Source organism: Pseudoalteromonas sp. SR44-5, assembly GCF_014163675.1.
GTDB lineage: Bacteria > Pseudomonadota > Gammaproteobacteria > Enterobacterales > Alteromonadaceae > Pseudoalteromonas > Pseudoalteromonas rhizosphaerae.
On sequence record NZ_JACJDT010000009.1, the window covers coordinates 1 to 115,343 of the forward strand.

A 115,343-nucleotide genomic window follows, 5' to 3' on the forward strand; every position below is an offset into this window, starting at 1 on the left:
CTAGGTGCTAGGTGCTAGGTGCTAACAAAATATTTTAATAATTAAGCTGGCAGTGCCAGCTTTTTTGCGTTTATACGGATACTTTTCATAAATGTTCTAATGTACTTTCATTTAAAAAACGACTTAGCTTTCTCAGATTTAAGCCCTCATTTATTTCTCATTCTTTCCTCTTTGTGCAATAAAATTTTAGTGAATTATTCACAAAGAAATTAAGGTTCGCTGCGCTTAAAGAGCTAGCCTACGCAAATAGAACCGATTTGATAAATTATTGGCTCTATTCGTTTCACTGCAGTGCCCTTCCTTTTAATACATAATCATTTTGACAGCGGTTACTAGCAACAATGCGGCGAAGATTTTTTTGACTAACGTGACTGGTAAGTGATGGGTGGCTTTGGCGCCTAACGGGGCGGTAAACCAGGATGTGCAAATAATACCGAATAACGCTGGTAAATACACAAATCCAGCAAATCCATCTTCTAGTGCAAAATGGCAGCTGCCTGAGCTGATGTAACCAATTGAACCAAATAATGCGATAACAATGCCGCATGCGGATGCACACCCTATGGCTTTTTTCATATCGACTGAGAAAAACGTTAACAATGGTACCAAAAGCGCGCCTCCGCCAATACCGATCATCGCAGACAAGCCGCCGGTGATCGTGGTCATAATGGTTAACACACTTTTATTGGGCATGCCACGCTCAACCGATGGCTCACGCTTGTTACTTACAAACATCTTTATCGCAATAAGTACCACTGTGATAGCAAACACTAAGCGAACAACCTGCTCAGGTAATAGTGCCGCTATAAAGCCACTGATAAGCGCCCCCAGTGCAACGCCCGTCATTACCCAAGGAGCAAGAGTCCATGGAACATTGCCATTTTTATGATGTGCGATTGCGGAAGACGTTGATGTAAATAATATTGATACTAATGACGTTGCAATTGCGGCAATAACGACTTGCTCAGCTGGTAGAATTTCAAAATGCAGTAAAATAATACTCAACACAGGAACAATAACCAGCCCGCCCCCAATACCTAGCAGCCCTGCTAAAAAACCTACGCCACAGCCAAGTAAGGCGCAGTATAAAATCAACATTATCAATTCACTCATTGCGTTATCTCTTATTATAATTTGGGAGCACTCATGCTAAATGAATGCGGTTCTATTTCCTATTGAGCTGCTATCACTCACCATATTAGCCGCGAGTATATCAATATAACTGATGTCTATTGATATATTTGGCTAAATTAAGCCCTGAATAATCCTCATGTTTTAGATGAAATAAATACAACTTACACATCTAGAAGTCTAAATGTCTGTAGGGCCAAGTTGAAACTCTTTTTTTTCAAGTGCCACTTCAGATAATTTATAGCTAATGGCGTGCAATATTATTAGTTGATGAATACAGCTCATGTTTTAGGTGAAATTAAACCGTTTTTATTCATGTATCGATCCACGTATAAATAGCTCAACTCTTAGAGGCAACACAGTTTTACAGCGGTTTTAATTAAGCCATCAGGCACAAAAACTGTGAACATCACTTACGAGATCAGTAACGTTAATCCGCTCAAGAGCACAGCATAAACGCAGGTTTTAAATCAGATAATTGGATATAGATCACTATGACTAAAGATTTCACATTTACTATTAAGAGTATTTGTCTCGATGAAAATTATCATCCAGCAGCTAATACACGTATCACTACCAATTTTGCAAACTTGGCCAGAGGCAGTTATCGTCAAGCAAACTTACGCAACGCCTTAAAAATGATCGATAACCGTTTTAATGCCTTGGCGCAGTGGGATAACCCAAAAGCGGATCGTTATTCTGTAGAGCTTGAAATCATCTCTGTTGATATGGATATTGCTGGCAGTGGTAATAGCTTTCCATCGATTGAAATATTGAAAACAAATATTGTTGATCATCACACTAACAAACGCATTGAAGGCATTGTAGGAAATAATTTTTCCTCCTATGTGCGCGACTATGATTTTAGTGTATTACTGCAAGAACATAATAAAGATCAGCCTAAATTTAGTATTCCTGATAACTTTGGCGAGCTGCATGGCAAACTATTTAAATATTTTATTAGTTCTGACAGCTACAAAAAGCACTTTAAAAAGCCGCCAGTAATATGCCTAAGTGTTTCGGATAACAAGACCTATCATCGTACTGAAAATCAGCACCCTGCGTTAGGTGTTGAATATCAGCCAAATGAACCGTCTTTGACTGAGCAATATTTCAAAAAAATGGGCTTGCAGGTGCGTTATTTTATGCCGCCAAATAGTGTAGCGCCCTTAGCCTTTTATTTTGTTGGTGATTTGCTAAATGATTACACTCATCTTGAGCTTATTAGCACTATTAGCACTATGGAGACATTTCAAAAAATCTACCGACCAGAGATCTATAATGCCAATGCGACTGCGGGGAAATCATATCAACCAAATTTGAAGAACCTAGATCATTCACTCACGCAAATTGTTTATGACCGTGAAGAGCGCAGTAAATTGGCGAATGAACAGGGGAAATTTGCTGAGCAGCACTTCATCAAGCCATATCAAACAGTGCTTGAGCAATGGTCTGCTAATTACGCGTAATAGCGAGTTCAATCGTTAGATTCAATCGCAACTTAAAAAGTTAACCCAAATAAATGGCATTATTTATTATGAAAACATCTATTAGCAAAACAATATTACCGACTTCAACTGCAGGCAGCTTACCTAAACCTTCATGGCTTGCAGAGCCGGAGACTCTTTGGTCACCTTGGAAACTTCAAGGTGATGAATTAATTGACGGCAAACACGATGCGTTACGGATCTCTCTGCAAGAGCAACAATGCGCAGGTATTGATATTGTCAGTGATGGCGAACAAACACGCCAACACTTTGTTACCACATTTATTGAGCACCTTAACGGTGTAGATTTTGAAAACCGTAAAACGGTGAGAATTCGTGACCGCTATGATGCCAGTGTACCGACAGTCATTGGACCTGTTAGTCGTATAAAACCGGTTTTTGTTGATGATGCTAAGTTTTTACGCAGCCAAACCAAAAAACCGATCAAATGGGCGCTACCAGGTCCTATGACTATGATAGATACACTTTATGATGACCATTATAAAAGCCGCGAACAGCTCGCTTGGGAATTTGCCAAAATTCTTAATCAAGAAGCCAAAGAACTAGAAGCTGCGGGGGTTGATATCATTCAATTTGATGAGCCTGCATTTAACGTGTTTTTTGATGAGGTAAATGATTGGGGAATTGCGTGTTTAGAAAAAGCCATTGAAGGCCTTAAATGCGAAACGGCCGTACATATTTGTTATGGTTATGGCATCAAAGCCAATACAGATTGGAAAAAAACGTTAGGCTCAGAATGGCGACAATACGAAGAAGCATTTCCAAAACTGCAGCAATCTAATATTGATATTATCTCATTAGAATGTCACAACTCTCATGTACCAATGGAACTACTTGAACTTATTCGCGGTAAAAAAGTAATGGTTGGCGCCATTGACGTTGCCACCAATACCATAGAAACACCTGAAGAAGTGGCAAATACGCTACGTAAAGCACTGCAGTTTGTCGATGCTGACAAGCTCTACCCGTGTACTAACTGTGGTATGGCCCCCCTACCTCGCGCAGTTGCAAGAGGTAAGCTCAATGCGTTAACCGCTGGCGCAGAGATTATTAGAAAAGAGCTGGCTCAAAGTAATTAAAATCTAATTTATTTCATGAGGTGGAGTAACCACCTCGTCCTAATTTATTTTCAACAATTACACTTACTACAAATACAATAAGCCTATATACACATAAAGTATTTAATACCCGCGCTTTTGCCAAAACTCAATTTCTGACATGGACTCTTGTTCAAACACTGAAAATGTTTTATCGGCAATCAGTTTACCGTTTAGCTCTATGGTCATGCGCCAGTCACCTATTTTATTGCTGATAGGTTGCCACAAGGTATCACCTAAGTAAAAGTGCCAGTCATTGTCTTTAACGTATTCAAAGCCGTCAAATGGTGGCATTACCTCACCATCAGCATCCGGTATGTCAGGATGATAAATACAATAATGAAGCTTTTCGCCTTTGGCTTTTTTAATATTAATGATAAAACCAAACTCCACATCGAGTTGTGCGGGTACTTTTGTGGTAAATGCTTGAATTTGCGGTAAGGCTTTTGATGATGAATCCCACTTTGTATAAATACCAAAGCTTTGCATAGTGATTGCGGGCTGAGTTTTTGCCATTATTTATCCTTTTTTTGATGCATTAGTTTAACGTATTTACACGGCAAAATTAAGCGCCAAAACGTTTAGGATCTTTAGGATAGAAAAAATCAGGCTGGCGATCACACAAGGCAAACTCACGGGTATTTTTGTAAGGTAGTTTCATAAACCCGGCAACCCCCACATCAGTAATGCTCACCGCATATTGCATCAACTTATTAAGCAAGCGCTTAAACTGTGCTTCTTTAGTGCCATCTAACAAACGATAGTAATGATGTATTTTCATTCTATCTGGTAAAGCTTCAAAAATAATGCAGCCGGTATGATGTATTTGGTTTAACTCAAATACGCATTTGATCACTTTTTTAGGTAGCTGCAGTTGCTCGTCCGGATCTTTACCGTCTTCAAAATAAGAATGTGGTCGGGTGACTTCTGAGCTTTTTAAATTCATTACCTCATAGTCAAGCTCTGGAAGTTGTTCAAACTTAAATGCCCCTGTGCCATCACGCTCCAGTTGAATGGTCTTTCTGGCATCAAATAAACAACACTTAAATAAGCCTTTTTGATGAATGCCTTGTGCCAACATCACGGTATTATTAACCGCTTGGGTAAAAGCATGGCCTAAACTTTCATCATGCATGATCAGTGATGATTCAACGAACAGTGATTCCTCTTTCCAATGAAAGCTTAAGCCCCCTACTACTGGATATTTTGCTAATCGGCTGATAGAGGCTAAAAATGCTTTTTCAGTATCACCGGTATCAAACAGGAATTCTTTATAATACCGGTCCAATTGAGCGTCATTTACATCAAGCAGTTGTTGATTGAGGTCGGCTTGGCGTAAAAATTGTTTACGTGAACTATAAACCACAGTATCAGGTAGTTCGTCATCGTTACCAAACCAAAATGGAATATTGGCTCGCACATCTTCAGCTAAATTGAGCTCTGGTAAATATGCTTTTGCCATAGCAGGCATATTACGTATAAAGTAATCACCCGCCCCGTCTCTTGTAATTTTATTTTTAGAGAGCATACCGTCAATCACTTTTGCAAGCTCCATAGGGAGCCCTAGTGAACTGGCTGGGATCACTTGCGCGCCAAATCGGCATGACTGTGCAGAAGCCAGTGCGTATAAGGTGGACGCCACGCCTTGCTCATCAAAACGCGGCGATGATTTAGCACCTGACATTTGCTCATCACCAATAAAATACACATCCCCCATCCGCGCATTGGTGGTACTTAAATCGCCAGACATTAAATCCATAAAGTTACTGGTGATTGGCTCGCCATTACTGTCTATTTGGGCATACACCGAGCTGCCCCAGTCCACCAGCGATAAGCCTTGGGTATGTTCATCCCACACTAGATTAGAGGGCTTGATATCGCCATGCACAATCGGTTGTGGCGTTATGCCATTTTGCTGAGTGCGTAGGTCTATTAATACATTACGTAGTTTTAGCGCTAAACTGGCGATTGCTGCTGCGCTAAAGCGGCCTTTTTTAAGTGATACTTTTTCTAAGTCTTCGCCCAGCGCGCGGGCCATCATTAAAATGCCCTGCTTTTTTATCCGTTCAAAAGCATAAAACTTAGGCACTAATGGGTTATCAACTTGCGAGAGCATATACGCTTCGTCCTCAAGTCGATCACGTACACTTTGCGCCAAGGTGATACGTGAAAATTTAAACACCCAAGGAAGTTTACGCTCATCTAAACCCGCAAATACAAATCCAAAAGCACCCGAGCCAATCATTTCAACCTGGCTGTAGCCTAAATTAGTGAGTTGCTTAATACAGATATTCAACCATTGGCGATGTTTTTTGGCGTCATGGTGCGAAAGCAAATAGACCGACTGCTCTTCATTGATATAAAAATTGCGGATTGCTTTGGTTTTCACTGCGAGGTCTCAACGTATTCTAAAAAATGTAAGGGATAAGGGTGAAGCTAGCTTATTGATTATTAATTTTTTAGTTCTAAATTTCTAGTCATTTAGCCTCAGCTTAGCGTGTCCTGACATTTTGCGCAAAAAAAGTGTAAAAAGGCAATGTGTGTTAAAAAAATAATGCACCCAACTCACTAAACGACAAGTGATACTCCTTATTCATGGTAATTACTTAGTTAGATATTACAGACTTTCTGATTGGTAAAATAAAAGAAAAAAAGCCGCGTGATCAGTAAACTGATCACAACAGCTTTTAACAACCAGAATCGTTATAAATTAGAGTGCTTGTTCAAGCTCTGGTAGCACATCAAATAAATCTGCTACTAAACCATAATCTGCCACTTGGAAGATTGGCGCATCGGGATCTTTATTGATAGCCACAATCACTTTAGAGTCTTTCATACCCGCTAAGTGCTGAATTGCGCCACTAATGCCTACGGCAATATATAAGTTAGGCGCAACGATCTTACCGGTTTGACCCACTTGCATATCGTTTGGCACAAAGCCTGCGTCAACCGCAGCACGAGACGCACCAATTGCCGCGCCTAGTTTATCGGCAATACCATTAAGTAATGAAAAGTTCTCGCCATTTTGCATACCGCGTCCACCTGATATAACCACTTGCGCAGCAGTTAACTCTGGGCGCTCAGATTCGGTTTGCTCAACACTTACAAATGCGCTTAATTCACTGCTAAACACAGAATCAACAACACGACTCTCAGCGGGAGCTTGCTCACCTTGCAGATCAAAGCTACTTGCACGAACGGTGATCACTTTTTTGCTATCCAGTGATTTTACAGTTGCGATGGCATTACCTGCATAGATTGGACGTTTAAATGTATCAGCGTCAACCACATCAATGATTTCTGAAATTTGTGCAACATCAAGTAATGCGGCAACACGTGGCATGAAATTTTTGCCCGTTGTAGTGGCACTAGCAACAAGATGCGAATAATCTGGCGCAAGCGATAACACTAAATCTGCGATGTTTTCAGCTAACTGATGCGCATACTCACTATGATCAGCCACCAGCACGGTGTTTACACCTGCAATACTGGCCACTATTTCACTCATTGGTGCTACGTTTTCACCAGCAATTAGTACATCAACAGCAAAACCAAGCTTTAATGCTGCGTTTATGGTTTTAGAAGTTTCAGGCTTTAAACTGCCATTGTCATGATCTGCTATAACTAATGTTTTCATTTAAATCACCTTCGCTTGTGTTTTTAATAAATCAACTAACTGGGCTACATCATCAACAATGATACCGCCACTGCGTTTTGCCGGTTCATGTACCGCAACAAGTTCGATACGCGGGGTTAAGTCTACACCTAAGCTATCAGCTGCAATTACCTCAAGTGGTTTACGTTTGGCTTTCATAATATTTGGCAATGATGCATAACGGGGTTCATTCAAACGTAAGTCTGTTGTGACTACGGCCGGTAACTTTAATGCCACTGTTTGTAAACCGCCATCAACTTCACGCGTCACATTAACAGTGCCATTTGCTATGTCGACCTTTGATGCAAACGTACCTTGCCCGCGCCCAGTAAGAGCCGCCAGCATTTGACCTGTTTGATTGTTATCTGAATCAATCGACTGTTTACCTAAAATCACCAGTTCAGGGGCTTCTTGCTCGACGATTTTAGCAAGCAGCTTTGCAACGTGCAGTGATTCTAATTTTTCGTCAGTCTCAATATGAATCGCTTTATCGGCGCCCAGTGCCAGAGCTGTACGTAATTGTTCTTGAGATGCTTTAGCACCAATGGTTACAGCAATCACTTCAGTGGCAGTGCCCGCCTCTTTTAAGCGGATAGCTTCTTCAATGGCAATTTCGCAAAATGGGTTAAGTGCCATTTTCACATTAGTTAGATCAACGTCGCTATTATCTGCTTTAACGCGTGCTTTTACGTTGTAGTCGATAACTCTTTTTATTGGAACGAGAACTTTCATAGGAACTCCATAATTATTTAAACCTACAAGCTAACGTGTACGTCAACCTATTTATTTTATGAAATCAGACTACTTCCTGTTGACGTAAACGTCAACCTAAAATAACCTTAAACTATTCATCGCCTGTAACGTTTCATTTGCAAGTATGAAATTGCCCTCGTAAAGGCACAGGTCCGTCACATAAAAGAGGTTAATATGGTCGAACGCGAAACCATGGAATTTGATGTCGTTATTGTCGGCGCAGGCCCTGCAGGCTTAGCTACCGCCATACGATTAGCGCAACAAGCACAAGAAAAACAACAAGAGTGCATGATCTGCGTGGTTGAAAAAGGCTCCGAAGTGGGCGCCCATATATTATCGGGCGCAGTATTTGAAACCACCGCTTTGGACGAGTTACTGCCCAATTGGCAAGAACTTGGCGCACCAGTGACCACTAAAGTAACCAGTGATGAAATATATTGGTTTAATAATGACAGCAAAGCCACCGCTATCCCTCACTTTGCCGCACCTAAAACATTTCATAATTCTGATAACTATATTGTCTCTATGGGTAATGTATGCCGCTGGCTTGCAGAGCAAGCAGAAAACCTAGGGGTTGAGATTTTCCCAGGTTTTAGCGCACACTCACTGATTATTGAAGATGACACAGTAAAAGGCATTATTACCGGCGATATGGGCCTTGATAGCAATGGCAATGAAAAAGATGGCTTTATGCCTGGCATGGAACTTCGTGCTAAATACACTGTATTTGCTGAAGGTTGTCGTGGTCACTTAGGTAAACAGCTGATCACTCAATTTGCACTTGATCAAGATGCCTCACCGCAACATTATGGTTTAGGCTTTAAAGAAATTTGGCAAATCGATCCTGCTAAACACAAGCAAGGCACGGTAGTTCATGGCACCGGTTGGCCCTTAAGTGCAGATACTAACGGTGGTGCGTTTATGTACCACAGTGATAATAATCAAGTTGTAGTCGGCTTAATTGTTGATTTAAATTACTCAAACCCGCATTTAAGCCCGTTTGATGAATTTCAGCGCATGAAACACCACCCAATCTTTAAAGATGTATTAGCCGGTGGTGAACGTATTGCTTATGGCGCTCGTGCGATTGCAAAAGGTGGCTTACACTCATTACCAAAAATGCACTTCCCGGGTGGTTTGTTGGTCGGCTGTGATGCTGGCACCTTGAATTTTGCCAAAATCAAAGGCAACCACACAGCGATGAAGTCAGGTATGATTGCCGCTGAGGTGATCTTTAGCGCGCTTACAAACGAGCAACAGCATACTGACTTAGTTGACTACAGCGAAGCATTTAAACAAAGCTGGGCTTATAAAGAGCTATACCAATCACGTAACTTTGGCCCTGTGATGCATAAGCTAGGAAAATTTCTTGGTGGTGCGTATAACACCCTTGATCAAAATATTTTTGCAGGGGCATTACCTTTTACTTTTAAAGATAATATCCCAGATCACGCAACGCTAGTTGATAAAAATCAGGCCAGTGTCATTAATTACCCGAAGCCTGATGGTCAACTCAGCTTTGATAAATTATCTTCGGTGTTTTTATCAAATACCAATCATGAAGAATCTCAGCCGTGTCATTTAAAACTAAAAAATAGCGCTATTCCTATCGATGTTAACTTAGTTAAATTTGACGAGCCTGCTCAGCGCTATTGCCCGGCGGGTGTGTATGAGATACAGCAAATTGCTGGCAAAGACGAGTTTGTGATCAATGCACAAAACTGCGTGCATTGTAAAACCTGCGATATTAAAGATCCGAGCCAAAACATCACCTGGGTAACACCTGAGGGAGCCGGTGGTCCCAACTACCCAAATATGTAATCTAAATACAATTAAAGCGCTTGATACAGCGTAAAAATAATATTTTACATATAAGTTATAAACCTATCCTAAATTGCAGGGGCTTCGGCCCCTTTTTTGCGCTATGCTAATAAGAATTATATATGAGTGAGATATTTTTATGCCGTCGTCTAATGTTGTATTCCGTTTTTTAGCAGAGCCCACCGATGTGAATTTTGGCGGGAAGGTTCATGGCGGTGTCGTCATGAAGTGGATTGACCAAGCAGGTTATGCCTGCGCTGCTGGTTGGAGTGGTCATTACTGTGTCACTGTATCTGTCGCTGGGGTTAAATTTCGTCGCCCAATTCTAGTTGGTCAAATTGTTGAAGTTGAAGCTAAAATTGCCCACACTGGCAAAACCAGTATGCAAATCTTTATACAAGTTCGCTGTGGCGATCCGAAAACGCGTAATTTAGTTGAGACTAACCACTGTGTAATTAGCTTTGTTGCCATGGACGAAACAGGTTACCCCGTAGCAGTGCCAGAATACATCGCAGTGAGTAATGAAGACAAAAAATTAGAAAACTACGCAATTAAGATGAAAGAGATTGCCATAGAAACTGAAACTTTATTGCATAAATCAGAACCCTGATCACCTAAACTATCTATCTGTAAAAGCTACATCCTAGTCAGAAATATTTTCTCCAGCCAAACTGAACGAGCGTTTAAATAGCGCTCATTGGTATACTTTATATGCTATAAAAGACTATAACTGGCTGTTTTTAAGCCAAATTAATCATGGCACGCACCATGCAATATTAAAATTAACCGGTAATTTAAAGGTTATATTTTTATTTTGTAAAGGAGCTATTAAATGATTAAATCAATTTCACTTTCTGCTATCTCATTAGCATTGTTAGGTTTTAATACTGCAGCTAGTGCAGAAACAACAAACATGGATTACCCTCGCGTATATACAGGTATTGGCTATGGTCAATACTCATTCAAATTTGAAGACTCTGATGACGACATCGATTTTGATGATGATTCACAAATGCTTAAGGGTTACGTTGGTACGCAATTTAATAAGTATTTAAGTTTAGAGCTTGCCTATCAAAACTTTGATGAAGTAAGCGATATTGATAGCTATGCTGAAGTTGATGGTGTGTCTTTGGCCGCACGGTTAGCTGCCCCTATTACGGATAGCTTCTCTGTCTATGCTAAAGGTGGTTGGCTAGAATGGGATGCTGAGGTAACCAGCGACCTTCCTGCTATTGGTAAGATATCAGCAGATCAAAGTGGAGGCGATGTATTTTATGGTGCAGGTATCGAGTACGCATTCACCACCAACATGCAGGTACGCTTTGAGTATGAACGCTATGAACTAAAAGATGAAATTGATCCAGAAATGGATGTAGCATCGGTTTCATTCCAATATATGTTCTAAGAAATGCTTAACCTATTTTGAGGTTATTTAGCAGTAAAAGGCAGCTTCGAGCTGCCTTTTTTGTTGTTAGCGGTTAGAATATCGTATCTTTAACAGTAATTGAGTTTCATGAGCGATTTTCAACTAACGGCTATTGGCCATATTCAATCTCCTTATAAACAAAAGTTCGCCATTCCTCGCCAACCGCGTTTAGTTCCACAAGCAAAAGCTAAGTTGGTATTTGCTGCTGATTTTAACCGTGAAGAATTTGTTCGTGGTTTAGATGAATTTAGCCATATTTGGTTATTGTTTCGCTTTCATGAAACTGCAGATAAAGGCTACTCAGCCATGGTTAGACCACCGCGTTTAGGCGGTAATGAGCGCAAAGGCGTATTCGCCACACGCGCGACCTTTAGACCCAATGCCATAGGCATGAGTGCCGTCAAACTTGAAGGCATAGAGTATAAAAATGGCCAGCTGTGTTTATTATTGGCAGGCATAGATTTACTTGATGGCACCCCGATTTTAGACATCAAACCATATTTACCTTATTCAGATGCCATGGTTGATGCCACTGCAGGCTTTGCTGACACGCGCCCAGAAACGCAAATGACCGTTGAGTTTAGCCCGCAAGTGCAGGCGTTTATTGAACAGCAAACCAACTTCCCACAGTTGCATGACTTTATTAGTAATGTACTTAAGCAAGATCCTCGCCCTGCCTATAAAAAGCAAAAAGAGGGTGAACAAAGTTATGGAATGACCTTGTATGATTTTAATATCCGTTGGCAAGTAAACGACGAGCATAACTATGTCACTAGCATAGAAAAAAGTTAGAAAAACACACTTAGCGCTTTAGTGTAAAAGCAACCGCTGCTAAACTGAGTGCCCAATTGAAATAATAATTTTATAACTATCGGAATAAACATGCGTACCAGTCAATATATACTCGCAACACTTAAAGAAACGCCATCAGATGCTGAAATTGTATCGCATCAATTAATGTTAAGAGCGGGCATGATCCGTCGCGTCGCGTCGGGCCTATATACTTGGTTACCCTCTGGATTACGCGTGTTACGAAAAGTCGAAAACATTGTGCGTGAAGAAATGGACAAATCAGGTGCAATCGAAATGTTGATGCCTGTTATTCAACCTGCGGATCTATGGGAAGAGTCTGGCCGTTGGGAGCAGTTTGGCCCAGAACTTATGCGTTTTACTGACCGTCACAATCGTACTTTCGCGTTAGGACCAACCCATGAAGAAGTGATCACTGACTTTGTTCGTAAAGAAGTAAGTTCGTATAAACAATTACCGCTTACTTTGTATCAAGTACAAACAAAAGTGCGCGACGAACGTCGTCCTCGTTTTGGGGTTATGCGCGCGCGTGAATTTACTATGAAAGATGCCTATTCATTTCATTTAAGTGAAGAATGTTTAGATGCAACTTATCAAGTAATGCACAAAGCATACTGTAATATATTCGATCGCTTAGGCCTTGATTACCGTCCTGTTATTGCTGATACCGGCTCTATAGGTGGTAGTGTATCTCATGAATTTCATGTGTTAGCTGAATCAGGTGAAGATGCTATCGCCTTTAGTGATAAAAGTGACTACGCAGCAAACATCGAAAAAGCAGAAGCATTAGCGCCAAGTGAAGCGCGCCCTGCTGCCGCAAAAGAATTAAAAGCATTCCCAACGCCTGATGCGAAAACTATCGACGAGCTAAAGAAACACTATGGTGTTAAACCTCATCGCAGTGTTAAAACACTGATTGTTTACGGCGCGCCAAATGAAGATGGTCAACGTGGTTTAGTTGCATTAGTAATACGTGGCGATCATGAGCTTAACGAACTTAAAGCTGAAAAACATCCATTAGTAGATTCTCCACTGGAAATGGCAAACGAGGCTGACATAATTGCAGCCATTGGTGCTAAACCGGGTTCATTAGGCCCTGTTGGCTTAATCATGCCAATTTTAGTAGACCGTACAGCCAACGTAATGGCTGATTTTGTAGCCGGTGCTAACAAAGATGACGAGCATTACAGCGGTATTAACTGGGATCGCGATGTAACTGAGTATGAAGTTGCTGATCTACGTAATATTGTCGAAGGTGATCCTAGTCCATGTGGTAATGGTACTTTACATATTAAACGCGGTATTGAAGTTGGCCATATCTTCCAGCTTGGTACTAAGTATTCAGAAGCGATGAAAGCGGGAGTATTAAACGAAAGCGGTAAAAACCAAATAATGACTATGGGTTGTTATGGTATTGGTGTATCGCGTATTGTCGCAGCGGCTATTGAACAAAATAATGATCAATACGGTATTATTTGGCCACAGCCAATCGCCCCGTTCGATTTAGCTATTGTGCCAATGAATATGCATAAATCGCATCGTATACCAGATATCGCTAATAACCTTTACGACGGTTTAAAAGCCGCAGGCTTAGACGTGTTATTTGATGACCGTAAAGAGCGCCCAGGTGTGATGTTTAACGACATGGAATTACTCGGTGTACCTTTCACGTTGGTAATTGGTGAGCGTAATCTTGATGAAAACAAGGTTGAGCTGAAAAATCGCCGTACCGGTGAAAAACTAATGATAGATATTGATAGCGCTGTTGAAGCAATCAAAGCGGCCATGAACGCTTAATCATCAGCACCCTCTGTAACAAAAAAACCGCGAAATGCGGTTTTTTTGTTTTTGCACGATCATTAATTGTCATAGATGTTTCGTCAAACAGTCTTATAAACGTCATTCAAGTTGCTTAACTTTGTTGTTATTACACCGTGAGTAACCTCCTATGCACGACATCGAAAAAAGTGATAAAAAGTACTACCCAGCCGTTTGGATCTCCGATGTACATTTAGGCTATAAAGATTGTCGAGCAGATTACCTACTCGACTTTTTAAATAGTATTGAGTGCGATACCCTTTATCTAGTGGGTGACATCGTCGATTTATGGTCTATGAAGCGAAGTTTTTATTGGCATCCTAGTCACTATCAAGTATTAGCCTGTATTCAAGCCAAAGCAGTTCAAGGTACTCGAGTGATTTATATTCCCGGCAATCACGATGAAACATTCCGGCACTACGTCAATAACAGCCTATTTGGTATTGAAGTCCACCAGCAGTTTATTCACACAACCAAAGCCAACAAACGATTTCTTCTGGTTCACGGTGATGATTTTGACTCAGCAACTAGGTATAACAAACTGATCAGTATTGCCGGTGATACAGGTTATGACTTTTTACTGTTTTTAAATCGCTGGACTAATCGTATTCGACGCCTATATGGTGGTAACTATTGGTCACTTGCTGCTTGGATAAAAGCCCGCGTTCATAAAGCGCGTGAAGCAATAGAGGCATTTGAAAATGCTGCTATTCATGAGGCTAAAAAGCAAGGCGTAGACGGTATTATTTGCGGTCATATTCATCACCCACAACTCAAAGTCGTTGATGGCATTGTTTACTGTAATGATGGCGATTGGATAGAAAGTTGTACCGCAGTAGTAGAGCAAGAAAATGGTCGTATCGAATTGCTACACTGGTCTGACACTCAAACAGTGATTAATTCTGCTGATATTACCAAACTTAATCAAAATCTTGGTGGACCAAAGGCTAAACCTGAAAAATCAGCAGCTTAAAATTTAGACTGTGTGGTTTATTTTAACCACATAGCTAATTTGTCTTTCAAAACTTTTGGCTTTATGGGTTTGGTAATATAATCATTCATACCAGCTGTAATACAGCGTTCTCTGTCACCTGCCATAGCGCTGGCAGTCATAGCGATAATAGGCACTTTCGCATAGTCAGCACCAGCTTTGTTGCTGCGAATTGCAGAGGTCGTGTCATAGCCATTGAGGTTTGGCATTTGGCAATCCATTAAAATTAGATCAAATAAAGCTGTTTGCTCTGTATTTAATATTTCTAGCGCATCGAGGCCATCACTGGCACATACAATAGTGACACCGGTATTTTTTAATATTGCTTTGGCAACTTCAAGGTTGATCATATTATCATCAACCAATAACACCTTAAAATTTGAGAAATCGTATTCAACATATTCTGTTTGCTCACTACCTTGGCTAGCAACCAAAAAACTATTATTAACACCAAACAAACTTGCTAACTTATAGCTAAATTGATCTTGAGTAAGCGGCTTATTAAGTACATGGCAATTTTCAGGCACCTGCTCTTTGGCTTTTTTACTAAGCAGTAAATCCCGCAAGATTAATACATATTTTTTATTCTGCTTATTACATAAATTAATCAGTGTTTGTAAGTATGGGTGATCATTATCAACAACCAGTAAATCAACTTTTAACTCTTGATATTGTGCTTGGTAGTCAAATCGTTGAATATTATTGGCCGCTACTTGGCAATTTTTAATCAATAAATTAGTGACATTGTTATATACACTGTCGCTATCTATCAGCACGCCAACCTGAATATCTTTTGCCAACTCAACGGCTGTATTGAGCTTTTTCTCAGCTGCAATATGTAATTGCACTTGCGCTGTAAAACAGCTTCCCTGGCCCTTTTCACTGGTGACGCTAATATCACCGCCCATCAATTGTGCCAACTTACGACAAATTGACAAACCAAGCCCTGTACCACCAAAGTGGCGAGTGGTACTGGTGTCCTCTTGGGTAAAGGCCTCAAACAACTTATCGATATTTTTTTCAGCAATGCCGATGCCTGAATCTTCAATAACAAAGCTCATTAATAACTTTTCTTCAGTAAGATACTGACATCCAAGAGTCAAACTGACTTCACCTTGATGGGTAAATTTGAATGCATTATTAAGTAAGTTTATTAATATTTGTTTTAATCGGTGGCTATCTCCTACTAACATACGATCAATAACTTTATCGGTATGCAAAAACACTTCTAAGCCTTTACGCTGGGCTTGTAATGCCATAGAGGTGATCATATCACTGCATACAGTAATCACATCAAAACTGTGATTATCAATATCAAGTTTACCTGCTTCTATTTTTGAAAAATCCAAGATGTCATTAATTAATGTCATTAATGAGTTAGCGCTGCTATTGGCCAGCTCTAGGTATTGCTGTTGCTGTTGCGTTAGTGTGTCTTCTTTGAGCATTTCCAGCATCCCTAATACACCATTCATAGGGGTACGTATTTCATGGGAAATGTTAGCAATAAAATCACTTTTCGATTTACTGGCTGCCAACGCTTGTTCAATCGCACTTTCAAGTTCAGTTGTGCGTTGGCGAACCTTTTGCTCTAACGTACTATTGAGTTTTTCAAGCTCTACTTGAGTCTGTTTAAGTGAATTGATGTTTCGTAAAATCGCTGCAACCTGGTGGCGCTGGGTAAAAATATCAAACACGCTAGTAAGTGTAATTGAGTAAAAGTGTTGTTGATCCTGCGGATCAGTATACACGCCTTCAAATGATGGTTTTGACCCCTGCGCTATGGTTTCATCAATACATGAATTATCACTTTCAGCAAGCGTAAATAATTGCGTGAATTTGGTGTGATCAATAATGATATCAAAGAACTGCAACGCTGTTTTATTGGCATTACTGATAAGCCCATCCTCTTGTACTGTTAAGATTGCATCGAGGGAATTTTCAATAATCTTGTTATTACGCTCCTTCAAGGAGTGAAACTCTAATTTGCGGTTTATATACCTTTGGTATAACCACACTAATAACCACAAAGCAGTGAAAAGTGAAATAATTACCAGCACAAAATGATCACGACGCTTAGCAACGTCTTTTGCCAAAATATCGGTATTAATTGATACCGCAAGTTCAAGGGGCAACATGCTAATGTTATTTTCTAAACTAATACGTTGTTTTAAATAATAATGGCTTGGTAAATCATGAAAAGGTAAAGTCGCTTGGCTGCTCATATCTTGGCTTTGACTAAATACACTTGACCAAGTAATGTCTTGACCAAACTCAAAACCAAATCGCAGTTTAGGATCTGGGTGAAATAAAAACTGCTGCTGATCATTTAACAGATAAACATCAACCCCAGCAGGTGAACTAAAAGTAACACTATTAAATAACTCATCAGCAAAATAATTGGTTACTAATACAGCAAACACTGCTCCTTGTTTATTAAATACCGGCTTAGCAACTCGGTAGGTACTCACGTAGGGGATCTGAATTTGGCCATGCTCTCGATTATAGTTAATCGGTGATATATAGACAGATTCACTATCTAACCTGCTGGCATTAAGCATGTAATCCCGCTGCCCTTTTTGTTGTAATAAGTCTCCCTCTAGGCGAACCAAAGCATCATTGATCCTATCAACACGGACAATTTCTTGACCATTATCAGCAAGGGTAATATATCTGGCTTGTAATAGCTGCGGGTCAGTGCGCATAAAGCCACTAAATATTTCAGCTAAGCGCGTTTGCCATATTGCGATGGGAGTATTTAATAGTGGATCAATAAGGTTATTTGCAGCGGCTCGGCTGATGCCACTGATAGGCGGTGTGGCATTTAAAAAGTTGATTGACGAAACACTGTCTTTTAAATGTCCTTTTAACATCAGTGCTTTTGTATCAAGCTCTTGCTGTAGTGTGGTTTGGGCAACCTGGTAAACATCTTTGCGTACTTTCAGCTCAAATATATATAAAGCAGGTATTGCGAGGATGAAAAAAAACAGCAATGCTAATAAAGAAAGTTTATTACTGCGAAATAAATTAAAAAATGTCAGTGAGTTGCGCATCAAAATTGCCAGTTTGCTTTCAAATACAAACTACATTATAGAGCAATTAAAAAGTTATCTCTGCGCTTTTTATCGATTCTTAGTTTTTCTAAGGAAACTATAGTAATAAAAAATGACGAGCTAGCCCGTCATTTTTATTATTTAACTAAGAGTATTGTAACAACCACGCCCAGCCTACTTCTATATAATTTATTATCTAAATAAGACTTCTTCTTTATTAAACCATTTAACACAAAATGCTAATAGTGCACCGGCAACAATCACGGTCGCTAAAAAGATTAGTCCAAGTAACGTGTAATCAATCGTACCTTTGATAATTTCTTTAATCGCTAAAGCCACATTAGTAACCGGTATAAATGCGGTTTTAGCTGTTAGCTCAACATTCGGTAGTAAAGCAACAATGATAGGAAATATCACCCCCATACTCAGTGGTGTCATGTAATTCTGAGCTTCTTTAAAGCTACGCGCATAAATCGATATTGCTAACGCAAGAGAAGAAAAAATCGCGGCGACGGGTAATAAAATAATAAAAATGAGTGCCAAATCTAATACGCGTAATGAACTAAATGCTGTTTTTATCACATCCAAATCAATGAAAGAAATCGCGATACTGATCCAAACGCCCATACTCAACACGGTTATCGTTGTGGTGGCGATTGACGCTGCAAGTAAAGTAATAAATTTACCTAATACAAGTTGCGTACGGGTGATTGGTGTCAATAGTAACGTTTCTAATGTGCCGCGTTCTTTTTCACCTGCACCTAAATCAATTGCTGGGTATGTTGCTCCCATCAATACTAATGGGATCAGTAAGTAAGGGATAAAGCCGCCTATTTTCTCACCTAAATTTTCTCGTTTATCAGCAGTATCAACTTTTACAACTTTGATTGGATCAATAATTGCACTTTGTTGCTCAACTGAAACACCGTAGCTTAATAGTTTTTCAGCTCTTAGCTTATTACCAAATTCTTCAGCAAGCTCTTTTACTCTGTCGAATAAAAAGTTAATCGCTTTAGCATCGTTATAAACCACTTGCCACTGACTTTGTTTTGCGTCATCAAGGTTTTGTTTGGCATCTGCGGGTAAGAAAATACCCATATCAATGGTGCCGGCTTTAACGGCCTCTGTAAGCTCTGCAACTGTATTAAAGGTGTGATCACCTTTGTATAATTGAAAACTTTTATGATAAAAAACTTTATCTGTGAATGATTGCGCATATTCGCCATTGATAATGGCATAGGTATGAACTTTTTGTTCGGCTTCAAGTGTTGCTTGAGAACTAATAAATGCCATCACCGCAAATAATAATGGAAAGATAGCAACTGGTAATGCGACAATAAAAATGAGTGTTTTTTTATCTCGTAATAGCTCCTTTAATTCCTTTTTAAATACTTCAAACATTATTTTTCTCCGTCAATATATTCATAAACGCTTGATTAAGTTCGTCGCTTTTACCCACTTTTTTAAATTCGTCAAGACTGCCGTCAAAACAACTGATACCTTCGTTGATCACCGCAACGCGGTCACACAGTAGCGCTACTTCATCTAAATGATGGGTTGAAAATATAACAGGAGTCCCTTGCGCTTTAAGCCGTTTTATAAACTCGATCACCGTTTGAGTGGTCATAATGTCTAATCCAGTGGTCGGCTCATCAAGTACCACGACTGCCGGATGGTGCACAACTGCGCGGGCTATATTGGCTTTTTGCTTCATACCCGTTGATAAATTATCAGCACGTTTATCAATAAAGCTATGCATATCGAGTAAATCAAATAACTCTTCACACCGTGCTCTAATCGCGTCTTTACTCATACCGTGTAGTTTTGCAAAATATTCGATATTTTCTTTTACCGTTAAACGGCCATATAAACCGGTACTGCCAGATAGAAAACCAATAGACTTACGACCAAATAGTGGTTTTTTAATGATGTCTTCACCAGCAATAATTATTTGCCCTTCATCGGGTTTTAACGCAGTCGAGAGCATTCTTAGCGTGGTGGTTTTTCCTGCACCATTAGGGCCGAGTAAGCCCAGCACTTCGCCTTTATTACAATGAAAGCTGACATCTCGCACCGAATGAAAATAATCTTTATCTTCACGGGGATCTATTTTATCGACTTTGTTTTTTTTATGGTCTTTAGTTAGCTTAAATTTCTTTTTAAGCCCCGTAACTTCTATCATGTTCGTGTCCTTCGTTTTGGTCTAAAGTAATCCGTATTACTATAAAACTCGGGGTTATTATTATCATACCAGCCTGGTACGCCTAGCAGTGGTAATGGTGAGAGCTGGCTATTGTCCCTTAAACAGTTATCGACGCTAATCATCTCATAAAGGGTTTGATCAATATACTGATACTGCTGGGCTAAATCTTTACAAAATATGTCACTCGGTACTTTTACAAATAATGCTTTACCTGTCAGACCAATATACGGCTTTGTTAGCATTTCATAATTAGCGTGGCCGAACATAAATGGCGCAATGGTTTTACCCCACAACGCTCTTTGCTCAATAAATGCCTGCTGCCATTGATGATTTTTAAGTAACGCAGGCCAAACATTATCACTTACAGCAAGTACAACCCCACATTCATCAAACAAGGTTAAGGCATTGCGGTGTTTTGAGCGTACTTTAGTGCCGTGAAGTGTGATCTCTTCAACATGGCGTTGATTGATCAATGCTTTCGTTTTAGGAAATAAACACCAGATAAGTCCACCAAATAAGTCATGCCAATTTTGTTGTCGCGTTGGTACTTTACCGGTATCAAAAATGATTTGCTCATAATAGCGCTCTTCCTCACTAAAGCAGGCGTCTTCAACAAAGCGAATTGTTTGCTGATTTGCATTTTTAGCATCTAAAAATGATGAAATCCACGCACATTGCGGCCAGTCGGATAAACCGTTTAAAGAAAACAGTGTATTTAAATGGCTAAATGCACCATTTTCTAAACTGGCGCTATGCCATTGTTCGTAAGGGGTAAAACGCTTCATGAGTATCTTTAGCTTTACAATTATTATGGTTGGAGTTTACCGCAAAAACTGGTTCTCTTTAATAGAAGTTCTTATACTGAGCTCACTTAAAACAAAAAAAGAGCGACTATGAAACGTTATTTTTCTCTGACACTCCTTGCAACTGCGGTACTTGCAGGATGTGCAACAACAAGTCTCACCTCTGATGATGTTAGCAAAGGGTATAATTCAATCAATGCCCAACAACTCGCAGAGCATGTCAAAGTGCTTGCCTCCGATGAATTTGGAGGCCGCGCTCCATCTTCAAAAGGTGAAGAACTCACACTAGCTTACCTTACTGAAGAATTTAAAAAACTAGGTTATCAACCAGGTAATGGCGACAGCTTTTTACAAGAAGTTCCGTTGGTGTCTCTTGAAGCAGATCCAAACATGGTGTTAACTATCAGCGGCAAAGATTACCAGTATAAAAAAGACATGGTAATGGGCAGCAGTCGCATTAGCGAACGCCAAAGTATTAAAGACTCTGAACTGGTATTTGTTGGTTATGGTGTTAATGCCCCAGAATATAATTGGAATGATTACGCAGGTTTAGATGTTAAGGGTAAAACTGTGGTGATTTTAGTCAACGACCCTGGTTTTGCCACTAAAGATCCTGCTTTGTTTACCGGTGATGCCATGACTTACTATGGCCGTTGGACTTACAAATACGAAGAAGCCAGCCGTCAAGGTGCTGCTGGGGCTATCATCGTTCATGAAACTGCACCTGCCTCTTACCCTTGGTCTGTGGTTGAAAACTCATGGAGCGGCGAGCAGTTTGGTTTTCAAAAAGAAAACAATAATATGGACAGAGTCGCTGTTGAAGGTTGGGTAACCACAGAGGTTGCTAACGAGCTTTTCACTAAAGCAGGTTTAGATTTTGCCAGTGCGAAAGCCAATGCAGCAAAAGGTGCTTATCATGTTGATATGGGCGATTTAACGGCGTCTGTTGCGGTTAAAAACACCATCAAAAAATCAATTTCATATAACTTCATTGCGACTTTACCCGGTAGTGAAAAACCAGATGAGCATATTATATACTCAGCACACTGGGATCACTTAGGTACTGATAAAAACCGTAAAGGCGACCAAATCTACAATGGAGCACATGATAATGCGACAGGCACTGCAGGCTTAATTGAAGTAGCTGAAGCGTTTGCAAGCTTACCAAAGCACCCTAGCCGCTCAATGACTTTCTTGGCAGTGACAGCTGAAGAGCAAGGTTTATTAGGATCTAAGTATTATGCTGCACACCCAGTGATAGCAGCAAATAAGACAGTCGCTAATATTAATATGGATAGCTTGAACTTGCTAGGCAAAGTAAAAGATATCAGCGTGGTTGGTATTGGTAAATCAGAAATGGACTCGCTATTAGCACAGGCAGCTAATACACAAGGGCGCACGGTATCCGGCGATCCTAAACCATCTTCAGGCGGGTACTATCGCTCTGATCATTTTGCTTTCGCCAACATGGGTATTCCAGCGATGTATGCGGGTGGTGGCAGTGAAGCACTTGACGAAGATACGGCTAATTATCGTAAACGCATGAGCTTAGTGCTACGTGGTTGTTACCATCAACCATGTGACAGATACCGTGATGAATGGGATCTATCGGGAGCTGTACAAGACTTACAACTGTTTTATCAAGTAGGTTTTGATATTTCAGAGCAACCACAATGGCCCAAATGGAATGCGAACTCAGAATTCCAAAGAAAATAACGCAAATGATATTGATTTTCATTTAATTTAAATCTAAAGTGCAACTTAGATAGTTTTTAGGTTGCACTTATGTTTTCACTTTCACTGCCCAAAATTAGTTTTCCAGCGTCCACACATTTTATTACCAGTAATAAACGGCTGCTATTACCGCTATTGTTGTTGTGTTGTTTAGCTTATGCTCCTTTGCGAGCAATGACATTGACGGCAATGAGTGATGCGTTTTTTCAAGTTAGTATATTTGTTGCCGTCACTTTATTTATCTATTACTACGCCATCGATCGGTTGCCTCACTTAGAGCTTGGCTATTTAAGCCAAAAATCACCCTTGTTAGAAATTAGTTTTGCTTCACTACTAGGAGCTTTACCTGGCTGCGGAGGCGCTATCATAGTAGTGACACAATTTACCAAAGGACAAGCGAGCTTTGGCTCTATCGTTGCTGTATTAACAGCGACCATGGGGGATGCTGCATTTTTACTATTAGCAACGAAGCCGCTTGAAGGCTTACTTATTATGATTATTGGCCTAAGCGTTGGTATTATCAGCGGATCCTTAGTCAATGCATTTCATAAGCAAGATTATCTTCGCCCAGCAAAAAATGATTATGCTGATGAGTGCTTAAATCAGCCTAGTAAGGCAATTATAGTCAGTAAATCAATTTGGCAAATTATTATGATGCCCAGTCTTATTGTGGCAATAATGATTGCTTTCAATACTGACTTTTCAGCCTTTGATGCTCTACTTGCTGAATCAATAACCTTATTTGGCGCTATTATGGCGCTATTGGCTGTTACCACTTGGGCGCTGTCGTCTAAAGGTCAAAGCTATCAACAAGTAACTTCAGAAGAAGAGACTATAACGCCCCCTTCAAAGCTATATAAAGTTTTGCAAGACACCCATTTTGTTACGGCATGGGTAGTTGCCTCATTTATGCTATTTGAGTTATTAGTAACATTTGCCGGTGTGGATTTAAAAGCCTGGTTTACTCACTATGCATACTTAGCGCCTTTAATTGCCGTTTTGATTGGTTTTTTACCTGGCTGTGGACCACAAATAGTGGTAACTACATTGTATATTCAAGGCATCATTCCCTTTAGTGCCTTAGCTGCGAATGCAATATCAAATGACGGCGATGCCCTTTTCCCTGCAATCGCAATGGCACCACGTGCCGCATTTGTGGCAACAATATATTCGGCAATTCCCGCTTTACTCGTTGGCTATGGCTTATATTTCTTTGGGGTGTAAGTCACTGACATAAAAAAGCTCAGCGACTGCTGAGCTTTGATAAAATGAATAATTAAGAGCTACGCTTAACTCATTGCCATCATCATTTTGGCTGGGTTTTCTAAATACGATTTCCACAAGTTATTGAATCGCGCTATCGTGGCCCCATCAATCACTCGGTGATCGCCTGACCAACTAACTTGCATAATTGCAGCAGACACCACTTGCCCTTTGGCATCAAAACGCGGTAGATGTTGTAATTTACCCAATGCCACAATCGCCACTTCTGGCTTGTTGATAATTGGCGTCGCAACTGTTCCGCCAATCGCACCAATATTAGAAATGCTAATTGTGCCGCCTTTGAGATCGTCAGGGCTAACACGTCCTTCACGGGCAGCATCCGTCAATCGCGTTACTTCATTGGCTACATCAACAATACTCTTTGTTTGACATTGTTTGATATTTGGCACTAACAAACCAATTTTAGAGTCAACTGCCATACCGATATTGTGATCATCAAAGTAGCTAAGCTCAGTGCATTCATCATTTATTTTCGAGTTTAATACCGGAAATTCTTTCATAGCCAGCGATAAGGCCTTGATGAAAAATGGCATCATTGTCAATTTAACGCCTTGTTGCTTATATTGCTCTTTTAAATCACTGCGCAAAGCAATCAAAGTTGTTAAATCAATCTCATCACAAAATGTAAAATGTGGGATAGTCGTTACCGAAGCAACCATTTGTTTAGCCATTGCTGCTTTGATGCCTTTAATTGGCTCAATACGCATGCCGCCAGTGTCGCTAGCTGTGGTTTTCGTAACGTCAGGCTTCGTTTGCAGTGGTGATGTATCAATACTATTTGGCACTTCCCCTTTCACAAACTGTTCAATGTCCTCTTTGTAAATACGGCCATTCTTACCACTGCCTGGGACTGTGGTTAGATCAACATCAAGTTCACGTGCTTTGCGTCTTACTGCCGGTGATGCGACCGCCTTTTTATTAATTACAGGGGCTGTCACTGACTTTTCAACTACTGCTGGTTTTTGCTCTACCGCTTTGGTTTGTGCTTTCACTAATGCATCATTGATATCGACAACGTTTGCTTGAGTGCCTGCAATCGACATTTGAAAAAGTGGACTGTGTACTTGTGCAACATCCCCTTTAGCATAATAAAGTTTTACCACTGTGCCGGTATATTTAGCTGGAATTTGTACCAGTGCTTTATCTGTCATTACATCACAAACGGCTTGGTCTTCTTCTATCAAATCGCCTTCGCTGACTAACCACTCAACAATTTCACACTCAACAATTCCTTCACCAATATCGGGAAGGATAAAATCCTCAACGACTTCAGCGTGAGTATTTGTTTGCGTGTGTTCTATCGCGCTGGTTGTTTCTGGTTGAGTATGATCGGCTGTAGTCTCACCAGCTACATCCATTGCAAACAGCGGGGCATGCACTAAAGCAATATCCCCTTTAGCATAATAGAGCTTACTGATCACACCATCATGAACCGCAGGAATTTGCACCAGTGCTTTGTCTGTCATTACATCACAAATCGGTTGATCTTCAGCTACGGTGTCGCCTTCGGCTACTAACCATTCAACAACTTCACATTCAACGATACCTTCACCGATATCCGGTAAAATAAAATCTTTTGCCATGATGACTCCTAAAATTCGACCGATTGCTTGATTGCTGCGAGCACTTTCAACGCATCAGGTACATATTCTTTTTCAAGCGCTAATGGATACGGAGTATCTAAGCCGCAAACACGTAAGATAGGTGATTCTAAATGCAAAAAACATTCTTGTTGGATTGTCGCCGCAATTTCTGCACCAAAACCATTAGTGATTGGTGCTTCATGGCTAACAATAAGTCGCCCTGTTTTTGTCACTGAGTTAACAATCGTTTCCATATCCCATGGTAAAATACTGCGTAGATCAATCACTTCACAACTAATACCTTGCTCACTTGCACGTTTTGCAGCATCTTCGATGATTTCCATCTGTGCGCCCCAAGCAAGTAGTGTTACATCCGTACCTTCACTAACTATTTCAGCTTTACCCAGTTCAATGCTGTAATCTTGTTCAGGAACTTCACCCGTTGATGCACGATATAAACGTTTAGGCTCAAAGAAAATAACTGGATTATCATCTTTAATTGCAGCACGTAATAAGCCCTTTGCTTGGTAAGGGTTGCGAGGGACAACAATCTTAAGTCCCGGGGTATGTGCAAAATAAGCTTCAGGTGATTGTGAATGATATAAACCGCCGGCAATACCACCACCGTAAGGAGTACGGATAGTCAGGTTGCCAACATTAAACTCGTTACCGCTACGATAACGAAATTTAGCAGACTCATTTACTATTTGGTCAAAGGCTGGAAAGATATAATCGGCAAATTGAATTTCAGCAAGTGCTGGTGCGCCAAACGCTGCTAAGCCATTAGCAAAACCCATGATCCCTTGTTCGGTTAATGGTGTATTAAATACACGGTGCTGACCATATTTGTCTTGTAGTCCAGACGTTGCGCGAAATACGCCGCCAAAATAGCCAACATCTTCACCAAAAATACACGCTTGCGGATGTTCAGCCATGGTTATATCAAGGGCAGAATTAATCGCATGTAACATATTCATTTTAGCCATTACTTAATTCTCCCTGCAGTTACTGGGTAAGCATCGGGGTGTTGCTTGATATGCGTTTTCAATTGCTCGTATTGACGTTGCAAAGAAGGGATCGGTGTATCATATACATCCGACACCAACTCTTCTAACGCCGGTTTTGCAATCACTTCAGCGCGTTTTAACGCGGCTAGGATATCTTCACGAATTTGCTCTTTGGCTTTATTGTCTTCTTCTTCATTAAGCCAGTTTTGCTTAATTAACCATTTGCGAAAACGTTCGATTGGACAAGACTGATAATTCGCTTCTTCGTCTTTTGAACGATAGCCACTAGGATCATCTGATGTAGAATGCGCGCCAAGGCGATATGCAATCGATTCAATTAAAATCGGCTCACCTGTTTTAGTGGCAAGTTCACGGGCTTTTTTAGTTGCGGCATAAACAGCAAGTGCATCAGCACCATCAACACGAATCGTTTTAATACCGTAACCTACGCCACGAGAAGCGATGCCGTCGCCCTTAAATTGCTCATCCGCAGGAGTTGAAATCGCATAACCGTTATTGCGAGCAAAAAATATAACCGGTGACTTATGCACTGCGGCCATATTTAAACCAGCATGAAAGTCTCCTTCTGAAGCAGCCCCTTCGCCAAAGTAACAGATAGTTATGTTATCTATCGTTGAGCTTAGCTCACCTGATTTTGCATCTATGTGTTTAATTTTTTGGCCGTACGCGTAACCTGTTGCTTGCGGTATTTGAGTGCCTAGCGGCGATGAGATAGTCATGTAATTAAGTGCACTTGAACCGTAGTGAATTGGCATTTGGCGACCTTTACCTAAATCCAACTCATTTGAAAACATTTGATTCATAAACTGATCAAGTGTGAAGCCACGATAATGAAGTGCAGCCTGCTCACGGTATTGCGCCATGATCATATCGTCTTGATCAAGTGCCGCAGCAGACGCTGTCACTGCCGCCTCTTCGCCTAAACATTGCATGTAAAAGCTTACCCGGCCTTGGCGTTGAGCAGCTTGCATACGCTCATCAAGTGCACGAATAAAACGCATTGTTTCATACAAGCGCAGCGCAGTACTTTCATCAATATCGGGGGCTGTTGCACCGTCGTGGATATCGCCATCCTCGTTTAAAATACTCAAGGTCGGAATATTTAAGGCATGACCGTCAATAAATGAAAGATCGTGACTAATATTCAGCGATACGTTATTTGGATTGCTCATAACCTACCTTCTTTTGTTGTCGTAAACAGTACAAGTCAGTTGTTATTATTGGCTGTGCTCTGCAGGATAAACTTTGCAGAAACTGTACTGTATTTAAATTAAAGCTGCTAACACTTTACGTTAACGTAAAGTGTTATTCAACTAATCATAGACGAAACAAAGTTAATTGGCGACAGTGGCATTGGAAAGTTAACTATACAAGAGCATAAAGTATATACAATCATATAGTTAACGATTTGAGCTGATCGGCAAAGCAACAAATTAAATAATATTATCAGTCAGTTGTAATGGTATTACCGTTAATAATGCACGTTGTCCAAGGGCAACATCGGCATTAGGAAATATAATTGCTTCGCCTTCAACATCTGCGTAATAACAGGTCTGACCATCCGTTGCGAGTAAATCACCTTTGCTAAACCCGGTAAAATTCTCGGCATCATCCGAAAAAGGAAACGAAAAATCGTGTTCAGTGCGATTGATTGATCGGTGCACAGCAAATAACTCAAAGTCACTTGCATCAAATTCTTTATATATCACTTCTTTTTGGCTAATTAATGCGATTAGGGTCGCTTTGGTTTTCGCAAAACGACTCATATCATTTTCACCAAACGGTTTTACTTGACCAAGTTCAACGGTAAATGAATCTGCACCATGAACAAAAGAAGAATAGTAACTAAAAGTGGTGGCTGGTGATTTCATCATTAGCACCGTATTTACTCCACAGCTTAATAAAAACTGTAGTTGCGACTTTTTCCACGGTTTACCATGTAAAAATGGATATACAGCAAATTTATCATTTTTTGAACCACGAATAGCAGTATGCAAATCGTAATGACAGCGCTCTCGCTGCTGCCCACCGCGTTGATAAAAGTCACTAACATATTGTTCAAGCTTGGCCGCTCGTGTGCGCTCATTATTCATCTTTACACCTTCGACAGTGTGATGACCATTAAATAAACGGTTTAGATTTTCTTCTACAAAACGCTTGTCAATATTAATTGATTGCGGGTTACCAAAAATAAACAGTACACGCTGTGCTAGTTGTAAATCGCCTAAGATAATACGCTTAATTAATTCATCGCAAATTTCAATAGGTGCGGTTTCATTACCATGGATCGCACTTGAAAGTACCACATCGATTGTAGTAGCGCATTTTGGTTGAAACTCTATAACGCCGGTGTCATGAATAGTTACAGTGGTACCATTACTTAAAGTAAAAGCACTCGGTGCTAAGTGCCATTCATTATTACGGCTGAGAGTTAAAAAATCGCCTTGCTGTTGTAATTCGTTTAAATACTCTGAGTTGGCTGTCATAATCCAAATGCCTTCATATTATTATGCAAATGAGAAACAAAAACGGCTGAATAAATCAGCCGTTATAAAATAGTCTAAGCGTATTAACTAATCACTGAATCAACCAACTTCTTGGCTTCTTTTTCTAATAGCGCTAAATGTTCTTCACCTTTGAATGATTCAAGGTAAATTTTATAAATGTCTTCAGTCCCTGATGGACGCGCTGCAAACCAGCCGTTTTCAGTAACTACTTTTAAACCACCAATAGCGGCATTATTACCAGGCGCATGAGTTAGCTTTTGTAAAATAGGCTCGCCCGCAAGTGTATCTGCCGTAACATCTTTCGCACTTAGCCCTTTAAGTCGCTCTTTTTGGGCAGAACTTGCAGGTGCATCTATACGTTTGTATATAGGCGCACCAAATTCGAGCTCAAGCTCTTTATAAAGTGCTGATGGAGTTTTTCCTGTTACAGCTAAAATTTCCGCGGCTAATAAACCCATGATGAAACCGTCTTTGTCGGTATTCCATACTGTACCGTCAAAACGAAGGAATGATGCCCCGGCACTTTCTTCACCGCCAAACGCGAGTGTTCCAGTACTTAGCCCTTCGACAAACCATTTAAAACCAACAGGTACTTCTCGCACTTGACGATTATTACGGGCAACTACTCGGTCAATCATCGCACTTGAAACAAGTGTCTTGCCAATTTCAACGTTTTTGGACCAATCACGATGATTTAATAAGTAATCAATGGCAACCGCTAAAAAGTGATTAGGATTCATTAAGCCGTCAGGAGTTACAATACCATGGCGATCATAGTCTGGATCATTGCCAATGCTTATATCAAAATCATCTTTAAGGGCGATTAAGTTTGCCATCGCATAAGGTGATGAGCAATCCATACGAATTTTGCCATCTTTATCAAGTGGCATAAATGCAAAGCGCGGATCGACACTTTCATTGACGACTGTTAAATCTAAAGCAAATTTTTCGGCGATAATAGGCCAAAAGTTGATCCCTGAACCACCGAGCGGATCAATACCCACTTTAATATTTGCTTTTGCAATCGCTTTTACATCAACAACATTAATCAGATCTTCAATATAAGGAGTCATTAAATCTTGGTATTTAATAAAACCTGAACGGGCTGCTTTTGCAAATGGGAATAGCTCAACTTCAACTAAATCTTCTAGTAGTAGTTGATTTGCTCTGTCTTCTATCCACTTAGTAACGTCAGTATCTGCCGGGCCACCATTAGGTGGGTTATATTTAAAACCGCCGTCTTCTGGAGGATTATGTGAAGGTGTAACAACAATACCGTCAGCTAATTCATGAGGATGTAATTTGTTATGACACACGACCGCGTGGCTAATCACCGGTGTAGGTGTAAAATCGTCGTTTTCTTGCGTGATCACTTGTACTTCGTTAGCAACAAGCACTTCAATCGCTGAATTGTAAGCCGCCTCACTTAACGCGTGCGTATCCTTACCTAAGAATAGCGGTCCAAAAATATTATTTTGTTTTCGGTAATCACAAATTGCTTGAGTAATGGCGAGAATGTGAGATTCATTGAATTTCACATCATATGAACAACCTCGGTGCCCTGAAGTACCAAAAGCAACACAATGTTCAGGGTTTTGCTCTAGATCGGGTTCATTTAAATAATAAGCAGATACTAATTTTGGTACATTTACTAAATCTGATTGTGTTGCAGGTTTCCCTGCACCGGAATGAATCGCCATTACATTTCCTTTATAAGTAGTCTCGAATTTTTTCAGCTTGTTCAGCACTATAGCCTAAGCCAAGTGCCACTTCGTGTAGCATCATTTTCTTACGGGTAGTATTTGAGTTGGTCATTACCCAGTATTCACTGTCGGTAATGTTTTTTGGATTCATACTGCTGCCACTGTTTACTAACGCTTCTTTGCTGGTTGCGAAGTAAACGCGATCACGCCCTTGCACATCCAATACCGCTGAAAAATCAGTTTTATGAGTTCTATGTAAAGCAGATAAAATAAACAAAAAGCGCCCTACTACGCCTTTTTGCATCGCCAACTCTTCTTTATTGAGTATATTAAAAACACTGGCATGCGCTTGTGTCAATGGTGTGACAGCGGCTGACTTTTTATTCTCGGTCGATGAGGTGTGTTCAGTTGTTTGAGTCGTCTTTGCAACCTCATGGGTGACGGGCTGTTCTGGTTTTTCTTGCGCGGCTAAATCATTTTCGCCGTGAATATTTAATAAACGACGTAAAATAGTTGAGGCGCTTTCGCCTATACTTTGAGTGTTACTTGCAATGTATTGATATAACTCGTCGTCTATGTCAATTTTTTTCATGTTATTCCTGTCGTTACGGGTCACATTTTTTTCATCCATGCTGATTATACCCAAACCTGATTTAATTCTCTATGTTTTGCAATTTGTTATTTCACTAGGCAAACTAGGCACACTTTTATGAAATTGTTTTTGGAAACTGTGATGCTGTTAAATTACAAACAAACTGGCCAAGGGCCGCATGTAATTTTGATCCATGGATTGTTTGGTTCACTGGAAAATTTAAATGTTATAGCCAATGCATTGGCAGAAAATTTTACCGTAACGAATCTTGATTTACGTAACCATGGCCGTTCACCACACAGTGATATTATGGATTACCCGGCAATGGCTGACGACGTACTCGCCTTAATGGACCATTTAAGTATTGATAAAGCCCATTTAGTCGGTCATTCTATGGGCGGGAAAGTTGCTATGCAAATAGCACATATTAATCCAAGCTCAGTAAATAAGCTCGTAGTATTAGATATCGCTCCTGTTGCATATCAAAGTCGTCATGATGATATCATTGCGGCATTAAAGCTGGTAAAAAGCCATGCTATTAATGACCGCAAAGAAGCGGATAAATTAATGACGCAGCTAATACCTGAATTAGGTGTTCGCCAGTTTTTGCTAAAAAGCTATGCGAAAAACGAACTTGGTGAACTGCAGTGGCGCTTTAATTTGACTACCCTAAGTGAAAAATATCGCAATATTTTAGCAAATATTAAAGCAAATGATTCTTGTTTATGCGATACTTTATTTATCAAAGGGAACGATTCTGATTATATATTGCCTGAATATCGTGAAGCTATTATGGCTCAATTTAGCAACGCAAAAGCAAAAATTATTCATGGCGCAGGTCATTGGTTGCATGCCCAAAAACCAATGGCGGTTAATAAGTCTATCAATGATTTTTTAATGGCTTAATAAAGCAAAATTTAATCACGTATTTTTGACTTAGCGCACTAAATTATTACAATTTTATATGCTATAGTACGCGCCGTTTAATTTAAAGGTTATACGTTGATGGTCAGTCAGTTAATTAACGAATTTGATACCCTTGGGTTGTACTTTGGCTTAGCCGGTGTGTTCTTTTTTATCGGTATGGCTATCCAAGACGTACTAAAAAAAGGTAATGTGCCTAAATTTGGCCGTTATGTAGTATGGCTTGTGCTATTTTTAGGGTGTTCTGGTTTTATCGCTAAAGGACTTATTCAAGTTTTTTGGCAAGGTGCGGGTGTGGGTTAACCATGGCTAAGTCTGAAACAGATAGAACAACGCTCGATTTATTTGAATACGAAAAACGCCCCGGCAGACCAAAAACGAATCCCCTACCAAGGGAGGTTCAGTTAAAGGTAAATAAACGTAATCAAATAAAAAGAGATAAAGCACGTGGTTTAAAGCGTGTCGAATTTAAAGTTTCATCGCAGTTATATCAAGCGTTAAGCGATATGGCCGATGCACAAAATATTAGCCGCAGTGCGCTGATTGAAACTATTTTACAAGAAAGATTGGCTATTGATAGATAAAAGGTTTTAAATCCATGGCAAGTGTAGGTATTTTTTTCGGAAGTGACACAGGTAACACAGAACACGTAGCTAAAATGATCCAAAAAGAATTGGGTAAAAAGTTAGTGGCTGTGCATGATATTGCTAAAAGTTCAAAAGAACAGATCGCAGAATTTGATTTAATCTTATTTGGCATTCCTACTTGGTATTATGGTGAAGCACAATGTGATTGGGATGACTTTTTCCCTGAATTAGAAGAAGTTGATTTTGATGGCAAGCTTGTGGCTATTTTTGGCTGTGGCGATCAAGAAGACTACGCTGAATACTTCCTTGATGCGATGGGTATGATCAATGACATCGTTACTGAGCGTGGCGCTATTGTTGTGGGTCATTGGCCAACACAAGGGTATGATTTTGAAGCCTCGAAAGGCATGGCTGATGACAACCATTTTGTTGGTTTAGGCATTGATGAAGACCGTCAACCAGAGCTTACTGAACAACGTGTAAAAGCATGGTCAGCACAAGTTTATGAAGAAATGTGTTTAAGTGAACTTGCTGATTAAATGCACTTTATTGCTAGTAATCGTATAAAATAGTGACGTTCGTTTTCCTATTACACATTTTATAAGTATTTCTAGCAATTGATCTTTGCACTTAATGACTAGGCACGTTATTCTTATCGTTGCTAATGTGTCGTGTACATCTTTGTAAGGTGTCTAGTATAACCAAATATAATTGAGACAGATTTAATGACTGATCATAACTTGGAATTAAAAAAAGCCGGCTTAAAAGTAACTTTGCCGCGTATTAAAATTTTAGAGATTTTACAATCTCCAGATAACCAACACATCAGCGCTGAAGATGTTTACAAAATTCTTTTGGACCTAGGTGAAGAAATTGGCCTTGCTACTGTGTACCGCGTACTTAACCAATTTGATGATGCGGGTATTGTTAGCCGTCACCATTTTGAAGGCGGTAAGTCAGTATTTGAACTCTCTGGTAGCACACACCATGATCATCTTGTATGTTTAAAATGTGGTAAAGTTGTTGAATTTGAAGATGAAATGATTGAACGTCGTCAACTTGAAATTTCAGAAGAAAATGGTATTAAATTAACCAACCACTCTCTTTATCTGTATGGCGAGTGTACTGACACTGCAGCATGTAAAGCATTTGCTGATAGCCAATAATTTATTAGCTGAATAAAAAAAACCTGCAAATTGCAGGTTTTTTTATGTCTGTTACTTTTATCCCCTCGCCTTTGAGCGAAGGGATAAAAAACTACTGCTGCGTTTTAGTCCAAGAATCACGTAAACCAACTGTTTGGTTAAAAACAATGTTCTCTGACTTAGTATCACGGCTGAAGTACCCTGTACGTTCAAATTGAAAACCTTGTGCAGGCTCTGCATTAGCAAGTGATGGCTCAAGTTTTGCGTTTGCTAAAACCACTAATGAATCAGGATTTAAAGTTGTTGCAAAGTCTTCAGCTGCTGCAGGATTTGGTACGCTGAATAACCGATCATATAAACGAACTTCTGCGGTGATTGACTCACTGGCTGACACCCAGTGGATAACGCCCTTCACTTTACGTCCATCAGTTGGGTTTTTGCCCAGCGTTTGTGGATCATAGCTACAGAAAATCGTGGTTATTTCGCCATTTTCGTCTTTTTCAACACGCTCTGCTTTAATAACATAAGCACCACGTAAACGAACTTCTTTATCAAGTACTAAGCGCTTGAATTTGTTATTTGCTTCTTCTTTGAAGTCTTCACGTTCAATATAAATTTCACGGGTGAACGGAACATCACGACGACCCATACTTTCATCATTTGGATGATTTGCAATTGATAAGGTTTCAACGGTATCAACAGCATAGTTTTCAATGATGATTTTAACCGGATCGAGAACGGCCATGGCACGTGGAGCATGTTCGTTTAAGTCTTCACGGATACAGGCTTCAAGCATGCCCATTTCAACCATGTTTTCTTGTTTGGTTACGCCAATACGTAAGCAAAATTCACGAATTGATGCTGGTGTATAACCACGACGGCGAAGACCTGCAATGGTAGGCATACGCGGATCATCCCACCCTTCAACATACTCATTGACCACTAAATCATTTAGCTTACGCTTTGACATTATAGTGTATTCAAGGTTTAACCTTGAAAACTCAATTTGTTGTGGATGACATTCAAGACTGATGTTATCTAACACCCAATCATATAAACGGCGGTTATCTTGAAATTCAAGTGTACACAATGAATGGGTAATGCCCTCTAGCGCATCTGAGATACAGTGCGTAAAGTCATACATTGGGTAAATGCACCATTTATCACCGGTCTGATGATGGTGTGCAAATCGAACACGATAAATAATAGGATCACGCAGCACCATAAATGAGCTGGCCATATCGATTTTTGCACGTAGTACACACTCGCCTTCTTTAAATTCACCAGCACGCATTTTTTCAAATAGTGCTAGGTTTTCTGAAGGACTAGTATCACGGGTTGGACTATTTTTACCAGGCTCTTTTAACGTGCCGCGATATTCACGCGCTTGATCAGCTGTTAAAAAGCAAACATAGGCTAAGCCTTTATTGATAAGCTCTACAGCATAGTCATACAAAGTATCAAAATAATTTGACGAATACTTTATTTCACCATCCCAGTTAAAACCTAACCACTGAACATCTTCTTTGATTGAATTAACGTAGTTAATATCTTCTTTTTCAGGGTTAGTATCATCAAAACGTAAATTACATTGACCACTGTAGTCTTGCGCTATACCAAAATTTAAACAAATTGATTTAGCATGACCAATATGTAAAAAACCATTTGGCTCTGGTGGAAAACGAGTATGTGTAGACGCATGTTTACCTGATGCTAAATCTTCATCAATACGGGTTCTTATAAAGTTACTTGGGCGATTCTCAATTTCCGCCATAGGAATACAATCCTCACAATAGTGCATGGTGACAAAACTACTGCATTATACCCAAACCACCCCAAGATGCGAGTTTCAGTTGGAATTAAAAGCGATTTAGGCAAGGCATTGATTGCAAATAATAGTGGTTCTATTGGTAAAATCAATAACGCAGTATAAATCGCTTTTAAACCAACCCGTTGGGCGTTTCGCAGGCATTTACTCTCATCGTTGTTACTTCTTAAAAGGGACTATCATTGTTGCAAAGTAACGCCTTGATATTAAGCCCCTGTGAAACGCTGAATTCTGCATATTGAGGTGGTTTGGGTATATTATAAAAACAAACCTTAACATACAGTAATAGATGCGGGTTTATTACATACTGTGTGATTAGCGGAAAATACTAGCTGAAGAACCACGTCTGGGTTGTTATTTAACCTCTTAATGGCGATAAATTGTTCTAGCGCAATAAAACAGTCATTCAACCAAGCTACAGTGGCGTCATTAAAGTAATTCTTTTAAGGAGAAAATAATGGCTTCACTTTCACAGCATCGCGTTTATATCCCAACTACTGCACGCGCAAACCAATATATCTTAGCGGAGTTCGTACCCAGTGCCGATTTATACGCACGTTTTAGCAATATACAGCAATGTTATGAACGTTTAGCACGACAGCTATTCTCCTCATGTGATGAATACGAGCTACACAATGTACATTTGATAGCAAACGATAAGCTTCCCGTTGTTAGGTTTCATGAAGAGTCGTATTGTTTACAAACAGAAAAGCAAATTTTATTCTTTTATAACCCGCGTTACCATGAAGCGCATAAATGCATTTACGACAGCAGCAAACCCAGTAAAAAAATTCGCTTGCTCTTCCTTGCTACTGGTGAAGACTTGCGTGCGAATGCTGCCATATTCCATACCCGTGTTAAAAAAGTACTCGAATACCTACAAAGCACATTATTGATCGATGAAACAGCAATAAAAGTGCGTGATCATCAGCATTTAACCTATGACTTGTTCGCCAAAGCGAAAGGATGTAAAGAAAGCTACGGTTATAAACTTAGAGGACTCTACCCTCGCTACCAAAGCCGCCATTGTACACTCCCCGCAGAACATAATGAGATGACTTATACGACATTTGCGATCCCAATAACACGTACCATTAAAACTCAGTTTCATCATTTACTTAATAAGCCAACATTCACAGAGTTTTACCAGTATTTTTATGACGCATTTATTCAGCAATGCGCCGCCAAAAATTTACATTTAGCGGCGATGATAGCAAATGGTACGATGCCAATAATTAGAAACAGTAAGACTGATAACAACGATGGCAATCATGAATTGCAAAAGCTGAGCTTTTCAACCGACGATCAAAAAACGCAATACAGTCATTATTGGCATGATGAAAAGCTAGTAGATTCACTGCATTTTGTTATTGTTGCCAGTGAAAAAGACGAACAAGGAATTGGCCACGGTCGGTTTATGAATCAAGTTGAAAGTGTGATCCGTACACTCATCGAACCATTATCTATTAATAAAGAGCGCCAAGATATCACTGTGCGATTTTTTCAACATATCAATCATTATCTATAATAGCGAGCTTGTCGATAATGACACCCTTAAGCTGAGTTCATGTTAACTACAGACCTTATCCCTGCCAGTATTTTTAGCATGGTAAAGGTTTGTGTCAGCAATTTTTAATAACGTATTAAGGGCGAGTCCTGGCTGCATTTGTGCGACCCCTGCACTGCTTGTTAAAGTGATTTTTTTATCGGTCAAGCTTAACGATTTTAAACAAATGCATAAGTTACCGATAAAATCATGTCCTTGTGCAAGTGTTAAGTTTGGCATTACCACAATAAACTCTTCACCACCAAAGCGAGCAAATTGATACTCAGTATCAGCTAACTGCTCAGTAAGTAACGCGCTAAAAGCAATTAGGGCTTGATCACCGATATCATGACCATATTGATCATTTACTTGTTTAAAATGATCAATATCTAAAATTGAAACTGAAAAGTTTTGTTGCTTCCCGATAAGTTGCGATGCAATAAAATCGAGAATATAGCGACGGTTATGAGCTCCAGTGAGTGGATCTGTATTTGCTCTGCGTTGGCTTCGTAAATATGCTTTGCGTTGATTTAATGCGAAAATTGTAATGCTTAATATCGCTAATATACCAATAACAGAATAGGCTGCTTGTAACTGTCCTTCTTTAGCTAACTTATCTAAAGTAATTTGTTGGTATTTTAATTTCTCTTCAGCCAACTGCAATTTGATATCTTGTTGAGTAGATTCAAATCGTGAGCGTGCTTCTTGCTCGAGTTTCTGCTGCGTTGTTTCTTTTGCTTGCTCTGTAAGCTTAATCAATAACTTCAGTGCATTAGTAGCCTCTGCAAAACGACCTAATTGTTCTAGGCTTTGCGCCTTTAAGCTAAGTGTATTACGGCTGTAACGGTTATTAAGCGGCCTATCGTAATCAGTCAACAATAACTCTGATGCTTGAATATATTCAAGTGCTTGCTCTGGTTGCTGTAATGCTAAGAAAGTTTTAGCAAATCCATTATTTAACGCAATTATATGCGCTGGATTTACAATCACTTTATTGACATAACTTTTAGCCAAGTATAGTAGTTGCAACGCTTGCGAATATTTTTTTTGCTTCAGAGCGACATTTGCCTTACCAGCTGGTGCCAAAAAAAGATAGCGCGGTGCTTTTACCATTGCTGATAACATTATCATTTCTTCATAACAAGCCGCCGCTGAATCAAGTTTTTCAGCGCGCTCATATGTCATGCATAAGATATAGATAACAGGCAAACCATTGACAACATCGCCGTTTTTGCTGGCGATATCGCGCGCCAAAACTGCATATTGCTCACCTTTCTCAAATAGTGACATGGTCGAATAATATGCCGCTAAACTATCATAAACATAAAGCATGGTAGTTGATGACATATTCGTAGTTTTCGCTTCAATGTAGGCATTTTCGATAATTTCTATTGCTTTAGGGTATTCCTCTTGCCAGAGCAACAGAGCTCCTTCAATAGACTCAGCTTGTACCAACATCTCTAAATCGTTTGCTTGAGTAAAGGCATTTTGTGCTAAGCGGATTTGTTTAATACTTTCAGGTAACAGCCCTTCTTCTAAAGAAAAAACACTCCGATACATTAACCAATAACCTTGGATCCAATCATCGTCTTTAGGCAGTTGTTGTTGGGCAAGTTCAAAGTAACTTTGTGAACGTGCGATATCACCTTTAAATAAATACAGCCGCGCTAACAAAGTATTATTATAAGCGTGTTCAGTGGTAGAAATACCCTGAGCTGCTTGTGTAAGAACTAATTCTTCGATCAACTGATTTGGTTCAGCTAATGCGCGTTGTTCGGTTACTAAAAATGCGGTACGAAATGAAGTAGATGAAAATAAATTGAAAGAGCAACAAAAGCATACAAGGTAGACTGTAAAATAAATTATTCGCATTACTGCTAGATCTTCCAATGATAAAAAGCAATCGCACATTATAACGGCAGTTTTGATTATTACCAGTAGATTTTATTGAAACAAGCTATTGATTTTTATTATTAAATAAACAGCTAAAGATTCTGAAATTCATCATTATCTAGACATAATACTTTATGAATAATGACAATAAAAAAGGCTCACTAAGTGAGCCTTTTTTTCAAAACATAGCGGGTTATTACCAGCCAGTTTTTTCTTTAAGTGCTTTACCGATATCAGCAAGTGAACGTACAGTTTTTACGCCCGCAGCTTCTAATGCAGCAAATTTCTCATCAGCAGTACCTTTACCGCCAGCGATGATTGCGCCAGCATGACCCATACGCTTACCTTCTGGTGCAGTAACACCAGCAATGTAAGAAACAACAGGCTTAGTAACGTTAGCTTTGATGTACTCTGCAGCTTCTTCTTCTGCAGTACCACCGATTTCACCGATCATTACGATCGCTTCAGTTTGTGGATCTTTTTCGAACATTTCTAAAACGTCGATAAAGTTAGTACCAGGAATTGGGTCGCCACCAATACCAACACAGGTAGACTGACCGAAACCTGCATCTGTAGTTTGTTTAACAGCTTCGTACGTTAAAGTACCAGAGCGAGAAACAATACCTACTTTACCAGGTTTGTGGATGTGACCAGGCATGATACCAATCTTAGTCTCACCAGGAGTGATAACACCTGGACAGTTAGGACCGATCATACGAGTACCTGTTTGATCTAGTTTAACTTTAACGTCAACCATATCAAGTGTAGGGATACCTTCAGTGATACAAACGATTAGCTCGATGCCCGCATCGATTGCTTCTAAGATAGCATCTTTACAAAAAGGTGCTGGTACATAGATAACTGATGCAGTTGCGCCAGTTGCTTCTACAGCATCACGTACAGTGTTAAATACTGGAAGACCAAGGTGCGTTTGACCGCCTTTACCTGGGCTTACACCACCAACCATTTGTGTACCGTACTCAAGCGCTTGCTCAGAGTGGAAAGTACCTTGGCCACCGGTGAAACCTTGACAGATAACTTTTGTATCTTTATTGATTAATACAGACATTATTTGCCCTCCGCAGCAGCAACAACTTTTTCAGCCGCGTCTGTTAGTGATTCAGCAGCAATGATATCTAGACCAGAGTTCTTAAGAACTTCACGACCTAGCTCAGCGTTAGTACCTTCTAAACGTACAACTACTGGTACGTTTACGCCAACTTCTTTAACTGCACCAATGATGCCTTCAGCGATCATGTCACAACGAACGATACCACCGAAGATGTTAACTAAAACGGCTTTAACGTTGTCATCAGAAAGAATGATTTTGAATGCTTCTGATACACGTTCTTTAGTCGCGCCGCCGCCAACATCTAGGAAGTTTGCAGGCTTGCCACCGTGTAGGTTTACGATGTCCATAGTACCCATTGCTAGGCCTGCACCGTTAACCATACAACCAACGTTACCGTCTAATGCAACGTAGTTAAGTTCAAAACTTGCTGCATGAGCTTCACGTGCATCTTCTTGTGATGGATCGTGGAAATCACGCATTTTAGGTTGACGGTAAAGTGCATTACCATCGATACCGATTTTGCCGTCAAGACAGTGAAGGTTACCTTCATCAGTGATAACAAGCGGGTTGATTTCAAGTAGTGCGAAATCGAAATCAGTAAACATTTTACCAAGACCCATAAAGATCTGTACGAACTGTTTCATTTGTACTGGGTTAAGACCCAATTTAAAACCTAGTTCACGTGCTTGGTAAGCTTGAGGACCTACTAATGGGTCGATCTCTGCTTTGTGGATAAGCTCTGGTGTTTCTTCAGCAACAGTTTCAATTTCAACACCGCCTTCAGTAGACGCCATGAAAACAACTTTGCGAGATGCACGGTCAACAACTGCACCTAAGTACAATTCGTTGGCGATATCAGTACAGCTTTCTACTAAAATTTTAGCAACTGGCTGACCATTCTCGTCTGTTTGGTAAGTAACTAGGTTTTTACCTAACCAGTTAGCTGCAAACGCTTTAACTTCGTCGATAGTTTTAACTAGCTTTACACCGCCAGCTTTACCACGTCCACCTGCGTGAACCTGAGTTTTAACAACCCACATATCACCGCCGATTTTCTCAGCAGCTGCTGCAGCTTCTTCAGGTGTATCGCAAGCGAAACCTTGAGAAACTGGTAAACCATATTCGGCAAAAAGTTGTTTTGCCTGATACTCATGCAAATTCATGATGCTTTATCCAATTTTTTATACTAAAAGAGCTGACTATTTTTATAAATAGACAGCTATCCCAAATTGCGCACCTAGTATAGATCCCAAGGCTTAACATGAAAACCCCAGTACGACCAAAGGCGCAAAAAAAAAGCTGTGAATATGACTCACAGCTTATATTTTATACTACTGAATTAAACATCCAGTAATAAACGAGTTGGATCTTCAAGTAACTCTTTAATTGTTACTAAGAAGCCAACAGATTCTTTACCATCTATTTGGCGATGATCATAAGATAATGCCAAATACATCATAGGAAGAATTTCAACTTTACCATTCACAGCCATTGGACGATCTTGGATTTTATGCATACCCAAAATTGAAGACTGCGGTAAGTTAATAATAGGTGTTGATAGTAACGAACCGAACACACCACCGTTAGTGATAGTGAAGTTACCACCCGTCATGTCGTCAAGTGTTAACTTACCATCACGACCTTTAAGTGCTAATTCACGAATACCTTTTTCGATTTCAGCAACAGATAGCTTATCGCAATCTTTTAGTACTGGAGTCACTAGGCCACGTGGCGTAGAAACTGCAATGCTGATATCAAAATAGTTGTGGTATACGATATCATCGCCATCAATTGATGCATTTACGTCAGGGAAACGTTTTAGTGCTTCAGTAACTGCTTTTACGTAAAAAGACATGAAACCTAAACGGATACCGTGACGTTTCTCGAACACTTCTTGATACTGCTTACGAAGATCCATGATTGGTTTCATGTTAACTTCGTTAAATGTCGTTAACATTGCAGTAGAGTTTTTCGCTTCAAGAAGACGATTAGCAATGGTTTTACGTAAACGTGTCATAGGCACGCGTTTTTGTGTACGGTCACCCATTGGTGCCGCTGGCGCTGCTTCAGCTTTCGCCGCAGGAGCTGGTGACTTCAAGAATTGATCAACATCTTCTTTTGTCACACGACCATTTTTACCAGAGCCTTTAATTTTAGAAGCATCTAGGCCTTTTTCTGCGATTAAACGACGCACTGACGGTGTTAACACGTCTGAGCTATCGCTAGAATCAGCAGCTGGAGCTTGTTCTTTTGCTGCAGGGGCTGCAGCTGGTGCGCCACCGGCTTTAACTTTACCGATAACTTGGTCACCCAGTACTGTATCGCCTTCTGCGTGAATAATTTCACCCATTACGCCATCTTCTTGAGCAACAACTTCAAGAACAACTTTATCAGTTTCGATATCAACTAGGTTTTGATCGCGTGTTACTGCGTCACCTGGTTGCACATGCCAAGTAGCTACTGTCGCGTCTGCGACTGATTCTGGAAGTACAGGTACTTTAATGTCCACTTCTTTACCTTCTGATGCTGGTGCTGATTGCGCCGCTGGCGCGTTTTCTTGTTTGTCCGAAGCTGGTGCAGCTTCGCTCTTTGCGTCTTCAGTTGGCGCAGCTGCATCAGCCTCACCAATGATACCGATCACTTGGTCGCCAAGTACGGTTGCACCTTCTTCTTGTGAAATTTCAGTGATCACACCATCATGTGGTGCAACAACTTCTAAAACAACTTTGTCTGTTTCGATATCTACTAAGTTCTGATCACGGCTTACTTTGTCGCCAACACTTACATGCCATGTAGCAACGGAAGCATCAGCAACCGACTCAGGAAGAACAGGAACTTTAATTTCTGTGCTCATTGCTTATCCTTTATTTTCAATAGTAAGCGCGTCTGCGACAAGCGCTTGTTGTTCTTTAGTATGCACTGACATATAACCACACGCTGGAGAAGCAGAGGCTTTACGACCTGCATATTTAAGCTTCGCACCTTGTGGGATTGCATCTACAAAGTGGTGTTGTGAACAATACCAAGCACCTTGGTTTTGCGGCTCTTCTTGACACCAAACAAAGTCTTTCACATGTTGATAACGCGCCATAATGGCTTCCATTTCATCATGTGGGAATGGGTATAACTGTTCAACACGCACAATAGCTATATTGTCTTGCTCAAGCTTACGACGCTCTTGTAATAGCTCGTAGTAAACTTTACCACTACAAAATACTACGCGTTCTACTTTCTTAGCATCAATATCATCGATTTCATCGATCATATTATGGAATACACCTTCTGCAAGCTCTTCAAGCGACGACGTTGCAAGTGGATGACGTAACAATGATTTAGGTGTCATAACAATCAGTGGGCGACGCAGTGGTCTTACTGATTGACGACGTAACATTGCATATACTTGTGCCGGTGTTGATGGCACACATACTTGCATGTTGTGATCAGCACATAGCTGTAAGAAACGCTCTAAACGTGCTGAACTGTGCTCAGGACCTTGCCCTTCATAACCATGTGGCAATAAAATGGTCAGTCCACATAAGCGGCCCCATTTTTGCTCACCTGAACTTAAGAATTGGTCAAATACAACTTGGGCGCCGTTAGCAAAATCACCAAACTGTGCTTCCCACAATACTAGTGATGTTGGCTCTGCTGTCGCATAACCATATTCAAACGCCACAACCGCTTCTTCTGAAAGCACAGAGTCAAATACTTGGAAAGTACCTTGATCTTCACTTAAGTGCTGTAAAGGCGTGTAAGTGGCCCCATCAGTTTGACTATGTACAACTGCATGGCGGTGGAAGAAAGTACCACGCCCTGAATCTTGGCCTGTTAAACGAATATCAGTGCCTTCAGTTGCGATTGTTGCATAAGCAAGTGTTTCTGCCATACCCCAATCAAGTGGTTTCTCACCGTTAGCCATTAATTTGCGATCATCGTAAATCTTTTTAACGCGAGACTGGGCTTTATATTGCTCAGGGTAACTTGCTATTTTGTTACCCAGTTCTTTTAATTTTTCAACTGGAACGCTGGCATCGTAATCAACACTCCATTCATGGCCAACATACTTAGCCCAATCAGATGAGTGTGATGTTTCTGGTTGAATTTCTTCAACAACACAATTGCCTTCGTCTAAACCATTACGGTAGTCATCAGCCAGTGCTTTAATTTCATCTTCAGTAAACGAGCCTTCAGCCATTAACTGATCTGCGTAGATCAAACGTGGCACAGGGTGTTTTTTGATTTTTTGGTACATGATCGGTTGAGTCGCATTCGGCTCATCCGCTTCATTATGGCCGTGACGACGATAACAAACTAGATCAATAACCACATCACGTTTAAATTGATTTCTGAAATCAAGTGCGATTTGCGTAACAAATGCAACCGCTTCAGGGTCATCTGAATTAACGTGGAAAATAGGCGATTGCACCATTTTTGCGATGTCTGTACAGTAATCTGTTGAACGTACATCGTATTGTTTGCTTGTAGTAAAACCAACTTGGTTGTTCACTACAATGCGAATACTACCACCACAACTAAACGCATTTGTTTGCGATAAGTTAAAGGTTTCTTGAACAACACCTTGGCCTGCAACTGCCGAATCACCATGAATGGTGATAGGTAGTGCTTTAATACCTGAACTGTCACCCAAACGGTCTAAACGTGCACGAACCGAGCCCATAACTACTGGGTTTACGATTTCAAGATGCGATGGGTTAAAGGCAAGAGCCATATGAACTTTGCCACCTTTAGTAGCAAAATCCGAAGAGTAACCCATGTGGTATTTAACATCACCTGAGCTTAATGTTTCTTTATGCTTGCCAGCAAACTCATCAAATAGTTCTGATGGATTTTTACCAAGTACATTGACAAGAACATTTAAGCGACCACGGTGAGCCATACCAATTACCGCTTCTTGTTGGCCACTTTCGCCAGCACGGTGAATAAGCTCTTTCAGCATCGGTACTAACGCATCACCACCTTCGAGTGAGAAACGCTTAGCACCTGGGAACTTAGCCCCTAAATACTTTTCAAGACCATCGGCTGCGGTTAATCCTTTGAGGATACGCAACTTTTCTTCTTTACTGAATGTTGGTCGTGATTGCACTGATTCTAAACGTTGTTGTAACCAACGTTTTTCTTCAGTTGATGTGATGTGCATATACTCAGCACCTACTGAACCACAATATGTGGTCATTAGTGCTTGATATAACTCACCTAAAGGCATGGTATCGCGGCCAACGGCAAACGATCCCACGTTAAATTCACGGTCAAAATCAGCTTTAGATAATTCATGGTATTCAAGTTCTAAATCTCGAACACGTTCACGCTGCCAAATGCCTAATGGATCTAAGTTAGCATTTTGGTGACCACGGAAACGGAAAGCATTAATAAGCTGCAGTACTTTGACCTGTTTAGGATCGCCGCTACCACTGCCCTCTGCTACCACTACTTCTCTATGCTTGTTTTTCGCAAGCGCCGCAAACTGTGCACGAACTTCTGAATGCTTTACTTCAACATCCACACCATCTACTTTTGGTAATTGTTCGAACACTTCTCGCCATTCTTCTGGCACAGAAGTCGCATTGTCTAAATACGCTTCATAAAGCTCTTCTATATAAGCAACGTTTCCGCCGTTTAAATGTGAAGATTCTAGCCATGCCTTCATCACACCTTCGTGCATTTATAAGCCCTTTTCTTTAGCGCAGAAATTAATTGTTATAACAAGATGGCTAATTTACATTAGCCATCTTACATTTATCAATATTATTAAACTGAACGGTTTATTAACATTGATTTGATTTGTCCGATTGCCTTAGTTGGATTAAGACCTTTAGGACAAACGCTAACACAGTTCATGATACTGTGACAACGGAACACGCTGAATGCATCGTCTAAGTCAGCTAAACGCTCTTCTGTTGCTGTATCTCGGCTATCTGCCAAGAAACGGTAAGCATGAAGAAGACCAGCTGGACCGATGAACTTGTCTGGATTCCACCAGAACGAAGGACACGATGTTGAACAACATGCACATAGAATACACTCATACAAGCCATCTAACTTGTCACGTTCTTCAATTGATTGAAGACGCTCACCTGCAGCAGGTGTATCGTTAATTAGATAAGGCTTTACTTTTTCGTATTGAGTGTAGAACTGACTCATGTCAATAACAAGGTCACGTACCACTGGTAAACCTGGTAATGGACGAATTACGATTTTACCTTTGCCACCTTTTTGTAGCGTTGATAAAGGAGTAATACATGCTAAACCATTTTTACCATTCATGTTAACACCGTCAGAGCCACACACACCTTCACGGCATGAACGACGAAATGATAACGTTGGATCTTGCTCTTTTAATAATAAAAGTGCATCCAATACCATCATGTCGTGGCCTTCTTCCGTTTGCAAAGTATATTCTTGCATACGGGGGGCGTTATCAACATCTGGATTGTAACGATAAACAGAAAATTGTACTTGTGCCATCGTCTCGCTCCTAGTAGGTACGTGCTTTAGGTGGAAATGCTTCGCGCAGTTTCGGCGCATAGTTTACATCACGCTTGCTCATTTCATCCGTTACCGGATTGAATACTGAGTGACATAACCAGTTTTCGTCATCACGATCTGGGAAGTCAAAGCGAGAGTGTGCACCACGGCTTTCTGTACGGAAGTTTGCAGCAACTGCTGTTGAGTATGCTGTTTCCATCATGTTATCTAACTCTAGACATTCGATACGTGCAGTGTTGAAGTCTGATGATTTATCATCAAGACGCGCATGCTGCAGACGTTCACGAATTTCTTTAAGCTCTTTTAGACCGGCTGCCATTGACTCACCTTCACGGAATACCGAGAAGTTAAGTTGCATACACTGCTGTAGGTCTTTCTTGATTTGTACTGGATCTTCGCCTTGACCAACTGTTGAGTTCTCCCAACGATTGAAACGAGCGAGTGCAGCGTCTAAATCTGATTCTGAGGCATCTTTTGATACTTCAACGTCATTTAGGTAAGTGCCAAGGAAGTTACCTGCAGCACGCCCAAATACAACTAAATCAAGTAATGAGTTACCACCTAGGCGGTTTGCACCGTGTACAGATACACAGGCAATTTCACCAACAGCAAATAAACCTTCAACTACTTTTTCGTTGCCGTTAGCATCGATTTGTAGCGCTTGACCATTTACGTTAGTAGGAACACCACCCATCATATAGTGACAAGTAGGGATTACTGGAATTGGCTCTTTTGCAGGGTCAACGTGAGCAAATGTTTTAGCAAGATCACATACACCTGGAAGACGTAGGTTAAGCGTTTCTTCACCTAAGTGATCAAGTTTAAGCTTAATGTGTGGACCCCAAGGACCATCACAACCACGACCTTCACGAATTTCTGTCATCATTGAACGGGCAACAACATCGCGTGACGCTAAGTCTTTCGCATTCGGTGCATAACGTTCCATGAAGCGTTCGCCATCTTTATTTAAAAGATAACCACCTTCACCACGACAACCTTCCGTTACTAGCGTACCCGCACCAGCAATACCGGTTGGGTGAAACTGCCACATTTCCATGTCTTGCATAGAAATGCCAGCACGTGTCGCCATACCAACACCGTCACCAGTGTTAATGTGAGCATTAGTAGTTGAAGCGAAGATACGACCCGCACCACCTGTTGCTAGTACCACAGCTTTTGATTTGAAATAAACAACTTCGCCTGTTTCAATATCAATAGCAGTACAACCAACTACATTACCATCATCGTTTTTAACTAAATCTAATGCATACCACTCAGAGAATACATTGGTTTTGTTTTTAACGTTTTGTTGATAAAGAAGGTGCAATAACGCATGACCTGTACGGTCAGCCGCAGCCGCGGTACGTGCTGCTTGCTCGCCACCAAAGTTTTTCGATTGACCACCGAAAGGACGTTGGTAAACACGGCCATTTTCAAAACGAGAAAACGGTAGACCCATGTTTTCTAATTCAGTAATTGCTTCTGGGCCAGTTTTACACATATATTCGATAGCGTCTTGGTCACCGATGAAATCGGAACCTTTAACGGTATCGTACATGTGCCATTCCCAGTTATCTTCATGTGAGTTACCCAGCGCAACCGTAATACCACCTTGTGCAGACACAGTGTGTGAACGCGTTGGGAAAACTTTAGAGATAAGTGCACAGGTTTTACCTGATTCAGTGATTGCAAGTGCCGCGCGCATACCCGCACCACCTGCGCCAATCACGACGGCATCAAATTCACGAACAGAATATTTCACTTAAACACCCCATAGAACGATTAGACCAATTGCTACGTATGCAGCGGCCATTAGGTTCAAAACAAAACCTAAAACAGCACGCAATTTTGCGCATTTAACGTAGTCAGTCAGTACTTGCCAAAGGCCAATACGGGTATGAACCATAATGCAAACAAGGGTAATTAGTGTGAACCCTTTCATTGCTAGGTTTGAAAACAGGCCTTGCCATGCTTCGAAAGTGACTTCTGGTGTACATAAGAAGTAGCCAATAATAAAAATCGCATACGCGGTAATTACTAGTGCCGTGGTACGTAACGAGACATAATCTTGTATGCCGTCACGTTTTAGAGTTGCTTGATTTAAAACCATATCCACACCCCTGCTAATACAGAAGCCACAACGCCAAGTGCCATTGCAATTTTAGCGCTAAGGTTACCTGATTCAAGTTCTTCCCAATGTCCCATATCCATAATGATATGACGGATACCACCAATAAGGTGATACGCCAATACAGAAATGGTGCCCCAAGCTATAAATTTGGCAATGAATCCGCTAAACAGACCCTTGACGAATTCAAAACCTTCAGCTGAAGAAAGAGACTCTGACCAAGCCCAAATGACAAACGTTAAAGCAAAAAATAATGCAACACCGGTGACGCGGTGAAAAATTGATGCTTTAGCCGCTGCCGGCATAGATATAGTTGTTAGATCTAGATTTACAGGTCTTTGCTTTTTCACAGTTACTTGCCCATCTTGCCCACTAGGAGCTCATCTACTTGTTTTTCTTAACCCACCAAAAAACGATTTTTCTGATGGAACTATCTAAGTAAAGCGTTTTGTTACGACTAAAATTCACATTTTTGCAAAGATTAGCTGTAAAAATAACGTTTACCTACAGACAATACGGTATAAAACCTTCGATAGTATATATAGCCAGAGGTCTTTTTACAATTCTTGTTTAGTTATAGCTATTTGCGAATTAGCCAATGGTATAATATTTAATCCCGTGAGAATATTTATTATACATTTGTGCATAATGTTTATAAAAATTGACTTTAACCCCCTCTTTCACGTTAAAATGAAAAGGATGTGCTTAAACAGATTCAGAACATAACAATCAGAGTTGTTATCTTAATAGGAGATAAATAGATGGCGGATAAGAAAGCCACAGTCCATATTGATGGTCTAGATCCAATCGAACTTCCAATTTACCAAGGTACTGCTGGTCAGGATGTAATCGATGTACGTACGTTAGGTGCTCATGGTCATTTCACATATGATCCAGGTTTCATGTCGACTGGTTCTTGCGAATCTTCAATTACATATATCGACGGTGGCAAAGGGATATTACTTCACCGTGGTTACCCAATTGAACAACTAGCCGAAGACTCAGATTATGTTGAGTTGTGTTATTTACTGCTAAATGGTGAGTTACCAACTAAAGAGCAATATGCTGATTTTGCATCACAAATTACACATAGCACGATGCTTGATGAGAAAATTGCAAACTTCTTCCAAGGTTTCCGTTTTGATGCCCATCCAATGGCTATGCTATGTGGTGTAGTTGGTGCATTATCATCTTTTTATCATGAAGATCTTGATATTACTGATGCAACACAACGTAAAACAAGTGCAGTAAAATTAATTGCTAAGCTACCAACTATCGCAGCGATGGCTTACAAATATAACGTAGGTCAACCATTCGTTTATCCACGTAATGATTTAAGCTATGCAGAAAACTTCTTACATATGATGTTTTCTGTACCAGCTGAAGAATATAAAGTTAATCCAGTGACTGCTAAAGCAATGGATAAAATCTTTATGCTTCACGCTGATCACGAGCAAAATGCATCAACGTCTACAGTACGCTTAGCTGGCTCTTCTGGTGCTAACCCATATGCATGTATTGCAGCGGGTATCGCATCACTATGGGGCCCTGCACATGGCGGTGCTAACGAAGCATGTTTAAACATGTTAGAAGAAATTGGCTCTGTTGATCGCATCGACGAATACGTTGCTAAAGCAAAAGATAAGTCGGACCCATTCCGTCTTATGGGCTTTGGACACCGTGTTTACAAAAACTTCGACCCGCGTGCAACTGTAATGCGTCAAACCTGTCACGAAGTACTTGCTGAGCTTAATATTCAAGATCCATTGCTGGATATTGCAATGAAACTTGAGCAAATTGCCTTAGAAGACCCATACTTTGTTGAGAAGAAACTTTACCCTAACGTAGACTTCTACTCAGGTATTATCTTAAAAGCAATTGGTATCCCAACAAGCATGTTCACTGTGATCTTCGCAATGGCACGTACTGTTGGTTGGATCACACACTGGGACGAGATGTTATCGCAACCTGGTCATAAGATCAGCCGTCCACGTCAGCTATATACTGGTCACACACACCGTGATTACGTAGCGACAGACAAGCGTTAATTTTAGTTAATGCTAAAAAGGGCCGCATTTGCGGCCTTTTTTGTATCTAGTCCTTGAGAAATATCACAAAGCCATTACAATTCCGATTCAGTTTTTAATTCGGCTTTGCTGTGCTTGGTGTTGAAAAGTTATGTTTAATATAGAAAAAATTCGCGCAGACTTTCCTGCCCTAAAACAACTCGTCAACGGGCAACCGCTGGTCTATCTTGATTCGGCTGCAACCACACAAAAACCACTGTCAGTTATCAGCGCGACTGAGCAATTTTACGCACGCAATAATGCTAATGTTCATCGTGGCCGCCATACCTTAAGCGAACAAGCAACCCATGCCTATGAACAAGCAAGACAGACCGTTGCCAATTATTTTAATATCGATGCAAATGAATTAGTTTGGACCAAAGGAGCTACTGAGGCAATAAACTTAGTGGCGAATGGCTTAACTGAGCAGCTTGATAATGATTCAACCATCATCATTTCAGCCTTAGAGCATCACGCTAATATTGTGCCATGGCAACAGTTAGCAAAGCGCACGGGAGCAAAGCTACTGGCACTTCCGTTACAAAAAAATGGCTGCTTTGATGTTCAAGCATGTGTTGAATTCATCAGTCAGCATAAGCCATCTGTACTTGCTATCACTCACGCGTCTAATGCGCTTGGTAATATCACAGATCTTGACCCAATATTACATGCCGCAAAACGCCATGATGCAATTACCTTAGTGGATGGTGCGCAAGCTGCGCTGCATTTACAGCCAAATTTACCTCAACTTGGTTGTGATTTTTATGTTTTTTCGGCTCATAAAATGCTCGGGCCGACCGGATTAGGAGGATTATATGGTCGTTATGATCGATTAAATAGTTTAGCTGTGTATCAAACTGGTGGCGAAATGATTGAAACTGTAACATTAGCAAAAACAATATTTCGTCAGGCACCAGCAAAGTTTGAAGCAGGTACACCAAACATTGCTGCAGTGATCGCTTTTGCAACTGCAATCGATTATCTAACCAGTTTAAATAAGACTAATGTATATACTCATGAACAAGTAATTTTTAATTATGCGGCAGAAAAACTGCAAGCCATCGCAGGAATTACCGTTTATAGCAACATTGAGAACAATATTGGTACCCTTTGTTTCAATTATAAAGACGAACACCCTTTCGATATAGCAACACTTTTAGATGGTTATGGTATAGCAGTTCGCAGCGGTCATCATTGTGCGCAGCCATTAATGCAACATTTAGGTATTAATGGCAGTGTTCGAGCCAGCTTTGCATTTTATAATAACCATAGCGATGTTGATTTATTTATCGCTGCTTTGCAAAATTGCTTAGAGTTATTAGACTAATTATGGATAAGACATGATTAAAACGTTTAAAGAAATTGCTTCATCGCTTGAGAGCTCGCCATCATGGCAACAAAAATACCGTGAAATAATGCTACTAGGTAAACAATTACCAGCTATGCCGGCTGTTTTAAAAACCAGTGATGCCCTTGTGCCTGGCTGTGAGAGTAAAGTTTGGCTGTATTTGGATTTTGATCTTGAAGAAAATTGCCTAGTTATTATTGGTGACTCAGATACCCGCATAGTAAAAGGATTATTAGCGATCATTTTGTCGCTTTATAATGGTTTAACCCCTGAACAAGCTATTAACACTGACGCATTTGCACAGTTTAATCATCTAGGGCTTATCCAGCACCTTAGTCCTTCCAGAGGCAACGGTATTAAAGCCATGGTTGAGCGTATTCAAACCATGGCACAACAGAAAAACTAACTTTTCACGATACGTGCGCAGCGATCTAAATATTTACGTATTGATTTTGCTGCGACAAAAAAACCAAAGCTTCCGGTTACCATAGTCGCTGAACCAAAACCGTTGTTACAATCCATATTCATGGAGCCATCAGCCCCCTGTTTAGCATGACAAACGCTGCCATCAGTACTTGGATATACCAATTGCTCAGTTGAATAAACACAATCGATGTTGAATTTTCGCTTTGGATTGCTACTAAAGTTGTACTGCTTGCGCAAAATATATCGGACTTTTGCCAGTAATGGATCATGGGTGGTCTTTGCTACATCACCAAAAGTGATTTGACTCGGATCAGTTTGACCGCCAGCACCACCGGTGGTGATCACCGGTATTTTGTTACGTTTACAATGCGCTATTAATGCCGCTTTTTCTTTTACTGCATCAATGCAATCTATGACATAGTCAAAACCACTTATATGCTCACGAATATTATCTAAAGTAATAAAATCATCGACAACACTGACCTCACACAGTGGATTGATCAATTCACAGCGGGCCTTCATTGCGACAACCTTTGCTTCACCCACCGTGCCTGTTAATGCATGTATTTGCCGATTCACGTTGGTTGCACAAATATCATCAAGATCAATTAAGGTTATTTTACCAACTCCAGTACGTGCTAGAGCCTCTGCCGCCCACGAGCCCACGCCACCAATACCAATAACACAAAAGTGGGCTTGTTGTAGCCATTCAAATTCAGTGTTGCCATATAATCTTTTGATACCACCAAAACGGATATCGGTTACTTTTTCACTCATTTACCAATCCAGTTGCCATGGTGTCTGCCAAGGCTGAAAATTTTCATGTTCAATTAATGTTGTAAACTCATCATCGTAATGCGGTAACAAACTAAATTGCTGTAGTTTACCTTGCCACACAAAACTTAGTGCAAAAGCATGTAAATAGGTGCGCTCAGCAGCAGTACCACCGTATATTACATCACCTAAAATCGGCGCAGAAAGGCTTTTTAGCGCGACCCGTAGTTGGTGCGTTTTACCCGAGTAAGGCTTTAAAATAAATGCCCTTCTATTGGCTTTAAAATTAATAGAATAAAAGCGAGTTATGGCTGGGTTTTCTTTACTTGTTAGTAGCTTATAGGTACTACGGCGTGATTTAGCCATATCCCCTTTGATCCAACCTTGCTTTTTCTTCGGTTTGCAATCACTTATCGCCAAATAAAACTTATTAACTTGATGAGCAGTAAATAAAACTGTCAGCTTTGCAGCCGCTTCACTACTGCGTGCTAAAATTATTAGCCCCGATGTCACTTTATCAAGGCGGTGCACAGCATATAACTTTTCTGCGAGTTGTTGCTCAGCCAGTACTACAAAACCTGGGCCTTCTTCACTATGGAAATTAAGCCCGGCAGGTTTTTCTATAATATAAAAATCAAGGTGCTTTGCTATAACCTTGAGTAATGTGAACGTGTTCACCACTTAATGACTTTGCAGTATAGCGACTACACGCGCTAAATCATCAGGCGTATCAACCCCTGCTTGCGGTGTTATTTTTGCCTGTTCTATTTTTATTTTATAGCCATGATATAAAACACGTAATTGCTCAAGAGATTCAAGTTGCTCTAATGGGGATGGCGTCAGTGAGATGTATTGTTTAATAAAACCAGCGCGGTATGCATAAATACCCACATGACGTTGAAAATCTTGTATGTCTAATCCGTTATTTTCACCTGTGTACATATTACTTCGATCATAGGGAATGCTGGCACGAGAAAAGTACAGTGCGTTTTTATTTACATCGCTGACGACTTTAACTGCGTTGGGATTAAAGATCTCATCGACACTATCAATGGCAGCACTCAAGGTCGCCATTGGCGCACTTGAATTAGCAAGTAAAGCAGCAACTTGCGAGACATTTTCAGCGGCTAATAAAGGCTCATCACCTTGTACATTCACTACAATAATATCGTTATTGAGAGATAATAAATCAACAACTTCTGCTAGCCGTTCAGTGCCTGACTGATGATCATCTCGAGTCATTAATACATCATTAGTAAAACCTTTGACAACATCAAAAACCTGTTGGTGATCGGTGGCTATCACGACCTTACTTGCCCCTGACACCATCGCCTTTTCATAAACATGTTGGATCATCGGTTTGCCACAAATATCAGCAAGTGGTTTACCTGGTAGACGACTCGATGCAAAGCGTGCAGGAATAACGACTACGAATTCCACTTTTCAATCTCTTCTAAGCTCAATTCACGCGCTTCATTTTCTAGTAATACAGGAATATCATCTCGAATAGGGTAAGCAAGTTTTGCAGCTGTGCTGATCAATTCACTGTTTTCTTTGTCTAAACGTAATTTGCCTTTACACACTGGGCAAGCAATTATTTCAAGTAATTTTGTATCAAAGGCCATCTAGGATCCCTTTTTCTCTCAGTAATAAGTTAAGTTTAGAAACCACCGCAGGGGATGGCTCTGCGTCAACGGGTAAAAAATACCACGTTGGTTTTGCAAATGAATGACATTTTACCGCATCTTTCTCCGTCATAAACACTATATCATCATTAAATTTTATGAAATCTTGTGCTGTATAACCATAATGATCTCGAAAATGATGGCAACTTAGCAATGTAATGCCTTGTTGACGTAAGCTATTTTCAAAACGTTGTGGATTACCAATGGCGCTCACTGCGTGACCGGTCAAAAGCGGGACTTTAGTTGCTATATTAGTGGCAACATTTACTAAATCAGCACTTTTTAGCTGATAATTAAACGTGGCGTTCCCCCCATTTTCAATAACTAAGTCAACTGATTTTAAACGTTTTTGTGTTTCTCTCAGTGGCCCCGCAGGCATTAACAAGCCATTGCCAAAACGCCGTTCACTATCAACAATACAGCACTCTATTGTTCTGGCCATTTTATAATGTTGCATACCATCATCGGAAATAATCACATCAAGCTGATAATGCGCAATTAATTGTTTTATATTCGCTTGTCGATCTGGGCCTACAACTACAGGGCAGTCAAGCCTGCGTTGAATAAGTACCGGCTCATCACCTGCCTGAGTCGTGTCGGTATGCTCAGTCACAGTAAGTGGATAGCTATCACTATTACCGCCATAGCCGCGACTAATAATGCCAACTCTTAAGCCACGCTGCTGTAAGTAATTCGCAAGCCAGATCACAAAGGGGGTTTTCCCATTACCACCAACGCTAATATTACCTACCACGATAACTGGCACAGGACTTTGGTATGCCTTCAATAAACCTAGCTTATACGCTAATTTACGCAGATCACTTATAAACCAAAATAATACAGTCAGTGGTAAAAGTAATATGGTAATAAAGCTTATTTCTCGATACCAACTTTGTTCTATTTTACTCACCCGTGATCACCAAATTGCATCTTGCAAAGCGCTGCATACGTGCCATCATTAGCCAGTAAGCTAGTGTGATCACCACTTTCTATCACTTGACCATTATCAATAACATAGATGCGGTCGCTTTGTTCGATTGTTGATAATCGGTGGGCAATCACAATAGAGGTTTTATTTTTCATTAATGCTTCTAAAGCTTGCTGGATCAGTTTTTCAGACTCAGTATCCAATGCAGAGGTTGCTTCATCTAAAATCAAGATTGGTGCATCTTTTAATATCGCCCGCGCAATTGCAATTCGTTGGCGCTGCCCGCCTGATAACATTACACCATTCTCACCGACCATGGTATTTAGACCATCGGGTAAATCTTTAACAAATTCCCACACATGTGCTTGTCTTGCTACATTCAATACCTCGTCATCGCTAAGTGAACGTGCAATCCCATAACTGATGTTATTAGCAATAGTGTCATTAAATAACACCACTTGCTGGGATACTAAAGCAAATTGGCGACGTAAATCAGTTAACTTATAATCCGCCAATGGCACACCATCGAGTAAAATCTCACTGGGCGGTTGTAAGTCATAATAACGCGGTAATAAGTTTGAAATGGTTGATTTACCAGAACCAGAACGCCCAACTAACGCAATACTCTCGCCTGCTTTTATAGTGAGCGATAAGTTTTTTAATACAGCTTCTGCTTTCGTTGGGTAATTGAAGGTGACATTTTTAACTTCAATCATACCTTTTACTTTATCTACACTAACTGTACCGACGTCTTTTTCGACCTCTTCATCAAGCACTAAAAAAATACTTTGCGCTGCAGATATGCCACGCTGTAAATCACTATTTACATTAGCTAATTGCTTTAAAGGGCGTAATAACATCATCATCGATGAAATAAGCACCACAAAATCCCCCGAGCTCACTGTATCAATCATTGATGGCATGGAAACCACCCAGAGAATAACGGCCATTGCACTGGCAGCCAAAATTTGAATCACAGATACACTAAGCGCTTTAGTGGCATCCATTTTGATACGCTGCTGACGGTTATGGTTATTAATTTTTGCAAACTGAGTTATTTCTTGCGCTTGACCGCCAAAGCCATGAATAACTTTATGACCACTGAGCATTTGCTCTGAGCTACGGGTAACTTGTCCCATTGCTGATTGAATGTTTTTAGAGATATGGCGAAAACGTTTTGATACAACAGAGACAATAACGGCCACTAAGGGAATTATAACCAAAAAGATTAACGACAGCTTCCAACTGGTATAAAACATCACAGCTAGCAAAAACACCACAAACGCGCCTTCTCTGACCACAATGAGCATCGCTTTGGTGATCGCTTGCTGTACTTGCTCTGTATCGAACGTTATTTTTGAAATCAAATCACCCGTTGAATTTTGATCATGAAATGCAACCGGTAAATGTAAAATATGCTCAAATAATTGCTGACGTAACGAACGGACAACTTGTGAACCCACATAACTTAAACAATAAGACGAGATATAATTAAAAACACCTCGGCCAAATACTAACGCGATGACAACAAATGGCGCGTATTTTAATACTTCAGCGTTGCGTTGATTTAAGCCCTGATCTATAAATGGCTTCATTAGTTGGATAAATAAAGCATCCATCGCTGAGTAACCAATCATGCCAATAACAGCAAAAATGGCAACGCTTTTATAATCCCCCACATACGTCAATAAACGCTTATAAATTTGTGATGTAGTCTGGTCCATAATACTCTCTTATTCATAATCTGTGGCTATTGTAGCCTCCAGTTGCACAAAACTAAACTCAATCTTTTAGAAACCAATAACTTTCATCTTCACGAGCTAGGTTTACTGTGTAGTGATGTGGATAAAATTCAATTTTAACCTGCCCTTTATTCGCTGTTGTATATTGTAAAGCATGCTGTGTAGCATAACGTGCTATAACTTCTGTACGTGGAAATTGCCACTGTCCTTTATATGCCGTTGAATGAATAACAATCTCAGGAGCAACCGCAGCAATAAATGCATCACTCGATGAGGTATTACTGCCATGGTGAGGACTCAGTAATACCGTACTTTTAAGCACCCCTTGCTGCTGGATTAGTTGCGCTTCTCTTGTTGCTGAAATATCACCTGGAAGCAAAACACTGAACCTGCCATCGCTAATGCGCACGACACAAGAGTTATCATTATCAGTTATTAAATGCTGTGCTGGCTCGCTCACGGTAATGGTTAAGTCATAAAAACTATATTCGCCCGCTCTGCAAACTTGCTCTGGCCCATTTGGTTGTAGCAATTTAAAAGTATGCTGATAACCTTGCTCTAACCAATGGATAAGCCCTCCAGCATGGTCTTTATCCATGTGGCTGATGAGCGCAACTTCCGCCTCAATGCCGTTTCTTTTTAAATAAGGTATTAAGGTGCTGTTGACCCGCGTAAATGTATTAAAATAAATTGGGCCAAGATCATAGATAAAACCTTTACCTCGATTACTGACTAACACCATGGTGCCATGACCGACATCGAATACATTTAGCTGCCAGCGCGGTTTGGTCAGTAAATAATGATCGAGTACAACCAGTAATAATGGTATGCATGCCAATAAACGCCAGGGCAAAAAACACACAATTATTACTGTAATGTAGCTACTAATAAGCCATTGCTGGCTAAAATTTGTGGTATCAAACCAACGAAAATCAACCGGGATCAACAATAAGAGTTGATAAATATGTTGTAATAATGAATCAAACACACTAATCAACCCACTAATATCAAAAAACACACTAATTGCAGAAAACATTACTAAGCAAGGCATGATAATTAAACCAAGTAATGGGATAGCCACTAAATTAACAACTAAGCCAATTACACTGACCCCATTAAAATAATAAAGTGATAATGGTAGTAAACCAATAAACAATGCAAGCTGTAGAATAATAAGTGTTTTTATGATGGCTAAAAAGCCGGAGCTGGTTACGGTTATAACACTAAAAACCCAAAAGATAATTGCCACCGCAGTGAATGAAAAATAAAGTCCCGGATTAAGTAAACTAAATGGATCAATAAGTAATACACATACCAATGCAAACAAGATAAATCGCCAGCGTAGTGCCTGCTTAGCAAAGTAATAAATAACTAAATAACACCCTAGCATGATCAGCGCACGCGTTGCAGAGACGATAAAACCACTTAAGTACACATAACTAAAAGCAAGCACAAATCCACCTAAACTATAAATAAGTGACAAATTGATCTGCTGTGTAGTTGGTTTAACCACAAAAATAAAAAGGCTTGTTAAATAGCGAGTTATAAAAAAACCGATACTAAACATCAAGCCAATGTGTAATCCCGAAATAGCCAATAAATGGCTAATACCAAATTGCTGTAATTCTTGCTTTTGTGAAAAACTCATAGCACTGCGGTCGCCAGTCATTAGCGGATAAAACAGCCAATTTAGCGAGTTATGCTGGTAGGTATGTTTGATAAAATTACGGTATTTTTCAATTAGCTCAAATTCATGGTTGTTCGATATTTCGATAATACTACCAACTTGCTTGCCTTTAAAAAATAGTCGCTCACTAAATGCGTAACGCTCTTTATCAAACACATCATAATTTTTTTGGCTGCGATATTTTTCTAATTCAAGCCACGTTGTAACGTGATCACCTACTTTGAGTCTCTGGTCGTTTTTTAAAGTGAGCAATGCAAAAGGAGGCTTAATATTTGATAGAGGCTGATTATCTATCTCATTGAGCTGAACTTTTAAATAATAGTTATCACGCTGAGAAATAACTTCAACAATCGTAATATTACTTAGATGTGGTTTATTTTCATCCAAAGCCAAGCTGGAAATTGCATAAAAGCTGGAAAAATGTCCCCATACACACAAAATTCCACAAATAAAACCTAACAATACACGGTAAAACGGCTTAAAATAGGCACTCGCAATTAACAGAGATAACGCGAAAACTGTAAATACAAGGGTCTGATAATAATAAACGGTTATAATACAACCAACGACAAACCCAACGCTTAACCAAACAGATGTAAATGGTTGCTTTAAATGGCTAAAAAAACGATCCAACGGTTTTTACCCGATCACAATAAAGTTAAACATCATAAATATTTAAAAATTTTTGGTCGTTTACTCCACGATGCTAATCTATGGCATTTAAATCGTCGCTCAGCTCGTGGGGCATTTTCAGTCGGTTTATTCTTCGCTTTCATCCCTGTTCCTTTTCAGATGGTGCTTGCTGCTGCGTTGGCTATTCCATTACGAGTAAATCTACCTATTTCTGTCGCCGTAGTATGGATCACTAACCCGCTAACCATGCCACCTATTTTTTATTGTTCGTATTTAATTGGTACGTTAGTGTTAGGGCAGCCGGAGCAACATTTTGCATTTGAACCAAGTTGGCAGTGGTTTATGGAAAGCTTAACCACCATTGGTCCTGCTTTTTTAGTTGGCTCGCTTATTTCTGCCTGTGTTGCCTCAATAATAGGCTATTTCGGTGTTGATTTACTATGGCGACGCTCAGTGCGAAAAGCATGGTTAAATCGTCATAAAAAATAACTGTTTCAATTTAAAGTATAGACAAAAAAAACCCTGCTTAGCAAAGCAGGGTTTTTTATTTTAATACTAAGTGACCGTTAATGCTGGATCACCTAGCAATAATTTCAATACTTATCGCAATATACGACGCAGACCAACTAACGGTAGTAACAATAACGTATACCAAGGGGAACTAGACGATTGACGTTCATAAGTTTCCGTTTCAGGAGCTGAACAACTATCAATAGTCCCGTTAATAGGAGATAACTTCACTGGCACTGCAATACTTTCGTATTCTATTTCACCATTGATATCTCGTACAACACCGCCTAATGAATCAGTTTTTTCGACCGTTTTAGTAGCAACACCAAAAATTTCGTTTTTATTGTTAATCACTTTAGCTTCTGCAACAACATAACCGTAACGTGTTTCACCATCTGCTTCGTAGCAAGGCAGTAAATCATTTATGTTTGTAATCGCATCTTCACCAATCTTGTACAGGAAACCTTCGCGGCGACGCGCACCAACATTAAATAGGTCAGTTTCACCTTCACCAACAATATAACCATTGTCATTAATATCATTGGCAACTGAGCTGGAGCTATTAAAGAAATCCGTTGGGAATACAGTACTATTACTGGCAACATCATGATAAAAGAATTTTTGACGATCTGAGCCATCAATTCTCTTTATTCCATAACCAACAATCGTATTATTATTATTAATTGCTACTGCCTTACCACCTGTCCAATCATCTTCTTGATTGAGCATTTCAACAACGTTTCCGTCTTTGTAATAAACAGGCAACGATCTAATTGTTGACGATCTGTTATTATCACGAATGTCAGAGTAACCGGCAACAATACCATTACTATTAACGGCAAGTGCATTACTTATAAATGCAAACCCATCATCATCTTCTGGTGTAAGACCCAAACCAAGCGGTTCAGTTTTAGTAATGTTTAAATTTGTATCAAGTGTCCACTTAACTGCACGGGTATCGAACAATCGTGATGATGTGCTTCTATACAAATTCTCAATACAAACACTGACAGGTTCATCTTCACCATCACAATTATCATCAATATTTTCTTGTCTATCAACTGGGATCCCTGTTGATACTTGCCCAACGACAATATAACCGGTGTTTGTTTTAACGATATCGTTGGCTGAACTTAAGCCACCAAATTCCGCATACTCTGGCACTAATGGCACATTTAAACCCGATGGCGATACAACAATGCCCCGAGAAATAAAATCACGCACGAATCGTGTTTCTTCTTCACTTTCACCCTCAGGAAGAAAGCTAGTTTTCTCATAAGGTGCACTGCCCCAACCCGCAGTAACACCGTCTTCTGCTACTGCATTATAATTATTGCTAACGGAGCGTGTAAGGCCATCATAATCAACTGATGCAACATCAAAAAGAACTTGTTCTTGCGCTTCACCATTTAAAACATTGTAACCGATGATATTAGCCAATTTTTGATATTCTGAGTTGTTAGCTTGTGCTGATAAAAATGAAAGCATAAAACTGTGTGCATCTGGGTTAGTCGCCGCTGCATTATTATTTTCAATATCATCTAGAGTAAAGGTAATTTGCTTATCAATTAACTCGAAATTATTTTCTTGCTGATCGTATGCCCTTTCGATTAGGCTATCAGTAAAATCTATATAGCTAACATCAATAGGTAAATTGTAAATACCGTTAGCAACGCCGATTATATTGCCACTTTCGCTGACATCTTTAACGTAGTTATGCTTTGCTTCGTCTAAAGAACTCAGCTCTGTTAACTGATACGTGGCACTGAGTGCCGATGTACTCATCGTAGCTAAAATACTAGCCGCGAGTAATTTATATTTCATTTTAGTCCTTACTACTGATTCTTTAAATCTTCAAGTTCTTCCCAGCGCTCCAGAGCGGCTTCAAGGTCAGACTCAAGTTGTGCTAAATGGTTCAATTCTTTGGTTGTCGCACTGGCATCTTGTTTAAAGAAATCAGCGTCATTAACCACAACTTGCTGTGCTTCTAATGCTTGTTCAAGTTGTTCCAGCTTACTGGGTAATTGTTCTAATTCAAGTTTTAATTTGTAAGAGAGTTTATTACTTTTGTTATCTGCTTTAGCCACAGGAGCTGGTGCAACGACTGCTTCTTTTTTAGCAGGTGTAGTTAGCTGTTTTTTTTGTTCCTGTGCTAAATAATTAGCATAGGCTTCATAATCACTGTAACCACCGACAATATCTGTAATTACCCCATTACCTTCAAATGCCCAAACACTGGTACAGGTATTATCAATAAACTCACGGTCATGGCTTACAATTAACACAGTTCCCTGATACTGATTAATAATATCCTCTAACAGCTCAAGGGTTTCTATATCTAAATCATTGGTTGGCTCATCAAGCACAAGAATATTTGATGGTTTTAAAAATAGTTTAGCTAATAATAAGCGATTTTTTTCACCGCCAGAGAGTGCTTTAACTGGTGTACGAGCACGCGCAGGTGGGAATAAAAAGTCTTGTAAATAACCGAGTACATGACGTGAGCGTCCGCCCATCATTACTTCTTGCTTACCTTCGGCAACGTTATCTTGTACGGTGGCTTCTTCATCAAGCTTTTGGCGGTATTGATCAAAGTAAGCAAACTCTAAGTTCACCCCTTGCTTAACAATCCCTGCATCAGCTTCAATATCACCAAATAGCAGTTTTAATAAAGTCGTCTTACCAATACCGTTAGGGCCAACTAAGCCAATACGATCGCCACGCATTACTAATGTAGAGAAGTCATTGGCGATAACTTTATCTTTATTAAATGCATGATTTAGATGTTTAGCTTCAAATACTAATTTACCTGAACGGTCTGCAGTTTCAATATTGAAGTCAGTTTTACCCACTTGATCAACACGCTGTTTGCGTTCATTACGTAGCTGTTTGAGCTCGCGGACACGCCCTTCATTACGCGTTCGACGTGCTTTTACACCTTGGCGGATCCACGTTTCTTCTTCTGCTAAGCGTTTGTCAAATAATGCGTTTTGCGTTTCTTCTACTTTTAAATCATGGGCTTTTTGCTCTAAATAAGTAGCATAATCGCCAGGGTATGAAATTAACTTACCACGATCTAAATCAAGAATACGCGTAGCAACTGCACGAATAAAAGCACGGTCATGAGAAATAAAGACAATACCGCCTTTAAACTCTTTTAAGAATTGTTCAAGCCACATCACACTTTCCATATCTAAATGGTTAGTAGGCTCATCAAGTAATAATAAATCCGGCTCACTGACAAGTGCCCGTGCAAGAGCAACTTTGCGTAACCAGCCACCAGAAAGTGATTCAAGTTTGGCTTCTGGTGCTAATTCTAACTGTGTTAATACAAGTTGAATTCTACTATCAAAACGCCAACCATCTGCGGCTTCGAGTTGATTTGATAAACGTTCAAGTTTATTAAGTAGTTTATCTGTGCAGTCAGTTTGTAACTCAGTGCTGACGTGATGAAAGTCAATTAATAAATTTGCAATCTCAGGCATACCTTGAGCAACATAATCAAACACCGAGCCACTAGCCCCTTTTGGTGGATCTTGCTCTAGACGCGATATTTTAATACTACCTAACTGATTTATTTCACCATCATCTAAAATAACTTGGCCATCAAGGACTTTTAGTAACGTTGATTTACCCGCACCATTACGACCAACCACACACACACGCTCACCAGTTTCGATGACGGCATCAGCGTTGTCTAACAGTGGATGCGTACCATACGCGAGTTGAGCTTTAGAAATTCTAATTAAATCCATACTATCTGTTTACTCTTATTCTGTTTGCGTAAAAAACTGACGCACATCTTGCGCAGTGAAAGGCCAAAATAATTGCGGGCCTTGATCGCTTTTTAAAACGGGTATACTGGTCTGATATTCTGTAATTAATTCTTCATCACTCATAATATCAACAAGCTGTAACAGATCATCACCTAACAACGGCGTGATCAAGCTCTGCGCTTGCTCACATAAATGACAGCCATCGGTATGATACAAAATCCACTTAGCCATGGGTTATCAACCAGCTATTATGTATTTTTTTATTGCGTTTGAAGTCAGGAGAAATCGTCTGCTCTGAAATATTAACAGCTTTTAAGCCTAAGCCAATCAAGCCAACTTCATCCATGGTGAAGCCACGCATATTATTCGAGAAAATCAACGTGCCAGATGGACTGAGGATTTTTTTGACCCATGTCAGTAATTTAATATGATCATTTTGTACATCAAAAGCATCTTTCATGCGTTTTGAATTTGAAAACGTTGGCGGATCTAAAAAGATCAAATCGTATTGGCTTGTGGCATGCTCAAGCCACTTCAAACAATCAGCCTGTTCAAAACGATAACGGGTATTACTGATATTGTTCAGGTCAAAGTTATCTTGGCCCCATTTTAAATAGGTTTTCGATAGATCAACCGTGGTTATCGCTTTAGCGCCACCCAGAGCTGCATGTACAGAGGCTGTCCCTGTGTAGGCAAATAAATTCAAGAAGCGTTTATCTTTGGCATTTTCTTGGATATAACGACGAGCAAGACGGTGGTCTAAAAACAAGCCAGTATCTAAGTAATCAAATAAATTGACTTTAAACTTCGCGCCAAACTCCTCAACTACTTGAGTACGATTTTGCTTAGCCATTGGTGTGTATTGCTCTTCACCTTTTTGCTTTTTACGTACTTTTACAGCAATATTTCCAGGTGCGATATTGAGCTGCTGTGAGGTTAACGAAATCACGTCTTGTAAACGTTTGTGCGCTGTTACATCGTCAATTTCTTTCGGCGCAGCGTACTCAAATATTACCGCTGAATCACCATAAATATCAACGGCTACATTGTATTCAGGAATGTCAGCATCGTAGACACGATAGGCCTGCACATCATTTTGTTTGAGCCAATTTTTCAGGCCTTGCTTATTCTTTTTAACCCGATTAGCAAACGACATTGAACCTTCAAAGTTCAATGCAGGCTTATCTTCAGTTGTTTGGCTGACTTGTTTGTCATCAAGTTGATATAAATTAAGTACCACATCAAGTGGACCATTTTTAAATTTATAACGCTTGAGTTTCACCAGCTTTAATAATTTAAATAAACTCTCATCCATGCCTAGTAGGGCAAGTTTCCAGTTATTAAAATGTTTTTTAAAGCCTGTACCTAAAGCACTGTGTAAACTTACCAACTCAGCCATCGAACCAATACGTTCACCATACGGTAAATTTGAAATAACCACACCTGGTAATTTTGCCACTGAGGTAAGCTTAGTTGCATCGCTTTGTTTAAACTTGATCACATCACCTAGATCAGCTCTACGAGCATTATCTACTGCTTTGCTTAGTACATTAGCGTCATTGTCATGGCCAATAAGCCATAGTTTAGGATCTGTAATTTGTGCTGTAAGCTGCTCTTTTAACTCTTTGTATTTAGCAATACGGAAACTTGGTAAGCGCTCAAATGCAAATCCCTCACGGAATAAACCCGGCGCTTCATTACGCGCCATGCCAGCAGCTTCAATCAAAATAGTACCTGCACCACAGCAGGGATCAAATAGCGGCTGTTGAACATTGTCAAGCCAACCACTGCGTTTGATCAGTGCTGCCGCTAAATGCTCTTTAATAGGTGCCTTACCTTGACCTTCTCGATAACCACGTTCAGATAAACGCGGTCCTGAATAATCGATATACATGGCCACACCTTGACGCGATAAACGCGCAACAACGCGTACATTGGCATCTTGTTTATCAACGTTTGGCCGCTGTTCAAATAAATCATTAAAATAATCAACAATCGCATCTTTGATCACTAAACCTGAGAACTGGGTATTTTTAAGTGAGTCGTTGGTACCATTAAAGTCGACCGCAAAAGTTTGCGTTGGACCAAACCATTCCTGCCAAGGCTGTGAGCGAGCAAAATTGTAAAGGCTTTCTTTATTATTTACGCCCTCTTTCTCTTCGATCAACATCAGCACTCGTGTCGCGAAGCGGCTCATTAAACAGACCTTTTGTGCTAATGTAGTGTCGGCGTCAAAACGCACAGAACCGACTGTTTGTTTGGTCACCGTAGCGCCAATGTCAGTAAGTTCATCAACCAATAAATTTTCGATTCCGATAGAAGTAAGTGCGATAAAATGCAAAGTAATAACCCTTAATAGCTAATTGCGCGGGATTATAACATAGGTTGGGCGACAAACACGCGATAAACAAAGGAACTACAAAAAATATGCTTAGGCTGTTTTACTGTTTTGTGCGTGGTTATAAATTGGATGGACACGATTGTTAAGTATACGAATAGCTTCAAATTGATTAAGGCTTAAGTTTTCATCAAGCTTAAAATGCTCAGATAGACAAATGCATAAAGAGGCTTCTTTACAGTGGTCAACAATCAAAAACTCACCACTTTGTTCGCTAGTTTGCAATTTTATAACGGCTTCTATACTGGGCTCATTGCCTTTGTAGGGTTCGAAAAACCAACTTTTTGCCAGCATTGGCTTTAAATAAAATTTAGCTGCTGTCGCATTGAGCGCAATTTGACATAGCTGCGCGCCATTCCAAAGATTAAATCCAGCAAGATATTGGTAAACCTGCTGATAAAAGGCGGCATCTTCTAAACTAAAGTTAGGTTGGGTTAAAATAGCATCGGTGAGTTGACGTAGTTTATAAGGCGTGCACAGCTGCATATCTTGATCTAAATCGATCAATAAACGATTTCTTACTGGACAAGCAATCCATTTCCACTGCTTTGATGCTTGTAACATGCGTTCCCTACGCCCCTACTAATTAATCTTATGAATATTGTAGTATAGCGGCTTTTGACCAGTTAATATATATTTCTTTAGAACATTTATTGAACGATCAAAAGCTTAAATAACGGATCCTTATAAGCCTTGCAGGATCGTTTTTACCAATTGCGGTCCTTTATATATAAATCCAGTGTATACCTGTACAAGATCCGCTCCTGCTGATAATTTTTCTTTCGCACTGGCTGCATCATCAATTCCGCCCACTCCAATGATCGGCAACTTACCTGCGGTTAAACGTTTTAATTCTTGCACTACATGAGTGGAGCGCTCACGTACTGGCCGACCCGACAGGCCTCCGGCTTCATCAGCATATTGTTGTCCATGCACCGCAGCGCGCTCTAAGGTAGTGTTCGTCGCTATTACACCATCGATGTTGTTATTTAATAATGATTCACTAACTTGAGCTATTTGCACAGCATCAAGATCTGGGGCAATTTTTACTAGCATCGGCACTTGTTTATTATGTTTGGCGATCAAATCAAGCTGCTCATTTTTAAGGCTTTGCAATAGATCATCCAGTGCAGCACCATATTGCAGATCGCGAAGTCCAGGCGTATTTGGTGATGAGATATTGACAGTAATATATGAGGCATGTTCAAACACTTTGCGCATACAGTGGATGTAATCGTCTTTACCTTGTTCATTTGGGGTATCTTTATTCTTACCAATATTGATACCTAGAATGCCGTCGTATTTAGCAGCCTTAACGTTATTAATTAGGTTATCAACACCTTTATTATTAAAGCCCATACGATTGATAATTGCATTTGACTCCGGCAGACGGAAAATACGCGGCTTGTCATTACCGACTTGTGGACGAGGTGTCACAGTACCTACCTCAATAAAGCCAAAACCCATCTTTGCAAACGCATCAATGCATTCTGCATTTTTATCAAGGCCAGCTGCTAATCCTACTGGGTTTTTAAACTGTAAACCTAAAAATTCGACTGGACGATCTGCCACTGATTGCGACCATGCAGCACTGAACGGGGTATTGTTAAAACGGCGCAAGTTATGAAGTGCAAATTCATGGGCCCATTCCGCATCACGGGTGAACATAAAACGGCGAGCAAGATCGTAAAACATGAAATAATCCTCTTAATAAAAAAATACCCCAGACTAGGCTGGGGTATTGTATAACAATTTTAACGATTAACTCATTATTTTCATGTGGGAAAATAATCAGTCAGTATCAATTGCTTATTTTGCAGATGTATCACAGTTATGACTAAGTAGCATAAGTTCACGTAATGCAACTGAGAACTTAGCAAAATCATGACTTTGTGAAGTCTTAAATTCAGCTAACATTTGCTTCCAGCGTTGTAGTAACAAATCTTGGCTGTCCATCCACTGATCAATTTGACCGTCAACATCTTTGTTATCACCAGCAAAGTTATTTAAAACAACTTCAGATAGTGTACGTTGTTGCCAATCAAGTTCTTCACGGTATGAAGCGCGGGCCAATGCTTGCCAATGATTCGCCACTGGCTGATGAGTAATTTGGTCAAGGAACCAATGCAGTCCCATCCGTGCACCTAGTTTGAAGTAGGTATTAGATACCATATCAATACTACGCCCTGAATTTGCAGCAACTTCTGCTAAGTCCATTACTGAGAACAAGCTAGAGAGCGATACAATACGTGTTGCAAGCTCAGCTGGCACTGCACTTTCAATAAGCTTGTCTGCGGCCGCAGATAAACGTTCACTTTCTTTTTCAACCATGTAGGTAGTTAAGTTTGCACTTAAATCAGCGAAGGTCGGTGCAAAGAAGGCAATTGTTTGCTCAATATTTTGCGCTTTATTGCGATGACGTAAGAACCAACGCGTTGCACGGCGTACTGTACGACGTAATTGATACAACATTTCAGTTTGCACTGCGGCTGGGATCTTGTTATCAAGATCAACAATTGCAGACCACGTATCACGCATTTGGAATACTTCACTGGCAACAGAGTAACATAACGCAATTTCAGCTTCGTTTGCGCCAGTTTCTTCATGCATACGTACCATGAAGTTCAGACCCATATCGTTAACGATATTATTAGCTAATTTAGTAGCAATAATCTCTTTACGCAGTGGGTGATTATCCATCGCAGTATTGAACTTTTCACGTAGTGGTAAAGGGAAAGACTTCACTAATAGCTGACGATAATATGGATTTTCTGTGATGTCGTCAGTCACGAGTGACTCTTTAAGTACCATTTTAGCGTAAGACACAAGCACCGATAACTCTGGGCGAGTTAAATCTTTACCCGCTGCAGCGCGTTCTGCCAACTCTTCATCGCTTGGAATAAATTCAATTGCACGATTTAACTTGCCATCTTTTTCAAGGGCATGAATAAAGCGTACTTTTTCTTTAAGCGTTGATGAGCCTTTTGATTGCGTAATTGACAGTGTATGCGTTTGACGATAACAGTCTTTCAGTACCAGTTGTGCAACTTCATCGGTCATTGAATACAGTAGTTCATCACGTTGTTTACGCGTTAAATCACCGGCAGTAACTAAACCATTAAGTAAAATTTTGATATTTACTTCGTTATCAGAACACGCAACTCCACCTACGTTATCAATGAAGTCAGTATTAACGCGACCGCCTTTAGCAGCAAATTCAATACGTCCTAATTGGGTTGCACCTAAGTTGCCACCCTCACCGAGTACTTTTGCACCAAGCTCACTACCATTGATACGTAGGGCGTCATTTGCACGGTCGCCTACATCTGCATCGCTTTCTTTACTGCTCTTAATGTAAGTACCAATGCCGCCATTCCATAATAGATCGAATTCCATCATTAAGAATGCTTTGATCAACTCGTTTGGTGTCATGCTGGCTTTTTTAGTGCCCAACATTTTTTTCATTTCTGGCGTTAAAGTGATTGATTTAGCCGCACGTGAGAACACCCCGCCGCCCGCTGAAATCAAGTCTTTGTTGTAGTCTTCCCACGATGAACGAGGTAAGTTAAATAGGCGCTCGCGCTCTGGGTAAGACGTCGCTGAATCTGGGTTTGGATCAACAAAGATATGCATGTGGTTAAATGCCACTTGTAAACGGATATGCTTGGATAACAACATACCATTACCAAATACATCCCCAGCCATATCACCAATTGCAACTACCGTAAAATCAGTTGTTTGTGTATCAATGTCCATTTCGCGGAAATGACGTTTAACCGATTCCCATGCACCTTTGGCTGTAATACCCATTTTCTTATGGTCATAACCTACTGAACCACCTGATGCGAATGCATCACCTAGCCAGAAGTTATATTCATTGGCAATGCCATTGGCAATATCAGAGAAAGTGGCTGTACCTTTATCAGCTGCTACAACCAAATATGCATCATCTTCATCATGACGAGTTACATCAACCGGCGGCACAATTTCACCTTGGATAATGTTATCTGTGATATCTAATAAACCACGAATGAAGATTTTGTAACACTCTTGGCCTTCTTTGAAGAATGCGTCACGATCCGTTGGCAGTTGTTTACAAACAAAGCCGCCTTTTGAGCCTACAGGTACAATAACTGTATTCTTTACTTGTTGTGCTTTAACTAGACCAAGTACTTCCGTACGGAAATCTTCACGACGATCTGACCAACGCAGGCCACCACGCGCAACTTTACCACCACGTAAATGCACACCTTCTACACGTGGAGAATAAACAAATATTTCAAATGCCGGTAATGGCAATGGCATATCTGGAATTAAGCTTGGATTTACTTTGAACGACACATAAGACTTAAACTGACCTATGTCATCTTTTTGGAAGTAGTTAGTACGCAGCGTAGCAATGATCATATCGACGTATAAACGAATAATACGGTCATCATCTAAGTTAGCAACGTTTTCAAGTTCTACATAAATTTGTGCAATTAGCTTATCAAGCGTTTTAACACTGGCAGGGCTTTTAACAGAGAACTTTTTAGCAAATAAATTAACAATTTGCGAACCAATGTGCGGGTAATTAGCTAATGTGCTCTCGATGTAGGTTTGCGAAAAAGTAACCCCAACTTGGCGCATGTATTTTGCATAAGCGCGTAAAATTGACGCTTCGCGACCAGTTAAGCCACCCATTAGCACTAAACGGTTAAAGCCGTCATTTTCTAAACGGTTACTCCACACACTAGTAAGTGCGGCACGAAAACGTGCTGATACTTTATCGAAATCTGCAATACCTTTGCTATCAAGTAGCATTGAGAAATCCATGATCCAGTTGATACGGCCATCGCTGGTTTTAACCGAATAAGGCGTTTCACCAATGACGCGCAAGCCAAAGTTTTCAAGCATTGGCATAACGTCTGATAAATGGATTGGCTCATCTTTGTGGAATAAGCTCAAACGTACAATGTTGCTGTTCGCTTCTTCTTGCGGACGGTAAAACAACATTTCAAGCTTGTTATCGTCATTCAATAGTTCAAGCTTTTCAATATCAACAACAGCGGCACTTGGCAGTACTTCATCTTTGTAAGAACGAGCAAACGCATTACAATATTTGCGGTTTAATTCGTTACCACGTGCTTCACCAGCAGACTCTAACAGTGCTGATTGTAATTTATCTTCCCAAGTACGAGCGGCTTCTACTAAATTATTTTCGATGTCTTTCACGTTATATTCTATATTGTTGTCAGTCACACGCACGGTATAATGAGTACGCGCCAGTGTAGACTCAGAGAAGAAGGTAGTAAATTCGACTTTATCGTCTGAATTAAATGCATTGCCTAAAATATCTTGTGTTTCACGGCGCAGCGCTGTGTTATAACGCTCACGCGGTACATAGACCATGCAAGAGAAAAAACGACCATAAGCATCTTTACGCACAAATAAGCGACACATATCGCGCTCTTGTACTTGTAAAACACCCATTGCAACTTCAAGTAACTCGCTTTCACGGGCCTGAACAAGTTCATCACGCGGATAGGTTTCAAGAATATTTAACACCGCTTTATAAGCATGAGTGCCTTTGGCAAAATCACACATTTCCATAATGCGATTTATTTTACTTTTTAAAACCGGCACATCAGCGGCGCTGTTGTTGTAAAAACTTGATGAAAACAACCCGATGAAACGGTCTTCGCCAATCACATTCCCCTCATCATCAAAACGTTTAATCCCTACATAATCTATGTATGCTGGGCGATGTACGCGTGATAACGAATTGGTTTTTGTAAGGATCAACAGGTTATTGCTACGGGCTTCTTGACGGGCAACTTCTGGTAATTCAGATAACAGGCGAGAATGCTCTTCGGTTGAATTCTTCATCAAACCTAAGCTGCCCTCGATTTTACCTTTGAGCTGGTAATCGCCTTGTACTGGCGACAAATCGTATTGGCGATAACCCATTAATGTAAAATTATCTTTTACTAACCAATCTAAGAATTCAACAGTCTCTGCAACTTCACTTGCATTGTTGTTATGGTTACGTTTTGGTAATTCTTTACTGACCGCAATTAACTTTTTGCGGATTGGTTGCCAATCTTCTACCGCAGTAGACACATCGTTCAACACTGACTCAAGCTCTTTTTTGAACGAGTCAATCACTGAAGAATCTGTTTGGCGATCAATTTCGATAAAAAACACTGTTTTTGTAGAGCTAGACTCTTGTTCGGCTTTTAAATTTGATAAAGCCGAAATTTTAGCGTTTTTATCGCGTTGAATCTTAAGTGGGCTGTGTAATAGCAAGTGAGATGCGATATTTTCGCGGGTCATCGCCATACGAACAGAATCAACTAAAAATGGCATATCTTTAGCGATAATTTCGACGATTGTGTGTGATGACTGCCAGCCATCTTTTGCTACTTCAGGATTGAAAACGCGGATCACCGCATCATCAGAGGTATTTTTTTCTAGCGAGTTCCATAGGCTAAGTGCAGCGCCATATAAGTCACTATCATTGCGATGTGCCAAATCTTCTTTAGACATATTGCTGTACAAGGATTTGGCGAATTTCTCAACGAGTAACACATTATCAGCGTGAACTTTTTTCTGGATCAGCTTACAGACATTATCTAAGATAACCGAGGCTTGCCCTTCATTTCGTGTCATTACATGTTCCTTAAATCTATACCACCTACTTAGATGGAAAATTTGTACAGCAATTTATTGTGTGGAGTCAGGCAAATTCTAACCCTTTTAAAATTAATAAACAGCCCTTTCGATGAAAACATTTTAAGCATTTCAGTTATTTGGTCATCTATTCACAAATTATAGATATAAATGGCCTTTACAGGCCATTTAGGAGCAAAATTATTCACATTATTTTTTCTGGTCAGTCCAGATCAAACTACCAATTGCTGGTAAAAGTAATACTGCGCCGAGCATATTGACTAAAAACATGAAGGTTAACAATATTCCCATGTCCACTTGGAACTTAAGATCAGAGAAAATCCAGGTACTCACACCAATAGCTAACGTGATACCGGTAAATAACACCGCACTACCACGCTCAACGAGTGCATTACGATACGCCACTGGTAAGGCAACACCTTGCTTTAATTGCCCCATCATCGATGACAAAATATAAATCCCATAATCCACCCCAATACCTACACCTAGTGCAATCACTGGCAACGTTGAAACCGTCAGACCGATTTCAAGTTGTACCATTAAAGCTTGCGCAAGAGTCGATACAATATACAAGGGTAACACTACCGCTATGGTCGCTTTTACACTCTTAAAGCTAATCAAGCATAAAATAATAACTGCACCATAAACGTATAACATCATAGGTAATTGTGCAGCAGCAACTGATTCATTCGTCGCAGCCATGACGCCGACAGGCCCTGAGGCCAACTTAAACTGCAGCATATCGGTTTGTTCTTCAATGGCAAATTGCTTAACACTGGCAATGATATGTTCAATGGTCTGCGCTTTATGATCATCTAAAAAGATGATCACAGGCATAACTGAACAATCACCATTGAGTAAACCGGTACTGGTTTCGACTCGTGAGGTAGATTGCACCAAACTTGCCGTATTACGAGGCAAACTTTGCCATTTTAAATTACCTTCGTTATACCCGGCATTAACCGACTGCGCTACTGAGCTTAGGGATACTGCTGATTGAACACCTGCTAAGTTTTCAACTTTATATTGAAAACGACTAATGCGATCCATTACGTCGTGCTCTGTACATGCTGCAGGGTAAGCTTCGACAATCACTTTTAGAATATCGGATGAAATCGTATATTTGTCCGATATTAAAAAGGTATCTTGGTTATAACGGGCATCTTGATGCAATGACGGTGCACCTGCATGTAAATCGCCGATATGCATTTTCCCTGCTTGCCAATAACCTACAGCAAACAATACTAAGGTGCAGCCAATAATGATTTTCGCGCATTTTGGATCAGTGGCTTTGACTAACAGATCACGAATTGAATCAAGTAAGTTTGGTTTTTCGCTGTTGCCTGATTGAATATGAACTGTGTTTTCAAAGCGCATATACGATGCCCATACTGGCAATAAAATCAAATTAGTAAAAATAATAACAGCCACACCTAAACTTGCTGTGATAGCCAGTTCACGAATTATACCTATATCTATGGTTAGTAACGTCAAAAAGCCGACCGTGTCTGACAGCAATGCAATACCACCGGGTATTAGCAGCGATCTAAAACTAGCCTGACAGCAAAGACGCGTATTACTGCTTCCTTCGGCGACTTTTTTACCTATTGCATTGATCATCTGTACGCCATGACTTACGCCGATTGCGAACACTAAGAATGGTACTAGAATCGACATTGGATCTAGACCAAAGCCTAGGCTCGACAATATCCCCAACTGCCAAACCACGGCAATAATTGAACAGGCTATAGGTAAAATAGTGAGCTTGATGCTGCCGCAAAATAACCACACCATGATGAAAGTAAACGCGATAGCAATAGCAAAAAATAACACAACCCCTTTCGCACCTTCGGCAATATCACCGGCCATTTTGGCAAAACCAATAATGTGGATACTTACTTTATCAGTGCTCAATGGCTCTCGAATTTCGCTTTCTAGCTTTTGTGCAAACGCTAACGTATCCAATTTTTCTTGTGTTTGCGGATCAGTTTCCATCAACTGCGCTGTCACCATCGCACATGAATAGTCAGAGGCAATCATCCTACCTACGACTTTCGCTTTTTCGATATTCTCTTTAACAACCGCTAAACCTCGTTGATCAGCAGTAAAATTGGCGGGAATAATTGGCCCACCCGCAAAGCCGTCTTCAACAACTTCGACAAAACGTGCACTGGGTGAAAAAATTGAATTCACTAACGGACGATTCACCCCAGGAATAAAATATAACTGATCATGAACGGCTTTTAATTGGGTGAAAAACTCAGGATTAAAAATATCACCGCTATCATCACACACTGAGATCAAAATACTATTTGCGCCACCAAATTGCTTTTCATGCTTTAAATACACTTTCATATAATCATGATTAAGTGGAATATTTTTATTAAATGAAGCATCAAGTTGGATTTGTGTGGCTTTAAAACCTAAAAAACATGTTATTAAAATAAAACTTATCACCATCATTAATCGATGACGAAAAACTGCTTTCTCTAAAAAATTGACGATTGTGTGCATTATGGAGCCATCCCCTTCACTTTAATGCCATTTTCTGATGCCATAACCAATTGATTTTCAAAAATAACGGCATCAAGAATTGCTTTACCATCCGCTAACTGCTCAATAGTAAGTTGATTATTTTTATAGTGGAAAATCACACCGCTGCTGGCAAGTAACAACCATTGATTATCACCGCTAGCGATAATACTATTGATTGTGGCGGTTTTATTATTACTTATTGGTTGCCATTGCTCACCTACCTGACGGCTAAAAATATTGCCTCTTAAACCCGCGACTATTTCTTGCCCTTGTTCATCGCTGGCATAAGCAAAAAAAGAACCCCGGTAGATTTCTTCATCGCGTTGCCATGTTTTTCCGTTGTCTGTACTGTGCGCTAACAAACCCATTTCGCCCACTAACATAAGTTTATCTTTTGTTGTGACAATACGATTAAAGTGCGGCAATATTGATGCAGTTTCGGCTTCATAGCCTTGAGGATCGGATTCTTTTAAATCATTTAAGTAATCTCTATCATCTGCAAATAATAAAGAATCCAGAAAACGCTTTTGCCAATGTTTGCCACCATCACTGGTTTCATAAAACATACCATAGGCACCCACAGCAAAGCCGTGAAGTTCACTGGTAAATAAAATATCTAAGCAAGGTTTATCTAATTGCGTATTCACTTGTTGCAACTGCCAGTTTGCACCACCATCATTGGTATGAACAATAGTCGCATCATGCCCGCAAGCCCAACCGAGTTCACTGCCACTGAAGGCAACCGCCGTTAATAACACTTGCGTTGGAACGCTCGCTTGTTGCCAATTTTTTGCATTACTGCTGGTAATAATAGTGCCATGTTTTCCGACAGCGACCAGTTGCTTTCCTGTGTATTCAATATCAGTCAACAGGGTTTTATCTGCTTTAGTTGCGACAATTGCAGCAAGTGGTTCAGCTGCAATAGAAAGAGTTGAAAGGCTCGCCACAGCGGCAAGACCTGCATAAAGCATGTACTTCATAAATTAAAATCGCCTTGAAAAGAATGTGTTTGTCGGTATATAACGTGCAGTCGGGGGACTCGGTTAGTGTCATGACCCAGTGCGTGTCAGAGTGACAAACGCGATTTGAAATAATAAAAAAGCACCTAGATAATTCCAGGTGCTTAGAGTGTATTAACGACCTTCGCGGCGCAGTGCACTTGAGGTAAATTCATTATCATTAAACGATTGTGAGAAATCATACATTTTCTCTTGGTTATCTAAACCAATCGCTAGGTAACGGCGTGAATTCAAATCGTAGTAAACGTCTAATGTACTCCAGTTAGTGAGCGCATCGTAATAGTTAATTGTATGAGCCATCGCTACACGGTACATTTGGTCACGGTTATCATAGATATCCGTCACTTGAACTTGCCAGCTATCTTCATCAATATAAAATACGCGCTTCTTATAAATATGACGAGTGTCGCCTTTCAGATCTGCTTCTACAACCCAAACACGGTGTTTTTCATAACGTACATGTTCCGGGTTGATGTGACCGGCCATCAGAATATCGTCATACTGTAGCTTATCACTGTGTAGCTTATAACTATTGTATGGTACATAAAGCTCTTGCTTACCTTTGAGCGTCCATGTGTAGCGGTTTGGCGAACCGTTAAACATATCGAAATCATCGGTTGTACGCAAGCTATCAGCTGCTGTTCCTGGTGCATCATAAGCAACATTAGGGGCGCGGCGTACCCGACGCTGGCCAGAATTGTAAGTCCACGCTTGTCGCGGAGTTAAAATTTGGTCCATGGTTTCATGAACTAATAGCGCCGTGCCAGCTAAACGCGCAGGCTCGGTGACTTTTTGTTTAAATTTAAACAAAATATTAGATTCTTGTAACTCTGCTGGTGTTGCTTTTGGATCTGAGTACTTAACTAACAGTTGCTCATCAAAGCCAACTAAATTATATGAACCTGAGGCTATAGGAGCTGCTTGACCGCCAAAACGCTCAATTGACAGACCACGGTAGCGTAATAAATGGTTCCAAATTGCCTCTAAGCCAGTTTTTGGAATAGGAAAAGGAATACCAATTGCGGTATTTTTTATCCCATTACCTTCTTCTATCAACTCTGCAGTTGGTGCGTATTTTTTTGTCGCATCATAGACAAACTGTGGGTTTGAAGCACTGCGATGAGTAGTATAGATATTCATTTTAAACGTATCTGGATACGCTTCAAAAAGAGCTACTTGACCAGGACTTAAATTTGCTTTGTATTTATCAACATTCGATTTATCAATGGTGAAAAGTACTTTGTCGTCAGCGTACGGATCTGGATGATGCATTCCCGGCGTATAACCTGCCGGTGCTTTAGTAATACCACCTGTCCACGCAGGAATCGAACCATCAGCATTACCTGCTTTTTCTGCACCTAAAGGAGTTAGATCTGCACCTAAACGTGCTACTTCTTCACTGGTCATTTTGGCAACGACCGCTGTTGTAGAAAACAAACTACATAGCGTTAGTGCAATGAGGGTAGGTTTTTTTATCATCATGATACCCCTAAATTGAATATTTAATATTGAAAGAAACAAAATCACGGTCTGAGAAAGTATTTATATCACCGCCACCCCAGAAAGAGTTGTAGCTAAAGTCAAATGACCATGCATTTTGATAATTAAAGTTCGCTGTAACACCAAGTGACTTACGATCTTCTATAAATAAGAACATCGGATCGGGTGTGTTACCATTTACATCGTGCGAAAATACAATACGAGGTGAGAAGTTAACTCCTTTGAAGAAGTTATAGTAATCGCCTTTGGCAATTAAGCGATATCCCCACGATGATGCTGATGCAAACTCTTTTTGCTCTGGCCCATTTGATAAAGCCATATGAAGTGTTGAGTAATCATCGGTACCTGGTCCAGTCATAATACCGCTTCGACCAGTGCCTGATACATTTAAACGCATTTCATCATATTCAGGCATGTTATTAATGTGCACACCACCAATTTCACCCACAACAGCCCAGCTATCAGCCCAAAGTGATGGGCCAAATAAATGTGTTGCTGTAAACTGCAATTGGCTAGTATTACGCTCAATATAACCTTTTGCTAATTCGCCAGGTCCTACAACGCTAATCGCATCCCCCGGACTCATTTGTGAAATACCTGCAAACTCAGGACGAAGCCCCGCTACCGCTAACTGCTCAGGCATAGCAGCATAAAGCAATTCTACGTCATCGATTTGTAATGGTTCGTCTTCACGGAAGGTGAACTCACCAGCAAACGCTGTTTCACCAATTGATGTATTAAAGCTTAACCCATACAGTTTAATATCTTCTGGATACTCATTGGTTGCTTTAGCAAATGCTTTTAAATCAGAGACATTGTCAGAAGTGATTTTAGTCGTTGCTAACATGGCTAAATCTTGAGCCATTGAGGCTTGTGTAAAGTTAGATACGCGACCAGAGATAAGCGGGCGACGACTATGGTAGTTTACATGATAAAGTGCAACCTCAGTGTCATTAAACTCTGGTAAAAACATACCTAAACGTAAACCATATTGGCCACCATCATCAGGCTCAGTTTTACCATCCCCTCCTTTGCCTTTAAGCGCGACTTTAGTAGGGTACGCTAGATAAGTTTGTGCTAATAACGCTTTACCTTCAGGGCTTGCAGGATCGATCCCTTTAGCGGCAGCAGCTTGACCAAAGGTGGTCATCAAGTTATTTAAGCTATCAGTTAAAAACGCTAAATCTATATCAGGGTTAGAGGTAAAACCAAGCTGTACATTTTGCTGATAACCATTTTCTGCGGCAAAGTCATTGGTTGAAAAATACGTACCAGCTGCAGGTAAGCGTGTTTCATGCCATTGGTACTGGTAAAAGCCTTCCAAAGTCACATTTTCAGTGATCCCTAAAGATGCCCATAACATACCAACTGGAATAAAGGCTTCTTTTAACTCGGCACCAGGCGCTTTTAATCGGTCAATATCGACCGGATTTACGTTAATACCGTGAGAAATTAATGTGCTTTCACCCCAGTTTATAACTTGTTGGCCAAGGCGAATAGAAAGTGGATTATTACCCTCATTCAAATCAAAGTTGGCCCATACGTAAGCATCTAATAGACGAATATCTGCGCAGCTTTGTTTTTTAGTGTCTTTATCATCACAAGGATCAACTCCTTGGCCTGAAGTTGGATTAACATAGGCGCGATCGCCATCCATCAATTCAAAATCATAAAAATACATAAAACGGGTGAAAAGGCCGTAGTTATCTTTGTTGATCGATAAATCGTGTGTCCCTTTCAACAGCTTTGAAAAAGACTCACCACTATCAAAGTTCAAATCCCCAGCGTCACCGTTATTAGAGTAAGAGCCAGGTTGGGCCCAGACATCTTGCGCTGAATAAATAGGATTTAAAACGGAGTTGTAGCCTGTCCAATCAAAAGACGGGTTATTACTTTTCCCTATTAAGTTAAAGTTTCGGTCTTCAACACGAATACTTTGCCCATAAGAGAAAGTCGAGTCGAAGGTTATATCAAACCCTCCGGCCTCAAATGTTGCAGCCTGTGTTGGTGCTGCTGATAACCCTAAAGTAGCGGCTGCGATGCCTAGTACTAGTTTATTTTTAACAAAAAGCGATCTTCTTATCATTGTGTGTCCCCCTGTCGCGGGTAATTTTGTGATCAAGTTATTGTTTTTAGTATAGTCGTAACGATAGAAGCGAAATAAAGAAATTACAAATAGAACGCGTTCAATCGGTCATAATTTTTCTGTTTAGTTGACGTTCACCTAATGGTAAGACGTCCTACCAGATAATTTATACACGTAAATTAACAATAGGACAAATCGAATTAACAAAAAAATAATATTATAAGTGATTATTTTAAAATATTGTTTTAGGCAACACGTTCCAAACGTAAAAATTTATGCTCTGGGGTAAGCAAAAGTCGAAAGCGCCCTCTTACTCCTAAAGAAGAAATAAAAGGACGCAAATGGCTGGCCGCAAAACGTACTTTTTTGCCACCATCTTCAATTACTTGAACTGATGTATACTTACCTTCATAGTAATCCATGCACTGTTTGTAAGTTAAGTTCAGTAAAAAATAATATTCGACCATAATTTATTGTAGTGCTTTATCAACTTTTTCATACAAGTCGTCACTTAAATTATCAAGCAAAGCAAGACGTTGCAGCTGAGCTTTGATAGCAACCGAACGTACTTCATCGTATCTACGCCATGACATAAATGGCGTTAACATACGTGATGCATTTTGAGGGTTGATTGCATTAAGCTTAACTAATAAGTCACCTAGCAATTGATAACCTGTGCCGTCTTCACGGTGAAACTGTGCGGTATTAAAATGGCTAAAACTGCCCACTAACGCCCTGACGCGGTTTGGGTTTGAAAAATCAAAACAAGGGTGATCATATAACTTTTTGATATTAATAATGGCGTCATCGCCACCTTGCATTGCTTGCAATGCAAACCACTTATCCATCACTAACACATCATGGCGCCACTGACAGTCAAATTGGTTTAACAACTCTTTTGCTAAGGGATTGTCAGCTTTTACCACCGCACTGAGCGCGGCGAGTACATTGGTCATATTGTGTGAATTAGCAGTACTAACAAGGAGTTGATTAATATCAAGCTCATTAATTTTTGCCAAATAATGTAAGCACATACCTTTTAATGCACGTATAGCGACAGCTGTTGCACTTACAGAGCCGTCATCAATTAAACTTTGATAACAGTCTAAGAGCTCACTACGCAATTGCTGAGCAATTTGTAACTCAAACTGATTTGTCACTGCAACCAATTGATCCACAGGGATCACATTAAACTCAGCTGCGAGGGTATCAAAACTAGGCAGCTTTAATAATTCCGCAATTAAAGCTAAATCTCCCTCCTGCTCAACTAATAAACTACGTAATGCAGAAATAATTGCTGGATCCAATTGATTATTTTCAGGTGTTGTAATGGCCCCTTTAACTGCCCCAATGAATAATTGTTGTTGAGCATCCCAACGCGAAAAGTCACTGCGCGCAAAGCGCATAATGTGTAATAATTCAGTGGCTGTATTTTGTTGCTCAACAATACACGGCGCAGAGAAATCCTCTAGTAGCACCGCTACAGGCTTCGCGGTTAAACCATCAAAGCTAAACGTTTGCTGCGCTGTTGTGACATCTAAGACATGATCAAGTGGCTGTCCTTCAAACTGTAAAGGGACAGACTCGCCCTGTTGATCAAGTAGCTCGATAGCAAATGGGATATGTAATGGCGCATTTTCTGGCTGATTAAGCGGTGCCAGCTGCTCTATATGCAGTGAAAAAGTACCATTGAGCTTATCAAACTCTTGTTTTACGATTAGCCGTGGTGTGCCAGCTTGGCTATACCAACGTTTAAACTGAGTTAAATCGATACCTGAGGCATCACTCATAGCCGCAACAAAATCATCACAGGTGACGGCTTGCCCATCATGACGCTGAAAATAAAGTGCCATGCCCTGCTGGAACTTTTCTTCTCCCAATAACGTGTGCATCATGCGAATAACTTCAGCGCCTTTGTCATACACAGTTACTGTATAGAAGTTATTCATCTCAATCACTTGTTCAGGACGGATCGGATGTGCCATAGGACCGGCATCTTCACTGAATTGATGAGTACGCATTACTTTAACCGCATCAATACGATTCAGTGCCCGCGAGCCTAAATCACTGCTAAACTCTTGATCACGAAAAACTGTTAAGCCTTCTTTTAACGACAGTTGAAACCAATCACGACAAGTCACTCGGTTTCCTGTCCAATTATGAAAATACTCATGGCCAACGATTGACTCTATGGTGTGATAATCTTTATCAGTGGCGGTTTCTTGATTCGCCAACACACATTTAGAGTTGAAAATATTAAGACCTTTATTTTCCATCGCGCCCATATTGAAAAAATCCACAGCAACGATCATGTAAATATCTAAATCATACTCAAGATTAAAACGCTGCTCATCCCACCGCATTGATTTTTTAAGTGATGCCATCGCATGAGGGGTTTTCGGTAAATTCCCTTTATCAACAAACAAGGCTAAATCTATTGTACGACCACTTTGCGTAACAAAGGTATCTTCAAGTACATCAAAGTCCCCTGCAACAAGTGCGAACAAGTAACTTGGCTTTTTGAATGGGTCTTGCCATTTTGCAAAGTGACGGCCATTGTCTAATTTACCTTCCGCTAATTTATTACCATTTGATAATAAATGAGTAAACTGCTCGTCAGCAATAATCGTCACGTCAAAGCTTGCAAGTACGTCTGGGCGGTCAAGATAATAGGTTATTTTTCTAAAACCTTGCGCTTCACATTGTGTACAATACGCACCGCCAGATAGATATAAACCTTCTAAAGATGTGTTAGTTTTTGGCGCTATTTCATTAACGATTGTAAGCTGACATTGCGCTGGTAAATTATGGATCACAAGCTGCTCATCACGTAGGTCATAATCTGTATATGCGTTGTTATCTACAGTAATTGAGATCAGCGTCAAATCAATGCCATCAAGCACTAAATCTGCCACACCAGCTATTTTTTTCGTGATCGTCATTACACTCGTAACACGGGTGTTTAAAGGCAATAAATCGAAGGTCAAATCAATGTGATCAATTAAAAATGGTGGAGCTTGGTAATCTTTAAGATACTGTGCTTGAGGTTTTTTTAATGCAGTCATGTGAAACTCCAAAGTGGCTCCTCTTAACAGAGGAGCATATAATTTATGGCTATTGTTTTGGCTTAATACGTAAAATTTTAATGCCTAGGTAAGCATAAATAACAGCTAGTAATGGATTAATAAGATTAAAAAATGCATATAGCGCATAATCAAATGGGTTGATCAGTAATACACTTTGCATATATGCACCACAGGTATTCCAGGGGATCAGAGGACTGGTTATCGTCCCGCCATCTTCTAATGTTCTTGATAAATTAACAGGTTTCAAACCACGCTTTGCATATTCTTCTTTAAACATCCGACCAGGGACCACAATAGCGATATACTGATCTGCAGCAATTACATTGGTACCAATACAGGTCGCAATAGTAGCAGTAATTAAAGAGCCAGTGCTTTTGGCAATTTTAAGAATACTTTTTACAAAAATATCTAATAAACCTGTTTTTTCCATAATGGCGCCAAACATCAATGCCGTCATGATCAGCCACGTTGTGGTTAACATGCCAGACATCCCACCACCACTGAGTAATGAATCCATTTTTTCATCGCCTGTCAGGATACTAAAGCCATCAAAAAATGTACTCCAAACCAATTTAAAATAACCGACAATTTGCCCCTGAGAGCCATCAATTTGTGTTGCAATTAGGTCTGATTGAAAAATCATTGCCCATACTGCACCAAGTACCGCACCGATTGAAATTGCCGGAAATGCAGGCATTTTTTTAATTGCTAACACCAGTAAAACAATCAGTGGCACCAGCATCTCTAAACCTATATTAAAGTTTTGTTGTAGAATAGCGGTTATTTCATCAATACGCCCAGCCTCACTTGACGCTGTGGCATTAAAGCCCATAAAAATAAAGATGATTAGTGCAATCACAAAACTTGGTACAGTCGTCCATAGCATATGATGAATATGCTCGAATAAATCAGCTCCCACAACCGCAGGAGCTAAATTTGTTGTTTCAGACAGTGGACTGAGTTTATCGCCAAAGTAAGCCCCAGATATTACGGCACCGGCCGTCACTGTCTGCTCTAATCCAAGGCCAGTAGCAACACCGAGTAGCGCTACACCTATTGTCGCCGCCGTGGTCCAAGAGCTACCAATACTCATTGCTACAATGCCACAAATTAAACAGCTTGCTGCGTAAAACCAACTAGGATTAATTACCTGTAAACCATAATAAATAAGCGTCGGTACAGTGCCTGACAGCAGCCAAGTGCCGATCAGCGCGCCAACCATTAACAAAATTAATATAGCGCCCAAAGATAGAGTGATCCCCTCTATCATCGCTTGTTCAAGTTTTTTCCAAGTATAGCCATTTTTAAGGCCAATAAGTGCAGCTGTAAATGTAGCAAACAGTAGCGCAATTTGATTCGGCCCTGATGACGAACTATCGCCAAATAAATAGACCGCAGCACCTAATAAACAAATCAGTACAGAAATTGGGATCAAGGCATCGAAAAAGCTGGCCTGTAGGATGGGTTTTTCTTTTTGTGAATTCAAAATTAAGACTCCTACGCGCATTTTTATGCGCGTTTAATTATTATTTTTTAGCACAGACGCGACGCTTAGCCTAACTAAGTTACTTACTTTTGTCAGCGTTTAATCAGTAATTATAGCAATATCAAGAGTTTTAGGCAGCAAAAAAGGCGCCAAAGCGCCTTTTTTATTAACCTGTAAAACAAGTTATTTCTTAGCTACACGACCAAACTTGATATAATCTTGGGTAATTAATGCAGCTTCTTCTAAGAATGGATCTAAGTCGTCTAAGACATCAGGCGCATCATCCAAGCTCTCGATTGGTTTTTCACCTAAACGAGTAAGCCTTTCATTGGTACGAGCTAATGCACGCGCTTCACCATCGTCTTTTTCTTTAATACGCTGCGCTTCTACAAGAGAAATAGTTTTCCGGTCTTTCTCTTCTTTATAACGCGTAATATCTTGAAAAACATAGTTAAACTCTGGTTCTGATTTAATGCGTTCAGCATGCGCTTTGCTTAAGTAAGCAATGGCTGGGTGTAAGTCATCAACCGAGTTATATTTGGCGCGTACGATACTGTCCCACGGTAATGCATTATCCTCTTGGCTTTCGCCCCATTCCGCTGGATCAATTGCTGATGGGAATGAAATATCTGGGATCACACCTTTATGCTGTGTGCTACCACCATTGATACGATAGAACTTTGCAATCGTATATTGCACACTGCCAAGTGGATTATCGTATAAATCGTAAGCACGGCCTAAGCCCTTATGCTGTTGCACAGTGCCTTTACCAAACGTTTGCTCACCAATTATTACTGCTCGACCATAGTCTTGCATCGCTGCAGCAAAAATCTCAGAGGCAGATGCGCTGTACCGATCAACAAGTACTGTTAGGGGGCCGTCGTAAAACGTAACACCATCGCGGTCTTTTTGCTCTTCAATGCGATTATTTAGAGTATGAATTTGTACCACTGGACCTTGGTCAAAAAACAAACCAGATAGTTGTGTTGCTTCATATAATGAACCACCACCATTTTGGCGTAGGTCAATTATAATGCCATCTACTTTGGCTTCTTTTAATTTCGCCAATTCTACTTTAACGTCTTTAGACAAGTTGTTATAGAAACCAGGGATCTCAATAACACCTATTTTGCTGGTTAAATCAGAATATTTTGCTTTGAATACTTCTGATTTTGCCGCTCTATCTTCGAGGCGAATTTTATCGCGAATAATTTCAACTACTTTAGGCGCGCCATGATCATCAGCACCTTTTAAGTATTGTAACCGCACCTTAGTGCCTTTTGGTCCTTTGATTAAATCAACTACGTCATCTAAACGCCAGCCAATGACATCAACAAATTCTTCTTTGTCTTGAGCAACGCCGATAATACGGTCGTCAGCTTTAATTTGCTCCGATTTATCAGCAGGTCCGCCTGGAACTAAGCTGCGAATAACCGTGTAGTCTTCGTCGTAGCTAAGTACTGCACCAATACCTTCTAGTTCAAGATCCATGTCCATTTTGAACTGTTCAGCTCTGCGTGGCGATAAATAGGAGGTATGTGCTTCAATACTTCGCGCAAAAGAGTTCATTACGATCTGAAATACATCTTCACTATTGGTTTGCACTAAACGTTTTTGTGCATTGTGATAACGCTTAGTTAATAATTCTTTTATACCAGGCCAATCTTTGCCGGTCATTTTTAATCGTAGTGCATCATATTTTACACGTTCACGCCAAAGCTCATCTAACTCAGCTTGCGTTTTTGCCCAATCAGCATCTTCACGATCAAAGTAATATTCATCAGCCTTATCAAAGGTCATTGGTGTTTCAAGTAACTTTAAAGAATACTCATAACGCTCAAACCGACGCTGCATGCTTAGGTTGAAAATATCAAAGGTAAAATCAAGTTTACCGGTCGTTAATGCATTATCAAATTGGTTGCGGTATTGCTCAAATGAGGCAATATCCGCAGCCAAAAAGACGCTTTTATTAAAATCAAGGGATTCGATATAACGGTCAAACACTTTACTTGAAAGTGCGTCATCAAAACGAATTGGTTTATAATGTGCACGAGTAAATAAGTTTGTCACCCGTTTGCTAGCCGTACTATGCTGACTCTCTTGCGTAAGTACTGGCAAGTCTTTTGCTGTAACTACATCATTAACATCAGCAATATCTGATGCAAATAATAAACCTGAATACAGGGCGGCAACTAACGGAATGAGCTTAAACTTCTGACTCATACACAACTCCTTAATTTATATACAGCTTAAATAATGTACAGGCTGTCTGCTTTAGTTTTAACTTGCATGCCAGTTACCAACTCTACATGAACGTCTTCTTTGTTCACTTCAGTGATTACTGCATTAACAAGGGCTTGGCCAAGTTTAACTTTAACTTTGTTATTAACCTTGACCTCACTTGCTGGTAAAGGTTCAATTTTACCTGAACGTTTAACCGGCGCAGCTTTTGCTGGTGTGGCATTAACTTTAGCGTTTTTATCGCCTGGTTTAGCGAATTGGCCTGGTTTCTTTTTGTAAGATTTTGTGTCTGAATCATTACGTGGACGTTGTGACTTTTTACGTTTAGCCATTTTCGCACGACTTTCTTCAAGTGCTTTTTGAGCATGATCAATGTGCTCTTGTTCCACTTTAGCATCTTGATTTCCATCAAGATCAATACGAAATTCAGACTTAGTCACGGCTTCTAAATAACGCCAGTTAGACGTATATTTTCTCAGTGCTTGACGTACTTGCGTCTTACTAACTTTTTCAGAACCTTCAATTCGCTCAGCGATATCTTTAAAGATACCTACTTTCAGCGGCTTGATGCCGTCTTTTTGTTTAAAACATTGCGGAAATTCTTGATATAAAAATTCCAACACTTCATTAATATCTTTTAGCTTGTTTGTGGTTTCCATTTTAGAACCTATTTTTCACATCTTTTCATCAAGGGACGAATCGACGTAGTGTGTTACCCAGTCGACCAGCTCTTCAAAGTCGGCTTCAATTACAGCCATATCACCTCGAAGGTGTTCCCAAATACCATTTATAATTTCATCAATTAATTCACATTCAGTATCATCAGGAAGACGATCCCATGCAATGTGGATTAAATCGTTGAGCGTTTCCGCTACATGCTCTTCATCCCCTTCCCAATCACCTACATCAGTGATGGCAAACAGATAATCCTGTACATTTACTAAGTCTTTCATGCAATAGTTGCCTCAAAGCACGCGATCAGTGCTTCTAAACCTTGCTTATCATCAGCATCAAACCTAGCAATACTTGGGCTGTCGATATCTAATACAGCAAATACCTCACCATTTTTGTGGATAGGTATTACTATTTCAGAGTTTGACGCCGCATCACAGGCAATGTGGCCTGCAAATGCATGTACATCTTCAACAAGTTGAGTTTGCGCAGTTGCAGCGGCAGTTCCACAGACCCCCTTTCCGACAGGAATTCGGATACATGCAGGATTACCTTGAAACGGACCAAGTACTAATTCAGTTGGTGAATCCATCAAATAAAAACCAGCCCAATTTACATCATCGAGTGACGTAAATAACAGCGCGCTAATATTCGCCATATTGGCAATAATGTTAGGTTCACCAGTAATTAGCGATTCAGTTTGTTTAACTAATGACTGGTAAAATTCTTGCTTTTGCATACCAAACTACTTCTTATCAAACATACAGTAGCTAAAGGTACTCTTTGTCGCCAATAATTGAAACCTTTTCAGGGCAAAAAAAAGCAATTTGCCCTAATTTTCAGCAAGCTTGGTTAATAATTCTGCTATTGAGGAGGCTGTTGTTTTATCGCACCTAACCTTAATCCATATAAAAACAGTCCCGCCGCTAAAGCTGACATCGCGGTATTAATTAAAAAGACCATACCACCTGTTGCACTGAGTAAGTAACTAAAAATTGCACCACCGAGTAAACCTAATGTCAGTACTCCCGAATAATTAACTTTCGCGTACTTGTACATCAATAAATATCCGGGTACTACAAAAGCAGCCATGGTTAAACCGACAATATGCGCGTTAGCTATCGCACTCATAAGTAACTGGAAAAAGGTAGTCAGCGGATCGGTATTGAGCGTTAATGCATAATAAACTCCTAACACACTGCCAATGATCACAGGTGAAAGTAATGATAACCCAACACTTTTTGCAAGCCGATGTTTCATAATGCGTCCTTAAAATCATACCTGAATAAATACTAAGAATGCATGATGTTTTACAACATCGAAATAGAGACTATGGTCGTAATTAAATAACTACATAAAACTTAGGCACAAAAAAGCCCGCTAATTTAGCGGGCTATTTTATATGGTGGAGAGATAGGGATTTGAACCCTAGAGGGGCTATAAACCCCTGCCGGTTTTCAAGACCGGTGCATTCGACCACTCTGCCATCTCTCCGAAACATTTATAAATCACGAATAAGAGTGTACTCGCAATTATTTTAATTAGGTGGTGGAGAGATAGGGATTTGAACCCTAGAGGGGCTATAAACCCCTGCCGGTTTTCAAGACCGGTGCATTCGACCACTCTGCCATCTCTCCGCACGGCCTGCATAATAGAGAAGGCAGTGCTCTTTGTGAAGCTTTTTTTTCAAAAAAGTGTTCAAGTGCTTAAAAAATCATTGATTTGTTTATTCTTAACTCACCACTGGGTAAAAATCACACTAAATTGAACTTTTCTTTTTAATTATCGGTCTATTGAACTACAAAGGTTTGCCCAAATATAGAAGTCTTGGTAATCTAACTTCAGTTTAATTATCGGAACTTACAATAGGTTTCTAAAGGAGCTCTAAAATGGCATTTAATCATTCGTACAATACCGCTAGACCGGTTATGTCGACCATTGAAACAAACAAGGTACTTAAAAACACCTATTTCTTATTGGCCATGACATTAGCATTTAGTGCTGTGACGGCTGGTATCTCAATGGCATTACAACTACCTTATTTTATGGGGTTAGTTTTTACTCTTATTTCATTTGGCCTTTTATTTGTTGTAAATAAAAAAGCCGAAAGCGCGTCAGGCGTTGCATGGGTATTCGCTTTTACGGGTTTAATGGGTGCGGGACTTGGTCCGTTACTTAACCATTATGCAGCGATGCCAAATGGCCCAATGCTTATCATGCAAGCGTTAGGTTCAACTGCACTGATTTTCTTTGGTTTGTCTGCGTATGCACTAAATACTAAAAAAGACTTCTCTTTTATGGGCGGTTTTTTAACGGTAGGCCTTATTGTTGTGATTGTGGCCAGCATTGTTAATATCTTCATCGGCAGCTCGCTAATGTTTATGGTATTAAATGCAGCGGTTGTATTGATCATGTCTGGCTTAATCTTGTTTGATACAAGCCGCATCATCAACGGTGGCGAAACAAACTATATTCGCGCTACAGTCTCTTTATATTTAAGTGTATATAACTTGTTTACTTCATTGCTTGCACTGCTTGGCGCAAATAATGACTAATTAAATAGTTCTGTTAAAATAGCCCCTCTTTAGGGGCTTTTTTATTGGAATAGTTTTGGCACGATTTGTACTTTCTCTGCACAGCGCACCATCGGATCATGATACCACGCAACGTTTGGTTAAATTTGCACAAGCATGTTTAACACAAGGGCATAACATTGATGCCATTTTTTTGTATCAAAACGGCGTTTTTCATGCCAGCGAGCAACTAGATTTGGCAGCTGATGAATTAGCGATTAATGCTTTATGGCAACAATTACATGAGCAAGGGATTCATCTTATGTTGTGTGTTACTGCTGCCGAAAAGCGTGGCCTTGATATAAATAATACCGGTGTTTTTGCAGTCGCAGGGTTAGCTGAGTTTGCAATGCTTGCCAGTGATGCGGATAAATGGGTGCAATTTAAATGATCAATGTATTAGTTTTAAGCCACCATAGTCCTTTCGATGATTTACATATTCGTGATGCATTAGATATGACATTAATATTCGCTGCTGTTGAGCAAAATATTAGTTGGTTATTTAGCGGCCCTGCGGTACTAGCCCTAAAAAAACATCAACAACCTGAGCATATAGGTTTAAAGAACTACTTTAAGACCATCAGAACGCTAGAAATTTACGATGTTGAAAACATTTATGTATGTGAAAAGTCTCTGCTCGAGTATGGCCTTGATAAACATAACTTGTTAGTAGAAGTAAAAGCGCTTAATTATCAGCAGCAAACTCAACTTATAGCCCAGCAACAACACATAGTGAACTTATGAGCACTTTACACATATTTTCCAAGCCACTTGGCTATTACAACACGGATCAATTAGTTAACCTGATCCAGTCAGCAGACAAAGTATTATTATTAAGTGACGCATGCTTTGCGATTGCCCAATTTAGACAGCTTGCAACGCACTTATTAATACTTGCTGATGACGCCAAGGTACGAGATATCACAATCAATCAGCCCGATCACTCGCTTAGTTATGACGACTTTGTCGCACTAACATTAGCAACATCTCACTCTATTACGTGGTAATACATGCTTGAATTTAATAATCAAATTATCGACACGGATAAACAAGGTTACTTACTTGATCACTCGTTATGGAGTGAACAATTAGCCTGCGTTATTGCCGAGCAAGAAAACATTGAATTAACCTCCCAACACTGGGAAGTGATTCATTTTGTGCGTAATTTTTATTTGGAGTACAACACCAGCCCAGCAATAAGAATGTTAGTTAAAGCAATGGCAAAAGCACTGGGTGAAGATAAAGGCAATAGTATTTATCTGTATACTCTTTTTCCTAAAGGCCCAGCTAAGCAAGCAACTAAAATTGCTGGCTTACCAAAACCCGCACGGTGCATCTAGCAATGACAATAGCTAAACCAAATAATACAGCAAAACGCCGAAATAGCGGCCGTAGCTATAATCGCGGTGCAATTACAACCAAAAAAGTGAATAACTCAATAAAGCGCGAGATAAAACCAGCCATTGCCGCCAGTGAGCGAAAAATTGTCTTATTTAATAAACCATTTGATGTGCTGTGCCAGTTTACTGATGAAGCAAACAGACAAACCTTAGCTGACTTTATTACCATTAAAGATGTATATGCTGCAGGACGATTAGATAGAGACAGTGAGGGCCTGCTATTGCTCACTAATTGTGGGAAATTACAAAACACTTTAACAGCGCCAAACAAAAAAACCAGTAAAACTTACTGGGCACAAGTTGAAGGTGAACCAACTGATGCAGCAATTAAACAACTGTGCCAAGGCGTCGAGCTCAAAGACGGATTAACATTACCAGCCGTTGTTAAACGCATAGATGAGCCAACTTTATGGCCACGTAATCCTCCCGTTAGAGAGCGAAAAAACATTCCAACCAGTTGGCTCAGTATTACCCTTACCGAAGGACGTAATCGCCAAGTAAGAAGAATGACAGCACATATTGGCCACCCTACTTTACGTTTAATCCGCTATCGTATTGGTGACTATACGTTAAAAGGAATTGATAATGGCCATTTTAAAATAATCGCAGATGAACTATAGCTGTGCTTGAGCGCAGCTATTTCAAATATGCCTAGTAGCGCTCAGCTGATTTTTTGTATCAATCTTCACTAACAACGATACAATTACGCCCTTGTCTTTTTGCTTGGTACAAAGCTTTATCTGCCGCATCAGCAAAATAGATATAATCGCCAGTTTGGGGATTATGCAAAGTTTTAATGCCCATGCTTAGTGTTATATAGCCAATATCTGTATATTCATGCTTAATAGCTAATTGATTAACTGCTTGCTGGATTTGTAATGCACTATGTAAAGCCTTTTTCGGATCAGCCTCTGGCAGTAACACCACAAATTCCTCACCGCCAAAACGGGCAACAAAGTCCTTTTCGTGATTCATCGTGGCCACTGCAATACATTGTGCAATTTGATACAAGCATTCATCGCCTTTAATATGACCGTAGTTATCGTTGTATTGCTTAAAATAATCAATATCGATTAAGATCATTGATAACGGCTTTATTTTTTTATTCATTAATTCAAGTTCATTGGCCAACTTCTCATCAAAACAACGTCGATTGGCAATTTGTGTTAATGAGTCTAAAAATGCCATGTCTCGAAGTGTATCTTCAGCAGCTAAATGCTGTGTTACATCCTTAAATATAGCTAAAAATTCGTGCCTAAAATATCTTCCCGAAATTTCCATCATTATATGGGAGCCATCTTTACAAGTAACACAATAAACTTGTGGTTCAATATCAGTATCATTTTCTAACGCAAAGCTAAGAGCTTGTTGCCACGTTTGTCGCACCCACATCAGATAATGTGGATCTGGGTAAGCATTAAGCCACCAATCATTAAGTGTTGGAATATCCTCAATAGTGTAACCGAACACATCTACAAAACGTTGGTTTATACGGATTATATTCTCGGTGAGCATACATACATTACACAACGGTATTGGCACTTGCGTAAATAAATTAACGTACTCACTCAAATCATGCTGGCGGGTTAGTGGTTTATTATCTTGCGTTGAGTAATCACTATTTTGCACGATAACAGCATTATTTTGACTCGTTTTTACGCGCATCGATAGCGCGAAATGCCATTCTTGCCACCAGGTTGCTAACTGTGAAACGAGAAAATACTCAGACTCACTTGAAGTTTTCAAATTCACGGCAACACTTTTAAGTAGGCAATCTACTTTACTATATTCAATTACTCCCAATTGTTGATAATTTAAAAGAATATTTTCAAAAAGCCTATACGCATCAACTCTTAAAATACTGCGCGTGTCATCAACCATCGCTGTTAATTGTGATTTAGAATTACCAGCATATTGTGCAATGAAGTTAATTATTGATTGTTGATAGAAAATATAGTCCATATACATTGCCCATTAATTACGTGTGCATAAAAACATGCACTTGGAAGTACACCAGAATAATTTAAAGGAATGTAAGCAGATGCAAATATTCGGCGTGAGAAAATTCGTAAAGAGTAGTTGATTAATGTAAACAATATAAAAGTGAAATCGCAATTTAAAAATACCCTTAATAACTTTATCAGGTCCAGTAATTTACGTTATTTTAGCAATAAAACTTAGCCACTGTTTATTAAACAAACAAAAAACTATCATGTAAGAATAAATAGGGGTAGATTTATCATCTGACAGTGTATAAAAGTGCTAGCTCTTATATATTTTAACAATCCAAAAAGACGACTTTGTGGCGCACAATATGCTTATTTTCTTAAATAACTCAAGTATGTTATTACACTGCCGTTATACATTATTGTATGAATAAACTCTCGACTTAAAATACGGTATTAACTACATTATCGCCCGCATGGGATTAGATGCTAAATGGATATGACCAATGAAGAACTAAATTTTATATCAGATCTTTTCCAAGTGACGGTTCCTTCAAAATTGAGGGACAATCATACACTGACATTACAAAGCTCTATCCCTGCCAATATTGCTGAATTACTAAATAATACAAAATTAACACTACTGGCTGAAGTTGGCGATTATCAATTATGGTTTCCACTTGAAATAAGAATTGATAAAACAGGCGTTGTAACCCCTGTATTAAGTGCACCAGAGGTCATCGACACACAAGGAATAAAGCGCTGTTGGCGTGGCGGGAACCTCAATATTCAGAGCCAAGACTTTGAAGTTGAATCAATCTCAAGTACTGGACTTTTTCTAAAATCAACGACTCAAAAAGCTCCTTTAGCGATTGAGCAACAGATAAAATTAACCCTTCCAAACAAAAAAAATATTACTATCGACATCAAACCGGTACGCTTTAGTAAGCGAGGCATGGCTGCCAAGATCACTCATATTCATCAAGGGAAAGAACATCTAAGGGCTTATTTATTTGAAGCCCATAAGCGCCAAAATGCCAATTTATATGAGTCCTCAAACAGCTTATAAATATAATTCACAGTTGTGTATTAGTCGCAGCTAGTTGCAGTGAGGTTAGTACAGCGATAAGCTAAACCTTTATTGTAATAAATGAAGGTTCTATGAGCGAAAATAACTATCCAATAGGTACTCAAGGCACGCCTTGGAATGATAAAGATAAACAGTGCTGGTTTAACCTACAAACGATTAAACGTAGCTATCAATCTGAAGTTGTAACTTTAATCAACGAACTGGATAATGATTTCGAGGTTGAGCAATATGGTGCGCTCAGTTTTGATCCTACTCGCTACCCTCTTTTTATTATTAAATCAAAACAGTGGGCATCGAATAAACCGAGCATATTGATCACCGGTGGCCTACATGGCTATGAAACAAGCGGTGTTCATGGCGCATTACATTTTATGAAAACGCTAGGTATGAAATACGCTAAAGAGTTTAACTTACTGGTTGCTCCTTGTATTAGCCCGTGGGGATATGAAACCATTAATCGCTGGAACCCAGCAGCCATAGATCCAAACCGTTCGTTTTATTCATCAAGCCCAGCACCAGAGTCAGCAGCACTAATAAATTATATTAAAGCACAAAATATACCTTTATTAGCGCATATTGATCTGCATGAAACAACTGACACTGACAACAGTGAGTTTCGCCCTGCACTTGCGGCTCGTGATGGCAAAGTGAACACTAATTGGAATATTCCTGATGGTTTTTATCTTGTCGCTGATAGCAATAAACCTGAACCGCAATTCCAAAAAGCGATTATTGACACTGTTGCTAATGTGACTCAAATTGCCCCCAGTGATGAAAACAATCAACTCATTGGAGTGCCATTAGAACAACATGGTGTGATCAATTATGCAGCACGAGAACTCGGTTTATGCATGGGCTTTACAGATGCACAGTATGTCACCACAACAGAAGTGTACCCAGATAGTCCGACGGCAACAGATGAGCTATGTATTACAGCACAGGTGGCTGCAATTAAAGGTGCATTAGATCACCTGCTTACAAAATAATTATGACTAGGGTCTATTGGTAATTATATTTAGGCCCTATTCTGACATTTTTAATCTGGTTATATATTAATCACTGATTAATTAATGCAAATTTATAAAAAATTAAAAAATACCTAGACTCCGCGTTTTAATTGTATAAAATTCGCGCTCTTAAATTTTCTTACAAGGAAGCACGTTGAAATTTAGCAATAAACATGGACAGGTTAGTTTACACCGCGAGCAAAATATAATCATTGCTAATTTTTGCGGGAATCTTAATGCAAGTTTAGTAACCTCATTTAGCAATTGCTTATTTGAGCAGGTTAGTCAGCTTGCCAATAAACCATGGGGATATATCAGTGATTCTCAAAATTTGTTGGCTGCAACTCCTCAGGCAGAGCAACAACTTACAGTGTTGGCCTCTGCCATGGTTCGTAATGGATGTATTGCTAGCGCTTATATTTTTGATTCAGCTATCGTAATCAATCAAATGCAACGCATTATTCACAATGCAGGCCTTAGCGTGGATATTCGTCACAGCTTGTTTAAAAGTTTAGCGCAAGCTAAAACCTTTATTAACCAAACAATGAACGATAAAGCAGCTCAGTTTCACTCTGTGTAAATTAGTTACGATAAAACACACTGCTTATTGATGTATTAATGCTGCTATCTTCTTCGGCTGTGATCACAAAATCAAGTTCATTGAGCTTACTTGGTAAATCATAGCCATCGGCAACCACAGTGACCGGGATGCGCTTCATTTGACCAGGCTCGACAGCTGTAAGTTGAGGACTCTGTAACTTAGCCACATCAAGACCGGTAATCGCTACTCGGTAATGCACTAACTGCTGTGTTTTATTAATTATTGTCAAGGTGTAAGGGTTTTCAACTAAGCCCTCATAATTTACTCGATATAATGCATTACGATCACGCAGTACTGACACTTCGATTGGCGTGCGTTGAACTAACCACGCTAACATACTGACCATTAATAAAACCGTGAGTGCGCCATAACCAACCAGTTTCAACCGGTATGGATTAGTTTGCTCGCCAGCCATCTGCTTTTCGCTTGCGTACTTGATCAAGCCTTTTTGATAGCCAAACTTATCCATTGTGTCATCGCATGCATCGATACATAAACCACAGTTAATACATTCATATTGTAAGCCGTTACGAATATCAATCCCTGCAGGGCACACTTCCACACATAAATTGCAATCTACGCAATCACCTAAATCTAAGGCTTTAGGATCGGCCTTACGTTTACGTGGACCACGACTTTCCCCACGCGCACTATCGTAAGTGACAAGTAATGTATCTTTATCAAACATTACAGCCTGAAACCGTGAGTATGGACAAGCAATGGTGCACATTTTTTCTCTTAAGAAACCGGCATTTCCATAAGTACAAAAGGCAAACAAAAATACCCAAAAACTAGTGATGCCCGACCATTGCAGAGTAAACATATCCCCATACAAGCTTTTAGCCGGAATAAAGTAAGCCATAAATGACGTTGCTGTAAACAATGATATGATTAACCAAGCGCTGTGCTTGATTGTTTTTTTCTGCCATTTTGATAACGTCCACGCGGATTTATCTAACTTTATACGTTGATTACGTGTTCCCTCTATACGTTGCTCCACCCATGAAAACATCAGCATCCAAATTGTTTGTGGGCATGTATATCCACACCATACCCGGCCAAGCCAATTGGTAACAAAAAACAACGCAAAAGCGCCTAACATAAATAACAACGCCAAGATCATAAAATCTTGGGGCAGTAAGGTCAGCCCAAAAATAGCAAACTTTTGACTCGCAACATCTAGCAATACCGCTTGCTGGCCTTTGTATGGGATCCAAGGAATAAGAATGAATGTAAGCATGAGTAACCAACCAAGGTTACGGCGAATACGCTGGAAAAATCCTTTTTGCTCACGGATATAAATAGGCCCTTCATGCTTATAGGGCTTGATGATCATATCTTCTTCTTTAATATCAAATTTCATAATAACTACTTACTGTGACGGTTAGGCCTGTAAGTTTGCAAGTTTCAGACCAAACTGAAATTAAATTAAGCAACTGAATATTAATGAATTTTTATTTAATAAATTCGCTAAAATCGCGATATTTAGCGAGTGTCGTGATATTTAACGATTTTTACGGATCATCAACTTGCGCATTTTTGATCGTAACGTACTCTCCGGCATGCCTAATTTAACTGCCGCGCCTTGACTGCCAGAAATTTGCCAATTTGATAGCTCTAATACTGCGATGATATGCTGTCTCTGCGCTTCGTCAAGGCTCAGATCCGTGTTTAGGTTAGCGCTAGCATTGGCATCAAGTGGTTGCGATAACTGCAATACAGACTGCTTTGATAAAATAGCCTCTCGCTCTAGTACATTCTGTAATTCACGAATATTACCCGGCCAATCATACGCTTGTAGCTGTGTTATGGCTTTTTCACTGAGTCCTTTGAGCTGTTTACCAAGACGTTTATTTAATTGCGCAATCAAATTACTACACAAGTATGGGATATCTTCTTTACGCGCTTTCAGTGGTGGAACTGTTATTGGAAATACATTTAGTCGATAATATAAATCTATTCTAAAGCATCCTGACTGCACCATTGCCCATAAGTCACGATTAGTCGCAGCAATTACACGAATATTAACTTTACGTGTTTGGCTACTGCCAACACGTTCAAATTCATGCTCTTGCAATACCCGTAACAACTTACTTTGCGCTTCAAGAGCAAGCTCTCCAATTTCGTCTAAAAAAATGGTGCCATTATTAGCCAACTCAAAACGTCCTTTACGATGCTCCTTAGCCCCCGTAAAAGCCCCCTTTTCATGACCAAATAACTCAGATTCAAGTAAGCTTGGCGTAAATGCGGCGCAATTGACCTTAATAAAGGATTGCCCACTGCGCCCACTTAAGCGATGTAAGTTACGAGCGACTAATTCTTTACCTGTGCCGTTCTCACCTAAAATCAACACAGTGCTATCGGTCGGGCTAACAAGTTTTATTTGCTCAAGCATGGTTTGAAATACGTGGCTTTTGCCTACCAAACCAGACTCTTGCCAATCTTCATTAAGTTCTGCTATCAAATAGCTATTTTGCTCTTTTAATTGCTCACTTAAGTGATTCACTTGCGCTAAAGCATCACGCAGTGCGTGCTCTGTCTGGTGTTGTTTTGATACATCGCGAAATATCGCGACAGCGCCGATCAACTGATTATTTTTATAAACGGGTGTAGATGTATATTCTACCGCAAAACAGCTGCCGTCTTTACGCCAAAATACCTCATCTTTAACATGGCGATGCTTGCCGTCAAACATAGTGCAATAAATCTGGCATTCATCTGCTGGATATGGCCGCCCGTCAGCATGGCTATGATGATGGTACTGATGAATTTTTTTACCCAGCAACTCATCTGCATGCCATCCAGTCATGCGTTCAGCAGCGGGGTTTACAAATACCGCATTACCACTTAAATCAAAGCCATATATTCCCTCACCAACAGCGTTGAGTAATAAAGTTGGATCGTCTAAAAACTGTTTTATCATTGCTTACACCGAATTCGCGAAATATCGCGTTCATTATGCCTATAATGGCGAAGATTTGCACCCTAAGTGACTAAATCATACCGCTCATTAAAGCGAAACTATCCGTCGTTTTGCTTCATCATGAACCGCATCTAAAGTAACTGTAAGACTACAGCACTCATTATTAATCAATTGAAAATAATATTAATAAATACCCAACTATCATCAAGGAAAAGTTAATCAACTTGTAATTTTACTATATTAGCTTTGCAAATATGTATTAACTGCAGTGTCTGCACACTTCTTATTTAATTATTGCATAATCTTTGCTTACAATTTCATCTCTGGTAGTAGTTACATTCTTGGTTGTAACCGATTAAACTCAAAAAAACAATATTGTAGGGTCACATGTCGTTAATTATTAACAACCTTGAAAAACACTATAAAACGGTTACTGCGGTGAATAAGCTGTCATTTGATGTGTAACCAGGAGAGATTTTTGCTTTACTTGGCCCCAATGGTGCGGGGAAATCATCATTAGTAAAAATGATCGTTGGTTTTTCCTCTCCAGATAGTGGCTCTATTCAACTCAATGATGCAAGACAAGCGTATTCATCTATTCCGGCACATTTACTGGGCTATCTACCAGAAGACCGAGGCCTCTATCCAGAAAAAACAATAAAACAAAATCTACAATTTTTTGCAGCATTACACGGCGTAAAAGATAGCGAATTTACGCAGCGCTGTGACTATTGGTTAGCTAAATTTAATTTAACCGCACGATTGAATGACCCCTTAAAATCACTTTCTAAAGGGAACCAACAAAAAATCCGATTGATCACTGCAATTTTACATAAGCCCAAATGGGTAATTTTAGATGAGCCATTTTCTGGCTTAGATCCTATTAATCAGGAATTAGTTGTTGAATTTTTAGCGCAATTAAAACAGCAAGGCATGACCGTTATTTTAAGTGCACATCAGATGGCGATGGTAGAAAAACTTGCTGATCGGGTATTGCTATTAAATCAAGGTGAAAGTGTTTTATACGGCAAACTCAGTAATATACTTCAAAGCGCGCAAAATAATAGTATTCAAGTCGTATTCAACGATCCAATTAATCAAACTTACTTTGAGCAACTATGTGAACATTATTGTGTTGAGCAAATAAAAGCACAGCAACTAACTATCACCCTAAAGCAACACCAATCACTTAACCAGTTACTTCCTCAGTTAATCAGCATCGGGGAAATATGTGAATTCAAAAATAAAGCTCAGTCACTGCATGCAATTTATTTACACGCAGTAGCTGAGCATAACGCTAAACTGGATCAAGGAACGACGCTATGAATAAATCATCACTTACACAGCAACAGCTCTGGATTGTTGCAAAATGGGAGTTCTTGCATTTTTTTAAACTAAAACAAGAAATTATTTCGAAGTTGATCATGCTCGCTATTGCTGGAGTTATTTATTTTTTTGCCACTGCAAACAGTCAACTTGAACAAGGTTATCATTTAGCAAGCAACCTCGAGTTTAGCGTCAAAACAGAGCCTACATCGACACAATTTAAGTTTACCAAACATGATGATTTAACTGCCATCATTGCAAATTTAGCTGAAGATACTGACTATGATGGCGTACTTAAGTTTGACCAAGCGACTCACTCATATACGTTAATAACTGCTGTAAAATCGGCATGGCAAACAACATTGCAATCGCTCCTTAGAGCGCAATTGCAACAAGCTCAATTTGATAGCTTAGGCTTAAGCGAGCAACAACGACTAGGATTGACGAAAAATATTTCAATTGAACATAGGGTACTTGACGAGCTTTTGAAAAATCAAGCTGATCGTAGTCAAACATACACAGCATTTGGGGTACTGATATTATTATTTGTTGCGATGTTTGGGATCTTTAGCCAACTCTTTGTCAGTATTACCGGTGAAAAGCAAAACCGCGTAACGGAGCAATTGCTAGCCACCATGACACCACAAACATGGATAGATGGTAAGCTACTTGGGCAAATATTACTTGCAGTAAAAACCATGATTGGCACCTTGCTATCGATTATTTTATCGATGCTATTTTTTACCGTTATCATTAAACAACAAGCCCTCAATTTAGACTTTATTAATTGGTCATTACTGCCTTGGTTGTTAGCCTATGCGATTGTAGGTCTTGGCATCTGCGCTGCATTTATGGCTGCGATCGCAGCGGGTATTGATGATCCTAATCACAGTAGTAAAAGTGCCTTAATGATGCTGCCATTGGCACCTATTGTGATTGCATTTTTTGTTATCGATGCACCAAACAGTGTTTTAACAATCGTGCTTAGTTACTTGCCGATCACGGCATTTGCGGTTATGCCGGTGCGCATGTCATTAGTTGAAATACCAATTTGGCAAGCACTCTTATCCCTGCTTCTCAGTATTGGCTGTTTTTATTACTTACGCATATTTGCCGCTCGTATTTTTAAAATGGGTATGAATATGTACGCAAAAGAACCGAGTTTAAAGGCTATGTGGTTGAGTATCTTTAAATAAAAAAACATATAGGCAGATAGCGTTGCGTTATCTGCTATTTAATGATTGTGAGTTTTGCTATTTATAAAATCAGTGAGAGCAAATAGCACACCTGATATCACAAAAGTAACATGAATTATTACTTTCCACATCAATTCATCACTTGAGTGACTAGTAGAGCTTATAAACACCTTTAACAGTTCGACTGCAGAAATGGCAACAATTGCGCTGATCAATTTCATTTTAAGACCAGAAAAACCTACTTTACCCATCCATGCAGGGCGATCTTCATGATTACCAATATTTAATTTAGAAACAAAATTTTCATAGCCACTAAAAATAATTATTAATAATAATCCTGCCAGTAATGCGGTATCAACCAAGGTCAAAATACCCACCAGTAGTTGCTCATTAGTAGCGCTAAATGTATTTATCGCCATTTGATACAGGTATTTAAAAAACTTCAAAAGTAACAGTACAATTGCAACGAGTAAGCCTATAAAAAAGGGAGCTAGTAGCCAGCGGGCTCGAAAAATAAAGCTTTCAACAAACTGTTCTAGTTTAGATGCAACACGAGGTGTGGTGTCAGGTAGTTGGCTTTGAGACATAATTATTCCTAAATTGATAGCTGGCGTAAGATAGCATTGATTAACATAAGTTTCTCATTATTTTACCGTCTCTTATTACATTATATTTGTCTTTACGATAAAAATATTTCGTTATCTTTTATTATCATTTCGTTTAAGAATCACTTACCAACAGCATGTTGCTTGATTGGATCACTGTTGTTTTTGAATATAAAACAGCAGTCACTACATTTTTTAGGAATACACGAATGAAAAAAGCATTGCTAGCGCTTATCGTAGCGCCATTATTTGCAGTTTATGCAACTTTTGCTGTTGCTGACGATGCTGTTGAAGCTTCCGCCGAAACAATTAAAGAATACACTGAGATGTGTTTAAACTGGGCTAAAGACGACGACATCAGCAATGAAGAGCTTAAACCATACGTACTAAAGTGCGTAAATGATGAACTTGAATCAGAAGGCTATAAAAAAGTCACTGACGTAAAAATCTAACGTCAAAAATGCCTCTAAAGGCATAATTTTTGATATAAAAAAACCGGAATTGACACAAGGGTGTGCATTCCGGTTTTTTTGTTTTCAGAGCTTAGTATTCTACTCAGCGTCCTTTTTTGTTTTTGCAGCGGCTTTTTTAGGTGCGGCTTTCTTGACTGTTGCCTTTTTAGCGACTGGTTTTTTCTTCGGTGCGGCTTTCTTCTTTGCCTCTTCAACCCACTTTCCTGCATTGAAATGTGCAGTCCAGCCTGTTGCTTTACCGTCAACCTCAGTCATTACATATTGTTCTTTATTCTTACGGCTATAACGAACAATTGCTAAGTTACCATCAGGATCTTTTACTGGTGCATCAGCTAGATAATAAAACTTAGGTGAAATACGATCTCTAAAACGCTGTAACTCTTCCACTTTAGGGGCACGAGTTTCACGTGATTTAGGGAAGGTATTCGCTGCTAAGAAAATACCTGCAGCGCCGTCACGTAGCACAAAGTATGCATCAGATTTTTCACACTCTAACTCTGGTAACTGAACAGGGTCTTCTTTTGGTGGCGCTGCTTCGCCGTTACGCAGTAATTTACGGGTGTTTTTACACTCATCATTACTACAGCCAAAGTATTTACCAAAGCGCCCTGATTTAAGCTGCATATCTGATGAGCATTTATCACATTCAATGATAGGGCCATCATAGCCTTTAATTTTAAACGTGCCCTGCTCAACGACATAACCCTTACAAGCAGGGTTATTACCACAAACATGTAATTTACGAGTTTCATCTATCAGGTATGAATCCATTGCCGTTTCACAAATTGGGCAACGCTTCATTTGCATCAATGTTTCGGTTTCGACATCTTCAACGTCAGCGGCAACCGCTTCATCACCTGACACTAAGTTCATAGTGGTAGTACAACGTTCTTTTGGCGGTAAATTATAGCCTGTACAGCCTAAGAAAACGCCAGTAGAGGCTGTTCGAATACCCATTTTTCTGCCACATGTTGGACAGTCAATATCAGTTTCGACCATTTCATTTTTACGCATCCCACCTTCATCTTCTTCACCACTGGCTAAAGTCAGTTGTGTAGAAAAATCAGCGTAAAACTTGTCAAGTACCTGTGTCCAGACACGCTCACCTTCAGCGATGTCATCTAACCGGCCTTCCATTTTTGCAGTAAAGTCAAAGTTCATCAGATCAGTAAAGTTCTCAACTAAACGATCGGTGACAATTTCACCCATTTTTTCTGCAAAGAAACGACGGTTTTCAACACGGACATATCCACGATCTTGTATCGTTGAAATAATTGATGCATAGGTAGATGGACGACCAATACCACGTTTTTCAAGTTCTTTTACTAAACTCGCTTCACTAAAGCGTGCTGGCGGCTTAGTAAAATGCTGTTTTGGATCAAGTTCAACAAGGCTTAATATCTCGCCTTCTTTAATAGCTGGTAGTGATTGATCTTCTTCGTTCTTTTTTCGAACTGCTGGTTGTACTTTAGTCCAACCATCAAAACGTAACACCCGTCCTTTGGCTCTTAATTGGAAATCGGCGGCAGTAACAGTTAATGTTGTTAAGTCATATTCAGCAGGGACCATTTGACACGCAACAAATTGACGCCAAATTAATTCATAAAGCTTTTTAGCATCCGGGTCTACGCCATCTAGGTGACCAGATAATACAGTAACACTTGAAGGACGGATCGCCTCATGCGCCTCTTGTGCATTGCCTTTTGAACTATAACTAATAGCTTCTTTTGGTAAATACTTATCACCAAACTGCTGCGAAACATACTCGCGACACATTGCAACTGCATCTTTCGACAAGTTGGTTGAGTCAGTTCGCATATAGGTGATATAACCTGCTTCATACAAACGTTGCGCTAACATCATGGTCTTTTTAACGCCATAGCCTAAACGCGTACTCGCAGCTTGTTGCATTGTTGAAGTAATTAGTGGCGCACTAGGACGACTTTTACTTGGCTTTTCCTCAACACTAACAACTTTATATTCAGCTTGCTCTAAAGATGCAGTAGCTGCCATAGCTTGCGCTTCATTGACTGGCTTAAAGGCTTTATCACCTTGTTTGAACACCTCTAAACGAAGTGCCGACTCGGTATTTTTCACATCGGCATGAATATCCCAGAACTCTTCAGGAATAAACGCTTTAATTTCACGCTCGCGCTCAACTAACAAACGTACTGCGACAGACTGTACTCGTCCAGCGGATAAACCACGGGCAACTTTTTGCCACAATAATGGCGATACCATAAAGCCTACAACACGATCTAAAAAGCGACGAGTCTGCTGGGCATAGACCATGTCGGTATTTAGCTCACCAGGAGCCTCAAAGGCGGCCTGAATGGCATTTTTAGTTATCTCATTGAATACGACACGCTTATATTTTTCTGGCTCTCCACCGATAATTTCTTGCAGGTGCCAAGCAATTGCTTCTCCTTCCCTATCCAAATCCGTTGCGAGATAGATTTGGTCAGCGTTTTCAGCGAGCTTTTGTAATTCTTGAACAACTTTTTCTTTACCTGGTAATACTTCGTAATGTGGCTCCCAGCCTTTATCTGGATCAATCCCCATTCGAGCTACTAAATTTGTATAATCACGCTGTTTTTTGTACGCGGCCTTTTCTTCTGGTGCCATTTTACGTACTTCTGCAGGTGTTTTTACAGCAGCCGTTTTGGTTTTGCCTGAACCGGAGGTAGGAAGATCTCGTACATGCCCAATAGAGGACTTGACGATAAAATCGTTTCCTAAATATTTATTAATTGTTTTAGCCTTAGCAGGAGACTCTACAATTACTAGCGATTTGCCCATAGTTGCCTATTTCTAACCAAGTATTTTAAATGTGTTTTGCCCATTTACGGGCGCGAATATTTATAGGTATATCTACAAACACCAATTGTTACAAGCTTTTAATACAAACTTTTCTGCTTTTAATGAATAATTAAACAATTATTGTCGTTAATTTAGACAAAACGGTGTTTTAAGGTATTTGCAGTGGAATATATAGAATAGCAACAAAAATGCCAACCTTATGGTTGGCATTTTTTAAAACTAAACAATCTTAAGGTACTTTTGGATCATCTCTAACTGATACTGATAAAGATGAAACTAATCCTGATGGTGCTGTTGTTTTAATTTCTAAAAAGCCACTTGTGATATCATTGCGATTATCTGCAGGCTCACGACCAAGCGCAAATGATAAGCTAACCGGAACTCGACTCGTTGTATTCGGGAAGGCATAATTTTCTGGCTCGCCACTGAGTACACCATTATCCGTTAATATGGTTACTCCTGTACCTACAGGCAATGGATTATTAAATATATCAGCAATAAACACGGTCAAATTAATACTCTCTTGGCCGGTAGCTGACGTTAAATCCACTTCAGTTATTTGACACATTTTTTGGCTAGTTAAATCATTTTGTACCTTACGTACTAAGTTACTATTTATGTCACTATTAACATGTACTTCTGTAGCAGTTACGCCTTGTACATCAGTACATTCGTCGGCATATGTTACCAATCTAAAGAGAGCGTTATCACTCGACATTACGATCTCTTGATTTTGAAATACATTTATCATTTCTCGTGTACATATACCTGCTGCATCATCTTCTGGGCGACACAATAAGCCATTGTATAAACCATTTTGTTGAGTCCACTGGGCATTGCCATCAAAATCTATAAATTCCTCAAGTTCATCCCCTGCAGAATTAGCCGCAGAGCACAGTTCAGCTGCGGTTTCACAATTTTTTCCACCAAATGTTCCATCTTCATTATTATCAATAAAGGCTTCTGGCTTATCAAAAAGATCATCAAAGAAGTCTTCTTCATCAAAATAACCATTGCCATTTAAATCAGAAAATGTTTCTTCACCTATAGCATAAGCGAGTACCGTTGCTCTCCCGCCTAAAGGTAAGTCAAACGCTGTATTATCATTATTTTTAATACCAAGCGGACATGGTAGTCCACTATCGCATTTATCTGCGATAGTATTTCCGTAAAAGCTGCGAGTAATTCCGCCCTCAACTATAAACTCAGCAAACGGTCGTGGGTTGCTACTACGCCACTTAACTGAACATCCCCCGTTAGATGTAGTACAACTGGGCTCAATAACCCCACCTTCGGTAATAAAACTAACCGCAGTTCCATCGGGCACTGGATTGTTAAAATGGTCAGCTAAGCGAACATTAACATCGACTTCAGTGCCATCAACATTTAAACCATGCACATTAAATTGCGAACGAGATAGTGAAAAACTATTTTGGTCAGCAATACCAGTGCTGACCACTAAAACATCAGATGGTGCTGTTACAATTACATTCTCACCATCAACGTTTTGCTCACTGGAAGCTATCACTTTGACTGGCGTTGGCACTACTCCTGATTGCACAACAGTTTGTACTACACCATCAGCATCAGTGAAACCTGATAACTGACCTAACTTCAATCCACCGACTTCCGTTGCTAACTTAAAGTTTACAGTTCGAGCTGGGAGTACATTGCCATTTTCGTCAATTAACCTAAAGCGAACAACAGAGGTTTCTTTTCTGTTTGCGCCGCCGGTACCTTTAAGCGCAATAACTGGTTCAGATACATCTAAAAACTCTAAAGAGCCAACATTTGCAGCAGAGACGTTCACTACCGTAGAAGCAGAAACAGTATTACCACCAGTAATAACTGTTGCTGTTATTAAGTCAGCGCCAACACAACCTTGTGCTCTATATGTTGAACGCGCAACACCACCGATACTAGTCACACTGGCATCTATAACAGCTAGGCCTGCATCAACACAACCTGATGTAAACTCAACAGATAATGGAGAAACGAAGGTTTCTCCATTTTTGCTCAGGTTTACTGAGATTAAAGCGGTTGAACCTGCTGATAAAACTTCTGATTCTGCCAAAGAACTATTGATACTAACATCAACATCTACTGCTGATATTTGAAATGCTTTTTTTATAGAGCTTTGAAGAACAGTAACTGTTATCTCGCCTGCACCTACATCCCTTCCAGGCACAAGGTCCAATAGTGCGATACCATTCTCATTTGATATAGCAGTACCAGTGCTTGGTGAAATAGCGCCAATAGTCGTCGTTGCAGTTACAAGAGTTTGTGCTAATGGCGTTGTTGATCCTTGCTTTGTTAATTCAATAAACACGATTGCTGCATCTTCGCCCGATATGCTCGTTGTTTCCTCGCATAAGTTAGGGTCTCGCGTCGTTCTAAAATCAGATTGGCAATTAATCAAAATTTTAAAAGCGATATCAGCATTATTTTGATTTGGGTCTATCGCATCCCCCCGAGTATAAAAGCCAATGGAAGACTCTACAGCTTCATATTGGGCTGTTATAAGCCCCGCCCCTTCAATAGTTCCTGTCGTGATATTGAGCGTAGCGACACCATCTTGATTTGTAAGTGCAGTGCCCGAGCTTGGCAGTAAACTACCAAGCGTCGAGGTAAAACTCACCACTCTATTGACTACGGGGTCACCATTTGAGTCTGTAACTCTTGCTTTGATAATACCGCTCTGCTGTGCATTAATTTCATTCGTGTCAGATAAGTTTACAGATGAAGTAAGGCTTAAATTGACATTAAAGTCTTCTGACACGCCTTGAACTGGAGCATCACCCGCAGCAGTATAAGTATAAGCATTCGAATTAATAACTTGCTGCGACTCAGAAAGATAACTAGCAGAAATGTTACCTGCTCCCGCTTCAGAACCTGTAAGTAAATCAAGTTTAGCAATACCTTCGCTGTTGGTCATAGCGGTACCATTTGAAGGGTTTAGAATACCAAAACCTGACACATTAAACTGTATTAGCTTAAAGGCCGCCGGCTGTTGATTTAATAGCAATTTAGCTTGAGCTACTGATGGTTCTGAAAAAGTAACGTTTCGTGTTGCGGTGTTATCTGATGAAAGTAAAGTAACAACCAAATCTGCTGAGGCACTTGCGTCTATGAGGGTCTCAAAGCTAAATGGTTGTGAAGTTATTGTTTCCCCATTATGAGTATACGTTGCTGTTGCTTCTCCAGCTCCGATGACATCACCAGCGGATAATTCAACCGTTGCTATACCAAGGTTGTTAGTTAAAGCCGTTCCAGAAGAAGGCGTTATTTCACCTATATTGTCAGCTAGATTAAAAGTGATTCTAACATTCGATAAAGGCTCTCCTTGTTGCTTTAATGTTGCTTGTAAATCCAGACTATTCAAAGTAGTAACTGTATTAGTAGGCTCTGCAGTTAATTGAGATAGTCCTTTCAAACTAAGTGTAAATGCACCTTGGTTACTTTCTCCTTGCCCACCCGTAGATGTAAAAGCAAAACTGCTATTAACATTGATGTCATTGCCGGTGTAAGTCGCCGTTATCTCACCAGCGCCTGCTTGTAGTCCAGCTGAAAGCTCAACAGTGGCTATCCCTTCGCTATTGGTAAGTGCAGAATTTAAATTTACAGCACCTATATTATCAGCCAAGATAAAAGTGATTCTTTGCCCACTTGCCGGCTCATTATTTTTTAATAGAGTTATCTTTATATCTATCGGATCAGCTTCGGTTACTGCATTAATAGTTTCATCGCTTGCTTTTACGTAACCCTGAACAGATAAGGTATAAATGGGATCAGCAGTAGTACCATCATCAATTGTTCCACCGTCCTTTTCAAGTGTTCCACCGCCACCACACGCGGTGATAAAAAAACTCAACAGTATGACACTGAGCCATCGCATTAAAGGCATTGCCCTCTCCCTAGCGTTTGTTATTAATTATTTAAAGAATACATTTACTCAATATTAACCTATAACACGCTTGAAAATCACAACTTTTATTTGTTTTTTGTTGTTTTTTTGATCCATATTTTTTTTTCATATTTATCGATTTTTTCTGTATAAAAATCTGCATGCTGGTAGGCTATGGTAAATTTATAAAAAATAGATTGTTACTATGTCAAAAATCCGTTCAATGAGTTTAACCACCCGTATCATGATAGGTATGTTTCTGGGGGTTGCTGTAGGCTTCATTTTCCAAGCAATATTAGCTGGCGAAGACGATTATCTAATCCCACTTGGATTATTCTCTTTGCCAATTAAGAGCTTTTTTGTTGATGGTTTATTTCATATTGGTGGACAAATATTTATCGCCAGTTTGAAAATGTTAGTTGTACCGCTGGTATTTGTATCACTTGTTTGTGGTACATGTAGCTTAAGTGACCCGAAAAAATTAGGCCGTTTAGGCGGTAAATCAATCGCTCTTTATCTTATTACTACCGCAATTGCAATTACGGTTGCGATTACCTTGGCATTATTAGTTAATCCAGGGGAAGGGATTAACTTACCTTCTGAAGCGACTTATAGCGCAAAAGAAGCACCCACTCTTGCACAAGTAATCATTGGCATGTTCCCAACCAATCCAATTGATGCCATGGCAAGCGGCAATATGTTACAAGTAATTGTATTCGCATTGCTATTTGGTATTGCAATGGCTCTTGGCGGCAGTGCTGGTAAACGAGTAGCGGTTGTTTTTGAAGATTTAAACACCGTGATCTTAAAGTTAGTTACCTTATTAATGAATGTGGCTCCTTATGGGGTGTTCTGCTTAATGGCGAAGCTATTCACTACTATCGAGTTGAACTTGATAGTCAGCTTAGCTAAATATTTTGGTGTTGTGGTGGCTGCACTATTTTTCCATGCCTTCATTAATTACACTTTGCTACTGAAGTTTTTAACTGGATTAAACCCAATTATCTTTTTGAAAAAAATGAAACATGCCTGTTTATTCGCATTTAGCACTTCAAGCTCAAGTGCAACAATGCCTATTACACTTGAAACAGCCACTAAAAAATTAGGGGCAAAGAATTCAGTTGCGTCATTTACAATTCCACTCGGTGCCACTATTAACATGGACGGTACAGCAATCATGCAAGGTGTGGCTACGGTATTTATTGCACAAGTATTCAGTGTTGATTTAACGATTTCAGATTACTTAATGGTAATTTTAACCGCCACTTTAGCGTCTGTAGGCACCGCTGGTGTTCCTGGCGTAGGCTTGATCATGCTTGCCATGGTCCTGAATCAAGTTGGTTTACCTGTTGAGGGCATTGCCATCATTATTGGCGTTGATAGGTTACTTGATATGACTCGTACGGCGGTCAATGTCACAGGCGATTGTATGGTGACATGTGTGGTTGCTAAATCTGAAGGTGAACTAGATGAGGCAGTATTTAACGACCCAAATGCAGCCAAAGACTTAGAGGATTATCACAAATCAACTGACTAAAGTTGTCCGTGTATAAATGAAAAAAACCCGCAAATTTGCGGGTTTTTTTATCATTTAATAACGGAAACCTTTATGGGTTTAGCCCTTTTAAACGAGACAATAATGATATACCGGTTTTGTTAACAGTGTTACTCAACCCGATAGCAAGCTTGTCGCTTAAGCTCTTTTTAACTTTATATTTAATTTTATATATTTGTCGCTCATCTTGATACTTAAGTAATGTGTCATCACTGGTTTCTATGGTATCGACTAGACCTTTTTCAAGCGCTTGAGTCGCAAACCAGTGCTCACCTGTTGCCACTAAGTTAATATCTAAACTTGGCCGTTGACTGCTAACAAACTGTTTGAATAAGCCATGGGTTTGCTCTATTTCTTCTTTAAACTTCTCCCGTGCTTTATCTGTATTTTCACCAAATAAAGTTAGGGTACGTTTAAACTCACCCGCAGTGATTTGTTCAAAATCAACATCGTTTTTCTTCAGAATTTTATTAAAATTTGGAATTTGTGCTATCACACCAATAGAGCCAACGATAGCAAACGGTGCGGCAACAATTTCATCAGCGACACAGGCCATCATGTAACCACCACTGGCAGCAACTTTATCAATCGCAACCGTAAGGTGAATACCTCTATTTTTAATGCGTTGTAGCTGGGAAGCAGCAAGTCCATAGCCATGAACTACACCGCCACCACTTTCTAGCCTAACCAACACTTTGTCTTGCTTAGGATCGGCAATTGCAACAATTGCGGTAATTTCTTCACGTAAACTATCGACTTCATGGGCATCCATACTACCATTAAAATCAAGTACATATAATCGTGGTTTCGACTGTTCATCAGTGCTTTTTTTAGCATCATTCTTTTGGGCTTTATGGTGCGCTTTTAATGCTTTTTTAGATAAGGTGCTTGCAATAAAATCATTTTTCAAATCATCTAACTGCTCAGAAATATCATCAATCTCAATCTCACCTTTTTTACTTTTAGGCTTTATCGCTGCAGCGACACTAATTAATATTACTGCAGCGGCGGCAATCACAAACGTTGCCGTTTTAGCTAGAAACAGCCCGTACTCATATAGAAATTCCAATCGTATTCTCCAAACAAAAATTTCGTCTAATTTACCATTCAAACAAAAAAAAGCCACTTTTCAGTGGCTTTTCATTTATTTTAATACTCTAGAAAGTTAATCAGTGACAATCTCGGTATTTTGAATAGATAATGCACGACCTCGAGTTACTAAATAAGTTGCAATCTGTAATTGCATTTCAGTTGTCACTGCAGCACTCGCTTGTGGCGATAATACCGAGCTGTGACCACCATCTGTAAACTTAACTAAATAACTGCTAGGCTCAGCATTTGGCCCTTGTGTAGTCGCCACAGTAGAAAGCCCCATTAATCTAGCAAGTGTTAGCGACCCTGCAATTGGGTTATTGACGGTTGTTGGTGGAATAACTTGGTCAGGAAGATTACCTGCACCATCACCAACCACGACATTCATATAAACTGGTGTGCCAAGAGCATTCAAACTGGTCGCATAGTTTGTTGGATCTCCACTATCAAGGACCGTTTGTGCAGCAAATGCAAATTGTGTCATTACACCTTGGATCTTGGCCGTTTTAGCCGTTTCACCTGCAACAGTTAATGAAGTTATATATTCAGGATAAGCACAACTTACATATGCTTGCTGGTTTTCGGCAAACACACCACAATTAGATACTGCATCAGTTTGTAAGTAAGTCGCAAATTCAGCTGATTCTGCCGTACCTGCGGCCAATAAAACAGAGCCTTGTACAAATGGCCCAAAAGACGCTGACTCTAATAAGAAACTGGCGATACCACCACCACCACTGGCAAGAGCAACAGTGTTCACTTTGAACAATCCATCAACTTGTTCATCGAGTGGCGTATTAGCTTGTGCTATAAAAGCGGGTGCTACTACAGCTCCTAATGAATGACCTATAAATGACACGTCTTGTGTATTCAATGACGTATCGTTAGTCAAGTTTAAGCCTAAACGCAGGCCTAGTAAGTCGGCCGCAGACTGTCTTAAATTGTCGCGCGCAACGAGTAATGATTGCAAGTTCATATACGCCAAAACAGAGCCAGTTGAGGCATTAAAATCATCTATACCATCATCATCCACGTCGATACCACGCTCACCATGAACCGGGTGATCAATGGCAACTGTTGCAAAGCCTTGAATGGCTAAACTAGCCGTTAATGCCAACATGTCTTCTTTTTTAGAAGTAATACCGTGCTGCATAATCACCACAGGCCAACCACCCGCAGGCATTTCAAGTGCAGACATACCAAGACTTTGTGTTCTGATAAAATTTATTACAGGCAAAATAGGTTTTGTTATCTGAACAGGTACTTCTTGCTGGCTTTGCACTTTAGGGATTGAGTTGTATTTAGTTAGATGTCTTGTTGTATCTAGTCCTAAATCACGTAATCGTCCATCACTTAATGCTGAGCAAGTGCCATCGCTGACACTAACTGGAGCTGTCGGAAAGTTTTCTCCTTCAGCTGCTTTATACCCTAATACTGCAACTGCGTTATCGCACATGCCTTGCCAGTATGTAGCAGCTAAATCTGAAATTTCTTTTCCTTCAGGCTGAGATAAATACATGGGTAATGTAACGCTGCCTTTTTGATATTGAACACCTGCAAATGCTGGCGAAAGTCCCGTAATACCTTGTGAAGCAAAGACTTGCTCAACCGTTAACATTGGTTGTTCAGGAATTTGAACCATTGGCGTTGGCAAGGCTGGATTTTGTAAGCTCGCTGCTAGCAATTTTTTAATAGTACCAAGCACTGGACCTACAGATTGAATGGTCATCGCTGCTGAATATATAATCTCATCTTTAGTGATCGTGCCGCCTGAAATAAGTACATTTTCATAGCTATTTACCACGCCCTGCAGCGCGAGTTGCGATTCAGTTACTAATGGGGCTTCCTGTTTTACTAATCCGTAGGTTGAAGATGGCTGGATTGAACGCCCTAATGAGTCTTTAAGCTCTGTCGTCAGCACATTAATGTACGAGCTGCCAGCTTTAAACGGTTTTAATGGAATAATAGCAACCGCATTACCACTTGCTTTAGTGATGAAATCAACGCCAAAGGTTAATTCACCTAATAATTTACATCCTGCTCCAGCGGGTACCGCTGCGCAATCTGCATCTGTTAAACTAGCGCCCATAACAACTTCAAAAATACGCACAGATCCCGGCGCACCAGCCGAACTTTCATCAAGGCTAACATTCGCAGGAAAGGTAAGATCTACTTTATAAGGAACTTGGCTAGACCAGCCATCAAGTGCACCTAGTGCCAGTGACGGGTTAGCATAGGCGCTTCTTGGCACTGATACACCATTAGCACTCAACTCACCGGGGATATTTATAGTGCCATCTTTTGTACCACTCATTAATAAATCATTTGGTACTGAAATAACCCCATTTGCGGGATCAAACTTCACTGTAGCTGATGGAATAACTGGTGGTGTATCATTTTTAACATCTTCTAACGTTTCACCGCCGCCGCAACCAGCT

At 39.9% G+C, this 115,343-nt stretch carries 92 protein-coding genes and 2 tRNA genes (1 of these 94 running past the window's edge); 33 read left to right on the top strand and 61 right to left on the bottom strand.

Annotation, left to right across the window (positions count from 1 at the left end; genetic code table 11):
* Nucleotides 1-303: 303 nt before the first annotated feature.
* On the bottom strand, nucleotides 304-1,113 hold the full coding sequence (locus H5154_RS06835; protein ID WP_182717839.1) for a sulfite exporter TauE/SafE family protein: 810 nt from the start codon (nucleotides 1,111-1,113) through the stop codon (nucleotides 304-306).
* A 512-nt stretch (nucleotides 1,114-1,625) separates the two neighbouring features.
* On the opposite strand from H5154_RS06835, the gene H5154_RS06840 reads away from it, so the two are divergent.
* Together H5154_RS06840 and H5154_RS06845 are read left to right on the top strand one after the other, a co-directional pair.
* Nucleotides 1,626-2,600 carry a DUF1852 domain-containing protein gene (locus tag H5154_RS06840; RefSeq protein WP_182717840.1) on the top strand — a complete coding sequence of 325 codons (975 nt, stop codon included), beginning with the start codon at nucleotides 1,626-1,628 and terminating at the stop codon, nucleotides 2,598-2,600.
* A 68-nt stretch (nucleotides 2,601-2,668) separates the two neighbouring features.
* On the top strand, nucleotides 2,669-3,718 hold the full coding sequence (locus H5154_RS06845) for a methionine synthase (protein WP_182717841.1): 1,050 nt from the start codon (nucleotides 2,669-2,671) through the stop codon (nucleotides 3,716-3,718).
* Nucleotides 3,719-3,820: 102 nt separating this feature from the next.
* Here H5154_RS06845 and H5154_RS06850 read toward each other — a convergent pair whose 3' ends face one another.
* The 4 genes from H5154_RS06850 to H5154_RS06865 form a co-directional block, all read right to left on the bottom strand.
* Nucleotides 3,821-4,252: a DUF3859 domain-containing protein gene (locus H5154_RS06850; RefSeq protein WP_182717842.1), complete on the bottom strand. Its 432-nt coding sequence runs from the start codon at nucleotides 4,250-4,252 to the stop codon at nucleotides 3,821-3,823.
* 49 nt (nucleotides 4,253-4,301) lie between these two features.
* Nucleotides 4,302-6,125 (bottom strand): protein kinase domain-containing protein, encoded by a 1,824-nt coding sequence (locus tag H5154_RS06855; protein ID WP_182717843.1) that lies wholly within the window; start codon nucleotides 6,123-6,125, stop codon nucleotides 4,302-4,304.
* Between the two features lie 321 nt (nucleotides 6,126-6,446).
* Nucleotides 6,447-7,373, bottom strand: coding sequence for an electron transfer flavoprotein subunit alpha/FixB family protein (locus H5154_RS06860; RefSeq protein ID WP_182717844.1), 927 nt, complete (start codon nucleotides 7,371-7,373; stop codon nucleotides 6,447-6,449).
* Nucleotides 7,374-8,123, bottom strand: a complete 750-nt coding sequence (locus tag H5154_RS06865) for an electron transfer flavoprotein subunit beta/FixA family protein (RefSeq protein ID WP_149981096.1) — start codon at nucleotides 8,121-8,123, stop codon at nucleotides 7,374-7,376.
* Nucleotides 8,124-8,318: 195 nt separating this feature from the next.
* Here H5154_RS06865 and H5154_RS06870 point away from each other — a divergent pair, with 195 nt between their 5' ends.
* From H5154_RS06870 to H5154_RS06895, 6 genes are all read left to right on the top strand, one after another.
* The gene (locus H5154_RS06870; RefSeq protein ID WP_182717845.1) at nucleotides 8,319-9,965 is read left to right on the top strand and encodes an electron transfer flavoprotein-ubiquinone oxidoreductase; all 1,647 of its coding nucleotides are present in this window, start codon (nucleotides 8,319-8,321) and stop codon (nucleotides 9,963-9,965) included.
* A 139-nt stretch (nucleotides 9,966-10,104) separates the two neighbouring features.
* The gene (locus tag H5154_RS06875) at nucleotides 10,105-10,575 is read left to right on the top strand and encodes an acyl-CoA thioesterase (RefSeq protein ID WP_145233918.1); all 471 of its coding nucleotides are present in this window, start codon (nucleotides 10,105-10,107) and stop codon (nucleotides 10,573-10,575) included.
* Between the two features lie 222 nt (nucleotides 10,576-10,797).
* Nucleotides 10,798-11,370, top strand: coding sequence for an outer membrane beta-barrel protein (locus H5154_RS06880; RefSeq protein WP_182717846.1), 573 nt, complete (start codon nucleotides 10,798-10,800; stop codon nucleotides 11,368-11,370).
* A gap of 108 nt (nucleotides 11,371-11,478) precedes the next feature.
* Nucleotides 11,479-12,183, top strand: coding sequence for a tRNA (N6-threonylcarbamoyladenosine(37)-N6)-methyltransferase TrmO (gene tsaA, locus H5154_RS06885; RefSeq protein ID WP_182717847.1), 705 nt, complete (start codon nucleotides 11,479-11,481; stop codon nucleotides 12,181-12,183).
* A gap of 90 nt (nucleotides 12,184-12,273) precedes the next feature.
* Nucleotides 12,274-13,998 (top strand): proline--tRNA ligase, encoded by a 1,725-nt coding sequence (locus H5154_RS06890; RefSeq protein ID WP_182717848.1) that lies wholly within the window; start codon nucleotides 12,274-12,276, stop codon nucleotides 13,996-13,998.
* Nucleotides 13,999-14,149: 151 nt separating this feature from the next.
* A complete protein-coding gene (locus tag H5154_RS06895) occupies nucleotides 14,150-14,992 on the top strand; it encodes a UDP-2,3-diacylglucosamine diphosphatase (RefSeq protein ID WP_182717849.1) in 843 nt (280 codons plus the stop codon).
* Between the two features lie 17 nt (nucleotides 14,993-15,009).
* Here the strand turns inward: H5154_RS06895 and H5154_RS06900 are convergent, their stop codons facing one another.
* The 4 genes from H5154_RS06900 to H5154_RS06915 all read right to left on the bottom strand — a co-directional run bounded on the left by H5154_RS06900 (nucleotide 15,010) and on the right by H5154_RS06915 (nucleotide 21,048).
* Nucleotides 15,010-18,060: an ATP-binding protein gene (locus H5154_RS06900; protein ID WP_182717850.1), complete on the bottom strand. Its 3,051-nt coding sequence runs from the start codon at nucleotides 18,058-18,060 to the stop codon at nucleotides 15,010-15,012.
* A gap of 192 nt (nucleotides 18,061-18,252) precedes the next feature.
* Nucleotides 18,253-19,461, bottom strand: a complete 1,209-nt coding sequence (locus H5154_RS06905; RefSeq protein WP_182717851.1) for an ABC transporter permease — start codon at nucleotides 19,459-19,461, stop codon at nucleotides 18,253-18,255.
* Entirely contained in the window at nucleotides 19,454-20,242 is a 789-nt protein-coding gene (locus H5154_RS06910; RefSeq protein WP_182717852.1) for an ATP-binding cassette domain-containing protein, read from the bottom strand. Before H5154_RS06910 ends, H5154_RS06905 begins: the two co-directional genes overlap by 8 nt.
* On the bottom strand, nucleotides 20,239-21,048 hold the full coding sequence (locus H5154_RS06915) for a DUF3025 domain-containing protein (RefSeq protein WP_182717853.1): 810 nt from the start codon (nucleotides 21,046-21,048) through the stop codon (nucleotides 20,239-20,241). The genes H5154_RS06910 and H5154_RS06915 overlap by 4 nt, the downstream gene beginning before the upstream one ends.
* Nucleotides 21,049-21,156: 108 nt before the next feature.
* On the opposite strand from H5154_RS06915, the gene H5154_RS06920 reads away from it, so the two are divergent.
* Entirely contained in the window at nucleotides 21,157-22,782 is a 1,626-nt protein-coding gene (locus H5154_RS06920; protein WP_182717854.1) for a M28 family metallopeptidase, read from the top strand.
* A 69-nt stretch (nucleotides 22,783-22,851) separates the two neighbouring features.
* Entirely contained in the window at nucleotides 22,852-24,024 is a 1,173-nt protein-coding gene (locus H5154_RS06925; RefSeq protein ID WP_149981085.1) for a putative manganese transporter, read from the top strand.
* Between the two features lie 65 nt (nucleotides 24,025-24,089).
* Here H5154_RS06925 and H5154_RS06930 read toward each other — a convergent pair whose 3' ends face one another.
* From H5154_RS06930 to seqA, 6 genes are all read right to left on the bottom strand, one after another.
* Nucleotides 24,090-25,667, bottom strand: coding sequence for a dihydrolipoyllysine-residue acetyltransferase (locus H5154_RS06930; protein WP_182717855.1), 1,578 nt, complete (start codon nucleotides 25,665-25,667; stop codon nucleotides 24,090-24,092).
* A gap of 8 nt (nucleotides 25,668-25,675) precedes the next feature.
* The gene (locus H5154_RS06935) at nucleotides 25,676-26,653 is read right to left on the bottom strand and encodes an alpha-ketoacid dehydrogenase subunit beta (protein WP_182717856.1); all 978 of its coding nucleotides are present in this window, start codon (nucleotides 26,651-26,653) and stop codon (nucleotides 25,676-25,678) included.
* Complete coding sequence (locus H5154_RS06940; protein ID WP_145233891.1) at nucleotides 26,653-27,867, bottom strand: thiamine pyrophosphate-dependent dehydrogenase E1 component subunit alpha; 1,215 nt, start codon at nucleotides 27,865-27,867, stop codon at nucleotides 26,653-26,655. The genes H5154_RS06935 and H5154_RS06940 overlap by 1 nt, the downstream gene beginning before the upstream one ends.
* Nucleotides 27,868-28,128: 261 nt before the next feature.
* Nucleotides 28,129-29,181, bottom strand: coding sequence for a succinylglutamate desuccinylase (gene astE / locus H5154_RS06945; protein ID WP_145233889.1), 1,053 nt, complete (start codon nucleotides 29,179-29,181; stop codon nucleotides 28,129-28,131).
* 83 nt (nucleotides 29,182-29,264) lie between these two features.
* The gene (gene pgm, locus H5154_RS06950) at nucleotides 29,265-30,902 is read right to left on the bottom strand and encodes a phosphoglucomutase (alpha-D-glucose-1,6-bisphosphate-dependent) (RefSeq protein WP_182717857.1); all 1,638 of its coding nucleotides are present in this window, start codon (nucleotides 30,900-30,902) and stop codon (nucleotides 29,265-29,267) included.
* A gap of 10 nt (nucleotides 30,903-30,912) precedes the next feature.
* A complete protein-coding gene (gene seqA / locus H5154_RS06955) occupies nucleotides 30,913-31,497 on the bottom strand; it encodes a replication initiation negative regulator SeqA (RefSeq protein WP_182717858.1) in 585 nt (194 codons plus the stop codon).
* Between the two features lie 141 nt (nucleotides 31,498-31,638).
* Between seqA and H5154_RS06960 the strand changes: the two genes are divergently transcribed.
* The 5 genes from H5154_RS06960 to fur all read left to right on the top strand — a co-directional run bounded on the left by H5154_RS06960 (nucleotide 31,639) and on the right by fur (nucleotide 34,174).
* Nucleotides 31,639-32,403: an alpha/beta fold hydrolase gene (locus H5154_RS06960; protein ID WP_145234106.1), complete on the top strand. Its 765-nt coding sequence runs from the start codon at nucleotides 31,639-31,641 to the stop codon at nucleotides 32,401-32,403.
* Between the two features lie 99 nt (nucleotides 32,404-32,502).
* Complete coding sequence (locus tag H5154_RS06965) at nucleotides 32,503-32,724, top strand: DUF2788 domain-containing protein (protein WP_054204660.1); 222 nt, start codon at nucleotides 32,503-32,505, stop codon at nucleotides 32,722-32,724.
* Nucleotides 32,725-32,726: 2 nt separating this feature from the next.
* Nucleotides 32,727-33,005 (top strand): LexA regulated protein, encoded by a 279-nt coding sequence (gene ybfE / locus H5154_RS06970; RefSeq protein ID WP_016709654.1) that lies wholly within the window; start codon nucleotides 32,727-32,729, stop codon nucleotides 33,003-33,005.
* Nucleotides 33,006-33,019: 14 nt separating this feature from the next.
* Nucleotides 33,020-33,547: a flavodoxin FldA gene (gene fldA, locus H5154_RS06975; RefSeq protein ID WP_149981079.1), complete on the top strand. Its 528-nt coding sequence runs from the start codon at nucleotides 33,020-33,022 to the stop codon at nucleotides 33,545-33,547.
* A gap of 186 nt (nucleotides 33,548-33,733) precedes the next feature.
* Nucleotides 33,734-34,174 carry a ferric iron uptake transcriptional regulator gene (gene fur / locus H5154_RS06980; RefSeq protein ID WP_145233880.1) on the top strand — a complete coding sequence of 147 codons (441 nt, stop codon included), beginning with the start codon at nucleotides 33,734-33,736 and terminating at the stop codon, nucleotides 34,172-34,174.
* A gap of 91 nt (nucleotides 34,175-34,265) precedes the next feature.
* Here the strand turns inward: fur and glnS are convergent, their stop codons facing one another.
* Nucleotides 34,266-35,927: a glutamine--tRNA ligase gene (gene glnS / locus H5154_RS06985; protein ID WP_145233878.1), complete on the bottom strand. Its 1,662-nt coding sequence runs from the start codon at nucleotides 35,925-35,927 to the stop codon at nucleotides 34,266-34,268.
* Nucleotides 35,928-36,438: 511 nt separating this feature from the next.
* On the opposite strand from glnS, the gene H5154_RS06990 reads away from it, so the two are divergent.
* Nucleotides 36,439-37,509, top strand: coding sequence for a DUF3083 family protein (locus tag H5154_RS06990; RefSeq protein WP_182717859.1), 1,071 nt, complete (start codon nucleotides 36,439-36,441; stop codon nucleotides 37,507-37,509).
* A gap of 42 nt (nucleotides 37,510-37,551) precedes the next feature.
* On the opposite strand, the gene H5154_RS06995 is transcribed toward H5154_RS06990, so the two are convergent.
* The 9 genes from H5154_RS06995 to sdhC all read right to left on the bottom strand — a co-directional run bounded on the left by H5154_RS06995 (nucleotide 37,552) and on the right by sdhC (nucleotide 49,474).
* Complete coding sequence (locus H5154_RS06995; RefSeq protein WP_182717860.1) at nucleotides 37,552-39,399, bottom strand: diguanylate cyclase; 1,848 nt, start codon at nucleotides 39,397-39,399, stop codon at nucleotides 37,552-37,554.
* A gap of 217 nt (nucleotides 39,400-39,616) precedes the next feature.
* A complete protein-coding gene (gene sucD / locus H5154_RS07000; protein WP_145233870.1) occupies nucleotides 39,617-40,489 on the bottom strand; it encodes a succinate--CoA ligase subunit alpha in 873 nt (290 codons plus the stop codon).
* Nucleotides 40,489-41,655: an ADP-forming succinate--CoA ligase subunit beta gene (gene sucC / locus H5154_RS07005; protein ID WP_145233868.1), complete on the bottom strand. Its 1,167-nt coding sequence runs from the start codon at nucleotides 41,653-41,655 to the stop codon at nucleotides 40,489-40,491. The genes sucD and sucC overlap by 1 nt, the downstream gene beginning before the upstream one ends.
* A gap of 176 nt (nucleotides 41,656-41,831) precedes the next feature.
* Entirely contained in the window at nucleotides 41,832-43,346 is a 1,515-nt protein-coding gene (gene odhB, locus H5154_RS07010) for a 2-oxoglutarate dehydrogenase complex dihydrolipoyllysine-residue succinyltransferase (RefSeq protein ID WP_182717861.1), read from the bottom strand.
* Between the two features lie 3 nt (nucleotides 43,347-43,349).
* Nucleotides 43,350-46,172 (bottom strand): 2-oxoglutarate dehydrogenase E1 component, encoded by a 2,823-nt coding sequence (locus H5154_RS07015; RefSeq protein ID WP_182717862.1) that lies wholly within the window; start codon nucleotides 46,170-46,172, stop codon nucleotides 43,350-43,352.
* A gap of 86 nt (nucleotides 46,173-46,258) precedes the next feature.
* Complete coding sequence (locus tag H5154_RS07020; RefSeq protein ID WP_064666153.1) at nucleotides 46,259-46,975, bottom strand: succinate dehydrogenase iron-sulfur subunit; 717 nt, start codon at nucleotides 46,973-46,975, stop codon at nucleotides 46,259-46,261.
* A 10-nt stretch (nucleotides 46,976-46,985) separates the two neighbouring features.
* A complete protein-coding gene (gene sdhA, locus H5154_RS07025; protein WP_182717863.1) occupies nucleotides 46,986-48,758 on the bottom strand; it encodes a succinate dehydrogenase flavoprotein subunit in 1,773 nt (590 codons plus the stop codon).
* A complete protein-coding gene (gene sdhD / locus H5154_RS07030; RefSeq protein ID WP_169017830.1) occupies nucleotides 48,759-49,106 on the bottom strand; it encodes a succinate dehydrogenase, hydrophobic membrane anchor protein in 348 nt (115 codons plus the stop codon).
* On the bottom strand, nucleotides 49,097-49,474 hold the full coding sequence (sdhC, locus tag H5154_RS07035) for a succinate dehydrogenase, cytochrome b556 subunit (protein WP_084448108.1): 378 nt from the start codon (nucleotides 49,472-49,474) through the stop codon (nucleotides 49,097-49,099). The genes sdhD and sdhC overlap by 10 nt, the downstream gene beginning before the upstream one ends.
* Nucleotides 49,475-49,885: 411 nt before the next feature.
* Here sdhC and H5154_RS07040 point away from each other — a divergent pair, with 411 nt between their 5' ends.
* From H5154_RS07040 to H5154_RS07050, 3 genes are all read left to right on the top strand, one after another.
* Complete coding sequence (locus H5154_RS07040) at nucleotides 49,886-51,172, top strand: citrate synthase (protein WP_149981074.1); 1,287 nt, start codon at nucleotides 49,886-49,888, stop codon at nucleotides 51,170-51,172.
* 130 nt (nucleotides 51,173-51,302) lie between these two features.
* Entirely contained in the window at nucleotides 51,303-52,517 is a 1,215-nt protein-coding gene (locus H5154_RS07045; protein WP_182717864.1) for an aminotransferase class V-fold PLP-dependent enzyme, read from the top strand.
* Nucleotides 52,518-52,530: 13 nt separating this feature from the next.
* Nucleotides 52,531-52,944 (top strand): SufE family protein, encoded by a 414-nt coding sequence (locus H5154_RS07050; RefSeq protein ID WP_182717865.1) that lies wholly within the window; start codon nucleotides 52,531-52,533, stop codon nucleotides 52,942-52,944.
* Here the strand turns inward: H5154_RS07050 and tcdA are convergent.
* From tcdA to H5154_RS07085, 7 genes are read right to left on the bottom strand one after another with little or no spacing between them, the layout of a single operon-like run.
* The gene (gene tcdA / locus H5154_RS07055) at nucleotides 52,941-53,741 is read right to left on the bottom strand and encodes a tRNA cyclic N6-threonylcarbamoyladenosine(37) synthase TcdA (RefSeq protein WP_182717866.1); all 801 of its coding nucleotides are present in this window, start codon (nucleotides 53,739-53,741) and stop codon (nucleotides 52,941-52,943) included. The genes H5154_RS07050 and tcdA overlap by 4 nt on opposite strands.
* Entirely contained in the window at nucleotides 53,742-54,416 is a 675-nt protein-coding gene (locus H5154_RS07060; protein ID WP_257325926.1) for a TIGR01621 family pseudouridine synthase, read from the bottom strand.
* Nucleotides 54,417-54,419: 3 nt separating this feature from the next.
* Complete coding sequence (kdsB, locus tag H5154_RS07065; protein ID WP_182717868.1) at nucleotides 54,420-55,178, bottom strand: 3-deoxy-manno-octulosonate cytidylyltransferase; 759 nt, start codon at nucleotides 55,176-55,178, stop codon at nucleotides 54,420-54,422.
* Nucleotides 55,166-55,363, bottom strand: coding sequence for a Trm112 family protein (locus tag H5154_RS07070; RefSeq protein WP_145233843.1), 198 nt, complete (start codon nucleotides 55,361-55,363; stop codon nucleotides 55,166-55,168). Before H5154_RS07070 ends, kdsB begins: the two co-directional genes overlap by 13 nt.
* Nucleotides 55,353-56,333 (bottom strand): tetraacyldisaccharide 4'-kinase, encoded by a 981-nt coding sequence (gene lpxK / locus H5154_RS07075; protein ID WP_182717869.1) that lies wholly within the window; start codon nucleotides 56,331-56,333, stop codon nucleotides 55,353-55,355. Before lpxK ends, H5154_RS07070 begins: the two co-directional genes overlap by 11 nt.
* A complete protein-coding gene (gene msbA / locus H5154_RS07080; protein WP_182717870.1) occupies nucleotides 56,330-58,075 on the bottom strand; it encodes a lipid A export permease/ATP-binding protein MsbA in 1,746 nt (581 codons plus the stop codon). Before msbA ends, lpxK begins: the two co-directional genes overlap by 4 nt.
* Before the next feature lie 58 nt (nucleotides 58,076-58,133).
* Nucleotides 58,134-60,167 (bottom strand): DNA internalization-related competence protein ComEC/Rec2, encoded by a 2,034-nt coding sequence (locus H5154_RS07085; RefSeq protein ID WP_259398470.1) that lies wholly within the window; start codon nucleotides 60,165-60,167, stop codon nucleotides 58,134-58,136.
* A gap of 225 nt (nucleotides 60,168-60,392) precedes the next feature.
* Here H5154_RS07085 and H5154_RS07090 point away from each other — a divergent pair, with 225 nt between their 5' ends.
* Entirely contained in the window at nucleotides 60,393-60,902 is a 510-nt protein-coding gene (locus H5154_RS07090) for a DUF2062 domain-containing protein (RefSeq protein ID WP_149981065.1), read from the top strand.
* A gap of 111 nt (nucleotides 60,903-61,013) precedes the next feature.
* On the opposite strand, the gene H5154_RS07095 is transcribed toward H5154_RS07090, so the two are convergent.
* From H5154_RS07095 to H5154_RS07195, 21 genes are all read right to left on the bottom strand, one after another.
* Nucleotides 61,014-62,747, bottom strand: coding sequence for a DUF3466 family protein (locus tag H5154_RS07095; RefSeq protein ID WP_182717872.1), 1,734 nt, complete (start codon nucleotides 62,745-62,747; stop codon nucleotides 61,014-61,016).
* Between the two features lie 11 nt (nucleotides 62,748-62,758).
* On the bottom strand, nucleotides 62,759-64,678 hold the full coding sequence (locus tag H5154_RS07100) for an ABC transporter ATP-binding protein (protein ID WP_182717873.1): 1,920 nt from the start codon (nucleotides 64,676-64,678) through the stop codon (nucleotides 62,759-62,761).
* Between the two features lie 15 nt (nucleotides 64,679-64,693).
* Nucleotides 64,694-64,930: a glutaredoxin family protein gene (locus H5154_RS07105; RefSeq protein WP_149981062.1), complete on the bottom strand. Its 237-nt coding sequence runs from the start codon at nucleotides 64,928-64,930 to the stop codon at nucleotides 64,694-64,696.
* Entirely contained in the window at nucleotides 64,923-67,040 is a 2,118-nt protein-coding gene (gene rlmKL / locus H5154_RS07110) for a bifunctional 23S rRNA (guanine(2069)-N(7))-methyltransferase RlmK/23S rRNA (guanine(2445)-N(2))-methyltransferase RlmL (protein ID WP_145233826.1), read from the bottom strand. The genes H5154_RS07105 and rlmKL overlap by 8 nt, the downstream gene beginning before the upstream one ends.
* 90 nt (nucleotides 67,041-67,130) lie before the next feature.
* Entirely contained in the window at nucleotides 67,131-67,661 is a 531-nt protein-coding gene (locus tag H5154_RS07115; protein WP_145233823.1) for a cell division protein ZapC domain-containing protein, read from the bottom strand.
* Nucleotides 67,662-67,781: 120 nt separating this feature from the next.
* Nucleotides 67,782-68,792 carry a quinone-dependent dihydroorotate dehydrogenase gene (gene pyrD, locus H5154_RS07120; RefSeq protein ID WP_182717874.1) on the bottom strand — a complete coding sequence of 337 codons (1,011 nt, stop codon included), beginning with the start codon at nucleotides 68,790-68,792 and terminating at the stop codon, nucleotides 67,782-67,784.
* Between the two features lie 114 nt (nucleotides 68,793-68,906).
* Nucleotides 68,907-73,748 carry an NAD-glutamate dehydrogenase gene (locus H5154_RS07125; RefSeq protein WP_182717875.1) on the bottom strand — a complete coding sequence of 1,614 codons (4,842 nt, stop codon included), beginning with the start codon at nucleotides 73,746-73,748 and terminating at the stop codon, nucleotides 68,907-68,909.
* A 210-nt stretch (nucleotides 73,749-73,958) separates the two neighbouring features.
* Nucleotides 73,959-76,283 carry an RND family transporter gene (locus H5154_RS07130; RefSeq protein WP_182717876.1) on the bottom strand — a complete coding sequence of 775 codons (2,325 nt, stop codon included), beginning with the start codon at nucleotides 76,281-76,283 and terminating at the stop codon, nucleotides 73,959-73,961.
* Nucleotides 76,283-77,284, bottom strand: a complete 1,002-nt coding sequence (locus H5154_RS07135; protein WP_182717877.1) for a YCF48-related protein — start codon at nucleotides 77,282-77,284, stop codon at nucleotides 76,283-76,285. Before H5154_RS07135 ends, H5154_RS07130 begins: the two co-directional genes overlap by 1 nt.
* A gap of 153 nt (nucleotides 77,285-77,437) precedes the next feature.
* Nucleotides 77,438-78,802 carry a DUF1329 domain-containing protein gene (locus H5154_RS07140; protein ID WP_149981191.1) on the bottom strand — a complete coding sequence of 455 codons (1,365 nt, stop codon included), beginning with the start codon at nucleotides 78,800-78,802 and terminating at the stop codon, nucleotides 77,438-77,440.
* Between the two features lie 10 nt (nucleotides 78,803-78,812).
* A complete protein-coding gene (locus H5154_RS07145; RefSeq protein WP_149981057.1) occupies nucleotides 78,813-80,909 on the bottom strand; it encodes a DUF1302 domain-containing protein in 2,097 nt (698 codons plus the stop codon).
* A gap of 245 nt (nucleotides 80,910-81,154) precedes the next feature.
* The gene (locus tag H5154_RS07150) at nucleotides 81,155-81,376 is read right to left on the bottom strand and encodes a DUF2835 domain-containing protein (protein ID WP_149981056.1); all 222 of its coding nucleotides are present in this window, start codon (nucleotides 81,374-81,376) and stop codon (nucleotides 81,155-81,157) included.
* 3 nt (nucleotides 81,377-81,379) lie between these two features.
* Entirely contained in the window at nucleotides 81,380-83,974 is a 2,595-nt protein-coding gene (gene pepN, locus H5154_RS07155; protein ID WP_182717878.1) for an aminopeptidase N, read from the bottom strand.
* Nucleotides 83,975-84,023: 49 nt separating this feature from the next.
* Nucleotides 84,024-85,502: a Na+/H+ antiporter NhaC gene (gene nhaC, locus H5154_RS07160; RefSeq protein ID WP_182717879.1), complete on the bottom strand. Its 1,479-nt coding sequence runs from the start codon at nucleotides 85,500-85,502 to the stop codon at nucleotides 84,024-84,026.
* Nucleotides 85,503-85,664: 162 nt separating this feature from the next.
* On the bottom strand, nucleotides 85,665-87,704 hold the full coding sequence (prc, locus tag H5154_RS07165) for a carboxy terminal-processing peptidase (RefSeq protein WP_149981053.1): 2,040 nt from the start codon (nucleotides 87,702-87,704) through the stop codon (nucleotides 85,665-85,667).
* 26 nt (nucleotides 87,705-87,730) lie between these two features.
* Complete coding sequence (gene proQ, locus H5154_RS07170) at nucleotides 87,731-88,381, bottom strand: RNA chaperone ProQ (RefSeq protein WP_149981052.1); 651 nt, start codon at nucleotides 88,379-88,381, stop codon at nucleotides 87,731-87,733.
* A gap of 15 nt (nucleotides 88,382-88,396) precedes the next feature.
* Nucleotides 88,397-88,675 carry a hypothetical protein gene (locus tag H5154_RS07175; protein WP_064666123.1) on the bottom strand — a complete coding sequence of 93 codons (279 nt, stop codon included), beginning with the start codon at nucleotides 88,673-88,675 and terminating at the stop codon, nucleotides 88,397-88,399.
* Nucleotides 88,672-89,133: a GAF domain-containing protein gene (locus H5154_RS07180; protein WP_149981051.1), complete on the bottom strand. Its 462-nt coding sequence runs from the start codon at nucleotides 89,131-89,133 to the stop codon at nucleotides 88,672-88,674. The genes H5154_RS07175 and H5154_RS07180 overlap by 4 nt, the downstream gene beginning before the upstream one ends.
* A 125-nt stretch (nucleotides 89,134-89,258) precedes the next feature.
* Entirely contained in the window at nucleotides 89,259-89,654 is a 396-nt protein-coding gene (locus H5154_RS07185; RefSeq protein ID WP_145233799.1) for a hypothetical protein, read from the bottom strand.
* A 143-nt stretch (nucleotides 89,655-89,797) separates the two neighbouring features.
* Nucleotides 89,798-89,888, bottom strand: a tRNA-Ser gene (locus H5154_RS07190).
* A gap of 52 nt (nucleotides 89,889-89,940) precedes the next feature.
* Nucleotides 89,941-90,031 (bottom strand) — tRNA-Ser (locus H5154_RS07195).
* A gap of 252 nt (nucleotides 90,032-90,283) precedes the next feature.
* Here H5154_RS07195 and H5154_RS07200 point away from each other — a divergent pair.
* Genes H5154_RS07200 through H5154_RS07225 form a run of 6 tightly spaced genes read left to right on the top strand, consistent with a single transcriptional unit; the run spans nucleotide 90,284 to nucleotide 92,987 of the window.
* Complete coding sequence (locus H5154_RS07200) at nucleotides 90,284-90,949, top strand: Bax inhibitor-1/YccA family protein (RefSeq protein WP_145233793.1); 666 nt, start codon at nucleotides 90,284-90,286, stop codon at nucleotides 90,947-90,949.
* A 55-nt stretch (nucleotides 90,950-91,004) separates the two neighbouring features.
* Nucleotides 91,005-91,358, top strand: coding sequence for a sulfurtransferase complex subunit TusD (gene tusD / locus H5154_RS07205; protein WP_149981050.1), 354 nt, complete (start codon nucleotides 91,005-91,007; stop codon nucleotides 91,356-91,358).
* A complete protein-coding gene (gene tusC, locus H5154_RS07210; protein ID WP_145233789.1) occupies nucleotides 91,355-91,711 on the top strand; it encodes a sulfurtransferase complex subunit TusC in 357 nt (118 codons plus the stop codon). Before tusD ends, tusC begins: the two co-directional genes overlap by 4 nt.
* Nucleotides 91,708-91,974, top strand: a complete 267-nt coding sequence (locus H5154_RS07215) for a DsrH/TusB family sulfur metabolism protein (protein ID WP_149981049.1) — start codon at nucleotides 91,708-91,710, stop codon at nucleotides 91,972-91,974. The genes tusC and H5154_RS07215 overlap by 4 nt, the downstream gene beginning before the upstream one ends.
* Nucleotides 91,975-91,977: 3 nt before the next feature.
* A complete protein-coding gene (locus H5154_RS07220) occupies nucleotides 91,978-92,307 on the top strand; it encodes a TusE/DsrC/DsvC family sulfur relay protein (protein WP_145233784.1) in 330 nt (109 codons plus the stop codon).
* Between the two features lie 2 nt (nucleotides 92,308-92,309).
* Entirely contained in the window at nucleotides 92,310-92,987 is a 678-nt protein-coding gene (locus H5154_RS07225) for a pseudouridine synthase (RefSeq protein ID WP_182717880.1), read from the top strand.
* Between the two features lie 58 nt (nucleotides 92,988-93,045).
* On the opposite strand, the gene H5154_RS07230 is transcribed toward H5154_RS07225, so the two are convergent.
* Nucleotides 93,046-94,329, bottom strand: coding sequence for a sensor domain-containing diguanylate cyclase (locus tag H5154_RS07230; protein ID WP_182717881.1), 1,284 nt, complete (start codon nucleotides 94,327-94,329; stop codon nucleotides 93,046-93,048).
* A gap of 477 nt (nucleotides 94,330-94,806) precedes the next feature.
* On the opposite strand from H5154_RS07230, the gene H5154_RS07235 reads away from it, so the two are divergent.
* From H5154_RS07235 to H5154_RS07245, 3 genes are all read left to right on the top strand, one after another.
* Nucleotides 94,807-95,382, top strand: a complete 576-nt coding sequence (locus tag H5154_RS07235; protein ID WP_182717882.1) for a hypothetical protein — start codon at nucleotides 94,807-94,809, stop codon at nucleotides 95,380-95,382.
* Nucleotides 95,383-95,474: 92 nt separating this feature from the next.
* Entirely contained in the window at nucleotides 95,475-96,389 is a 915-nt protein-coding gene (locus H5154_RS07240; protein WP_182717883.1) for a M14 family metallocarboxypeptidase, read from the top strand.
* A gap of 175 nt (nucleotides 96,390-96,564) precedes the next feature.
* Complete coding sequence (locus H5154_RS07245) at nucleotides 96,565-96,990, top strand: hypothetical protein (RefSeq protein WP_182717884.1); 426 nt, start codon at nucleotides 96,565-96,567, stop codon at nucleotides 96,988-96,990.
* 1 nt (nucleotide 96,991) lies between these two features.
* On the opposite strand, the gene ccoG is transcribed toward H5154_RS07245, so the two are convergent.
* Both ccoG and H5154_RS07255 read right to left on the bottom strand, forming a co-directional pair.
* Nucleotides 96,992-98,374, bottom strand: coding sequence for a cytochrome c oxidase accessory protein CcoG (gene ccoG, locus H5154_RS07250; RefSeq protein ID WP_149981043.1), 1,383 nt, complete (start codon nucleotides 98,372-98,374; stop codon nucleotides 96,992-96,994).
* Nucleotides 98,375-98,515: 141 nt separating this feature from the next.
* On the bottom strand, nucleotides 98,516-99,934 hold the full coding sequence (locus H5154_RS07255) for a sigma-54-dependent Fis family transcriptional regulator (protein ID WP_149981042.1): 1,419 nt from the start codon (nucleotides 99,932-99,934) through the stop codon (nucleotides 98,516-98,518).
* Between the two features lie 474 nt (nucleotides 99,935-100,408).
* On the opposite strand from H5154_RS07255, the gene H5154_RS24035 reads away from it, so the two are divergent.
* Both H5154_RS24035 and H5154_RS07265 read left to right on the top strand, forming a co-directional pair.
* A complete protein-coding gene (locus H5154_RS24035) occupies nucleotides 100,409-101,260 on the top strand; it encodes an ATP-binding cassette domain-containing protein (protein ID WP_310736606.1) in 852 nt (283 codons plus the stop codon).
* Complete coding sequence (locus H5154_RS07265; RefSeq protein WP_182717885.1) at nucleotides 101,257-102,456, top strand: ABC transporter permease; 1,200 nt, start codon at nucleotides 101,257-101,259, stop codon at nucleotides 102,454-102,456. Before H5154_RS24035 ends, H5154_RS07265 begins: the two co-directional genes overlap by 4 nt.
* A 38-nt stretch (nucleotides 102,457-102,494) precedes the next feature.
* Here the strand turns inward: H5154_RS07265 and H5154_RS07270 are convergent, their stop codons facing one another.
* Entirely contained in the window at nucleotides 102,495-103,043 is a 549-nt protein-coding gene (locus H5154_RS07270; RefSeq protein WP_145233766.1) for a TIGR00645 family protein, read from the bottom strand.
* 227 nt (nucleotides 103,044-103,270) lie between these two features.
* Between H5154_RS07270 and H5154_RS07275 the strand changes: the two genes are divergently transcribed.
* The gene (locus H5154_RS07275) at nucleotides 103,271-103,513 is read left to right on the top strand and encodes a hypothetical protein (protein ID WP_149981038.1); all 243 of its coding nucleotides are present in this window, start codon (nucleotides 103,271-103,273) and stop codon (nucleotides 103,511-103,513) included.
* 99 nt (nucleotides 103,514-103,612) lie between these two features.
* Here H5154_RS07275 and topA read toward each other — a convergent pair whose 3' ends face one another.
* Together topA and H5154_RS07285 are read right to left on the bottom strand one after the other, a co-directional pair.
* On the bottom strand, nucleotides 103,613-106,333 hold the full coding sequence (gene topA / locus H5154_RS07280) for a type I DNA topoisomerase (RefSeq protein ID WP_182717886.1): 2,721 nt from the start codon (nucleotides 106,331-106,333) through the stop codon (nucleotides 103,613-103,615).
* 250 nt (nucleotides 106,334-106,583) lie between these two features.
* On the bottom strand, nucleotides 106,584-110,258 hold the full coding sequence (locus H5154_RS07285) for an Ig-like domain-containing protein (protein WP_182717887.1): 3,675 nt from the start codon (nucleotides 110,256-110,258) through the stop codon (nucleotides 106,584-106,586).
* Between the two features lie 205 nt (nucleotides 110,259-110,463).
* Here H5154_RS07285 and H5154_RS07290 point away from each other — a divergent pair, with 205 nt between their 5' ends.
* Nucleotides 110,464-111,795 carry a dicarboxylate/amino acid:cation symporter gene (locus tag H5154_RS07290; RefSeq protein WP_182717888.1) on the top strand — a complete coding sequence of 444 codons (1,332 nt, stop codon included), beginning with the start codon at nucleotides 110,464-110,466 and terminating at the stop codon, nucleotides 111,793-111,795.
* Between the two features lie 70 nt (nucleotides 111,796-111,865).
* Here the strand turns inward: H5154_RS07290 and sohB are convergent, their stop codons facing one another.
* Both sohB and H5154_RS07300 read right to left on the bottom strand, forming a co-directional pair.
* Nucleotides 111,866-112,882 carry a protease SohB gene (gene sohB, locus H5154_RS07295; RefSeq protein ID WP_182717889.1) on the bottom strand — a complete coding sequence of 339 codons (1,017 nt, stop codon included), beginning with the start codon at nucleotides 112,880-112,882 and terminating at the stop codon, nucleotides 111,866-111,868.
* A 96-nt stretch (nucleotides 112,883-112,978) separates the two neighbouring features.
* A protein-coding gene (locus H5154_RS07300) for a VolA/Pla-1 family phospholipase (RefSeq protein ID WP_182717890.1) crosses the window boundary here: on the bottom strand, nucleotides 112,979-115,343 show its 3' portion. 41 nt of this gene lie beyond the right edge of the window; the window shows 2,365 of its 2,406 coding nt (coding positions 42-2,406); its start codon lies beyond the right edge, outside the window — the gene reads right to left on this strand; it ends in the stop codon at nucleotides 112,979-112,981.

Bases quoted from the DNA above. Each gene is read 5' to 3' on its own strand.
- H5154_RS07185 (WP_145233799.1), bottom strand. From the start codon at position 89,654: ATGAAACATCGGCTTGCAAAAAGTGTTGGGTTATCATTACTTTCACCT.
- H5154_RS07105 (WP_149981062.1), bottom strand. From the start codon at position 64,930: ATGGCTAAGTGGATTTTGTATCATACCGATGGCTGTCATTTATGTGAG.
- H5154_RS06870 (WP_182717845.1), top strand. From the start codon at position 8,319: ATGGTCGAACGCGAAACCATGGAATTTGATGTCGTTATTGTCGGCGCA.
- topA (WP_182717886.1), bottom strand. From the start codon at position 106,333: ATGGGCAAATCGCTAGTAATTGTAGAGTCTCCTGCTAAGGCTAAAACA.
- tcdA (WP_182717866.1), bottom strand. From the start codon at position 53,741: ATGAGTGAAAAAGTAACCGATATCCGTTTTGGTGGTATCAAAAGATTA.
- H5154_RS06940 (WP_145233891.1), bottom strand. From the start codon at position 27,867: ATGAGCAATCCAAATAACGTATCGCTGAATATTAGTCACGATCTTTCA.
- H5154_RS06965 (WP_054204660.1), top strand. From the start codon at position 32,503: ATGGTCAGTCAGTTAATTAACGAATTTGATACCCTTGGGTTGTACTTT.
- H5154_RS06925 (WP_149981085.1), top strand. From the start codon at position 22,852: ATGTTTTCACTTTCACTGCCCAAAATTAGTTTTCCAGCGTCCACACAT.
- H5154_RS07200 (WP_145233793.1), top strand. From the start codon at position 90,284: ATGGCATTTAATCATTCGTACAATACCGCTAGACCGGTTATGTCGACC.
- sucC (WP_145233868.1), bottom strand. From the start codon at position 41,655: ATGAATTTGCATGAGTATCAGGCAAAACAACTTTTTGCCGAATATGGT.
- H5154_RS06995 (WP_182717860.1), bottom strand. From the start codon at position 39,399: ATGCGAATAATTTATTTTACAGTCTACCTTGTATGCTTTTGTTGCTCT.
- H5154_RS07050 (WP_182717865.1), top strand. From the start codon at position 52,531: ATGATTAAAACGTTTAAAGAAATTGCTTCATCGCTTGAGAGCTCGCCA.
- H5154_RS07130 (WP_182717876.1), bottom strand. From the start codon at position 76,283: ATGCACACAATCGTCAATTTTTTAGAGAAAGCAGTTTTTCGTCATCGA.
- fldA (WP_149981079.1), top strand. From the start codon at position 33,020: ATGGCAAGTGTAGGTATTTTTTTCGGAAGTGACACAGGTAACACAGAA.
- tusC (WP_145233789.1), top strand. From the start codon at position 91,355: ATGATCAATGTATTAGTTTTAAGCCACCATAGTCCTTTCGATGATTTA.
- seqA (WP_182717858.1), bottom strand. From the start codon at position 31,497: ATGAAAAAAATTGACATAGACGACGAGTTATATCAATACATTGCAAGT.
- H5154_RS07045 (WP_182717864.1), top strand. From the start codon at position 51,303: ATGTTTAATATAGAAAAAATTCGCGCAGACTTTCCTGCCCTAAAACAA.
- H5154_RS07270 (WP_145233766.1), bottom strand. From the start codon at position 103,043: ATGTCTCAAAGCCAACTACCTGACACCACACCTCGTGTTGCATCTAAA.
- H5154_RS07100 (WP_182717873.1), bottom strand. From the start codon at position 64,678: ATGGATTTAATTAGAATTTCTAAAGCTCAACTCGCGTATGGTACGCAT.
- H5154_RS07040 (WP_149981074.1), top strand. From the start codon at position 49,886: ATGGCGGATAAGAAAGCCACAGTCCATATTGATGGTCTAGATCCAATC.
- tsaA (WP_182717847.1), top strand. From the start codon at position 11,479: ATGAGCGATTTTCAACTAACGGCTATTGGCCATATTCAATCTCCTTAT.
- H5154_RS06850 (WP_182717842.1), bottom strand. From the start codon at position 4,252: ATGGCAAAAACTCAGCCCGCAATCACTATGCAAAGCTTTGGTATTTAT.
- H5154_RS07135 (WP_182717877.1), bottom strand. From the start codon at position 77,284: ATGAAGTACATGCTTTATGCAGGTCTTGCCGCTGTGGCGAGCCTTTCA.
- pgm (WP_182717857.1), bottom strand. From the start codon at position 30,902: ATGGCGATTCATTCCGGTGCAGGGAAACCTGCAACACAATCAGATTTA.
- H5154_RS07215 (WP_149981049.1), top strand. From the start codon at position 91,708: ATGAGCACTTTACACATATTTTCCAAGCCACTTGGCTATTACAACACG.
- H5154_RS07255 (WP_149981042.1), bottom strand. From the start codon at position 99,934: ATGATAAAACAGTTTTTAGACGATCCAACTTTATTACTCAACGCTGTT.
- pepN (WP_182717878.1), bottom strand. From the start codon at position 83,974: ATGACTGCATTAAAAAAACCTCAAGCACAGTATCTTAAAGATTACCAA.
- H5154_RS06875 (WP_145233918.1), top strand. From the start codon at position 10,105: ATGCCGTCGTCTAATGTTGTATTCCGTTTTTTAGCAGAGCCCACCGAT.
- H5154_RS07020 (WP_064666153.1), bottom strand. From the start codon at position 46,975: ATGGCACAAGTACAATTTTCTGTTTATCGTTACAATCCAGATGTTGAT.
- H5154_RS06910 (WP_182717852.1), bottom strand. From the start codon at position 20,242: ATGATAGAAGTTACGGGGCTTAAAAAGAAATTTAAGCTAACTAAAGAC.
- H5154_RS06935 (WP_182717856.1), bottom strand. From the start codon at position 26,653: ATGGCTAAAATGAATATGTTACATGCGATTAATTCTGCCCTTGATATA.
- pyrD (WP_182717874.1), bottom strand. From the start codon at position 68,792: ATGTTTTACGATCTTGCTCGCCGTTTTATGTTCACCCGTGATGCGGAA.
- fur (WP_145233880.1), top strand. From the start codon at position 33,734: ATGACTGATCATAACTTGGAATTAAAAAAAGCCGGCTTAAAAGTAACT.
- astE (WP_145233889.1), bottom strand. From the start codon at position 29,181: ATGACAGCCAACTCAGAGTATTTAAACGAATTACAACAGCAAGGCGAT.
- glnS (WP_145233878.1), bottom strand. From the start codon at position 35,927: ATGGCGGAAATTGAGAATCGCCCAAGTAACTTTATAAGAACCCGTATT.
- ybfE (WP_016709654.1), top strand. From the start codon at position 32,727: ATGGCTAAGTCTGAAACAGATAGAACAACGCTCGATTTATTTGAATAC.
- H5154_RS07115 (WP_145233823.1), bottom strand. From the start codon at position 67,661: ATGTTACAAGCATCAAAGCAGTGGAAATGGATTGCTTGTCCAGTAAGA.
- H5154_RS07180 (WP_149981051.1), bottom strand. From the start codon at position 89,133: ATGCAAAAGCAAGAATTTTACCAGTCATTAGTTAAACAAACTGAATCG.
- H5154_RS07265 (WP_182717885.1), top strand. From the start codon at position 101,257: ATGAATAAATCATCACTTACACAGCAACAGCTCTGGATTGTTGCAAAA.
- sucD (WP_145233870.1), bottom strand. From the start codon at position 40,489: ATGTCTGTATTAATCAATAAAGATACAAAAGTTATCTGTCAAGGTTTC.
- H5154_RS07235 (WP_182717882.1), top strand. From the start codon at position 94,807: ATGGATATGACCAATGAAGAACTAAATTTTATATCAGATCTTTTCCAA.
- H5154_RS06890 (WP_182717848.1), top strand. From the start codon at position 12,274: ATGCGTACCAGTCAATATATACTCGCAACACTTAAAGAAACGCCATCA.
- H5154_RS07285 (WP_182717887.1), bottom strand. From the start codon at position 110,258: ATGCCTTTAATGCGATGGCTCAGTGTCATACTGTTGAGTTTTTTTATC.
- H5154_RS07150 (WP_149981056.1), bottom strand. From the start codon at position 81,376: ATGGTCGAATATTATTTTTTACTGAACTTAACTTACAAACAGTGCATG.
- H5154_RS06880 (WP_182717846.1), top strand. From the start codon at position 10,798: ATGATTAAATCAATTTCACTTTCTGCTATCTCATTAGCATTGTTAGGT.
- H5154_RS06990 (WP_182717859.1), top strand. From the start codon at position 36,439: ATGGCTTCACTTTCACAGCATCGCGTTTATATCCCAACTACTGCACGC.
- prc (WP_149981053.1), bottom strand. From the start codon at position 87,704: ATGAGTCAGAAGTTTAAGCTCATTCCGTTAGTTGCCGCCCTGTATTCA.
- H5154_RS07230 (WP_182717881.1), bottom strand. From the start codon at position 94,329: ATGGACTATATTTTCTATCAACAATCAATAATTAACTTCATTGCACAA.
- H5154_RS07140 (WP_149981191.1), bottom strand. From the start codon at position 78,802: ATGATAAAAAAACCTACCCTCATTGCACTAACGCTATGTAGTTTGTTT.
- H5154_RS06900 (WP_182717850.1), bottom strand. From the start codon at position 18,060: ATGCGCAACTCACTGACATTTTTTAATTTATTTCGCAGTAATAAACTT.
- H5154_RS06840 (WP_182717840.1), top strand. From the start codon at position 1,626: ATGACTAAAGATTTCACATTTACTATTAAGAGTATTTGTCTCGATGAA.
- H5154_RS06895 (WP_182717849.1), top strand. From the start codon at position 14,150: ATGCACGACATCGAAAAAAGTGATAAAAAGTACTACCCAGCCGTTTGG.
- H5154_RS06860 (WP_182717844.1), bottom strand. From the start codon at position 7,373: ATGAAAACATTAGTTATAGCAGATCATGACAATGGCAGTTTAAAGCCT.
- H5154_RS06865 (WP_149981096.1), bottom strand. From the start codon at position 8,123: ATGAAAGTTCTCGTTCCAATAAAAAGAGTTATCGACTACAACGTAAAA.
- H5154_RS07275 (WP_149981038.1), top strand. From the start codon at position 103,271: ATGAAAAAAGCATTGCTAGCGCTTATCGTAGCGCCATTATTTGCAGTT.
- nhaC (WP_182717879.1), bottom strand. From the start codon at position 85,502: ATGCGCGTAGGAGTCTTAATTTTGAATTCACAAAAAGAAAAACCCATC.
- H5154_RS07225 (WP_182717880.1), top strand. From the start codon at position 92,310: ATGACAATAGCTAAACCAAATAATACAGCAAAACGCCGAAATAGCGGC.
- H5154_RS07290 (WP_182717888.1), top strand. From the start codon at position 110,464: ATGTCAAAAATCCGTTCAATGAGTTTAACCACCCGTATCATGATAGGT.
- H5154_RS07125 (WP_182717875.1), bottom strand. From the start codon at position 73,748: ATGACACGAAATGAAGGGCAAGCCTCGGTTATCTTAGATAATGTCTGT.
- H5154_RS06845 (WP_182717841.1), top strand. From the start codon at position 2,669: ATGAAAACATCTATTAGCAAAACAATATTACCGACTTCAACTGCAGGC.
- H5154_RS07240 (WP_182717883.1), top strand. From the start codon at position 95,475: ATGAGCGAAAATAACTATCCAATAGGTACTCAAGGCACGCCTTGGAAT.
- H5154_RS07015 (WP_182717862.1), bottom strand. From the start codon at position 46,172: ATGCACGAAGGTGTGATGAAGGCATGGCTAGAATCTTCACATTTAAAC.
- H5154_RS06960 (WP_145234106.1), top strand. From the start codon at position 31,639: ATGCTGTTAAATTACAAACAAACTGGCCAAGGGCCGCATGTAATTTTG.
- sdhD (WP_169017830.1), bottom strand. From the start codon at position 49,106: ATGGTTTTAAATCAAGCAACTCTAAAACGTGACGGCATACAAGATTAT.
- H5154_RS06835 (WP_182717839.1), bottom strand. From the start codon at position 1,113: ATGAGTGAATTGATAATGTTGATTTTATACTGCGCCTTACTTGGCTGT.
- H5154_RS06920 (WP_182717854.1), top strand. From the start codon at position 21,157: ATGAAACGTTATTTTTCTCTGACACTCCTTGCAACTGCGGTACTTGCA.
- ccoG (WP_149981043.1), bottom strand. From the start codon at position 98,374: ATGAAATTTGATATTAAAGAAGAAGATATGATCATCAAGCCCTATAAG.
- H5154_RS07145 (WP_149981057.1), bottom strand. From the start codon at position 80,909: ATGATAAGAAGATCGCTTTTTGTTAAAAATAAACTAGTACTAGGCATC.
- H5154_RS06905 (WP_182717851.1), bottom strand. From the start codon at position 19,461: ATGTTTGAAGTATTTAAAAAGGAATTAAAGGAGCTATTACGAGATAAA.
- H5154_RS07175 (WP_064666123.1), bottom strand. From the start codon at position 88,675: ATGAAAGACTTAGTAAATGTACAGGATTATCTGTTTGCCATCACTGAT.
- msbA (WP_182717870.1), bottom strand. From the start codon at position 58,075: ATGGACCAGACTACATCACAAATTTATAAGCGTTTATTGACGTATGTG.
- H5154_RS06915 (WP_182717853.1), bottom strand. From the start codon at position 21,048: ATGAAGCGTTTTACCCCTTACGAACAATGGCATAGCGCCAGTTTAGAA.
- H5154_RS07070 (WP_145233843.1), bottom strand. From the start codon at position 55,363: ATGGCCTTTGATACAAAATTACTTGAAATAATTGCTTGCCCAGTGTGT.
- H5154_RS07095 (WP_182717872.1), bottom strand. From the start codon at position 62,747: ATGAAATATAAATTACTCGCGGCTAGTATTTTAGCTACGATGAGTACA.
- odhB (WP_182717861.1), bottom strand. From the start codon at position 43,346: ATGAGCACAGAAATTAAAGTTCCTGTTCTTCCTGAGTCGGTTGCTGAT.
- H5154_RS07220 (WP_145233784.1), top strand. From the start codon at position 91,978: ATGCTTGAATTTAATAATCAAATTATCGACACGGATAAACAAGGTTAC.
- H5154_RS06930 (WP_182717855.1), bottom strand. From the start codon at position 25,667: ATGGCAAAAGATTTTATTTTACCGGATATCGGTGAAGGTATCGTTGAA.
- H5154_RS07090 (WP_149981065.1), top strand. From the start codon at position 60,393: ATGGCTAAAAAAACGATCCAACGGTTTTTACCCGATCACAATAAAGTT.
- proQ (WP_149981052.1), bottom strand. From the start codon at position 88,381: ATGGAAACCACAAACAAGCTAAAAGATATTAATGAAGTGTTGGAATTT.